This window comes from Bradyrhizobium sp. WYCCWR 12699, assembly GCF_032144035.1.
GTDB lineage: Bacteria > Pseudomonadota > Alphaproteobacteria > Rhizobiales > Xanthobacteraceae > Bradyrhizobium.
This window is the reverse complement of sequence record NZ_JAVTJN010000036.1, coordinates 222460-336001: the sequence shown is the minus strand read 5'-3', so window position 1 is coordinate 336001 and position 113542 is coordinate 222460. Positions and strand designations below refer to the sequence as shown.

At 65.2% G+C, this 113542-nt stretch carries 102 protein-coding genes (2 of these 102 running past the window's edge); 53 read left to right on the top strand and 49 right to left on the bottom strand.

The window, feature by feature from the left end; genetic code table 11:
• On the top strand, positions 1–217 hold the final stretch of the coding sequence (locus tag RPS27_RS26355) for a DMT family transporter (RefSeq protein ID WP_194402328.1). The gene continues 704 nt to the left of window position 1, outside the view; the window shows 217 of its 921 coding nt (coding positions 705–921); its start codon lies beyond the left edge, outside the window; its stop codon occupies positions 215–217.
• Positions 218–228: 11 nt separating this feature from the next.
• On the opposite strand, the gene RPS27_RS26350 is transcribed toward RPS27_RS26355, so the two are convergent.
• Positions 229–579: a zinc ribbon domain-containing protein YjdM gene (locus RPS27_RS26350; protein WP_212066270.1), complete on the bottom strand. Its 351-nt coding sequence runs from the start codon at positions 577–579 to the stop codon at positions 229–231.
• A 169-nt stretch (positions 580–748) separates the two neighbouring features.
• On the opposite strand from RPS27_RS26350, the gene RPS27_RS26345 reads away from it, so the two are divergent.
• The 3 genes from RPS27_RS26345 (at position 749) to RPS27_RS26335 (ending at position 2543) form a co-directional block, all read left to right on the top strand.
• A complete protein-coding gene (locus tag RPS27_RS26345; RefSeq protein WP_212066272.1) occupies positions 749–1108 on the top strand; it encodes a c-type cytochrome in 360 nt (119 codons plus the stop codon).
• Between the two features lie 269 nt (positions 1109–1377).
• Entirely contained in the window at positions 1378–1782 is a 405-nt protein-coding gene (locus RPS27_RS26340; RefSeq protein WP_313754710.1) for a VOC family protein, read from the top strand.
• A 110-nt stretch (positions 1783–1892) separates the two neighbouring features.
• Positions 1893–2543: a cell envelope biogenesis protein TolA gene (locus tag RPS27_RS26335; protein ID WP_212066275.1), complete on the top strand. Its 651-nt coding sequence runs from the start codon at positions 1893–1895 to the stop codon at positions 2541–2543.
• Between the two features lie 14 nt (positions 2544–2557).
• Here the strand turns inward: RPS27_RS26335 and RPS27_RS26330 are convergent, their stop codons facing one another.
• The gene (locus RPS27_RS26330; protein ID WP_212066644.1) at positions 2558–3394 is read right to left on the bottom strand and encodes a PhzF family phenazine biosynthesis protein; all 837 of its coding nucleotides are present in this window, start codon (positions 3392–3394) and stop codon (positions 2558–2560) included.
• Between the two features lie 159 nt (positions 3395–3553).
• Here RPS27_RS26330 and RPS27_RS26325 point away from each other — a divergent pair, with 159 nt between their 5' ends.
• From RPS27_RS26325 to RPS27_RS26310, 4 genes are all read left to right on the top strand, one after another.
• On the top strand, positions 3554–3880 hold the full coding sequence (locus RPS27_RS26325) for a hypothetical protein (protein WP_212066277.1): 327 nt from the start codon (positions 3554–3556) through the stop codon (positions 3878–3880).
• Between the two features lie 60 nt (positions 3881–3940).
• Complete coding sequence (locus RPS27_RS26320; RefSeq protein ID WP_249131668.1) at positions 3941–4303, top strand: HdeA/HdeB family chaperone; 363 nt, start codon at positions 3941–3943, stop codon at positions 4301–4303.
• A gap of 142 nt (positions 4304–4445) precedes the next feature.
• Positions 4446–4979: a helix-turn-helix domain-containing protein gene (locus RPS27_RS26315; protein WP_212066278.1), complete on the top strand. Its 534-nt coding sequence runs from the start codon at positions 4446–4448 to the stop codon at positions 4977–4979.
• A 122-nt stretch (positions 4980–5101) separates the two neighbouring features.
• Complete coding sequence (locus RPS27_RS26310) at positions 5102–5383, top strand: hypothetical protein (protein WP_194402320.1); 282 nt, start codon at positions 5102–5104, stop codon at positions 5381–5383.
• Positions 5384–5400: 17 nt separating this feature from the next.
• Here RPS27_RS26310 and RPS27_RS26305 read toward each other — a convergent pair whose 3' ends face one another.
• Positions 5401–6264: a nitroreductase family protein gene (locus RPS27_RS26305; RefSeq protein WP_211417244.1), complete on the bottom strand. Its 864-nt coding sequence runs from the start codon at positions 6262–6264 to the stop codon at positions 5401–5403.
• A gap of 115 nt (positions 6265–6379) precedes the next feature.
• A complete protein-coding gene (locus RPS27_RS26300; RefSeq protein WP_212066280.1) occupies positions 6380–7162 on the bottom strand; it encodes a class I SAM-dependent methyltransferase in 783 nt (260 codons plus the stop codon).
• 109 nt (positions 7163–7271) lie between these two features.
• Here RPS27_RS26300 and RPS27_RS26295 point away from each other — a divergent pair, with 109 nt between their 5' ends.
• Positions 7272–7538, top strand: a complete 267-nt coding sequence (locus RPS27_RS26295; protein WP_106950919.1) for a DUF2312 domain-containing protein — start codon at positions 7272–7274, stop codon at positions 7536–7538.
• A 225-nt stretch (positions 7539–7763) separates the two neighbouring features.
• On the opposite strand, the gene RPS27_RS26290 is transcribed toward RPS27_RS26295, so the two are convergent.
• Positions 7764–8276: a ParB N-terminal domain-containing protein gene (locus tag RPS27_RS26290; RefSeq protein ID WP_212066282.1), complete on the bottom strand. Its 513-nt coding sequence runs from the start codon at positions 8274–8276 to the stop codon at positions 7764–7766.
• A 165-nt stretch (positions 8277–8441) separates the two neighbouring features.
• Between RPS27_RS26290 and RPS27_RS26285 the strand changes: the two genes are divergently transcribed.
• A complete protein-coding gene (locus RPS27_RS26285) occupies positions 8442–9005 on the top strand; it encodes a type 1 glutamine amidotransferase domain-containing protein (protein WP_212066284.1) in 564 nt (187 codons plus the stop codon).
• 206 nt (positions 9006–9211) lie between these two features.
• Here the strand turns inward: RPS27_RS26285 and RPS27_RS26280 are convergent, their stop codons facing one another.
• On the bottom strand, positions 9212–10114 hold the full coding sequence (locus RPS27_RS26280; protein ID WP_212066286.1) for a toll/interleukin-1 receptor domain-containing protein: 903 nt from the start codon (positions 10112–10114) through the stop codon (positions 9212–9214).
• 82 nt (positions 10115–10196) lie between these two features.
• Positions 10197–13967, bottom strand: coding sequence for a vitamin B12-dependent ribonucleotide reductase (locus tag RPS27_RS26275; RefSeq protein ID WP_212066288.1), 3771 nt, complete (start codon positions 13965–13967; stop codon positions 10197–10199).
• Between the two features lie 797 nt (positions 13968–14764).
• On the opposite strand from RPS27_RS26275, the gene RPS27_RS26270 reads away from it, so the two are divergent.
• A complete protein-coding gene (locus RPS27_RS26270; RefSeq protein WP_212066290.1) occupies positions 14765–15661 on the top strand; it encodes a DMT family transporter in 897 nt (298 codons plus the stop codon).
• Here the strand turns inward: RPS27_RS26270 and RPS27_RS26265 are convergent.
• From RPS27_RS26265 to RPS27_RS26255, 3 genes are all read right to left on the bottom strand, one after another.
• A complete protein-coding gene (locus RPS27_RS26265; RefSeq protein WP_211417237.1) occupies positions 15658–17898 on the bottom strand; it encodes a CHASE3 domain-containing protein in 2241 nt (746 codons plus the stop codon). The genes RPS27_RS26270 and RPS27_RS26265 overlap by 4 nt on opposite strands.
• Positions 17895–18311: a response regulator gene (locus RPS27_RS26260; RefSeq protein ID WP_194402308.1), complete on the bottom strand. Its 417-nt coding sequence runs from the start codon at positions 18309–18311 to the stop codon at positions 17895–17897. The genes RPS27_RS26265 and RPS27_RS26260 overlap by 4 nt, the downstream gene beginning before the upstream one ends.
• A 244-nt stretch (positions 18312–18555) precedes the next feature.
• On the bottom strand, positions 18556–19176 hold the full coding sequence (locus RPS27_RS26255) for a BA14K family protein (protein ID WP_211417236.1): 621 nt from the start codon (positions 19174–19176) through the stop codon (positions 18556–18558).
• A 241-nt stretch (positions 19177–19417) separates the two neighbouring features.
• On the opposite strand from RPS27_RS26255, the gene RPS27_RS26250 reads away from it, so the two are divergent.
• The gene (locus RPS27_RS26250; RefSeq protein WP_194402306.1) at positions 19418–19825 is read left to right on the top strand and encodes an NADH:ubiquinone oxidoreductase subunit NDUFA12; all 408 of its coding nucleotides are present in this window, start codon (positions 19418–19420) and stop codon (positions 19823–19825) included.
• A gap of 480 nt (positions 19826–20305) precedes the next feature.
• On the opposite strand, the gene RPS27_RS26245 is transcribed toward RPS27_RS26250, so the two are convergent.
• Complete coding sequence (locus RPS27_RS26245; RefSeq protein WP_211417235.1) at positions 20306–20992, bottom strand: DJ-1/PfpI family protein; 687 nt, start codon at positions 20990–20992, stop codon at positions 20306–20308.
• A 95-nt stretch (positions 20993–21087) separates the two neighbouring features.
• Between RPS27_RS26245 and RPS27_RS26240 the strand changes: the two genes are divergently transcribed.
• Positions 21088–22026, top strand: a complete 939-nt coding sequence (locus RPS27_RS26240; protein WP_211417234.1) for a GlxA family transcriptional regulator — start codon at positions 21088–21090, stop codon at positions 22024–22026.
• On the opposite strand, the gene RPS27_RS26235 is transcribed toward RPS27_RS26240, so the two are convergent.
• Both RPS27_RS26235 and RPS27_RS26230 read right to left on the bottom strand, forming a co-directional pair.
• Positions 22023–23027 carry a Na+-dependent transporter gene (locus tag RPS27_RS26235; protein ID WP_212066291.1) on the bottom strand — a complete coding sequence of 335 codons (1005 nt, stop codon included), beginning with the start codon at positions 23025–23027 and terminating at the stop codon, positions 22023–22025. The genes RPS27_RS26240 and RPS27_RS26235 overlap by 4 nt on opposite strands.
• Positions 23028–23040: 13 nt before the next feature.
• The gene (locus RPS27_RS26230; protein ID WP_211417232.1) at positions 23041–23988 is read right to left on the bottom strand and encodes an alpha/beta hydrolase; all 948 of its coding nucleotides are present in this window, start codon (positions 23986–23988) and stop codon (positions 23041–23043) included.
• Between the two features lie 205 nt (positions 23989–24193).
• On the opposite strand from RPS27_RS26230, the gene RPS27_RS26225 reads away from it, so the two are divergent.
• Positions 24194–25228, top strand: coding sequence for a DUF2155 domain-containing protein (locus RPS27_RS26225; RefSeq protein ID WP_212066293.1), 1035 nt, complete (start codon positions 24194–24196; stop codon positions 25226–25228).
• Positions 25229–25235: 7 nt separating this feature from the next.
• On the opposite strand, the gene aat is transcribed toward RPS27_RS26225, so the two are convergent.
• From aat to RPS27_RS26175, 10 genes are all read right to left on the bottom strand, one after another.
• Positions 25236–25916: a leucyl/phenylalanyl-tRNA--protein transferase gene (gene aat, locus RPS27_RS26220; protein WP_194402300.1), complete on the bottom strand. Its 681-nt coding sequence runs from the start codon at positions 25914–25916 to the stop codon at positions 25236–25238.
• A 61-nt stretch (positions 25917–25977) separates the two neighbouring features.
• Positions 25978–27093, bottom strand: coding sequence for a sensor histidine kinase (locus RPS27_RS26215; RefSeq protein ID WP_211417230.1), 1116 nt, complete (start codon positions 27091–27093; stop codon positions 25978–25980).
• Positions 27090–27530, bottom strand: a complete 441-nt coding sequence (locus RPS27_RS26210) for a response regulator (RefSeq protein ID WP_194402298.1) — start codon at positions 27528–27530, stop codon at positions 27090–27092. Before RPS27_RS26210 ends, RPS27_RS26215 begins: the two co-directional genes overlap by 4 nt.
• A complete protein-coding gene (locus tag RPS27_RS26205) occupies positions 27527–29053 on the bottom strand; it encodes a sensor histidine kinase (protein ID WP_211417229.1) in 1527 nt (508 codons plus the stop codon). Before RPS27_RS26205 ends, RPS27_RS26210 begins: the two co-directional genes overlap by 4 nt.
• A 107-nt stretch (positions 29054–29160) precedes the next feature.
• Positions 29161–30519 carry an acetyl-CoA carboxylase biotin carboxylase subunit gene (accC, locus tag RPS27_RS26200; RefSeq protein ID WP_211417228.1) on the bottom strand — a complete coding sequence of 453 codons (1359 nt, stop codon included), beginning with the start codon at positions 30517–30519 and terminating at the stop codon, positions 29161–29163.
• An 81-nt stretch (positions 30520–30600) separates the two neighbouring features.
• Positions 30601–31092 (bottom strand): acetyl-CoA carboxylase biotin carboxyl carrier protein, encoded by a 492-nt coding sequence (accB, locus tag RPS27_RS26195; RefSeq protein WP_194402295.1) that lies wholly within the window; start codon positions 31090–31092, stop codon positions 30601–30603.
• 37 nt (positions 31093–31129) lie between these two features.
• On the bottom strand, positions 31130–31597 hold the full coding sequence (gene aroQ, locus RPS27_RS26190; protein WP_074119570.1) for a type II 3-dehydroquinate dehydratase: 468 nt from the start codon (positions 31595–31597) through the stop codon (positions 31130–31132).
• 248 nt (positions 31598–31845) lie between these two features.
• Positions 31846–32664 carry a DUF1236 domain-containing protein gene (locus RPS27_RS26185; RefSeq protein WP_211417225.1) on the bottom strand — a complete coding sequence of 273 codons (819 nt, stop codon included), beginning with the start codon at positions 32662–32664 and terminating at the stop codon, positions 31846–31848.
• 207 nt (positions 32665–32871) lie between these two features.
• Complete coding sequence (locus tag RPS27_RS26180) at positions 32872–33639, bottom strand: DsbA family protein (protein ID WP_212066295.1); 768 nt, start codon at positions 33637–33639, stop codon at positions 32872–32874.
• A 92-nt stretch (positions 33640–33731) separates the two neighbouring features.
• A complete protein-coding gene (locus RPS27_RS26175; RefSeq protein WP_194402291.1) occupies positions 33732–35132 on the bottom strand; it encodes a M48 family metalloprotease in 1401 nt (466 codons plus the stop codon).
• 191 nt (positions 35133–35323) lie between these two features.
• Between RPS27_RS26175 and RPS27_RS26170 the strand changes: the two genes are divergently transcribed.
• The 3 genes from RPS27_RS26170 (at position 35324) to RPS27_RS26160 (ending at position 38578) form a co-directional block, all read left to right on the top strand.
• Complete coding sequence (locus RPS27_RS26170) at positions 35324–36511, top strand: pyridoxal phosphate-dependent aminotransferase (RefSeq protein WP_212066296.1); 1188 nt, start codon at positions 35324–35326, stop codon at positions 36509–36511.
• A 92-nt stretch (positions 36512–36603) separates the two neighbouring features.
• Positions 36604–37161, top strand: a complete 558-nt coding sequence (locus RPS27_RS26165) for a biotin transporter BioY (protein WP_212066648.1) — start codon at positions 36604–36606, stop codon at positions 37159–37161.
• A gap of 82 nt (positions 37162–37243) precedes the next feature.
• The gene (locus tag RPS27_RS26160; protein WP_313754709.1) at positions 37244–38578 is read left to right on the top strand and encodes a dicarboxylate/amino acid:cation symporter; all 1335 of its coding nucleotides are present in this window, start codon (positions 37244–37246) and stop codon (positions 38576–38578) included.
• Between the two features lie 66 nt (positions 38579–38644).
• On the opposite strand, the gene RPS27_RS26155 is transcribed toward RPS27_RS26160, so the two are convergent.
• The 3 genes from RPS27_RS26155 to RPS27_RS26145 form a co-directional block, all read right to left on the bottom strand.
• Entirely contained in the window at positions 38645–39877 is a 1233-nt protein-coding gene (locus RPS27_RS26155; RefSeq protein WP_212066300.1) for an FAD-binding oxidoreductase, read from the bottom strand.
• Between the two features lie 26 nt (positions 39878–39903).
• Positions 39904–41400, bottom strand: a complete 1497-nt coding sequence (locus RPS27_RS26150) for an amidase (protein WP_212066302.1) — start codon at positions 41398–41400, stop codon at positions 39904–39906.
• A 107-nt stretch (positions 41401–41507) separates the two neighbouring features.
• Positions 41508–43901, bottom strand: a complete 2394-nt coding sequence (locus tag RPS27_RS26145) for a ribonuclease E/G (protein ID WP_313754708.1) — start codon at positions 43899–43901, stop codon at positions 41508–41510.
• A gap of 45 nt (positions 43902–43946) precedes the next feature.
• Here RPS27_RS26145 and RPS27_RS26140 point away from each other — a divergent pair, with 45 nt between their 5' ends.
• From RPS27_RS26140 to RPS27_RS26110, 7 genes are all read left to right on the top strand, one after another.
• Positions 43947–44723, top strand: a complete 777-nt coding sequence (locus RPS27_RS26140) for a hypothetical protein (RefSeq protein ID WP_313754707.1) — start codon at positions 43947–43949, stop codon at positions 44721–44723.
• Between the two features lie 616 nt (positions 44724–45339).
• Positions 45340–46635 (top strand): N-acetylmuramoyl-L-alanine amidase, encoded by a 1296-nt coding sequence (locus RPS27_RS26135; RefSeq protein WP_212066305.1) that lies wholly within the window; start codon positions 45340–45342, stop codon positions 46633–46635.
• 335 nt (positions 46636–46970) lie between these two features.
• Positions 46971–49484, top strand: coding sequence for a penicillin-binding protein 1A (locus RPS27_RS26130; RefSeq protein WP_313754706.1), 2514 nt, complete (start codon positions 46971–46973; stop codon positions 49482–49484).
• A gap of 108 nt (positions 49485–49592) precedes the next feature.
• A protein-coding gene (prfB, locus tag RPS27_RS26125; RefSeq protein WP_145659441.1) for a peptide chain release factor 2 occupies positions 49593–50724 on the top strand; the annotation gives its coding sequence in 2 pieces (ribosomal slippage) (positions 49593–49661 and positions 49663–50724; 1131 coding nt in all).
• A 2-nt stretch (positions 50725–50726) separates the two neighbouring features.
• Positions 50727–51608, top strand: coding sequence for an NAD(P)-dependent oxidoreductase (locus RPS27_RS26120; protein ID WP_212066307.1), 882 nt, complete (start codon positions 50727–50729; stop codon positions 51606–51608).
• Between the two features lie 142 nt (positions 51609–51750).
• On the top strand, positions 51751–52662 hold the full coding sequence (locus RPS27_RS26115; protein ID WP_212066309.1) for a DMT family transporter: 912 nt from the start codon (positions 51751–51753) through the stop codon (positions 52660–52662).
• 108 nt (positions 52663–52770) lie between these two features.
• Entirely contained in the window at positions 52771–54003 is a 1233-nt protein-coding gene (locus RPS27_RS26110; protein ID WP_212066311.1) for an ABC transporter substrate-binding protein, read from the top strand.
• On the opposite strand, the gene RPS27_RS26105 is transcribed toward RPS27_RS26110, so the two are convergent.
• Genes RPS27_RS26105 through RPS27_RS26085 form a run of 5 tightly spaced genes read right to left on the bottom strand, consistent with a single transcriptional unit; the run spans position 54004 to position 59520 of the window.
• Positions 54004–55284, bottom strand: coding sequence for an O-antigen ligase (locus RPS27_RS26105; RefSeq protein WP_212066313.1), 1281 nt, complete (start codon positions 55282–55284; stop codon positions 54004–54006).
• Positions 55281–56675, bottom strand: a complete 1395-nt coding sequence (locus tag RPS27_RS26100) for a glycosyltransferase family 1 protein (RefSeq protein ID WP_313754705.1) — start codon at positions 56673–56675, stop codon at positions 55281–55283. The genes RPS27_RS26105 and RPS27_RS26100 overlap by 4 nt, the downstream gene beginning before the upstream one ends.
• Positions 56672–57412 carry an ABC transporter ATP-binding protein gene (locus RPS27_RS26095; protein ID WP_212066317.1) on the bottom strand — a complete coding sequence of 247 codons (741 nt, stop codon included), beginning with the start codon at positions 57410–57412 and terminating at the stop codon, positions 56672–56674. The genes RPS27_RS26100 and RPS27_RS26095 overlap by 4 nt, the downstream gene beginning before the upstream one ends.
• 3 nt (positions 57413–57415) lie before the next feature.
• The gene (locus RPS27_RS26090) at positions 57416–59350 is read right to left on the bottom strand and encodes a glycosyltransferase (RefSeq protein WP_212066319.1); all 1935 of its coding nucleotides are present in this window, start codon (positions 59348–59350) and stop codon (positions 57416–57418) included.
• Between the two features lie 8 nt (positions 59351–59358).
• Entirely contained in the window at positions 59359–59520 is a 162-nt protein-coding gene (locus tag RPS27_RS26085) for a hypothetical protein (RefSeq protein ID WP_194402275.1), read from the bottom strand.
• A gap of 125 nt (positions 59521–59645) precedes the next feature.
• Between RPS27_RS26085 and RPS27_RS26080 the strand changes: the two genes are divergently transcribed.
• Positions 59646–60557, top strand: coding sequence for a DUF6502 family protein (locus RPS27_RS26080; protein ID WP_212066321.1), 912 nt, complete (start codon positions 59646–59648; stop codon positions 60555–60557).
• Positions 60554–61744, top strand: a complete 1191-nt coding sequence (locus RPS27_RS26075; protein ID WP_212066323.1) for a DUF5666 domain-containing protein — start codon at positions 60554–60556, stop codon at positions 61742–61744. The genes RPS27_RS26080 and RPS27_RS26075 overlap by 4 nt, the downstream gene beginning before the upstream one ends.
• Positions 61745–61774: 30 nt before the next feature.
• Here the strand turns inward: RPS27_RS26075 and RPS27_RS26070 are convergent, their stop codons facing one another.
• Positions 61775–63127, bottom strand: a complete 1353-nt coding sequence (locus RPS27_RS26070) for a M23 family metallopeptidase (protein WP_212066325.1) — start codon at positions 63125–63127, stop codon at positions 61775–61777.
• A gap of 111 nt (positions 63128–63238) precedes the next feature.
• Positions 63239–63928: a peroxiredoxin gene (locus RPS27_RS26065; protein WP_212066327.1), complete on the bottom strand. Its 690-nt coding sequence runs from the start codon at positions 63926–63928 to the stop codon at positions 63239–63241.
• 195 nt (positions 63929–64123) lie between these two features.
• Between RPS27_RS26065 and RPS27_RS26060 the strand changes: the two genes are divergently transcribed.
• A complete protein-coding gene (locus tag RPS27_RS26060; protein WP_194402270.1) occupies positions 64124–67939 on the top strand; it encodes a DUF3971 domain-containing protein in 3816 nt (1271 codons plus the stop codon).
• A gap of 134 nt (positions 67940–68073) precedes the next feature.
• On the opposite strand, the gene RPS27_RS26055 is transcribed toward RPS27_RS26060, so the two are convergent.
• From RPS27_RS26055 to tyrS, 4 genes are all read right to left on the bottom strand, one after another.
• Complete coding sequence (locus RPS27_RS26055; protein ID WP_212066329.1) at positions 68074–69768, bottom strand: methyl-accepting chemotaxis protein; 1695 nt, start codon at positions 69766–69768, stop codon at positions 68074–68076.
• A gap of 382 nt (positions 69769–70150) precedes the next feature.
• Positions 70151–70555 (bottom strand): DoxX family protein, encoded by a 405-nt coding sequence (locus tag RPS27_RS26050; protein ID WP_194402268.1) that lies wholly within the window; start codon positions 70553–70555, stop codon positions 70151–70153.
• A gap of 217 nt (positions 70556–70772) precedes the next feature.
• A complete protein-coding gene (locus RPS27_RS26045; protein WP_212066331.1) occupies positions 70773–72035 on the bottom strand; it encodes an MFS transporter in 1263 nt (420 codons plus the stop codon).
• 57 nt (positions 72036–72092) lie between these two features.
• A complete protein-coding gene (tyrS, locus tag RPS27_RS26040) occupies positions 72093–73346 on the bottom strand; it encodes a tyrosine--tRNA ligase (RefSeq protein WP_212066333.1) in 1254 nt (417 codons plus the stop codon).
• Positions 73347–73509: 163 nt separating this feature from the next.
• Here tyrS and RPS27_RS26035 point away from each other — a divergent pair, with 163 nt between their 5' ends.
• From RPS27_RS26035 to RPS27_RS26025, 3 genes are all read left to right on the top strand, one after another.
• Positions 73510–74613, top strand: coding sequence for an anhydro-N-acetylmuramic acid kinase (locus tag RPS27_RS26035; protein WP_211417202.1), 1104 nt, complete (start codon positions 73510–73512; stop codon positions 74611–74613).
• A 93-nt stretch (positions 74614–74706) separates the two neighbouring features.
• Entirely contained in the window at positions 74707–75384 is a 678-nt protein-coding gene (locus tag RPS27_RS26030) for a glutathione S-transferase family protein (protein ID WP_212066334.1), read from the top strand.
• Between the two features lie 11 nt (positions 75385–75395).
• Complete coding sequence (locus tag RPS27_RS26025) at positions 75396–75719, top strand: multidrug efflux SMR transporter (RefSeq protein ID WP_212066336.1); 324 nt, start codon at positions 75396–75398, stop codon at positions 75717–75719.
• A gap of 121 nt (positions 75720–75840) precedes the next feature.
• Here RPS27_RS26025 and RPS27_RS26020 read toward each other — a convergent pair whose 3' ends face one another.
• On the bottom strand, positions 75841–76488 hold the full coding sequence (locus tag RPS27_RS26020) for an alpha/beta hydrolase (protein WP_014495555.1): 648 nt from the start codon (positions 76486–76488) through the stop codon (positions 75841–75843).
• A 336-nt stretch (positions 76489–76824) separates the two neighbouring features.
• Positions 76825–77682, bottom strand: coding sequence for a LytTR family DNA-binding domain-containing protein (locus tag RPS27_RS26015; RefSeq protein ID WP_249131673.1), 858 nt, complete (start codon positions 77680–77682; stop codon positions 76825–76827).
• Between the two features lie 194 nt (positions 77683–77876).
• On the opposite strand from RPS27_RS26015, the gene RPS27_RS26010 reads away from it, so the two are divergent.
• From RPS27_RS26010 to RPS27_RS25970, 9 genes are all read left to right on the top strand, one after another.
• On the top strand, positions 77877–79070 hold the full coding sequence (locus tag RPS27_RS26010) for an acyltransferase family protein (protein ID WP_212066340.1): 1194 nt from the start codon (positions 77877–77879) through the stop codon (positions 79068–79070).
• A gap of 51 nt (positions 79071–79121) precedes the next feature.
• Positions 79122–80261, top strand: coding sequence for a cysteine desulfurase family protein (locus RPS27_RS26005; RefSeq protein WP_212066342.1), 1140 nt, complete (start codon positions 79122–79124; stop codon positions 80259–80261).
• Between the two features lie 112 nt (positions 80262–80373).
• Complete coding sequence (gene sufB, locus RPS27_RS26000) at positions 80374–81870, top strand: Fe-S cluster assembly protein SufB (protein ID WP_212066344.1); 1497 nt, start codon at positions 80374–80376, stop codon at positions 81868–81870.
• Between the two features lie 61 nt (positions 81871–81931).
• Positions 81932–82684 (top strand): Fe-S cluster assembly ATPase SufC, encoded by a 753-nt coding sequence (sufC, locus tag RPS27_RS25995; RefSeq protein WP_194402257.1) that lies wholly within the window; start codon positions 81932–81934, stop codon positions 82682–82684.
• Between the two features lie 11 nt (positions 82685–82695).
• Positions 82696–84000, top strand: a complete 1305-nt coding sequence (sufD, locus tag RPS27_RS25990; RefSeq protein ID WP_212066346.1) for a Fe-S cluster assembly protein SufD — start codon at positions 82696–82698, stop codon at positions 83998–84000.
• The gene (locus RPS27_RS25985) at positions 83997–85244 is read left to right on the top strand and encodes a cysteine desulfurase (protein WP_212066348.1); all 1248 of its coding nucleotides are present in this window, start codon (positions 83997–83999) and stop codon (positions 85242–85244) included. Before sufD ends, RPS27_RS25985 begins: the two co-directional genes overlap by 4 nt.
• Positions 85241–85615 (top strand): SUF system Fe-S cluster assembly protein, encoded by a 375-nt coding sequence (locus tag RPS27_RS25980; RefSeq protein WP_313754704.1) that lies wholly within the window; start codon positions 85241–85243, stop codon positions 85613–85615. The genes RPS27_RS25985 and RPS27_RS25980 overlap by 4 nt, the downstream gene beginning before the upstream one ends.
• Before the next feature lie 49 nt (positions 85616–85664).
• Positions 85665–86063: a HesB/IscA family protein gene (locus RPS27_RS25975; RefSeq protein ID WP_018323036.1), complete on the top strand. Its 399-nt coding sequence runs from the start codon at positions 85665–85667 to the stop codon at positions 86061–86063.
• A 162-nt stretch (positions 86064–86225) separates the two neighbouring features.
• Positions 86226–86675 carry a TfoX/Sxy family protein gene (locus tag RPS27_RS25970; RefSeq protein ID WP_212066350.1) on the top strand — a complete coding sequence of 150 codons (450 nt, stop codon included), beginning with the start codon at positions 86226–86228 and terminating at the stop codon, positions 86673–86675.
• A 96-nt stretch (positions 86676–86771) separates the two neighbouring features.
• Here RPS27_RS25970 and fabA read toward each other — a convergent pair whose 3' ends face one another.
• The 4 genes from fabA to RPS27_RS25950 form a co-directional block, all read right to left on the bottom strand.
• On the bottom strand, positions 86772–87302 hold the full coding sequence (gene fabA, locus RPS27_RS25965; RefSeq protein WP_212066352.1) for a bifunctional 3-hydroxydecanoyl-ACP dehydratase/trans-2-decenoyl-ACP isomerase: 531 nt from the start codon (positions 87300–87302) through the stop codon (positions 86772–86774).
• Between the two features lie 101 nt (positions 87303–87403).
• On the bottom strand, positions 87404–88471 hold the full coding sequence (locus RPS27_RS25960; protein ID WP_212066354.1) for a GGDEF domain-containing protein: 1068 nt from the start codon (positions 88469–88471) through the stop codon (positions 87404–87406).
• 167 nt (positions 88472–88638) lie between these two features.
• Positions 88639–90189, bottom strand: a complete 1551-nt coding sequence (locus RPS27_RS25955) for a DEAD/DEAH box helicase (protein WP_211417191.1) — start codon at positions 90187–90189, stop codon at positions 88639–88641.
• A 298-nt stretch (positions 90190–90487) separates the two neighbouring features.
• Positions 90488–91450, bottom strand: coding sequence for a helix-turn-helix domain-containing protein (locus RPS27_RS25950; protein ID WP_212066356.1), 963 nt, complete (start codon positions 91448–91450; stop codon positions 90488–90490).
• 200 nt (positions 91451–91650) lie between these two features.
• On the opposite strand from RPS27_RS25950, the gene RPS27_RS25945 reads away from it, so the two are divergent.
• From RPS27_RS25945 to RPS27_RS25925, 5 genes are all read left to right on the top strand, one after another.
• Entirely contained in the window at positions 91651–93159 is a 1509-nt protein-coding gene (locus tag RPS27_RS25945) for a caspase domain-containing protein (protein WP_212066358.1), read from the top strand.
• A gap of 383 nt (positions 93160–93542) precedes the next feature.
• Positions 93543–93983 carry a hypothetical protein gene (locus tag RPS27_RS25940; RefSeq protein WP_313754703.1) on the top strand — a complete coding sequence of 147 codons (441 nt, stop codon included), beginning with the start codon at positions 93543–93545 and terminating at the stop codon, positions 93981–93983.
• Between the two features lie 433 nt (positions 93984–94416).
• Positions 94417–95664 (top strand): FAD-dependent oxidoreductase, encoded by a 1248-nt coding sequence (locus RPS27_RS25935; protein WP_212066360.1) that lies wholly within the window; start codon positions 94417–94419, stop codon positions 95662–95664.
• 180 nt (positions 95665–95844) lie between these two features.
• Positions 95845–96618 carry an outer membrane protein gene (locus tag RPS27_RS25930; RefSeq protein ID WP_212066362.1) on the top strand — a complete coding sequence of 258 codons (774 nt, stop codon included), beginning with the start codon at positions 95845–95847 and terminating at the stop codon, positions 96616–96618.
• Positions 96619–96876: 258 nt separating this feature from the next.
• Positions 96877–97596 carry an outer membrane protein gene (locus tag RPS27_RS25925; RefSeq protein ID WP_212066364.1) on the top strand — a complete coding sequence of 240 codons (720 nt, stop codon included), beginning with the start codon at positions 96877–96879 and terminating at the stop codon, positions 97594–97596.
• Positions 97597–97676: 80 nt separating this feature from the next.
• On the opposite strand, the gene RPS27_RS25920 is transcribed toward RPS27_RS25925, so the two are convergent.
• The 4 genes from RPS27_RS25920 to parE form a co-directional block, all read right to left on the bottom strand.
• Positions 97677–98447, bottom strand: coding sequence for an SDR family NAD(P)-dependent oxidoreductase (locus tag RPS27_RS25920; RefSeq protein ID WP_212066365.1), 771 nt, complete (start codon positions 98445–98447; stop codon positions 97677–97679).
• Positions 98448–98468: 21 nt separating this feature from the next.
• Positions 98469–98654 (bottom strand): hypothetical protein, encoded by a 186-nt coding sequence (locus RPS27_RS25915; protein ID WP_018641722.1) that lies wholly within the window; start codon positions 98652–98654, stop codon positions 98469–98471.
• Positions 98655–98967: 313 nt separating this feature from the next.
• The gene (locus RPS27_RS25910) at positions 98968–99744 is read right to left on the bottom strand and encodes an outer membrane protein (protein WP_211417184.1); all 777 of its coding nucleotides are present in this window, start codon (positions 99742–99744) and stop codon (positions 98968–98970) included.
• A gap of 447 nt (positions 99745–100191) precedes the next feature.
• Positions 100192–102234 carry a DNA topoisomerase IV subunit B gene (gene parE, locus RPS27_RS25905; RefSeq protein WP_211417183.1) on the bottom strand — a complete coding sequence of 681 codons (2043 nt, stop codon included), beginning with the start codon at positions 102232–102234 and terminating at the stop codon, positions 100192–100194.
• 273 nt (positions 102235–102507) lie between these two features.
• On the opposite strand from parE, the gene RPS27_RS25900 reads away from it, so the two are divergent.
• From RPS27_RS25900 to argC (RPS27_RS25885), 4 genes are all read left to right on the top strand, one after another.
• Positions 102508–103038: a DedA family protein gene (locus tag RPS27_RS25900; protein WP_194402242.1), complete on the top strand. Its 531-nt coding sequence runs from the start codon at positions 102508–102510 to the stop codon at positions 103036–103038.
• Positions 103039–103263: 225 nt separating this feature from the next.
• Complete coding sequence (locus tag RPS27_RS25895) at positions 103264–103929, top strand: FMN-binding negative transcriptional regulator (RefSeq protein WP_212066367.1); 666 nt, start codon at positions 103264–103266, stop codon at positions 103927–103929.
• Positions 103926–104909: an N-acetyl-gamma-glutamyl-phosphate reductase gene (argC, locus tag RPS27_RS25890; RefSeq protein ID WP_212066369.1), complete on the top strand. Its 984-nt coding sequence runs from the start codon at positions 103926–103928 to the stop codon at positions 104907–104909. The genes RPS27_RS25895 and argC (RPS27_RS25890) overlap by 4 nt, the downstream gene beginning before the upstream one ends.
• Positions 104910–104934: 25 nt before the next feature.
• Positions 104935–105981: an N-acetyl-gamma-glutamyl-phosphate reductase gene (argC, locus tag RPS27_RS25885; protein WP_212066371.1), complete on the top strand. Its 1047-nt coding sequence runs from the start codon at positions 104935–104937 to the stop codon at positions 105979–105981.
• A gap of 19 nt (positions 105982–106000) precedes the next feature.
• On the opposite strand, the gene RPS27_RS25880 is transcribed toward argC (RPS27_RS25885), so the two are convergent.
• Together RPS27_RS25880 and RPS27_RS25875 are read right to left on the bottom strand one after the other, a co-directional pair.
• Positions 106001–106399, bottom strand: a complete 399-nt coding sequence (locus RPS27_RS25880; protein ID WP_063194325.1) for an MAPEG family protein — start codon at positions 106397–106399, stop codon at positions 106001–106003.
• A gap of 67 nt (positions 106400–106466) precedes the next feature.
• A complete protein-coding gene (locus RPS27_RS25875; protein WP_212066373.1) occupies positions 106467–108275 on the bottom strand; it encodes an alpha/beta hydrolase in 1809 nt (602 codons plus the stop codon).
• 253 nt (positions 108276–108528) lie between these two features.
• Here RPS27_RS25875 and RPS27_RS25870 point away from each other — a divergent pair, with 253 nt between their 5' ends.
• The 5 genes from RPS27_RS25870 to RPS27_RS25850 all read left to right on the top strand — a co-directional run.
• Entirely contained in the window at positions 108529–108804 is a 276-nt protein-coding gene (locus tag RPS27_RS25870) for a hypothetical protein (protein ID WP_212066375.1), read from the top strand.
• Between the two features lie 215 nt (positions 108805–109019).
• Complete coding sequence (locus tag RPS27_RS25865) at positions 109020–110240, top strand: LL-diaminopimelate aminotransferase (RefSeq protein WP_194402236.1); 1221 nt, start codon at positions 109020–109022, stop codon at positions 110238–110240.
• A gap of 29 nt (positions 110241–110269) precedes the next feature.
• Positions 110270–111586: a homoserine dehydrogenase gene (locus RPS27_RS25860; RefSeq protein ID WP_212066377.1), complete on the top strand. Its 1317-nt coding sequence runs from the start codon at positions 110270–110272 to the stop codon at positions 111584–111586.
• A gap of 85 nt (positions 111587–111671) precedes the next feature.
• Positions 111672–112673, top strand: coding sequence for a class II fructose-bisphosphatase (glpX, locus tag RPS27_RS25855; protein ID WP_194402234.1), 1002 nt, complete (start codon positions 111672–111674; stop codon positions 112671–112673).
• Between the two features lie 163 nt (positions 112674–112836).
• Positions 112837–113542, top strand: partial view of a haloacid dehalogenase type II gene (locus tag RPS27_RS25850; protein WP_212066379.1) — the 5' portion only. It continues 14 nt past the right edge of the window; only the first 706 of its 720 coding nucleotides appear in the window; the start codon lies at positions 112837–112839; the stop codon falls past the right edge of the window.

The following is a 113542-nucleotide window of genomic DNA, read 5'->3' as shown; positions in this document are numbered from 1 at the left end:
GGCGCAGGGCGTGCTGGCCGGTCCCGCCGCGCTCTATCTGTTCGCCGTCTCGGTGCAGCGCCTCGGCGTTGCCCGCGCCGCGGTGTTTCCGGCCTGCGTGCCGGCGCTGACGCTGCTCACCGGCTGGCTGCTGCTCGGCGAGCCGCCGACGATGTTGCAGACCGCGGGCCTCGTGACGGTGCTGTGCGGGTTTTACCTGGCGCAGCGGCAGCGGTAGCCAGCTCGCGGCTACGCCTTCCTCACGAACTCCGACTTCAGGTTCATGGCGCCGATGCCGTCGATCTTGCAGGCGATGTTGTGACCATCGGTTGCGTCCTGCAGGCGGATGTTGCGCACCTTGGTGCCGCCCTTCACCACCGAGGAGGAGCCCTTGATCTTGAGATCCTTGATCACGATGACGCTGTCGCCGTCAGCGAGCGCATTGCCGTTGGCATCTCGCACGCCGGCATCCTGCGCCGACTCCGCGGCCGCCTCCGCCGCACCGCTCCATTCGTGGCCGCATTCCGGGCAGACCCAGAGATCGCGGTCCTGATAGGCGTGCTCGGAGCTGCAGGCGGGGCATTTCATCGTGTCGGTCATACTTCTCGTCTCGCTTCATGTGCTGCCGGCGTCGCTTTTTCGAAGCGGCGGCCACGTCGCTTCAGCTCTTGCTACGGGCCTCGCGTCAGGCCCTTGACGCAGATCAATTTCATCGGCCTGCGCCGACTTACGCTTCGTGTGCCGGCGAAGCAACAGCGAGGGAAGCGCCATGTCGCACAGTGCCCGAATCTATCTCGGTCTCGCTCTCCTGGTCGTATTGTCGGTGCTGTTTCTGTTCAGCGTCGTCCACACTGCTGCCGGGGCTCCGCGGTCGGGCCCGCGCGCGGTTGCCGAAGGCCATCGCCTGGCGCAAGCGTGGTGCCAGAGCTGTCACGCGGTCGAGCCGGGTATGGCCGGCTTCTTCGACGAGGCGCCGAGCTTTCAGTCCATCGCCGACCGGAGCGGCACCACCGCGCTGTCGCTCAAGGTGTTCTGGCGGACCAGCCACCAGAACATGCCGAACCTCGTGATCGCGCAGGGGCAGGCGGATGTGCTGTCGGCCTATATCCTGAGCTTGCGAGGCAAATGAGGGCGGCCAACTCGATTTTACGAAAACAACCCCATGCACAGTATCAACGGCCTTGAAACTCCTCATGTTTTCGGTAATGCCGAAGAGTGTTTGCGGCGCCGGGCAAAACAGGGGCAGAATGACATGGTGCCACCGGTCGGGTGAGACGGTCGCTGCGTAGCCCGGATGGAGCGCGAGCGGAATCCGGGGGCCAGCGTGCGGCAACATCCCGGATTGCGCTGCGCTCCATCCGGGCTACGCTCGCAGCGCAACTGCGCAGCGAGTCCGAGATGAGCTTCCTCCTCAACATCGACGTCCCCGATATCGAGCAAGCCACGACGTTCTACACCGAAGCCTTCGGCCTCACCGTCGGCCGCCGCTTCGGCACCGGCTTCGTCGAGCTGCTCGGCTGGCCGGCGCCGGTCTATCTCTTGACCAAGCAGGCCGGCACGGTCGGGGCCGGCGGCGACCGCCGCCGCTACGAACGGCACTGGACGCCGGTGCATGTCGACGTCGTCGTCGACGATGTCGATGCGGCCGTCGCACGCGCGCTGCGCGCCGGCGCGATCCTGGAGGTGCCGGCGAGCGATGCGCCCTATGGCCGGATCGCGATGCTGGCCGATCCGTTCGGGCACGGGTTCTGCCTGCTGGCGTTCAGCGAGAAGGGATACGATGCGCTTCTGGAAGCGGACTAGTCCGTAGCCCGGATGGAGCGCAAGCGTAATCCGGGACGCTTGCCCCGCGGACACAAGACCCCGGATTGCGCTACGCTCCATCCGGGCTGCGAATCCAATATCGGGGCGACATGCCGAAACGCGCGAAAAGCAAACCGACACGGAACCTGAAGACCTACCAGACCTCGCTCGGCTTCTACGACCAGGCCATCGCCGCGCCCTCGATGAAGGCGGCGCTCGAGGCCTGGGGCGCCAGCTCCAATCTGTTCCATCAGGGCGCCGCGAAGGAGACTGACGATCCTGATATCGTCGCGGCCACGCTGGCGAAGCCGGGGGTCGTGCTCAGGCGCCCGGTCGGATCGGACGGGGCGTTCACCGAGAGCGCCGAGCTGCCCACCGATCTCGCCGAGGACGATCACAAACCCAGACGCAAATCCGGTAAGCGCCCGGCCAAGAAGGCCAAGACCGCCAAGAAGCCGCCGCGCAAGCTCGACGACCAGGCGGCCCGCAAGGCCGCCGCGGCGTTCGAGAAGGAGGAGCGGCGGCGCGAGGCCAAGCGGCGCAAGGAGGAGGCCGCCCGCGCCAAAGAGCGCGCGCGGCGCGACAAGGCGGTCACCGCAGCCGAAGCGGCGCTGGACAGAGCGAGGCAGGAACACGAGGCGAAGGCGGAGGAGATCGAGGCCGCGCGCGCCGCGCTCGACGACCGCGCCGAGGCCGAACAGACTCGCTGGGACAAGCAGCGGATGAAGCTGCAGGAGGCGTTGCGCCGCGCGCGGGAGTAGCGCGGCGCTCCCGTTCACGCATCCATGAAACGTGCCGTCCCCGAGACCCGGATTGAGCTGCCGCGGGCCTCGCCGATCTCCGCGCGGATCAGCGACCGCGCGCCCATGTCTTGGCCCTGGACTATGTCGATGGCGCCGCCATGGGGCCAGCCGATGTCGCGCAGATAGCCTGCAAACGCGGCGGCCGCCGCGCCCGTGGCGGGATCTTCGACGACGCCACCGGCGGCGAACGCGTTGCGCACATGAAAGAGTTGCGCGCTCTCCACATTGACGAGCGCGATGGTGACGAGCCCGGCCTGCTCCATCAGGGCCCGGCCGCGCGCGAAATCATAGGTCATGCGGGCGAGCGCCTCGCGGGATTTGAGGCCGAGGAGGGCGTGATCGGCCCCCGCATGAATTTTCGCCGGCGGGAGTCCGGGATCGAGATCGAAGGCCGCATAGCCGAACAGATCCAGCAGTTGATCGCGCAGCGACGGATCGAGCGGCGCGCTGCGGGTCGGCGGCGATTGCAGCGACGCCGCGATGGTGTTGCCATCGCGGCGGCCTGAAACCGAAATCGCGGCCTCGTTCAGATGCAGCTGGAAACGCCGGTCGCCGTGCTGGTGGGCGAGCGCCGCGCCCAGGGCAATCGTCGCATGGCCGCAGAACGGCACTTCCATGGCGGGCGAAAAATACCGGACGCGCCAGGCCTCGCCCTCGGGCGCGGCAAAGGCCGTTTCCGAGAAGCCGACGTCCGCGGCGATCGCCTGCATCCTGGCCGCATCCGGCAGGGCGTCGCCGATCCAGACGCCGGCGGGATTGCCGCCCATGCTGCCGTCGGAAAAGGCCGCGATACGAAGGACTGTTGTCATGGGGTTCCTGTTTGTTGCCTTCAGTAAGCCAACGGGCCAGCGCGACGCACCGGGAGCGGTTGCCCGGCAGTGTTTCCTTACCATGGCGTCCGCTCGCGGTTGTAGCGGCGAAGGCGCGGTTCCATGCCTATATGAGCTGCGGTCTCATACAGGTTCTTCATGCCCGAAAACAAACAAAAGTCCGCAAGCCCGATGATCGTGCGGCCGCGCCGCGCGGCGCCGCTGCTGGTCTGCCGCAAATGCCTCAAGCGCAGCGATGACGGCCGCGACGTCAGGCGCGCGCTGAAGTCCGGACTGAAGGCGCGCAAGCATGACGGTACCAAGCCGGCCAAGCTGGTCATGACCGGATGCTTCGGCCTGTGCCCGAAGAAGGCGATCGTGCTCGCCAGCGGCACGAGCCTGGCGCGGCAGGAATATGTGCTGGTCGCGGACGGCGACCAGGTGCCGCGGGCGCTCAAGCTGCTGAACGGCGAACGCGGTGGCTGATCTTTTCCGTCGTCGCCGCGCGGGCCGCCGCGACAGCCGCCTCGACACTTGGGCAGCTCGTTGATCTGGATCAACGGCCCCGCGCGCGATCATCGGACCTTGGCCGCATCGTTCGGAGGAAATTTCATGATCCCGTTGAAGGCGGCAGCTGCCGCACTGTTTGCTGCCATGCTGACGGTCTCGCAGGCCGAGGCCCAGGTGACGGTCGACGTGTCGAAGATCACGTGCGACCAATACATCACCCAGCGCATCACCCACACCCGCAGCGTTAACATCTGGCTAAGCGGCTTCTACGCCGGGCGGCGCAACGACCCGGTGCTCGATACGCAGCAATTGGAGCGGAATTCGAGCAAGCTGTCCCGCTTCTGCGAGCAGAATCGCGACATGCTGCTGCTCGATGCCGTGGGCGCCTTGAAGAAATAGGTGACGTATCCTTTACCATAGAAGCTTGTCCCGGCCGAACTGCGACAAGTTTAGGGCCCGTGGAAAAATTCTGCGCTAGCGTGCTCCGATCACGGCGGCCTCGATCCGTTTCGACGCCGCCGCAGGATTTTTCGGAGCTGTCATGAGCGATCTTCGCGCCGCCCTCAGGCATCACACCTTGCGGACCGGCCTTGTCGAATTCGACAATGGCAGCGGCAGCATCGTCAGCGTGCCCTGCACGATCCGTGACGTCTCGGCGACCGGCGCGCGGTTGCAGCTCAACAGCTCGGCATGGATCGCGGAGCAATTCTCGCTGATCTTCAGGGGCGGCCTGCGCAAGGACTGCCGGCTCGCCTGGCGCAAGGAACGCCTGATCGGCGGCGCGTTCACCGCCGGCTATGCGAGCGCGACCGAGCAGGCGGCCATGATGACCGCGGACGAGCAGTCCCGGCACCGCCTCGGCATCGGCGCGCGCGTCAAGGCCGCGCGAGAGGCCCGCGGCTACACGGAAAGCCAGCTCGCCGAGCATCTGGGTGTCGCGCCGGCGTTCGTAGGCCAGGCCGAGCGGGGCGAAGTTGACATTCCGTTGTACCAGCTGATGCACATCGCCGATCTGCTGATGGTCGGGCTCGACGGGCTGGTTGCGGGGCCGGTGCCTGAGGAGGTCGAGGCGTAGGGCCAGGCTCGCGGAAACGCCTGAGCGCGCGCCTCGAAGGATGGTCGCGAAAAAATCTCGCGCGAAATTTGCTTGCCTTGCCCCACATCCTTTTGCACTCTTCGCGCGAAGGAGACCCGTGCATGACAAGAACAACCGCCGCCTGCGCGCTCGGAACCGCCCTGGTGCTGTGCAGCCTTGCAACGTCAGGCGCCGAGGCCCGCACGCGCAAGGCCGTCGTCGTCCGCGCGCCGCAAGAGCGCCTCATCGTCACCGCGCCCGTGCTGCGGCCGACGCCGTGGGATTACAACGTCGTCCCGCGCTACCGCTACCGCCCCGAGGACGACAAGGTCGATCCCTACGGCCCGCCGATCGTGCCGTCCTATGTGCGCTATCAGGGATGGCGCTGGCCGTATTGGTGGTAGGGGCCGGTTGACGCGCTTCAGGTCCGGCGCCGCTTGGTCGCCTGGCCGATCACCCTGGGATGAGAGAAGTCGGCTTCGCTTTCAAGCGTTTGCGCGGGGTTGCTGACGGGGCCGGTGAAGGCGTTCGTCCACTCTCCCAGCATCTCGTCGCGATCCGGCCAGGCGTCCATGGATTCCTGGTCGCGGTACATCGCAAAGGGGCGCAGCGTGCTCTCGTAGAAATCGACCTGCGCATGCGTGCGGTACTGCTGTGGCTGGTAGCCGTTCCAGTGCACGAGCTGGCCGAGCGGCCGGCGGTAGCGGCGGTCCTGGTCGATTGCGGGATAGCCGATCGGGATCGTTCCATAGGCCGTCATCCATGACGGATAGCCCAGGACCTCCGCGAGCTCGCGATTGGTCTCGGCCTCCCCGCCGCCGGAGAGCCAGGCCGAGGTCAGCCCTTCCGCGGTGACGCCGAGCTGGATGTTCTGGATGGCCGCGCCCAGCGAGCAGTAGAAGATCGCCTCGTTGTTGTCGCGATACTCGGCGTCGAATTGGGGCGAGGTCGCCTGCGGAAAGCAGACCTTCCAGCGGGGATCGCCGAGCACGAGGATGATCGCGACCGTGTTGGCGAGATAGGTCTTCTTCACGGCCGGAAAGCCCTTGGCGTGGTCGACCAGCCGTTGCGCCTGGCGCAGGAATACCGCAAGCACTTTCTCGCGCATCGCGGGATCGTCGACGACGATGAAGTCCCAGCACTGCACGTTCGCCCCCGACGGCGCCCAGCGCCCGCAATCGACGATCCGCTCCAGCACGTCGCGCCCGACGCTGCGGCCCGGCTCGAACTTGCGCACGCTGCGGCGCTTGCGAATGACGTCCTGGAAAAGCGGGGCGTCGGTCATCAGGCCAGTCCTCCCGGTGTTTGTTTGACGGGAGTGTAGGGCGGGAGGGGCGTTGGCGAAAGCGCGAGGTTGGCGCAATGCGTTGATTTGAGTTCGTAGCACGCTCGCAACTTCGTCACCCCGGCTTGCGTCCGCTGATCGCGTGCGCGCGGGCGCTGTAGGTGATGCGGCCCTCGGCATCAGCGGGAAGGCACGCCCGCACGCGCTGCTTGAGCGCGGTGACATCGGCCACGGGCATCGCCGCGATCACAGGCGCGGTGGAGGGGGCCTTGGTCTCCACGCTCCAGAACTCGTCGAAATCGGCAAAGGTCCGCTGCACTGTGATCTCGCGGGTCTCGATCTGCTGGAGGCCGGCCGTGCTCCAAAAACCCTGAAGCGCCGCGAGGCTGGACACCTCCATATGCGGCGGGCGCGTCAGTTGCAGCCCCATCGCGCGCATCTCGTCGAGGATCGGGTCTAGCGGAAAGCCGCCGCCCAGCATGTCCCACATGTAGGTCGCAACGAGGCCGCCGGGACGAACGACCCGCGCCAATTCCCCAACGCTCTTCGCCGCATCCGGCACGAACACGAGAACCAAAGCCATCACCGCGACATCGAAGCTTGCGTCCGGAAACGGCAGCGCCATGGCATCGCCGGTCTGAAACACGGCGCCGCGCGCGCCGGGGCGCGCGCGAGCAAAGGCGAGCTGTCCCTCGGAAGGATCGATGCCCTGCACATTGAGCGGCGCGCTGCGCGCCACGATGAGCTCGGTGAAGGCGCCGCTGCCGCAGCCGACATCGATCCAGCGCAGCCCCTTCGCCGGCTTCAGCCAGTCGAGAAAGATCTCGCCGACCGAACGGCTCCAGACGCCCATCATCTGCTCATAGGCGGCACCGTCATCGAAGCGAAGCTCGGCCATGGAACGGCTCCCTCGGCATTTTCCACAGGGCAATGCAGCGGCGTTGAGGTTAACACATTGGTTATGTCTTTGCGGGCATTTTCGCGAGCTCAGTCAGCGAGGAGGCACCATGTCCGACATCACCATTCCCGGCGGCAAGATCCGTTCCTTCGTCGAGCGGATCGAGAACCTCGACACGGAGATGCAGGAGTTGAGCGAACAGAAGAAGGAAGTCTTCGCGGAAGCCAAGGGCGAGGGTTTTGACGTCAAGATCCTCAAGGAGATCATCAAGCTGCGCAAGGAAGACAAGAACGAGCGCGACGAGCGCGAAAGCCTGCTCGACCTCTACATGCGCGCGATGGAAACGGCCACGCCGGAGCAGGCGAAGGCGGCGTGAGAGGAACGGGTTGAAGGTGAGGAGAGATGGCCGCGATCGAAAAGGTTGCGGCCGTCATGCTGTGGCAGCTAGGAGAAAGTAGCGCGCAGCATAGCCCACCGTCATGCCGGGGCGCGAAGCGCGAGCCCGGAATCCATTGCGCCATTCGTCGAGCCGCCCGATGGAGTCCGGGCTCGCGCCGAAGCGGGCGCGCCCGGGAATGACGGCCTCAACCGAAGCCCGCCATCAATAGCGGCTGCCGCTGCCCTTCTGCTGCGTGATCCAGTCCGACAGTGATTTCGGTTTCGCTTTCACCATCCGGACGGGTGATGCCTTCGGATTGTCGCGCGGGCCTTTCGTCGAACCTGCGCGCGGCGCTTGCGTTGCGTTGCCTCTCGAGGTCGCCGCCGATGCCTCCGCGGCTTCCTTCTCCAGGCGCAACTGCTTCAATCGCGCCATCTTGAGGCGCTCGGCCTCGACTTCGGGTCGCTCGGCGAGCAGCGGCTTATGTTGAGCAAGCTCGGCCGGGACCATGACGCCGAGAATGGTGGTCTCGCCGAGCGCTTTGCAGGCCTCTAACCGATGCAATCCCTCGACCAGAACGAGGCGGTCTCCGTCGAGCCGAACGGAAATGGGGGTCTGCTGTCCGATGTCCAGCATGCTTTCCGCGATCTCGGCGACGGTCTCGGGCTTGAGGGTCTTTTTCAGCTTCGTGGGAACGAAGATCTTCTCGATCGGGAAGCTTTCCGGCTTGGGCATAATCTGACTCCGCGCCTACCGGTCCGTCGGAACGCATGCCGGGGGTAGTCGGAGTTTAGGAGAGAAGGGCACGACCGCAAAGGCAATTTCGGCGGCGGGGCGCGAGGAACGAAACGCCGAAGCGTTCGATTGACTGGCATCGCCTCACGCTCAAAGGAGACACGGATGGAACTGTCCGGGAAGAAGATCGCGATTCTCGCTACCAACGGCTTCGAGCAATCGGAACTCGAAGTGCCGCGTGATGCACTCAAGGCGGCCGGTGCGGCCGTGGAGATCATTTCGCTGCAGCAAGGCGAGATCAAGGGCTGGGACGAGAAGGACTGGGGCCGCCCCGTCAAGGTCGACAAGACCCTCGATCAGGCCGCCGCCGGTGATTATGACGCGCTGGTCTTGCCCGGCGGGCAGATCAACCCCGACCTGCTGCGTGTCGAGCCCAAGGCGCTCAGCTTCATCAAGAGCGTCTTCGATGCCAAGAAGGTCGTCGCCGCGGTCTGCCATGCGCCCTGGCTGCTGGTCGAGACGGGGATCGCGAAGGGCCGCCGGATGACGTCGTACAAATCGATCAAGACCGACGTCGCCAATGCCGGGGCGAAGTGGGAAGATTCGGAGGTCGTCGTCGACCAGGGCATCATCACCTCGCGCAACCCCGGTGACCTCAAGGCGTTCAGCGCGAAGATCATCGAAGAGGTGAAGGAAGGGCGTCACACGCAGCGCAGCAGCGCTGCTTAGCCACGGTTACTTTGGCGGTGCACTGAGTTGACGCCCATCCAGCCGCGGTCGTGGTGGAGGGGCGACAGCTAATGTTTATCTCGTAGGATTAGCTTCACCCTTGCGAAACCCTCTTGGCGTTGGTTGTGGGGTCGCTGCGCTCCCCATCCTACGAGTTGCACTGTCACGTAAATTCCACCGTCGAACGAAGGGGGTCGCAAGACTGGCTATGAATCCAGGGCTCTAACCAGACGCCGCGCAACTTCCTCGACTCCGAGCGACCAGCTAACGGCAACACGATCGGCCAGAATTGGAGAGTATTCGTAAACATCGGGTGCATTCACGTCAGACCAAACTGGTAGAATAACTTGTTGCTTCTCGACAAGCTCGCGCGTGAAGATCGAATCATATTCGCGTTTGCTCCAGCCATTGTTGGTCAAAAAATTCGGCGTGAGAACGAGAATGCATTTTGAGCATTCCTTCAGGCCGGCTTCGATACCTCCGCGCAGGCTATCGCCCACCTTTAGAGAGAATTCATCGTACCAAACTGGACACATGAACTTTTGCATTTGGATCGCAAGTGGCCCCGCAATCGACGCCTTGTCTCTAGAGTCGTGAGAGATGAAAGCCTTAGGTTTTTCCAATTGGTTACGTCTCCTCAGATAGGCCTCACTGCGAAATACCACGCGGACGCCATTTTCAGCAGCTTCGCTGATGAGGCGCATCTTCGCGTCATCCGGAGGATCTCGTTCACAATAGAAGAAAACGCGTCCGGCAAAATTCAGGTGCTTTCCCTCAATCCAGCCATTTGGCGGATCACCGAATCCAGTGCTTACGCCTATATCCGTGATCGGGAGGGCCAGAAGTTCTTCGATGCTGTTCATCAAGATAGCTTCGGGAAAAATTACGCCGCTCAGTTCAGGCACGTAGAACGCTAAATACTTAGCGTTTGCATCGAAGTTCAGAAAGACGCGTGCATTGACCTCAATCTCTGACCCGTTAGATGTGTTCTGAAGTCTCCACTTCTTCTCAATCGAGAGATCGTGGGAGAAGTCTTTTACGAAGTATTCGAAAAGAGAGGCCATTGGACTAGTTTTTTCCGAGACCGCGATCTGGATGCCGCCGGTCAAGCATTTGTCCCTCTGTTATGGAAAAGGCCGCTCAAAGAGCGGCCTTCCCAAGTCATTGCTAGTTCAGTCGGGTTCTTGATGGTCACGAACACCCCGTCGTGCTGCCGCACGTATCGCACTTCATGCAGGTCCCATTCCGCACCAGCGTGAAGTTGCCGCACTCCGAGCACATCTCACCCTCGTAGCCCTTGGCCTTGGCTTCGGCGCGGCGTTCGGCCTTGCTGGGGACGGCGGTCGCGGCGCTGCCGGCCTTGCTCCACTGCAGGGCTTCCAGCTTTTCCGTCGGCGAGAGGTCGTGCTGGACTTCCTGCTTCAGGGCAACGGCGCCTTCGAGGGCATCGCCGACACGGGCGCTGGTGGCGTGGGCCGCCATTGCCGTGACCTTGCTGCCGCCGGACGGCGCGCTGTCGTCGCCCTGGGTGACTGCGGCGCTGCCGCCGCGCATCACCACGAGGTTGTCGGTCCGCGAGCGGGTGAGGCCGCGCGAGACCAGGCGGGTGGCGTGGTGGCCGCCGTCCTCGTCCGGCTCCTTGCCTTCCTCGACGCCCTTGCCGAGCGCGTCGAAGCCGGTCTCGTTGGGATCGACATGGGCGAGGTCGAAGCGCGACATGTAGCTCACCGCGAGCTCGCGGAAGACGTAGTCGAGGATCGAGGTCGCGTACTTGATGCTGTCGTTGCCCTGCACGGGGCCCGCCGGCTCGAAGCGGGTGAAGGTGAAGGCGTCGACATATTCGTCGAGCGGCACGCCGTATTGCAGGCCGAGCGACACCGCGATGGCGAAGTTGTTGATGAAGGAGCGGAGCGCCGCGCCTTCCTTGTGCATGTCGATGAAGATTTCGCCGAGACGGCCGTCATCATATTCGCCGGTCCGGAGATAGACCTTGTGGCCGCCGACGACCGCCTTCTGGGTGTAGCCCTTGCGGCGATCCGGCATCTTCTCGCGCTCGCGCATCACGATGATGCGCTCGACCAGCTTCTCGACGATCTTCTCCGAGACCTGCGTGGCACGCGCCGCCATCGGCTTCTCGTAGAGGCTCTCGACGGCATCGTCCTCGTCCTCATCATCGCTGATGAGCTGCGAGTTGAGCGGCTGGGAGAGCTTGGAGCCGTCGCGATAGAGCGCGTTGGCCTTCAATGCGAGCTTCCACGATAGCATGTAGGCGGACTTGCAGTCCTCCACCGTTGCGTCGTTCGGCATGTTGATGGTCTTGGAGATCGCACCCGAGATGAAGGGCTGGGCCGCGGCCATCATGCGGATGTGGCTCTCGACCGACAGATAGCGCTTGCCGATCTTGCCGCAGGGATTGGCGCAGTCGAACACCGGGTAGTGCTCGGCCTTGAGGTGCGGGGCACCTTCCACCGTCATCGCGCCGCAGATGTGGACGTTGGCCGCCTCGATCTCGCGCTTGGTGAAGCCGACGGCCTGGAGGAGGTCGAAGCCCGGAGCCGCAATGGCTTCAGCACCGATGCCGAGCTGGTCGCGGATGAAATCCTCGCCAAAGGTCCACTTGTTGAAGGCGAACTTGATGTCGAAGGCGGTCGGCAGCGCTTTCTCGACCTTGGCGATGGCTTCATCGGTGAAGCCCTTGGCCTTGAGGGTCGAGGCGTTGATGCCGGGCGCGTTGGAGAGCGAGCCGTGGCCGACGGCGTAGGCCTCGATCTCCGCGATATCAGCTTCGCGATAACCGAGCGCGCGCAGCGCCGCGGGGACCGCGCGGTTGATGATCTTGAAGTAGCCGCCGCCGGCGAGCTTCTTGAATTTCACCAGCGCGAAGTCCGGTTCGATGCCGGTGGTGTCGCAATCCATCACGAGGCCGATCGTGCCGGTCGGCGCGATCACCGTGGTCTGGGCGTTGCGATAGCCGTGCTGCTCGCCGAGCTCGAGCGCCGCATCCCAGGCTGCCTGGGCGTGGCTGACGAGGTCAGCTTGCGGGCAGGAGACCAGGTCCATCGGCACCGGGTTGACGGAGAGTGCCTCATAGCCGTTGGACTGGCCGTGCGCGGCGCGGCGGTGGTTGCGGATGACGCGCAGCATGTGCGCGGCGTTCTTCTTGTAGCCGGGGAAGGTGCCGAGCTCGGCCGCCATTTCGGCCGAGGTCTTGTAGGTGATGCCGGTCATCACGGCGGTCAGGGCGCCTGCGATCGCACGGCCTTCCTTGCTGTCATAGGGCAGGCCCATGGTCATCAGGAGGCCGCCGATGTTGGCGTAGCCGAGGCCGAGCGTGCGGAACTCGTAGGAGAGCTCGGCGATCGCCTTCGACGGGAATTGCGCCATCATCACCGAGATTTCGAGCACGATGGTCCAGAGCCGGCAGAGATGCTCATAGCTCTCGACGTCGAAGCGCTTGGTCTCGGTGTTGTAGAACGTCAGCAGGTTCGCGGACGCCAGGTTGCAGGCGGTGTCGTCCAGGAACATGTATTCGGAGCACGGGTTCGACGCGCGGATGTCGCCGGACGCCTTGCAGGTGTGCCAGTCGTTCATGGTGGTGTTGAAGTGCAGGCCCGGATCGGCCGAGGCCCAGGCGGCGTAGCCGATCTTTTCCCAGAGGTCGCGCGCCTTCAGCGTCTTCGTCACCTTCTTGGAGGTGCGGGCGTTCAGATTCCAGTCGCCGTCCGTTTCCACGGCGCGCAGGAAGTCGTCCTTCAGCGAGACCGAGTTGTTGGAATTCTGGCCGGAGACCGTGAGATAGGCTTCGCTGTCCCAGTCGGTGTCGTAGGTGTCGAACGCGATGTCCTTGTAGCCTTGCTTGGCAAACTGGATGACGCGCTTGATGTAATTGTCAGGCACGAGGCTGCGGCGCGCGAGCTTGATCTCGCGGCGGAGGGCAGGGTTCTTCTCGGGGTCGAAACAGTCGTCGCCCGAGCCTTCGCAGTTCACGCAGGCCTTCAACACCGCCTTGAGGTGCTTCTGGTTGATCTTGGATCCCGTGACGAGGGCGGCGACCTTCTGCTCCTCCTTCACCTTCCAGTCGATATAGGTCTCGATGTCGGGGTGATCGACGTCGACGACGACCATCTTGGCGGCGCGGCGCGTGGTGCCGCCCGACTTGATCGCGCCCGCGGCGCGGTCGCCGATCTTGAGGAAGCTCATCAGGCCGCTCGAGCGGCCGCCGCCGGAGAGCTTTTCGCCTTCGCCGCGCAGGCGCGAGAAGTTCGAGCCGGTGCCGGAGCCGTATTTGAACAGGCGGGCCTCGCGGACCCAGAGGTCCATGATGCCGCCTTCGTTGACGAGGTCGTCACCGACGCCCTGGATGAAGCAGGCGTGCGGCTGCGGGTGCTCATAGGCCGACTTGGACTTGGTCAGCTTGCCGGTGAAGGGGTCGACGTAATAATGGCCCTGGCCGGGGCCGTCGATGCCATAGGCCCAGTGCAGGCCGGTGTTGAACCATTGCGGCGAGTTGGGCGCGACCATCTGCATCGCGAGCATGTAGCGCAGCTCGTCGTAGAAGGCCTGGGCGTCCTCGTCGGTCGAGAAATACTTGCCCTTCCAGCCCCAATAGGTCCAGCAGCCGGCGAGGCGGTCGAACACCTGCTTGGCCGAGAGCTCGCTGACATAGCGCTCCTTCTCGGGCAGGGCTGCGAGGGCGTCGGTGTCGGGCACGGAGCGCCACAGGAAGGAGGGGACGGATTCCTCCTCGACCTTCTTCAGGCGCGCGGCAACGCCCGCTTTGCGGAAATACTTCTGGGCGAGCACGTCGGAGGCGACCTGCGACCACTCGGTCGGGACCTCGACGCCGTCCAATTTGAACACGACCGAGCCGTCGGGATTCCTGATCTCCGACGTGGTCAGCCGGAAATCGATCCCGGCGTAAGGTGACTGTCCTACCGTGGTGTGGCGCCGCTCAATCCGCATCGTCTTGCCCCGTCCTTAAGTTTTGACCGGTCGAGCCTCCGTTCAGGCCTGCCGGTCGACATTTCGTTTCGCGGCGCCTTCGGCCCGTTCGGCCTTTGGCAACCGCAGTTCAGCCGGTGGACCCGGCCCTTGTTCTCCCGACGCGATGGTTCGATGCGCGCACCGATCACCCGCCGGCATGTCCAGACCCATCCGCCCCCAAGGGGATGAGCCCGACACGCGTTCAACGCCCCACCGTCACAACGTCTCTCACTTCACGCAGGTGCCGGTTTGCACCAGCGTGAAATCTGCCATCCGAGCCTGTTGCCGGCCCGTTCGGCGCCCGAAGAGTCTGCCTTTCGCGGGCAGACAAGCCCTCATCCGCTGCCTTTGGCTGGCCGGCGGAGTTGAAGATTTGCGAGACCCTTTGGGGGAGTGCCGGCGGGACGCAAACTCACTCGCGCCGAACGGACCGAAAGCTAGGACTCTCCGTTGCGCCCGTCAAGAACTAGTGCGGGTTCCTGAATCAAATACTAAATATGGTGGATTGCGGGGGATAACAGGGGTCTGCGCCGCGCCTGTTGTGGAGGCAAGTATCAGTGAGTCCTCAGAGATTCCCAACCGAAAAAATTTGCATCCCGTGGTGATGCGGGACCTTCATCCCGCTGTTCACAGGGCAGGTATATTTTTGGGCAAAGGGATTGCGTCAGCAGGACTCACGTAGCCCTACGGAAGGTGAGGGCAGGCATGCCCGCCGAGGTGGTGGTTTGGCGTGCGAATCCGCGCCAAGCTGACGCTCGATTTTGCCGGATATCCCCATGCTTGATTCGACCAGGCCGGTGTCGCGACCGCGCATCGCACCGGCCGGCCTGATGTTCCTCGCCATCACCTCGATCGGCTGGGGCTTCAATTGGCCGGTCACGAAATTCCTGCTCTCGGAGCTGCCGCCGCTCACCCTGCGCGGGGTGACCGGGGTGCTGGGCGCGCTCCTGCTCGCTGCGCTGGCGATCCTGCGCCGGCAGAGCCTGCGTGTGGATTCGGGGATCTGGCCGCGCCTGCTCACCGCCGCCGTGCTCAACGTCACCGGCTGGATGGTGCTGATGGGGCTGGCGCTGCTCTGGCTGCCCGCCAGCGAGGCGGCGCTGATCGCCTACACCATGCCGGTCTGGGCCTCGATCATCGCTTGGCCAGTGCTGGGCGAGCGGCCGACGCTGCTCCGTACGCTCGGGCTGGTCATGGCCTTCGTCGGCCTCGCCTCGATCATGGGCGGCAACGGCATCGCCGCCAGCGTCGAGAAGCTGCCTGGCATCGTCATGGCGCTCGCCGGCGCGCTGGGCTTTGCCGTCGGCACGGTGTTCTCCAAGAAGTACCCGATCCACCTGCCGCCGATCACGGCCGCGGCCTGGCAGATCGGCATCGGCTGCCTGCCGATCTCGATCATCGGCCTGCTGGTCGAGACCACGCATCTCGAGAATGTGACGCCGGCCGGCTGGTGGCTGCTGGTCTATTCGACGGTGGTCCAGTTCTGCATCGCCTATGTCAGCTGGTTCGCGGCCCTTGCCCGGCTGCCGGCCTCGGTCGCCGCGATCGGCACCATGGCGGTGCCGGTGATTGGCGTCGTCGCCTCCGCGATCGCGTTGGGCGAGCCGCTCGGGGCAGGGCAGATCGCCGCGCTGGTCTTCACGCTGGCGGCGGTGGTGCTGGCGACGCGCTAAGGACCCAGCGCCTTCCGGATCATCTCCGCGAGCTGGTTTCTCCGGTACGGCTTGGTCAGCAGCAGCACACCGTCGTCGAGCTTGCCGTGATGGACGATGGCGTTGTCGGTGTAGCCGGAGGTGTAGAGCACCTTCACGCCCGGCCGCAGCTTCACCACTTCGTCGGCGAGCTCGCGTCCGCTCATGCCGCCGGGCATGACGACGTCGGTGAAGAGCAGATCGAACGTCTGGCCGGCCGCGATCAAGTCCAGCGCGGCCTTGCCGTCGGGCGCGGCCACGGTCTTGTAACCGAGACTCTGCAACTGCCCGGTGACGAAGTTGCGCACGAGATTGTCGTCCTCGACGACGAGGATGGTCTCGGCGCCGCCTTCGGCCTGCGGCGCGGCGGCGGTGGCGATCTCCGTCGTGCCTTCGCCCGGCGGCAAATAGAGCTTGATCGTGGTGCCGTGGCCTTCCTCGCTGTAGATCTTGATGTGGCCGCCGGACTGCTTGACGAAGCCGTAGACCATGGAGAGGCCGAGGCCCGATCCCTTGCCGACCTCCTTGGTGGTGAAGAACGGCTCGAACGCCTTGTGCTGGGTCTCGATGGTCATGCCGGTGCCGGTGTCGCTGACGGCGAGCATGATGTAGGGGCCGGCCGCCACGTCCGCATGGGCCTGCGCATAGGCCTCGTCCAGCACGACGCGGTGGGTCTCCAGCAGCAACTTGCCGCCGTTCGGCATGGCGTCGCGGGCGTTGATCGCCATGTTGAGCACGGCATTGGTGAGCCGGGACGGGTCGATATGCGCGGTCATCGGTCCCTGTTCGAGCACCGTCTCGATCTGGATCTGCTCGCCGAGGGTGGGACGCAAGAGCTTTGCGATGTCGGCGATCGCGGCGTTGATCTCGACGTTGCGCGGCTGCAGCGGCTGCCGGCGCGCAAAGGCGAGCAGATGCTGGATCAGCTCGGCGCAGCGCTCGGCGGCATCGTCGATCAGCCGCGCCACGCGCTGCAGCTCGGGCTGCTGCTTCAGGCTTTGCACCAGTGTCTCGGTGTTGCCGGAGATCACGGTCAGCATGTTGTTGAAGTCGTGCGCGACGCCGCCTGTCAGCTTGCCGATGGCGTCCAGCTTCTGCGACTGGTACAGCTGCCGCTCGGTCTCGCGCGACATGGTCGCGTCGTGATAGACCAGCACAGCGCCGGAAATCTCGCCTTGTCCGTCCAGCATCGGCCGGCCGCTGACCATGAGATGGCGGGGAGGATTGCCGCTGTGCGGGCGGACGATCATCTCCAGGTCCTCGAACTTCTCGCCGCGCAGCACGCGCACCGAGGGCAGCTCGCCGGCCTTCATCGGCGTGACGCCGTCGCCGTGAAACACGTCCGACATCGCACGCAGATTGCGCAGGTTCATGCCGGTCCGATGCAGCAGCATGCGCTCGGCGGCCGGATTGGACAGCAGGACATTGCCTTCGGTATCGATGACCAGCACCGCCTCCGCCATGCTGTGGAACGTGCTCTGCAGCACGTTGACCGACAGGCGCAGCTCGTCATGCGCGCTGACCAGATGCTCGGTGCGCTCGGCCACCGCCGCGGCAAGCGCTTCCTTGGCGGCTGTGGTTTCCATCAGCGTGCTCTTGAGCGCGACCTCCGTGCGTCGGCCCTCGCGCATCACCATGACGACCAGCAGAAGGATCACCATCGCGCCGGCGACGTCGATGCCGAGCAGCACGATGCCGTTGCGACGCGAATCCTGGGAGCGCACGGCGAGCAGACGTTCTTCCTCCGCGCTCAGACGGTCGAGATTGCCCATCACCGTGTCCATCAGGCCGCGGCCCTCGGCCTTGCCGTTGAGCGCGGCGATGCCGGCCTCGTCGTTCGCGGCGCGCAGGCGCATCGCGGTCGCGGCGATCTCGACGCGGCGCAGCGCCAGCGGCTCGGTACCCTCCAGCAGCGCGACCTGATCGGGGTTGTCGCGCACGCTGCGCTTGAGCTCGGCGAGGGCCGGCGCGATCTGGGCGTGAACGGAGTCGAATTCGCTGCTGAAGGCTGGATTGCGATAGAGCTCAAAGCCGCGCGCGGCGCTCTCGGCGCGGCGCAGCAGCACGCGCAGATCGGAGATCTTCTTCTGCACCTGGACGGTCTGATGGACCCACGCCGCATCGGACCGCGACTTGACGTCGAGGGCGATCGAGGCCGCGGTGATGATCAGGAGGATGGCAAGTCCGGCACCCAGAATGACGCGCTGCGTTGGAATCAAGGGGCTTCTTTCTTGTCCTTCGGCTGTGCGCTCTCGCCCGCGAGGCATTCCCGGATCGTGGTCAGCAACGCTTCCGGCGTGAACGGCTTGCGCAGGCAGCGCGTTGCGCCGAGCTCCAGCGCCATGCGGAGGAAATCGGGAGAAGGCGAGGCGGATGATGCGAAGGCGTAACCAGACATCGCGATCAGCGGAGTAGCTGGTGCGCGCTCGTGGAAGATGCGGATCGACTCGAAGCCGCGCATGTGCGGCATGAAGATGTCAACCAGCATCACCTCGAAGGCCTGCGCTTCCAGCGCAGCGAGTCCTGTTTCACCACCGTCGGCCAGCGTGACGTCGAAGCCCTGACGTTGGAGGAGGACCTCGATGGTCGCGCCGACCATCGGATCGTCATCAACCACGAGAATACGCGGCATGACACTTCCCAGTAATCGAAGTCCCCACTGGGATTGGTGATATCCGCGAATCGTGTGCCGGGTCAATTTTGGATTGGATCAACGTAGATATGCACGGTGCGATGCATACAGGTCCATTTAGATTCATATGTACGTATCATCGCGGGCGTTGGGCTCGCCGCGGGCTACAGCATCGATATGCACGTGCTGCGCGAAAAAGGCGTCGCAGCGCTGCGACGCCTTCCTTCACGCACGGTCGGAATGGTTACGGGCAGGGATGCCGTTGACCGTCATAACCGAGATAGGTGCCCGAAGCCGGGTCATACGATTTGTAGCGCTGCGCGCAATAGGCCGAGGAGTCACCCCCGCTGTCGGGAACCACTGCCACTGATGGCTCGTCATAGTAGCTGTCGCCATAGTAATAGGGATCATCGTAATAGCCGCCGCCGTAATAGGCGTACGAGCCCACGCCGCCGATCGCCGCGCCTGCCGCGAAGCCGGGCCAGAAACCGCCGCCGTGACGATGGTGCCAGTGGCGACCGCTCCAGTTGCTTCCGCCTTGCCAGTTGCCGGCCGTCGCGACGCTGCGGCTGCCGCCGAACGACGGCGAGACGGCGGTGCGGGGCCCCGGGCTCGCTATGAAATTGCCGCCGCTCGGACGCGCCGCCGGGCCGGCCGCGAAATTGCCGCCGCCGCCGTGGATCGCTGCGCCGCCGCCCATGCGTGCACCGCCGCCACCACCGAAGTGAGCGCCGCCACCGCCGCCACCGCCGGCTGAGATACCACCGACACTACGGGGGCCAGGGCTCTGCGCGAAGCTCGGTGAGCTCATGGGTAGAACGAGGGCCAGCGTTGCGGCGGCACTCAAAACTCTCAGACTGTTCATGATAAACTCCTTTCCCGGAAGCAAACCCTATGAAGGGGCTGGGGTTCCTGGGATCACGCCGGTTTGCGCGTGAATGGGAGCCTCTCTCGCGACCGCTGTACCGGGCATGAACGGATCGCGTCCGATTTGCGGCGGCGCAGGTGTCGAGGCCCCGCATTTGAGGCAGGCACCGCCGCCCGTCGAACTGGACATTTCGCCGCCCGGATGGCATCAGGGCCCGACGAAGCAGGGCCCTTGCCGCATGAAACAGTTCTTCCTCAAGCTCTTCACCTGGTGGAATGGCCAGACTTTTGGCACCCAACTCTGGACCAAGCGGTACGGGGAGCTGGTCGGCCAGGACGAGCAAGGCAATCTCTACTATCGCACCCGCGGCGGGGTGGTCGATCCGACCCTTGGCTTCGAGCGGCGCTGGGTGGTCTATAACGGCTATGCCGAAGCGAGCCGGATCCCACCGTCCTGGCACGGCTGGATCCATCACGTGGTCGACGTGCCGCCGACCGAGGCCAATTATCAGCCGCGCGAGTGGGAGAAGCCGCACCAGCCGAATCTCACCGGCACGGCGATGGCCTACCGTCCCTCGGGATCGACCCTCGCCAGCGGCAAGCGTCCGAAGGCGACCGGCGACTATCAGCCCTGGACGCCTGGCTAGGCTTCCCAGCCGGCGCGATCTCCATCGTCAAACTGGATGCATGCGCATCCGCTGCCGCTTGCTGTGGACAACGGGAACAGCGGGGAAGGCGTCTGCGCCGACATTGCCACAGCGCAAGCCGTGCGGCTCAATGATCCCATCTTACGGAGATGGGAGACCATTGCGTTCGGTTCGGGCAACAGTTCGCGACTGTCCCGAGATGCAGCGGCCGCCGAGGAAGGACTCGATCGGGAGATAGGCCCCCGGTCTGGAAGCTCCGACATCGCCCGATGTGAATGTGCAGCCGCCGTAAGACAGGAAAGGCCGCTTGGGAAACCGAGCGGCCTTTTTCTGTTGGGGGCTTGTGCCAGATCTGCCCCCCGGACGCTGCGCAGCACGAAGTGATGCGCTGCAGAGCCGGGGCCCATCTCGCGGTGCGCCGTGTGGCTCCTGGGTTCTGCGGAGCAGCGTTGCACGCTGCATCGCGTCCGGGATACGTGACTACGTCACGCGCTCGGCCGCGCGCTTCACCGCCTCCAGCCGCCGCGCCTGATTTTGCGCGCCACGCTCCCGCAGCAGGGCCATCACTTCGGCCGGTGCCGTATCGGGTGAGCCCGAATTGAACGGCGGGGCCGGGTTGTATTCCATCTGGAGCTGGATCGCTTCCGCCGTGGTGCGGTCGATCAGGATCGACACCAGCGTCAGCGCGAAATCGATTCCGGCGGTGACGCCGCCGCCGGTGATGCGATTGCGGTCGATGCAGACGCGCGACTTGGTCGGCGTGGCACCGAACTGGCTAAGCATCTCCATCGCGCTCCAATGGGTCGCGGCGCGGTAGCCCTTGAGCAGGCCGGCGGCGCCCAGCGCCAGCGATCCCGTGCAGACGGAGGTGACATATTTCGCGCCCTCGGCCTGCTTGCGCAGGAAGTCGAGCACTTCCTCGTCGCCCAGCAAGTCGTTGGTGCCGCCGCCGCCGGGCACACAGATCACGTCCAGCTGCGGGCAGTCGGCAAACGTGGTGGTCGGCGTCAGCGTCAGCACGGAATCGCTTGCGACCTGCTCGATCCGCTTCCAGATCAAATGCAGCTTCGCGCCGGGCACCATGGCGAACACCTGCAACGGACCGGTGAAGTCGAGCTGGGTGACGCGCGGAAATATCAGAAGACCGATCTGGAGCGGTGACGACATCGGCGAGTTCTCCAAAGATGAGCTTGACGCGCGCAGATTGGCATGCTGCCTTTGCGTCCGAAATGGCATAATTCCCACTATTTCGGACATAGCCCATGATCGGCATTCTGATCTTCCCGGATTTCCAACTCCTCGATGCGGCCGGCCCGATCTCGGTGTTCGAGGTCGCGGCACGCTGCGCCGGCAAGCCGCTGGCGCTCCGGGTACTGGCGCTGAATGCGGGGCCTGTGCGCAGCTCCTCCGGCGTCGAGATGATGGCGCGCGATTTCAAGTCGGCGAATGCCATCACGACGCTGGTCATCGCGGGCGGTGCAGGCGTGACAGAGGCTGCGCGCTGCGAGGTCACGCGCGCCTTCCTGCAGCGGCTGGCAAAGCGCGGCGTGCGCGTCGCGAGCGTCTGCTCGGGCGCCTATGTGCTCGCCGAGGCGGGCCTGCTCGACGGCCGCCGCGCCACCACGCATTGGGGACGCACGCGCGATTTCGTCGCGCGCTATCCGAAGGTGAAGTTCGAGCCGGACCAGATCTTCACCCGCGACGGCAATGTGTGGACATCGGCGGGCATCACCGCAGGCATCGACCTTGCGCTCGCCATGGTGACCGAAGATCTCGGCGAGGAAATCGCGCAGGAGGCGGCGCGCCACCTCGTGCTGTATCATCGCCGCAGCGGCGGCCAGTCGCAGTTCTCCTCGCTGCTGGAGCTGAAGACGCCGAACGGCCGCTTCGGCGCGTTGTTGTCCTGGGCGCGCGAAAATCTCGACGCACCGCTGACGGTGGAGGACCTCGCCGATCGCGCCGGCATGAGTGCGCGGCATTTCGCCCGCGCTTTCGCCGCCGAGACCGGCACGACCCCGTCGAAGGCGATCGAGCGGCTCCGGCTCGAGGTCGCACGCGAGCGCGTGCAGTCCTCGCGCGAAGGGATCGAGCTCGTTGCGGAAGCCACGGGATTCCGTGATCCCGAGCGCATGCGACGCGCCTTCATCCGCGCCTTCGGCCAGCCGCCGCAGGCGCTACGGCGCGCGGCAAGGACCAGTTAGGGCGCGCTAGTTGCGGGAGAGCCGGAGGCCTTCGCGCGCGCCGTCAGCCGCCGCGCGATCGGCATCAGCAGGTACGGCGCAAGGTGGATCGGAAACTGCGTCATCGCGAAATAGAGCCAGGTGGTGGGCGGCAAGGCGCCGGCGGTTGCCGCCAGCATCAGGCCGAGATTGCGCTGTGACACCATCAGTCCGAGCGCCAGCGCGCGCTCGGTGCCGATGTGGCGGAACAGCAGCGTGGTGATCGCGAGAAGGGTGAAATAGATCGCGAAGGACAGAGCTGCGAGGCTGAGGGTGAAGAGCGGCTGTGCGAGGAGGTCGCTCACGACGTCGCCCATGATCGCGGCGGCGAAGATGAAGAGGATGATGATGTTGAGGCCGTCGATCGGCGTCTTGTGACGCCGGATCGCCTCCGCGCCGAACATCCATCGGATGATCGTGGCGGCCAGTAAAGACGCGGCGAGGATGCCCAGCAGCTTCAGGCCCAGCGTCAGCGGGGTGATGCTCAGCATGTCGCCGAGGAAGAGGCCGGCGAAGACCGAGGCGGTAAAGGGCACCAGCGCGGTCGAGGTCACCAGCGTGATTAGCACGAGCGTGGCATCGAGACCCATCAGTGCGGCGAGGGCTGGGGAGGCCATCATCGGCGAGGCCATGCTCTGCAGCATCAGTGCGAGCGACAGTCCGGGCGCGCGCGCCGTAAGGCCGGTTGCGTGCGCGATCAGACCGACGATCAGCGGCACGCCGATCGTGGTCCAGGCGGTCGCTGTCGCAACCAGCGCCGGCCGGCGCAGATGGCTGTACAGCGCGGCCAGGTCGACCCGCATGAAGGAGATGCAGAGCAGGCAGAGAATGGCCTCGGTGAGATAGGGACGCAGCAATGCGCCGAGCGGCGGCACCGCGGCCGCGATGAACACGATGGCGGCGACGCCGCGCGTGCCCTGGCTGCCGAGCCAGGTCAGGACGCGCAGCGGGAGAGCGGAGATGGATTGGAGCGGAGAGGCCATGCGGGACGGCGTTTCAGCCCAATCCCTTCAGCCATGCGCCGATCTCGCCGACGGCGACATTGGCCTCTCGCAACAGCTTGCCCATCGTGAAGAAGCCATGGAATTGGCCGGGATAATGGCTGGTCGTCACGGGGACGCCGGCTTGCTTGAGGCGCGCGGCGTATTCGTTGCCTTCGTCGCGCAAGGGATCGGCGCCCGCGGTCAGCACATAGGCCGGCGGCAGGCCCGCCAGGCTTTGCGCCCGCGCCGGCGAGGCGCGCCAATCGTGGATGTCGGCGGCGCCGTTGAGATAATGGTCGCGAAACCAGCGGATCACCGAATGCGTCAGCAGCACGCTGGTCTCGGGCTCGCTGTGGGAGCCATGGGTGAGGGCGAAATCGGTGGCGGGATAGATCAGCACCTGGCCCGCGAGGGCAGGCCCGCCGGCGTCGCGCGCGGCGAGCGCGACGACTGCGGTGAGATTGCCGCCGGCGCTGTCGCCCCCGATCGACAGCCGGGACGCGTCGATGCCGAGCTCGCGCGCGTTGGCGGCAACCCATCTGGTTGCGGCGATCGCGTCGTCGGCGGCGGCGGGAAATTTGTGCTCAGGCGCGAGACGGTAATCGACCGAGATCACGACCAGCGCGCCTTCGACCGCGAGCTGTCGGCAGACGACATCGTGGGAGTCGAGATCGCCAATCACCCAGCCGCCGCCATGGAAGAACACCAGCGCGGGCGACAGGCCGTCGTGCCGGCGCGGCTCCTTGGGAACATAAAGGCGGGCGGGAATGGCGCCGTGCGGGGCCGGGATCGAGAGCGGCTCAACGCGGGCGAGCTCGGGCGCGTCAGGATTGGTGGCAAAGCGCGCCTGCGCGTAATACGCGCGGGCCTCCGGTGCGGTCAGGGTCTCGTAGGCGGGGCGGCCGGCCTCCTGGAAGGCCTTGTAGACGGCGGCGGCATCGGGATCGAGCACGACGGGCATGGAGCGACCTCGGGAGGTTTCTGGTTATGGTTGGCTGCATTTTCGGGAGATGCCCGCCTCTGCGCCCCCGGGAGGGGCTCCGCGACTATCCCATTCAGGTGCCGGTCTGGCCAGATGGGGCCGGGAAGGGCAGGGTTGCCGCCCTTCCCCCGCCGTATTCGCCGTGTTAACCGGATGGCCTGCGAGCGGCGGTAACCCCTGTAGAATGTCCAACAAGCCCGATTCGCTGTTGAAGCCGCGCGAGATGTTTCGAACCATTACCCTGACAGGTCTTGCGGCGCTTTTGGCCGCCACCGCGCTGACGGTTGCGACGCCGGCTCAGGCGCAAATCGGCACGATCTTTTCCGATCCGCCGCCGATGCGGCCGCCCGGCACAATTCCGCGCGGCCAGCCGCAGCCGCAGCAGATTCCCGACGACGACGAAGAGGTGCCGGAGCTGCCGCCGCAGGGCCGCGTGCTGCCGTCGCGCCCGATGCCTCCGCCGCCGGGCCGGCAGGGCAATGTGATGCCGGGACCGGTCGAGAGCCAGCCGCTGGCGCCGCCGCCGGGCTCCACCGTCGCTCCGCCGAATCAGCCGCCCGTGGCGGTCGCGCCGCCGGGCGGTGCCCAGCCAGGTGCGCCCGGCCAGCGCCAGCCGCAGCAGAAGGGCGCTCCCGGCGCCGTGCCGCAGACCCCGGCAAGCCTGCAGCCGGGCGACGAGGTCGTCACCGAGCCGCCGGCGCAGAAGATCGTGAACAAGAAGGCGACCTTCTCCGGCCTCGACAAGATCACCGGACGCATCATCAATTTCGACGAGGAGATCGGCGAGACCGTCCAGTTCGGCGCGCTCAGGGTCAAGACCGACGCCTGCTACACGCGGCCGGCAACGGAGGCCACCAACACCGACGCCTTCGTCGAGGTCGACGAGATCACCTTGCAGGGCGAGGTGAAGCGCATCTTCTCGGGCTGGATGTACGCGGCAAGCCCCGGCCTGCATGGCGTCGAGCACCCGATCTACGACATCTGGCTCACCGACTGCAAAGAGCCGCAGCAGACCATCGCGACCGCGGCGCCGGATCCCGCGACGAAGCCGGCCCCTCCACCGCCGCCCGCGCAGAAGAAGGCCGCGCCGAAGCAGGTGCAGCAGCGTCCGCCGCAGCCTCTGCCGCCGATCCAGCAGCAGCAGCCGGCACCACCGCCGCCCCCGCCGCCGGAGCAGCGGCCGGGTCTGTTCGGTATCCCCGGGTTTGGTAGCCGGTAAATCTGGATTATTGCCGCGAAGCGATGATCTCGAGCGCACGCGCGCCCGGGATCGCGTCACCGGGTGAGAGCCTGAGGAAATCGCCGGGCTCGCCCGCCAGCGCCTTGTCGAGCAAGGCGGTATAGCGCCGCCGCGAGATCTCGACCGCGCCGAAGCTTTTCAAATGCTCCGTGACATATTGCGTGTCGAGCAGCTCGAACCCGCCATGGATCAGCCGCGCGACCAGATGCACCAGCGCGACCTTCGAGGCATCGCGCGCGGTGTGAAACATGCTCTCGCCGAAGAAGGCGCGGCCCAGGCTGACGCCGTACAGGCCGCCGACGAGATCCTCACCCTGCCAGGCCTCGACGCTGTGGCAATGGCCGAGCTGATACAGGCCGCCATAGAGGTCGCGGATGCGCTTGTTGATCCAGGTGTCCTCGCGCCCTTCCTGCGGCGCGGCGCAGCCCGCGATCGTCGCCTTGAACGCGGTGTTGACGGTGACGCGAAAGACGTCCGAGCGCACGGTGCGCGCGAGCCGCGAGGCGACGCGAAATCCGTCGAGGGGGATGACGCCGCGCAATTCCGGCTCGACCCAGAACAGGGTCGGATCGTCGGCGCTTTCCGCCATCGGGAAGATGCCGCAGGCATAGGCGCGCAGCAGCACGGCCGGGGTGATTTCAGACGGAGCGGAGTCGCGCGAAGTCATGGTTCGCGACCATAGCAGGATCGCGATGCCGTTGCGATGGGGTGCACAGCAGGGCGCGCGTTCAGCTTGCGGCGGCGGTGCTGGTCTTGCCGGGAACTGCGGGCAGGCGGCCGAACTTCAGCACGATCCGGGTTCCGGAATGGCTGGGATCGCGCTCGACCGTGGCGTCGAGCTTGGCGGCCATCGCCGCGACGATGCGCTGGCCCATGCCGGTGGAGCGCGGATCGGCCTTGACGGCGTCGCCGACGCCGTTGTCGGTGATCGACAGCAGGAGATCGTCTCCTTTCGCGTTCAGCTCGACATGGATCGGGCCGGCGCCGTCGGGATAGGCGTATTTCACTGCGTTCATCACCAGCTCGTTGACGATGATGCCGACGGCAACCGCGCGGTCCGGATCGATCTCGATCGGCTCGGCCTTCAGCGTCAGGCGCGACATCCGGTTGCCTTCGGCCGAACGGCGCAGATCCTCGAGCAGGGAATCCAGATACTGGTTCAGCACCACGCTCTTCAGATCCTGCGAGGTGTAGAGGCGGCGGTGCACTTGCGCGACCGCGGCGACGCGGCCCATCGCATTGGTCAGCGCCGCCTTGACCTCGTCCTGGGCGGCGGAGCTTGCCTGAAGGTGCAGCAGCGAGGCGATGATCTGGAGCGAATTGCCGACGCGGTGGTTGACCTCGCGCAGCAGCAGCTCGCGCTCGGCAGCAAGGGCCGCGTAGCGGTCGCGCGAGGCGTGGATCTCGGCTTCGGCCTCCTCGCGCGCCCGCTGCAGTTCGGCCTGGCGCAGCGCGCCTTCGGCGGCGACGTGGAGCAGGGGGATGAAATCGCCGGTGACGTCCTTGACGAGATAATCGGCCGCACCCGCCTTCAGCGCGGTGACGGCGATGCTGGAATCCTGCGAGGCCGTGACGAACACGACCGGCGGCGCGTCCGGGATCGCCATGATCTGCTCGAGCGTCTCCAGCCCGTCGAGGCCGGGCATGTACTGGTCGAGCGCGACCACGTCGATGCCGCCATCGATATTGCCTTGGGCACCCGCGCGGCGGATGCGCTCCAGGCCTTCCTCGCCGCTCGCGGCGTGGACGACCCTGTAGCCGCGCCGCGTCAGGCCGCGTTCGACCAGGCGCGCCAGCGCACCGTCGTCGTCGATGTAGAGCAGTGTCGGCGTGCGCTGGTTCATGGGGCGGCGGGCGGGACCTGGATGACCGAGAAGAACAGACCGAGCTGCCGGATGGCATTGGCGAAATTCTCGTAATTGACGGGCTTGGTGATGTAGACGTTGCAGCCGAGCTCGTAGCAACGCTTGATTTCCTGGGAATCGTCGGTGGTGGTCAGCACCACCACGGGCGAAGCCTTCAGATATTTGTTTTCCTTGATCTGCCGGAGGATGTCGATCCCGGTCATGTCGGGCAGGTTGAGGTCGAGCAGGATCAGAAGCGCATTGCCCTTCTGCACGAGGCCGCTGCCGTCGGCGCCGAACAAATGCAGCATCGCATCCGTGCCGTTCTGGAAGGAGACGATCTCGTTGTTGACCCCCGAGCGGCGGATGTTGCGCTCGATCAGGCGGGCGTGGCCCTCGTCGTCCTCGATCATGATGATGGTGACAGGCTGGGTCATCGATCTCTGTTCCGGTTGTTCACGTTCCAGGCGATCGGCAGCGTGATCGTGAAGGTGCTGCCCGCGTTCAGTTCCGATGATACCGACATGGTGCCGCCGAGGCGACGCACAAGTGCACGCACATGCGCAAGACCAATGCCCTGGCCGGGCTTGTCCTGGGTTCCCGCGCGGCGGAACAGGTCGAATATCCGCTGGTGATCCTTCGGATCGATCCCCCGGCCGTTGTCGCTGATCTCGAAGATAGCGTAACCGAGCTTGGTTCGCCCGCGGATTCTGATGTCTCCGGGTACCCCGCGCTTCAGATATTTGATCGCGTTGTCGATCAGGTTGGAGAAGATCTGCTCGAGCGCGAGCCGGTCGCTCACGATGTCAGGCAGCGGCTCGAGATGGATCTCGGCCTGCGCCTCGGCCGCCTGGTGCGCCAGCGTCGACACGATGGCCTCGATCAGCTCGCCTGTGTCGATCTTCACCGGCTGGAATTCGCGCCGGCCCTCGCGGGTGAGGTTGAGGATTGCCGAGATCAGCCGGTCCATCTTGGCGATCGACGATTTGATGAAGCCGAGGGCTTCGGAAAAATCTTCCGACAGCTGCTTGTCGGCGCCATCGAGCACCATCTCGCCCGGTCCGGCGGGGGCGAGGGGCGCCCCGTTCGCAGAAACCTGGGCGAGGCTGCCGATGCGGCGGAAGATATCGCCGCCGAGCTCTTCGAGCTCGCTGGTGAAGCCCATGATGTTGACGAGCGGCGAGCGCAGATCGTGGCTGACGATATAGGCGAAGCGCTGGATCTCGTCGTTGGCCTCGCGCAAATCCGCCGTGCGTTCGTCGACGACGGATTCCAGATTGACGTTGGAGTCGCGCAGGCGCGCTTCAGCCTCGTCGCGGGCCCGCGCCGAGCGCCGCACCAGCCAGGTCGAGATCAGGGCCAGCAGCACGACGAGGCCGGAGCCGATGCCGGTCATCGACGCAGCGAGGGTCTGACTGCGGTCGGAGTTTTCCGTTCGGAGCCGGAACAGCCGTTCCTCCTCGCGGATCATCGCGTTGGCCTGGTTGCTGATCGTGGTCGTGGTATTGGCCGCCACGGCCTCGCGGATCAGCGCAATGGCGCGGTCGGGTTGGCCCTCCCTGACGAACTTCATCTCGCGCGAGAACTGGTCGAGCCGGGTCTCGATCGCCGCGCTCAGCTTCTCGATGCTGTCGCGTTGTGCCGGATTGTCGCCGATCTGGCGCGTGAGCTTGTCGAGCGCCGGAATGATCGCCGCCACGGCTTTCTCGTGGTCCGACTGGAAATCCGGTCCTTGCGTCAGGAGAAAGCCGCGGGCGCTGCTCTCTGCACGGCGGATCTCCAGCAGCAGGGCGTTGATCTGGCTCTCCGCCTCGATGGTATGGACCACCCATTTGCTGTCTTCCCGCGCCTTGTTGACGAGGTAGACCGAGCCGGCGCTGATCACAGTCAGCACCACGAGACCCGCCGCGATCAGCAGGATCTGCCAGAATGCCCGCCGTCGTTGGGCTTCAGCCGTCACGACGGTTCACCTGTTTACGTGCAGTGGATTTCAAAACGCCCCCTTGGAACTAGCCCCAACCGTCCAGAACGCGATTGAGGCCAAAGGGTTCCCTAGGGCGACGAATATTATCGCGGGGCGGGTTCCGCCTTGCCGGCCAGGTACTGTTCCAGCCAGTGGATGTGGTAGTCGCCGTTGATGATGTCGTCTTCGCGCACCAGCGCGCGGAACAGCGGCAGCGTGGTCTCGATGCCTTCCACCACCATCTCGTCCAGCGCCCGGCGCAGCCGCATCAGGCATTCGGCGCGGGTCTTGCCGTGCACGATCAGCTTGCCGACCAGGGAATCGTAATAGGGCGGGATCATGTAGCCCTGGTAGACGGCGGAATCGATGCGCACGCCGAGACCGCCCGGCGGATGGTATTGCAGTATGCGGCCGGGTGAGGGACGGAAGGTCTCGGGGTTCTCGGCATTGATGCGGCACTCGATCGCGTGGCCGATGACCTGGATCTCGTCCTGCTTGGCGGGCAGGTCGCCGCCGGCGGCGATGCGGATCTGCTCCAGCACGAGGTCGATGTCGGTGATGCTCTCGGTGACGGGATGCTCGACTTGGATGCGGGTGTTCATCTCGATGAAGTAGAACTCGCCGTCCTCGAACAGGAATTCGATGGTGCCGACGCCGAGATATTTCATCTCACGCATGGCCTTCGCACAGGTCTCGCCGATCTTGGCCCGCGCGGCGGCGGAAAGGACGGGCGAGGGGCCTTCCTCCCAGACCTTCTGGTGGCGGCGTTGCAACGAGCAGTCGCGCTCGCCGAGATGGATCGCGCCGCCGCGGCCGTCGCCGAGAATCTGGATCTCGATGTGGCGCGGCTTCTGGAGGTATTTTTCCAGGTAGACGGAGGCATCGCCGAAGGCGGATTTGGCCTCGTTGGCCGCCGTCGACAGCGCCACCTGCAGATCGGCCTCGCTGTGCGCGACCTTCATGCCGCGGCCGCCGCCGCCGGCCGCCGCCTTCACCAGCACGGGAAAGCCGATCTTCCTTGCGATCGCCAGGGCATCGTCGTCGGGACCGACCGCACCGTCGGAGCCGGGCACCACGGGGATGCCGAGGCGCTTGGCGGTCTTCTTCGCCTCGATCTTGTCGCCCATCAGGCGGATGTGCTCGGCCTTGGGGCCGATAAAATGCAGATTGTGCTCGGACAGGATTTCCGCGAAGCGCGCATTCTCCGACAGGAAGCCGTAGCCGGGATGCACGGCGTCGGCGCCGGTGATCTCGCAGGCGGCGAGCAGCGCGGGGACGTTGAGATAGCTGTCCTTGGAGGCGGGCGGGCCGATGCACACGCTCTCGTCCGACAGGCGCACATGCATGGCATCGGCGTCGGCGGTGGAGTGCACGGCGACCGTTGCGATCCCGAGCTCCTTGCAGGCCCTGAGGATGCGAAGGGCGATCTCGCCGCGATTGGCTATGAGGATCTTGTCGAACATGGTGCCTCGGGGGCGAACGGGAAATAGCGAATGGCGAACAGGCAGGAGTAACTATTCGCTCCCCCGCTGTTCGCCGATCCCTCACTCAATGATCACGAGCGGCTCGCCGTACTCGACCGGCTGGCCGTCCTCGACCAGGATCTGCGTCACCGTGCCGGCGCGCGGCGAGGGGATCTGGTTCATGGTCTTCATGGCTTCGATGATCAGCAGCGTCTGTCCGACCGAGACCTTGCTACCGACCTCGATGAACGGCTTGGCGCCGGGCTCCGGCGCCCAATAGGCAGTGCCGACCATTGGCGAGCTGACCGCGCCAGGATGCTTGGACAGGTCGGGGCCGGCGGCGGCAGCAGGCGAGGCGGAGGCTGCCGGCAGGGCGGCGGGAGCCGCAGCCATCGGCACAGGCATGGTCGCGGCAACGCTGATGTTACGGGCGACGCGCAGGCGCAGGCCGGCACGTTCGATCTCGATCTCGGTGAGGCTGGTCTCATCGAGCAGAAGCGCGAGCTCGCGGACGAGCGCGGAATCCTCGCTGGAAAACTTTGCGGCTGCTTTGTCGTCTGGCTGGCGCGCCATGTTGTTTGATCCGAATGTTCTGATTGATGAGGGAGCTTCAGGCTTTGGGCTTGATGGCAAGCTTGGCGGCAAGGCCCTGGATGGCGAGGCGATAGCCCTCGATGCCGAAACCGCAGAGCGAGGCGAAGGCCGCGCGTGCCGTATAGGAGTGGTGACGAAAGCTCTCGCGGGCGTGGATGTTGGTCACATGCACTTCGACCGTCGGGATCTGAACCGCAAGCAATGCGTCGTGCAGCGCGATCGAGGTGTGCGAATAGCCGCCGGCATTGATAATGATGCCCTTCATCTTGCGGCGATGCGCCTCGTGGATGAAGTCGATCAGCTCGCCCTCGCGGTTGGACTGCCGGCAATCCGCCTTGAGACCGAACGTCGCCGCCGTCTCCCGGCACAGCGCCTCGACGTCGGCCAGCGTCGCGTGGCCATACTTCTCCGGCTCGCGCGTCCCCAACATGTTGAGGTTCGGCCCGTTCAGGACGAGGATCGTGTCGGTTGCTGGTTCGGCCATTCCAATCCCGCAAAGAGGTGCTCGGCGTGGCGGGGGTTATAGGTAACAAAGCGCGTGAGGGGAAGCCTTGAAGGCCTCCCGGAGGGGTTCAAGTACCTCATCCAGTGCGCAAAAACCTGTGTGGAAACCACGGAAATTGCTTGTTAACCAGTCCAAAGGATGGCTGGCGGCCGAGGCGCGCGGGGTCCATAGGCCAAAAGCCCCTGCCGATCTTTCGGCAGGGGCTCGTTTGGTGGTCAGCGAGCGGCTTAGCCCTCGATGATGTACACGATCTCGCGCGTCTGCGGACGGACGATGACGTACTGGCCGCGGACGAAGATCACTTCATAGCCACGCCACTGCGGGTAGATCTCGACGATCCGGGGCGGCAGCGGGTGGAAGTGGACTGACGCCGGGACCGCGGTGCCGACCGAGATGTTGAAGTTGACGTTCGTGGTCTCCTCGATCTTGGTCGACTTGATCGCGGTCGAGATTTCCGTCCGCTTCTCGGGCGGCGGCGCGGCGGCGGTGGCCGGAGCGTTGCCGGTCGTGGTCTGCGACTTGGTGTCGGTGGAGGCGGGGCGGTTCTCGGCATTGTTGCTCTTGGCAGCGTCGCCGGCCTTGTTGTCCTCGGCCTTCATGTCCTTGGCACCGGACTTGGTGGAATCGGACTTGGTCGTCGAGTCCGAGCTCATGCTCTTCGACTTGTCCTGCGCAGACTTATCCTGCGTGCCCTGGGCGTGCTCGCCCTTCATGCCGGCCTTCTCGTCAGCCGCGTTCTTGTTCATCGTGCCGGACTTTTCCATCCCGCCGGACTTTTCCGTGGCGCCGGATTTCTGCATCGCGCCGGACGACTTGTCGTCGCCGGGCTTCATGGCGCCGCCGGCCTGGCCAACGGTACCCTTGTCATGGCTCACGGAATCGCGGCCCATCGAGCCGCCGCGCTCAGCGGCGCCGCCGGAGGGCTGGGAGTGCTGCATCTGCTGCGAACCAGCGCCGCTATCGCGACCCTTGTCCTGTGCGTTCGCCAGACCGGCGCCCGCAACGAGGGCGACTGCGGCAACTGAGATCATAAAGCGGTTCAACATCGAATTCTCCTCACGTGTTTCTTTGCGTCATTGCCCGCGCCAACAACGAAAGGAGGTTTCAGTTGTTCCGGAACTTCGGCTGTTCCGCGGCATTTGTTTGTTGAACGCCAGATGAATGAACTTGCACGAAGACGCCAAGCTTCGCGCAAGAAAAAAGGCCGGCTTTCCAGCCAGCCTCTTCGTGTTTCACGATCGCAATACGTGCGATCAACAAGTCGCCTTGCCGCAGCGGGCGATGCCGATCTTTTCCTTGAGGCCTTCGACGCCGACGGCGCCGATCACGATCTGCTTGCCGATGACGTAGCTCGGCGTGCCGTTCATGCCCATCGCTTCAGCGAGCTTGAAATTCTCCTCGATGGTGGCGCGCACCTCGGGGCTGGCGATGTCCTTCTCGATCCTCGCGGTGTCGAGGCCGGCTTCCTTGGCCGCTTGAAGCGCGCGTGCCTTGTCGGCGGCGCCGCGGCCACCGAGCAGCTTCTGGTGAAAGTCGAGATATTTCTTGCCGGTGGGATCCTGCATGCGCACGGCGACCGCGACCTGCGCCGCTTCGACAGAGCCCTGGCTGAGCACCGGAAACTCCTTCAGCACGACCTTCAGCTTCGAATCGCCTTTCATGATGGTGAGCATGTCGTCCATCGCGCGCTTGCAGTAGCCGCAATTGTAATCGAAGAACTCGACGAAGGTGACGTCACCGTCCTTGTTGCCGAGCACGACCTGGCGCGGCGAGTTGAAGATCGCGTCGGCGTTCTGCGCGATGCTGGCCTCGTGCTTCTGCGTCTCGGCCGCGGCCTGACGCTTGCTGAGCTCGGCCATGGCCTCCTCGAGCACCTCGGGATGGCTGACGAGATAGTTCTTGATGATCGTCTCGATGTCGGTGCGCTGGGTATCGGAGAAGCTGTCTGCCGATGCAGGCACGGCTGCGCCGAACATGGCGAGCGCAAACAACGCGGGAGCAAGCAGGCGCAGCGAAGGCATAGGCAAATCCTCTTATCCAAAGCAGGTTTCGGAATACGTCCCGGCGGACTTAAAGCTACGGTCGTGACGTCGTGGTGTCAGGCGTCGTGGTGTCAGTTGCGCGGCGGCTTGGCCGCCACGATGTCGTCGGCCTTGACCCATCCGGGCGTACCGACGGCAAAACGGGTTTTCGCGCGCGTGGCGAGCTCGCGGGCGGTCTTGTTGTCGCCGCGCAAGTAAGCGGCCTGGGCCGATGCGAGATCCGCCTCGGCATAATCTCCCTTCCGGCCATAGGCCATCGCGAGCTGGCTATAACCGAGGATGGCCTCGGGCTCCCGCGCCACCGCGGCGCGGAGAATCCGAACGGCGTCGTCGGTGTAGGCCTTATTATCGGTTCCAACCAGAGCCTGCCCAAGTAACATCTCGATGAGGGGTGAATTGTTCGAGAGTGCGACAGCCTTGCGCAGGGCAGGGATGGCGTCGGCCGGCTTGCCGCTTTCCAGGAGGGCCTGGCCGCGCACCTCGTAGAAGTACGGGTTGTTCGGCTGAACCTGGATCAGCGCGTCGATCTGGGTGAGCGCGCTGCGCAAATCGCCGTGCAGATAGGTGCTGATGGCGCGGGCATAGCGCGCCGGCATGCTGTCATTGGTCTGGGGATAGCGGCGGTACACCGTCTCGGGCCGCTCCATGAAGGCGGAGATCTTGGCGCGCACCATGTCGTGGCGGAGCTGGAGCGCGGCATCGTCCTTCTTGTTCCAATAGGGGCTGGAGCTCGCGAACTCCTGCAGCGCGGCAACGCGCTCGGCGGGCATCGGATGCGACTGGAGATAGGGGTCGGCGCCGCGCGCAGCGAACAGGCTCTCGCTGGTGAAGCGCTTGAAGGTCTCGTACATGCCCTTCGGCGATTGCTGGGTCGCGGTCAGGAATTTCACGCCGGCGCGGTCGGCGTTCTCCTCCTGCTGGCGCTGGTAGGACAGCAGCGACCGGCGGATCACCTCCTGCGGCGCCGAGATCGCAGCGGCGCCGGCATTGGCGAGCCCGTTGTTGCCGCCGCTGCTGTTGCGCGTGCTGCCGGCGGCGATCGCGCCGGCGCCGAGCAACATCGCGATGATCATCTGGGTCTGTGCCGCGGCGAGCTGCTCACGCAGCTTGGACAGATGGCCGCCGGCCAGATGCCCGGTCTCATGCGCGAGCACGCCGATGATCTGGTTCGGCGTCTCCGACTGAAGGATCGCGCCGTAATTGACGAAGATGCGGCGGCCATCGGCGACGAACGCGTTGAACGAGTTGTCGTTGAGGATCACCATCTGGATGTTCTGCTTCTCCAGACCCGCGGCACGCAGGATCGGGCGCGTATATTCGCGCAGCAGCTGCTCGGTCTCGGTGTCGCGCAGGACCGGCGGCCCTTTGGCTTGCGCGTGCGCCGCGGAGAACGGCGTCAGCGCGATCGCCGCAGCCGTAACGAGGGCGGTGAGGGCGGAAGCCTTCTTGCGCAATGCGATCTGGAGCGACATCAAACGGTCTTGGTCAAACGGTCTGGACAGCAGTTTCGTGATTGGTTTTGGCGATTGGCGGCGGGCCGGATACGCGATATGCCCTTATCAGCCGTTCCCCTTATGAGCCGTACAATGCGGCCAGTCTGGGGCGCAAGCGCCCCGTTTTCCGGACCGGCCGCACCGGCCCGCCAGCGAAATAGCAGAAATCGATGCACGATGCGACTTTAAGGAACCGGTTGGGGCAGTGGCTCGAGCCCTCCCGCCGAAGCGATGTTCCCCCGTTCATGGTGATGGACGTCATGGCCGCGGCGGCTCGAATCGAGGCCGCCGGGGGCCATGTCATCCATATGGAGGTCGGCCAGCCGGCGGCCGCGGCGCCCAGGACCGCGATTGCGGCTGCCCACACAGCGCTCGAGACCGGGCGGATCGATTATACCTCCGCGCTCGGCATCCCCTCCTTGCGCGAGCGCATCGCGCGCCATTACCGCGATGCCTATGGCTGCGACGTCAGCCCTGACAGGATCGTGGTGACGACCGGCTCTTCCGGCGGGTTCATCCTGGCCTTCCTGTCGATGTTCGAGCCGGGCGACCGCGTCGCCGTGACGGTGCCGGGCTATCCGCCCTACCGTCATATCCTCACCGCGCTCGGCTGCGAGCCGGTGCTGATCGAGACCACGAACGAGACGCGCCATGCTCTCACCGGCGAGGCGTTGCTCGCCGCCCATCGCAAGGCGCCGCTGAAGGGCGTGCTGGTTGGCAGCCCCGCCAATCCGACGGGGACGATGATGTCGCGCGAGGCGCTCGCCAGCCTGATCGCGGCGGCGGAAGACGCCGGCATCCGTTTCATCTCGGACGAGATCTATCACGGGCTCGATTATGCGTTTCCGGCCGTCACCGCGGCCGCGCTCTCCGAGCACGCCCTCGTGATCAACTCGTTCTCGAAATATTTTTGCATGACGGGCTGGCGCGTCGGCTGGATGGTCGTGCCCGAAATCCTGGTGCGGCCGATCGAGCGGCTGCAGCAGAACCTGTCGATCTCGGTGCCGTCGCTGTCGCAGATCGCGGCAGAGGCTGCCTTCGACGGCGCGGCGGAGATGGAGGCGATCAAGCATGGCTATCAGGAAAACCGGCGGATTTTGATCGAGGGATTGCCGAAAGCCGGCCTCGCCAAATTCCTGCCGGCCGATGGTGCATTTTATCTCTATGCCGACGTCTCGGACTTCACCTCGGACAGTTTCGAATTTGCCAAGCAGATGCTGGAACAGGCACGCGTTGCGGCGACGCCCGGGCTCGATTTCGATCCCGTTCATGGCCGATCGTTCATTCGGTTTTCCTATGCACGCTCGCCCGGGGAAATGCGCGAGGCAGTTGACCGGATCGCTCACTGGCTTAAATAGCCGCCAGTTTTCGACCACATCCGGAGCTCATCTTGTCTGACCACCGATCTGTCCCGACCGCTGCTGCGCCACATTTTTCTCTTGCTGCATTGATGTGGCCGACCCGGCCGGGTGAAACGGTCGGTGCGGTGCGTGCCGTCGTGCTGGTTGTGCTCGGCACCGCATTGATGGCGCTATCAGCCAAGGTCAGCCTGCCGCTGCCCTACGTCCCCATGACGTTGCAGACGCTGGTGGTGCTGATGATCGGCGCGGCCTATGGCTGGCGTCTTGGCAGCGCAACCATGATCGCCTACCTCGCCGAGGGTGCGCTTGGCGCGCCGGTATTTGCCGGACCGGTGGGTGGAATTGCACCGCTGGTTGGCCCGACCGCGGGTTATCTGTTCGGTTTCATTGCGGCCGCTTTCGTGACCGGCTGGCTCGCCGAGCGCGGCTGGGACCGCAGCGTGGCGCTGCTGTTTGCAGCGATGGCGATAGGCCATATCGTCATTCTGGCCGCCGGGTTCGGCTGGCTGGCGTTCGGCCTCGGGCTCGGCGCTGCGAAGGCCTGGCAGGTCGGCATCATGCCGTTCATCGCGGCTTCGCTGGTCAAGAACGCGCTTGGCGCGACGTTGATGCCGGCAGCGCGAAGACTGATCGAGCGTCGCCGGTAAAGCGCGCAAAATTCGCGGTTCCAATTGACAGGGCCGGCCAAGTTGATCTTGGCTGGCCCAGCGTTTGAGGGGGAGTGAAACGATGACGACGACAACGATGGCGGGGGCACCGATCGCGCCGCCCGCAGCAAAGCCGTGGTACAAGGTTCTCTACGTCCAGGTGCTGATCGCCATCGTGCTCGGCGCCATCGTCGGCTGGCTGTGGCCGACGGTTGCCACCAACGAATGGATCAAGGCGCTCGGCGACGGCTTCATCAAGCTGATCAAGATGGTGATCGCCCCGATCATCTTCTGCACCGTCGTCTCCGGCATCGCCCACATTCAGGATGCCAAGAAGGTCGGCCGCATCGGCGTCAAGGCGCTGGTCTATTTCGAGGTCGTCTCGACCTTCGCCCTGGTGATCGGACTGATCATCGGCAATCTCGTGAAGCCGGGCGCGGGCTTCGGCAGTGGGGCGGCCAACGAGGCGGCCGTTGCCAATTACGCCAAGCAGGCTGCCGGCCAGAAGTCCGTCGACTTCGTGCTGCACATCATTCCCGACACGGTGGTCGGGGCCTTCGCGCAAGGCGAAATCCTCCAGGTGCTGCTGTTCTCGGTGCTGTTCGGCTTCGCGATCATGAGCCTGGGTGAGCGCGGCCACACCATCCGCAGCTTCATCGACGACGCCGCCCATGCCGTGTTCGGCGTCATCTCCATCGTGATGCGCGCAGCGCCGATCGGCGCATTCGGCGCCATGGCCTATACGATCGGCAAGTTCGGCACCGGCGCGATCCTCAATCTGGTCGGGCTGATCGCCACGTTCTACGTCACCGCGGCGCTGTTCGTGTTCGTCGTGCTCGGCATCATCGCGCGCCTGGCCGGGTTCTCGATCTTCAAGTTCCTGGCCTACATCAAGGACGAGCTGCTGATCGTGCTCGGCACCTCGTCTTCGGAAAGCGCGCTGCCGTCCCTGATGGAGAAGCTGGAGCGGCTCGGCTGCTCCAAGTCGGTGGTCGGCCTCGTGGTGCCCACGGGTTACTCGTTCAATCTCGACGGCACCAACATCTACATGACGCTGGCGACGCTCTTCATCGCGCAGGCGCTCGGCTACGATCTCAGCTTCAGCCAGCAGCTGACCATCCTGGTCGTGGCGATGCTGACCTCGAAGGGCGCTTCCGGCATCACCGGCGCGGGCTTCATCACGCTGGCGGCGACGCTTGCCGTGGTCGATCCGCGCCTCGTGCCGGGCATGGCGATCGTGCTCGGCATCGACAAGTTCATGAGCGAGTGCCGCGCGCTGACCAATCTGTGCGGCAACGGCGTCGCCTGCGTGATCGTCGCCTGGTGGGAAGGTGAGCTCGACCGCGACAAGCTCAACGCCAACCTCGCCAAGCGGATTGACCCGACCGACATTGAGACGGCGATCACCACGGACTGATCGCGCCCTCGGGCTTCGAATTGGGAAGGGCTGGTCGAGATCCTCGATCAGCCCTTTTGTTTGGGCCTAGAACCGCTCGGGCCGATATGGCAGCGGATCAATCGCCGGCGTCTCGTCGCTCATGATCTCGGCAAGCAGGCGTCCGCTCGCCGGTCCCAGGGTAAAGCCCTGGTGGCCGTGGCCGAAATTCATCCAGAGGCCGGGATGCCGCGGAGCTTGCCCGAGCACCGGCAGCATGTCGGGTGTGCAGGGGCGGGTGCCGAACCACGGATCCGGCTCGACGCGCTTGCCGAGGTCGATCAGCTCGCGCGCGGAGCCTTCCGCGCTGGCGAGCTGGACGGGCGTGGCGAGCGCGTCCATGCCGGTCAATTCCGCGCCGGTGGTGATGCGGATTCCCTTCGCCATCGGGCCCATGGCGTAGCCGCCGCCCTTGTCGACGAGCGGCAGGTCGAGCGAAGCGCCGCCGCTGTAATGCATGTGGTAGCCGCGCTTGCGCACCAGCGGAATGCGATAGCCGAATTTATGGAGGAGGTCGGGCGACCACGGCCCCAGCGTCACGACGGCGTGGGCGGCGTCGAGGCGGCCCTGGTCCGTGTTGACCGACCATCCGGTCGCGGTCTGCTGCAGCGACTGCGCATCGCCAAGCACGATGGTGCCGCCGCGACGCTCGAACAGCTCGGCATAGGCCGTGACGAGGGCGCCGGGATCGGACACCGTCCAGGTATCGAGCCAGTGGATGGCGCCGGGAAGATCGTCGCGCAGGATCGGCTCGGCCTTGGCAAGCTCGCTGCCGGACAGCACGCGGAACTTCACGCCGAATTCGTGCTGGTCTTGTTCTGCGGCCTTGATCGAAAGATCGAGGTCCGCGGCGTCGCGGTACAGCGCGCGATAGCCGGCGCGGCGGATCAGATTGTCGGCATGGGCTTCGCGAATGAGGATGTCGTGCTCCGAGGTCGCGTAGGCGATCAGCCGCGCCCAAGCCTCGATCGCCTCGCGATGCCGTTTCGGCGCCGAGTGCCACCAGTAGCGGAGCAGGGGCTCGACATGGAGGTGAAGCGACGACAGGCTGTAGCGCACGTCGTTGGTGCGGCCGGTCGCGATCTTGAGCAGCGTCGCGAGATCGCGCGGCATCGGATAGGGGCGGACCGCTTCGGCCTGGATCATGCCGGCATTGCCGTAGCTGGTCTCGCGGCCCGGCTCCCTGCGATCGACGAGCGTCACGGCCCAGCCGCGCTGCTGCAGGTGCAGAGCGGCGCTCACGCCGATCATGCCGCCGCCGAGAACCATTGCGCTTTGCATCGGAAGACTTCTCCTGTCGGACCGCGTTATTCCCAAGTGAGGAAGCCGGGGGCGGCGGACAGCGGCGGCGTCGCGGCAAGCCTCGCAAGGTCGGGGACCGGCCGGCACAATTGCGCGTCGCTCGCAAAGGCGGCCTCAATGCCTGCGGCAACCGAGAGCACGATGGCGTCGCCGCCGCGCGGACCGACGACCTGGAGGCCGAACGGCAGTCCCGCTTCGTCGAGGCCGAGCGGAATGCTGATGGCGGGATGGCCTGCAAGCGTGACGGCGTAGGCGAGCGCGAGCCAATGGAAGTAGGATCTGGTCGGAGCGCCATCGATCTCCGCCGGATGAGGCTCCGACCATGGCCGCGGGCTCAGCGTGATGGTCGGGCTGATCAGTACGTCGCAGGTTTCGAAGAAGCTTTGATAGGCGCGATAAATCTTGGTCTGCGTCGTCGAGGCCCGCGCATGGTCTTCGAGCGTGTAGCCGAGCCCTTCCTCGACATTGGCGCGGACATTCGGGCCGAGCATCTCGGGACGTTCCTTGTAGTTCTTGCCGTGGGTCGCCAGGAACATGCCTGCGCGCAGCACTGCAAAAGCGTCGTCGGCGCCGGCGCAATCCGGCGTTGCTTCGCGGGATTCTGCGAACAGCGGTGCGAGCCGCTTCACGCGTGCGCGGAACACGCGCCGGATCGCCTGCTCGGTCGGAGCGAAGCCGAAATCCTCGGTGAAGGCGAGGCGGAGCTTGCCGAGCTCTGCGGGGCGCGGGACGGCCCAGCGCTCGGCGCGCGCGCGCACAGCCTCGCCGGGCAGCGTATAGGCGAGCGGATCGCGGGCATCATCGCTCGCCATCACCGACAGCATCAAGGCGGTGTCGGCGACGTTGCGCGCCATCGGCCCGTCGGTCGACAGATTGGACCAGCCGAACGCCCGCTTTTCGCTGGCCACGAGGCCGTAGGACGGACGCATGCCGACGATGCCGGCGAAGCCTGCCGGATTGCGCAGAGAGCCGCCAGTGTCGGAACCCGAGGCGAGCGGTGCCATGCCGCAGGCGAGCGCCACCGCCGAGCCGCCGGATGAGCCGGCCGCCGAGCGCATGGGATCGAAGGGATTGCCGGTCGCGCCGAACACGGGATTGCGGGTGTTGCCGCCCGCCGCCCATTCCGGCGTGTTGGTCTTGCCGAAGATGATGGCGCCGGCGGCGCGCAGGCGCGCGACCGAGCCCTGGTCGGCCGCCGGGACGTTATCCTTCAGCAGCGGGCTGCCATAGGTGGAGCGCATCCCCGCGGTGTCCTGGGTATCCTTGATGAGAACGGGAAGCCCGTGCAGGGCACCGCGATCCTCGCCGCGCAGGATGGCGGCTTCGGCCGCCTTGGCAGCGGCACGCGCGCCCGGCTCGTCAAGCGTCACGACGGCGTTGACGGCAGGATTGATGGCGGCGATGCGGGACAGGCAGGCGTCGAGCAACTCGACAGGTGAGATCGCCCGGGCGGCCAACAGGCGGCGCAACTCGACGGCGCTGGAATCGCAAAGCTCTGACAATGCCGGTCCCCTCTCAGATTGCGCAAACGGCTTAGCACATCGGGACATCGGCGAAACAAAAACGCCCGGCAGTGCCGGGCGTCGTGTCTTGCATAGGTTGTCAGGCCTTATTCGCCGCCGCCAAAGCGGCGGGACCACCAGCCGGCGCGGCGCGGGGCGGCGGGCGTTTCGCTCGTCGCTTCCGGCGCAGGTTCAGCTGCCGGTGCGGGCGGGGTGACGGGCTCGGCTGCCTGGGCAATCGGGGCTGCCGGCTCGCTCGGGCTGCTCGACATGAAGCTCACCTTTTCGCGCACCGTGGAGCGGCGCCGCGCGGCCTTGTCGTCGGCGGGCTCTTCCTCCGCGGCGACGGGCTCGGGCTGAGCCGGAGCCTCGGTCTGCACTTCGGCGCGTGGCTCAGGCTGCGAGACTTGCGGCTCGGCGGCGCTGTGCTCGGCTTGCGCAATCGAGGGCGCAGCCTCACTGCCGAGGCCGTCGAAATCGGCAACCGCCTCGGCTGCTTCTGACGGTTGATTGGTGCCGAGTTCGTCACCGATGGAGCCGGCGAGACCTTCCTCGCCGCCACCGCGACGACGGCGTCCGCCGCGGCGACCACGCCGGCGCCGGCGATCACCGCTGCCCTGCTGTTCACCACGGGCTGCCAGTTCCTCGCCTTCCTCGCCGTCCTGCTCGGGTTCGGCATCGTCCTCGCCTTCGCCGGCCGCTACGGCCGCCTCGGGAAGGGTGGGGGCGCCATCCTCGCGCAATTCGCCCTCGCGCGGGCCACCGCGGCCGCGCCGGCGGCGGCGGCGCTTGCGGCGCTGGCCGTCCTGCTCGGACCCTGCGTCGCCCGCGGACTGCTCCTCGGCGAGACCTTCGCTCTCCTCGGTCTCGACCTCGGATTCGGTCTCCGGATCGAACTCCTCGTCGTCATAAGCTTCTTCGACCAGCGGCGGCGGGCTTGCGGCCGCCTGCGCCGCCAGCAGCGCCTTGGCGGCTTCCAGCGTATGCACCTGTTCGCCGCGGTCGATGAGGTAGGCTTGCGGCCCGCTGACGCTGGGATCCGCGATCACCGAGAGGGTGACCTTGAAGCCGTTCTCGAGATCGCGCAGGTGGCCACGCTTGTGGTTGAGCACATAGAGCGCAACGTCGGTGCGGGTGCGGACCACGAGATTGTGGGTCGCGCCCTTCATCAGGATTTCTTCGAGGCCGCGCAGCAGCTGCAGCGCCACCGAGGACACCGAGCGGACGTGGCCGGTGCCGCCGCAATGCGGGCAGGGATCGGTCGAGCTCTCGAGCACGCTGGCGCGGATGCGCTGGCGCGACATTTCGAGCAGGCCGAAATGCGAGATGCGTCCGACCTGGATGCGCGCGCGATCCTGCCTGAGGCAATCGGACAGCTTGCGCTCGACCGCACGGTTGTTGCGCTTCTCGTCCATGTCGATGAAGTCGATGACGATCAGGCCGGCGAGGTCGCGCAAGCGGAGCTGGCGGGCGACCTCTTCGGCCGCCTCCAGATTGGTCTTGAGCGCGGTGTCCTCGATATGGTGCTCGCGCGTCGATCGGCCGGAGTTGACGTCGATCGAGACCAGCGCCTCGGTCTGGTTGATCACGATGTAGCCGCCGGAGCGCAGCTGCACGGTCGGCGAGAACATCGCATCGAGCTGGCTCTCGACGCCCATGCGCGAGAACAACGGCTGGCCGTCGCGATACTGCTTCACCGCGCTGACATTGGCGGGCATCAGCATCTTCATGAAGTCGCGCGCTTCGCGGTAGCCGGATTCACCGGCAACCGAGATTTCGTCGATCTCCTTGTTGTAGAGGTCGCGCAGCGAACGCTTGATCAGCGAGCCTTCCTCGTAGACGAGGGTCGGGGCCTGCGACTTCAGCGTGAGGTCACGCACCGTCTCCCACATCCGGATCAGATATTCGAAGTCGCGCTTGATCTCGGGCTTGGTCCGGGCGGCGCCGGCGGTGCGCAGGATGATGCCCATGCCTTCCGGCACGTCGAGATCCTGAACTACTTCCTTCAGGCGGGAACGGTCCTGGGCGCTGGTGATCTTGCGGCTGATGCCGCCGCCGCGCGCCGTGTTCGGCATCAAGACGGCATAGCGGCCGGCCAGCGACAGATAGGTCGTCAGCGCGGCGCCCTTGTTGCCACGCTCTTCCTTGACGACCTGCACCAGCATCACCTGGCGGCGCTTGATGACTTCCTGGATCTTGTACTGGCGGCGCGGACGGAACGTACGCTCCGGCACTTCCTCCAGCACGTCGTCGCCGCCGACGGATTCGACGACTTCCTCTTCGGCTTCCTCGTCGTCCTCATCTTCGTCGTCTTCTTCGCCAGTTGCTTCAGCAGCCTCGGCAAGCGACGTTTCGGCATTCTCTCCGCCGCCGTACACCGCATCAGCGGGCTCATCGGCCGACGTCACGGCCTCGGCCAGAGCTTCCGCATGCGCCTCGGGCGCGTGAGATTCGAAGGTCTGGGCCTCCTGCGGCTCGGCAGCGATCTCGGTCGCGACCACGGGCTCGGCGCCGACGGCCGCGACAGGCGCGGGCGTCTCGCCGGCATGATCATGGTCGTGATGATCGTGCTGGTGATCGTGACCATGGTCGTGGTCGTGGTCGTGGTCATGGGCGTGCTGGTCATCATGGGCATGATGATCGTCGTGATCATGCTCGCCATGAGCAGGTTCGCCCTGATCGTCGTCGTGGTGATCGTGGCCTTCGTGCTCACCACGGTGCTCTGCATCGGCGTGCGAATGCTCGCCGTCGTGCAAGGCGCCCTCGGCATGCTCCGGCTGCGCCGCGCCCTCGATCGGCTGGGCGGCGGGATCAGCGCCGGCGTCGAGGCCTTCGACGATGTCGCTGCGCACGCGCTCGCCATGACCACGGCGGCGGGCATTGCGGTGGCGCGAGCGGCGGCGTCCGTGGGAGCGGTTCTCGCTCTCCTCTTCGGCCTCACGATGGGCCTGTTCCTCGGCCTCGATCAGCGCCTGCCGGTCGGCGACCGGGATCTGATAGTAGTCGGGATGGATTTCACTGAAGGCGAGGAAACCGTGGCGGTTGCCGCCATATTCGACGAAGGCGGCTTGGAGCGAGGGTTCGACCCTTGTGACCTTGGCGAGGTAGATATTCCCGCGCAGTTGCTTGCGTTGCGCGGTCTCGAAATCAAACTCTTCGACGCGATTGCCGCGGACCACGACGACCCGGGTCTCTTCCGGGTGGGTGGCATCGATCAACATCTTGTTGGGCATGTCTTAACTCTTGGCGGCGGCGGGCGCGATTCACCGTGGGCGCGTATCGCGCCGCCGGGTGACGCGACGGTCCACCTGATTCGGGGGTGAGGGGAAGGCCGAAACGCCGTCTCTCGCGCCTTGCCGGACCGGAAGCTTCAGGACCAAGGCGGCGCGCGGGATTGTCACTCCGCAGCGTCGCGAATGGTCCTTCAGAATTCGTCGGCACAGTCTGGCGCATCAAGCGTCGGCCCGTATGAAACACTGGGCGGCGAGGCCGCCCTTCAATCAGTTGCTGCTGGCCAGGCATGGCGCGAGCGCGCTCGCCTTGGGGATCACGAACCGCTCCCTTGGGATCAAGGGATCGGGTAATGGGTTACATCGCTGTCAGAACCGCCCCGGCAACGAAAGTGGTAACCCGGGACCGTTCCGCCGCCGGCGCTTGACCCGTTCCACTCGCTGCCGCGCACCGCGCTGGTCTTAGAGGGAAACGGAAAACGCTGGAATTCCCAAACCTTGAGAGTTCCGGCGGTGCACCGGGAGGCTGAATGCGACACAACCTGAAATATCGGCCGTCAGCATTCCGTACATACGAGGAATGAGCCATCCGTGCAAGGGAGCGTCGCACGGCGGTCACAGTCGCCGAGTTTCGCGTTTCTGTCATTAAGGATCGATTAACCCTGTGGTTCTATTGCGTTAAAGAGGGCTGCTCGGAGGCACGGAATCGGTGGCGAGCCGCACAAATCAACGGGTTTTGCTGGGATGCGCATTGCTGTGCGCTGCAGCGTTGCCGTATGCCGATTCCTCGCGCCTGAGAGCGGCGGAGAGCCAGCCGCAACCCGCTGTTGCAGCGGCAAATTTTCCGATCGCCTCGGCCGCCCGGCTGGCCGGCGACGGCAAGCAGACCCGCTTCATTCTCGACATCGACAAGGCCGTCACCTTCCGCGCCGTCACGCTGGCCGACCCGTACCGGGTCGTCGTCGACGTGCCGCAGGTCAATTTTCAACTGCCGGCGGGGACGGGGGCCGGGGGGCGCGGATTGGTCAAGGCCTTCCGCTACGGGCTGGTCATGCCCGGCGGCTCGCGAATCGTGTTCGACCTGACCGGACCGGCCAAGATCGCCAAGTCCTACGTGGTGGAGGCGGCCAACGGCCAGCCCGCCCGGCTCGTGCTGGAGCTCGAGGAGGTCGATCGCGCCGCCTTCGTGCAGGCGCTCGCGCCCGAAAATCGGCCCGAGCTGCGGCCCACGATCGCCGAGGCGCCGCCCGCAGCGACTCCCGGGACCGCGGCCCCCGACACGGCGCAGCAGAAGGCCGATGGCCGCCCGGTGGTGGTGATCGATCCCGGCCATGGCGGCATCGACAATGGCACGCAGTCGAGCGGCGAGAGCGAGAAGAACCTGGTGCTGGCGTTCGGGGTGGCGCTCCGCGACAGACTGGAGAAGGCTGGCAAGTACCGCGTGGTCATGACGCGGGACGACGACACCTTCATTCCGCTCAACGACCGGACCAAGATCGCCCGCAATCTCAAGGCCGCCTTGTTCGTCTCGATCCATGCCGATGCGCTGCCGCGTGCCGAGGGTGATGCGCAGGGCGCGACCATCTACACGCTGTCCGACAAGGCGTCCGACGTCGAGGCCCAGCGGTTGGCGGATGCGGAAAACCGGGCAGATGCGATTGCCGGCTTCAACCTCGCGGAGGAGCCGACCGATGTCGCCGACATCCTGATCGACCTCACGCAGCGAGAAACCCGCACCTTTTCAAACCGTTTCGCCCGCCTTTTGATGGGGGAAATGAAGTCGACGGTGCGGATGCACAAGCATCCCCTGAAGTCGGCCGGTTTCCGCGTCCTGAAGGCCCCTGACGTGCCATCGGTGCTGGTCGAGATCGGTTATGTCTCCAACAAGGGCGACCTGGAGCACCTGGTCTCGGAGGGCTGGCGGTCCAAGGCCGTGGGCTCGATGGCGCAGGCGATCGACGGGTTTTTGACCAAACGGATGGCCACGGCGGGATCGTCAAACTGACGACCCGGGGATCGTCGAACTGACGACCCGGGAATCGTCGAACTGACGATCCGGAGACCGCGCAATTGACGGCCCCAAAAGGCCTTCAAACTGAAGGGGTTTTTGCGTCCCGCCGCAAAAGCCCTAGTTTGGCCACAGCGGGCGCTTTATAAAAACGCCGCAGGGGGTTCCGGAATCGGCGAGAATCCCGTTCGGCAAGCGTCTTAAGTCCGGCACAGATGGTATTGTGTAAGCCGGCGAATTCGCGACGTGAGGTTGGCGCCAGTTTGGGGTGCCAAGGCACCGATACTGGGCTGATACTGGGCTGATCCAGAGTTTGAACGGATAAACAGATAATGCGCTTGCTGGTGCGGTTCATGGGCTTCCTGTTCGCCGGGGGAACAGTGGTGTTCCTTGTTGGTGTCGGAGCCGTGGCAGGCTTGATCTGGCATTTCTCCAAGGACTTGCCGGACTACTCTCAGCTTCAGGATTACGAGCCGCCGGTGATGACCCGCGTGCACGCGGTCGATGGTTCGCTGGTCGGTGAATACGCCAAGGAGCGGCGGCTGTACCTGCCGATCCAGGCGGTGCCCAAGCTCGTGATCAACGCGTTTCTCGCGGCCGAGGACAAGAACTTCTACGAGCATGGCGGCATCGACTACACCGGCATGGCGCGCGCGGGTCTGGTCTATATCCAGAACTACGGCTCGAACCGCCGTCCGCAGGGTGCCTCCACCATCACCCAGCAGGTCGCCAAGAACTTCCTTCTCACCAACGAGGTCTCCTTCGCGCGCAAGATCAAGGAAGCCTTGCTCGCGATGCGCATCGAGAAGACCTATTCGAAGGACAAGATCCTCGAACTGTATCTCAACGAGATCTATCTCGGCCTCGGCGCCTACGGCATCGCAGCCGCTTCGCTGGTCTATTTCGACAAGTCGGTGAACGAGCTGACGGTGGCGGAGGCGTCCTACCTGGCGGCGCTGCCGAAGATGCCGGCGACCCTGCATCCGGTGCGCAACCGTGACCGCGCCATCGAGCGTCGCAACTATGTCGTCGACCGCCTGCTGGAGAACGGCTGGATCAAGCAGGCCGACGCTGACAAGGCGCGCAAGGAGCCGCTGGCCGTCACCAGCCGCTCCAACGGGGCCCACACCTTCGCCGGCGAATATTTCGCCGAGGAAGTTCGCCGCGACATCTTCGAGCGCTACGGCGAGAAGAAGTTGTACGAAGGTGGTCTGTCCGTCCGCACCACGCTGGATCCGAAGATCCAGGTCATGGCGCGCAAGGCGATGGTCACCGGCCTCGTGAATTATGACGAGCAGCAGGGCTATCGCGGCGCCATGAGCAAGCTCGATATTTCGGGCGACTGGGGCGTCAAGCTCGCCGAGATCAAATCGCTCTCCGACATCTCGCCGTGGCGCATGGCGGTGGTGCTGGAGACCAGCGACCAGTCGGCGCGCATCGGCTTCCAGCCGAGCCGCGAACTCGGCGGCGCCGTCAGCAAGCAGCGCGAGACCGGCATTGTCACGCTCGATGGCGTGCGCTGGGCACGCGCGGTTCAGGGCAATGCCAAGGGCAAGACTCCGACGTCCGTGGCGCAGGTGCTTGCCCCCGGCGACGTGATCTATGCCGATCCGCTCTATAGCAAAGAGGGACATCCGGTCGAAGGCCAGTACCGGCTGCGGCAAATCCCCGAAGTGTCGGGCGCGATGGTGGCGATGGATCCCTGGACAGGCCGCGTGCTTGCGATGGTCGGCGGCTTCTCGTTCGACCAGAGCCAGTTCAACCGCGCCACGCAGGCCTATCGGCAGCCGGGCTCGTCCTTCAAGCCGATCGTGTATTCGGCTGCGCTCGACAACGGCTATACGCCCTCGACCGTCGTGCTCGATGCTCCCATCGAAATCGATCAGGGTCAGGGCGCCGGCGTATGGCGGCCGGAAAACTTCTCTTCTGGCAAATTCCAGGGACCGGTGACGCTGCGCAACGCGTTGCGGCAATCGCTCAACACGGTGACGGTGCGCCTCGCGCAGGACATCGGCATGCCGCTGATCGGCGAATATGCCCGCCGCTTCGGTGTCTATGACGAGCTGCCGAACTACCTGTCCTACGCGCTCGGTGCCGGCGAAACCACGGCGATGCGCATGGTCACGGCGTACTCGATGCTGGCCAATGGCGGCCGCCGCGTGAAGCCGACGCTGATCGATCGTATCCAGGACCGTTACGGCCGCACCATCTTCAAGCACGACCAGCGCGAATGCCGCGGCTGTGACGCGCCGGGCGGCTGGAAGAACCAGGCCGAGCCGCAGCTGATCGACCGCCGCGAGCAGGTGCTGGATTCCATGACCGCCTATCAGATCACCGAGCTGATGGAAGGCGTGGTCCAGGCCGGTACCGCGACCGTGGTCAAGGAGGTCGGCAAGCCGGTCGCCGGCAAGACCGGTACCACCAACGAGGCCAAGGACGCCTGGTTCGTCGGCTTCTCGCCCGACGTCGCCGTCGCCATCTATATGGGCTACGACAAGCCGCGGCCGCTGGGTAAGGGCAATGCTGCGACCGGTGGCCATCTGGCGGCACCCATCGCGCGCGATTTCCTCAAGCTCGCGCTTGCCGACAAGCCCGCGGTTCCGTTCAAGGTGCCGGCCGGCATCAAGCTCGTGCGCGTCGTCTCGAAGACCGGCATGCGCGCAGGTCCCGGCGAGACCGGCGGAACCATCCTCGAAGCCTTCAAGCCGGGCACGGCGCCGCCGGACAATTACTCCGTCATCGGCGTTGCCGACGCAGACGGGCGCGGCGGCGGCATGCCGGCCTCGCAGCAGCAACAGCCGGATTCCGGCTTCTTCATGCGGCCCGGCACCGGCGGGCTCTACTAAGGCCGGATAACACGGACGATCGCGGTTCCGGCGGTTGCGCTTTGCAGCCGCCGCCGCTACATCCCCATCTCGAATTGCACGCGGGATTCCGCGAGACCAGAGAACGACATGCGCGCCGAAATCGAACGGTTGGTAGAAGAGATCAAGCAGTCAGTCGGGCTGCTGAGGAGGCATCTTTGACGTCGAGAAATCGACGGCGCGCCTCGCTGAGCTGAACAAGCTCGCTGAAGATCCCAATCTCTGGAACGATCCCCAGAAGGCCCAGAAGCTGATGCAGGAGCGGACCTCGCTGGAGGATTCGCTCTCGGGCATCGGCAAGGTCGAGCAGGAGCTCGAAGACGATATCGGCATGATCGAGCTCGGCGAGGCCGAGGGCGATGACGGCGTCGTCGCCGAGGCCGAAGCTGCCCTGAAGAACCTCAAGAAGGAAGTGGCGCGGCGCGAGCTCGAGGCGCTGCTGTCGGGCGAAGCCGACCGCTTCGATTCCTATCTCGAAGTCCATGCCGGCGCCGGCGGTACCGAGAGCCAGGACTGGGCGCAGATGCTGCTGCGCATGTACACGCGCTGGGCCGAGACGCACGGCTTCAAGGTCGAATATCTCGAAGAGTCCGAGGGCGAAGAAGCCGGCATCAAGTCGGCGACGATCCAGGTCTCCGGCCACAATGCCTATGGCTGGCTGAAGACGGAAGCCGGCGTGCACCGCCTCGTCCGCATCTCGCCGTTCGATTCCAACGCGCGGCGGCACACCTCGTTCTCGAGCGTGCAGGTGTTTCCGGTCATCGACGACAGCATCAAGATCGACATCAAGGAATCCGACGTCCGCGTCGACACGATGCGGTCGGGCGGCGCCGGCGGCCAGCACGTCAACAAGACCGAATCCGCGGTGCGCCTCACGCATATTCCAACCGGCGTTGCCGTGGTCTGCCAGGCCGGCCGCTCCCAGCACAAGAACCGGGCCCAGGCCTGGGACATGCTGCGCGCGCGCCTTTATGAAATCGAGCTGAAGAAGCGCGAGGAGAAGGCCGCCGCCGACCAGGCCGCCAAGACCGATATCGGCTGGGGCCACCAGATCCGCTCCTACGTGCTGCAGCCCTATCAGATGGTGAAGGATTTGCGCACGGGCGTGCAGACCTCCGACACATCGGGCGTGCTCAACGGCGAGCTCGACGACTTCATGGCCGCGACGCTGGCGCAGCGCGCCTTCGGCACCACCGCCGGCGACGTCGAGGACGTGGACTGATCATGCCCCGCGTCGCCTTCATCGGATTGGGGCGGATGGGGCACGGCATGGCCGGCCGCTATCTCGATGCCGGCTACACGGTCAGCTTGTGGAATCGCAGCAAGGCCAAGGCAGAGGACCTGATCGCGCGCGGCGCGCACTGGGCGACCTCGCCGGAGGATGCGGCGATCGATGCCGACGCCGTCGTGACCATGGTCGCCGACGACGAGGCCTCGCGCCCGGTCTGGCTCGGGCCGAAGGGCGCGGCCAAGACCGCCAAGGCCGGCACCATCGCGATCGAATGCTCGACCGTCTCCTATGACCACGCCCGCGAGATGGGCCGCGAGCTGAATGCACGCGGGCTGATCTATATCGATTGCCCCGTGACTGGCTTGCCGGACGCGGCGGCGGCCGGAAAACTGACGCTGCTGGTCGGTGCCGATGCCGCCGATCTCGAACGCGCACGCCCGTTCCTCGAGCCGATCGGTTCGACCATCCGCCATTTCGGCGCGGTCGGCTCCGGCACCGTCTACAAGCTCATCAACAATCTCATGGGCGCGATCCAGATCGCTGGCCTCGCCGAGGGGCTTGCGATCGCCGAGCAGGCCGGGCTCGACATGAACCTGGTGCTGGAGTCGATCCAGGCGGGCGTCGCCGCCAGTCCGCAGGTCCAGCGTCATTCGAAGCGCATGGTCGCCCGCGATTTTTCCGGCGCAACCTTCACGGCCGCGCTGCGGCACAAGGATGCCGCCTACGCCGTGAAGCTCGCCGAGAGCCTCTTGGCCGACAAGCCGCTGGTCTCACGTGCCGCGGTCGAGGCGTACGCGCAGGCCAAGGCCGCAATGCCGGATGACGACGAAGGCAGGATGATCGAGCTGGTGTCGCGGTCGAAGAAGCCGTCCTAGGCGGCTACATCGTCACAGGCAATTTCGATCGTTCCACTCGTCTCGGCATTCGCTTCTAGCGATCGGCCTTTCATCGGAAATCGGGTGGCGCTGTTCGCCGCGTTGCTCTAGGCCAACGGCTTGGCCGCCGATGCGAGAACTCATGTCGCCGAACGATAGCCGGATCGACGCGCGAGACTGGTCGCTGCTTGCTGTGCTCTCGGTGCTCTGGGGCGGCTCATTCTTCTTTAACGGCGCGGCGCTGCGGGAATTGCAGCCGTTGACGCTGGTGTTCCTGCGCGTCGCGCTCGGGGCGGCCATTCTGCTGCCGCTGCTGCGCATGCAGGGGATCGGCTGGCCCAAGGGTATGACGGGGTGGACGCCGTTCGTTGCGATCGGGCTGCTCAACAACGTCATCCCGTTCTCGCTGATCGTGATCGGCCAGACTTTCATCCCGAGCGGTCTGGCATCGATCCTGAACGCGACGACGCCGCTGTTCACGGTGCTGGTGATGGCTGCGGCAGGCGAAGAGACCTTGCATATCCGCCGCGTCGCCGGCGTGGCGCTGGGCCTCGTCGGCGTCGTCATCCTGCGCGGATGGGGCCTCGAGACGATGCCAGGGCAGGGGCTCGGCATTCTGCTCTGCCTGGGCGGGGCGCTCAGTTATGGATTCGCCGCACTGGCAGCGCGGCGATTGCTCAAGGACTCCCCGCCGTTGGGCACGGCAACGTTTCAACTGATGGTGTCGACGGTGATGATGGCGATTGCCGCCGGCGTCGTGGAGCAGCCCTGGCATCTTGCAGTACCGGGCGTCGCGACGTGGTCCGCGGTGCTCGGCCTTGCCACGCTGTCGACCGCGCTCGCCTATATCGTGTTCTTTCAGATCGTGCGGCGCTCGGGCGCGAGCAATGTCATGCTGGTGACGCTGCTCATTCCCGTCACCGCCATTCTGCTGGGATGGCTGGTGTTGGGGGAGCCGATCTCCGCGCGTGAGATCGCGGGCGCCATCGTCATCGGCAGCGCGTTGCTGGTCATTGACGGGCGCGCTTTGCGCCTGCTGCGGCGCAGCGCGTAGTTCCACATCCGCTGTTTCACCTTGCGGAAAATCGCGGCGCTTGCCAGGCGTAATCCGCCTTGCGACACTCCCGGCAAAACAAGACTACAAAACATAGGGGAGAGAACGATGCCGGGTCGTCGCAAAAACCTTGCCCTCGCCATGCTTGTTGCCGGAGCGCTCGTCACGACACCGGCCTTGGCGCAGAAAAAATACGACCCCGGCGCCAGCGACACCGACATCAAAATCGGCAACATCATGCCCTATAGCGGGCCGGCGTCGTCCTATGGGGTGATCGGCAAGACCGAAGCTGCCTATTTCAAGATGATCAACGATCAGGGCGGCATCAACGGCCGCAAGATCAATTTCATCAGCTATGACGACGCCTATTCGCCGCCGAAGGCGATCGAGCAGGCGCGCAAGCTGGTCGAGAGCGACGAGGTGCTCTTGATCTTCCAGGCGCTCGGCACGCCCTCGAACTCCGCGATCATGAAATACATGAACGCCAAGAAGGTGCCGCAGCTGTTCGTCGCTTCCGGCGGCACCAAGTTCGGCGACCCCAAGACTTTCCCGTGGACCATGGGCTTTCAGCCGAACTACCAGAGCGAGGGGCGGATCTACGCGAAATACATTCGCGATCATTTTCCCAACAGCAAGATCGCGGTGTTCTGGCAGAATGACGATGCCGGCAAGGACCAGTTCAAGGGCCTGAAAGACGGGCTCGGCGACAAGGCGAACATGATCATCGCCGACAAATCCTACGAGGTCAGCGATCCCTCGATCGACTCGCAGATCGTCGCCCTTCACGATTCAGGTGCCGATATCTTCTTCTCATGGGCCGCGCCGAAGGGATCGGCGCAGGCGATCCGGAAAGTGGGCGAGCTCGGCTGGAAGCCGAAGTTCTTCCTGGCCAACACCGCGACCTCGGTCGCCTCGGTGCTCAAGCCCGCCGGGCTCGACTACGCCAAGGACATCATCTCGACCGTCTACCTGAAGGACCCGACCGACCCGACCTGGGACAAGGATCCGGCCGTGGTGAAATGGCGGGAGTTCATGGACAAATATTACCCCGACGGCGACAAGACGAACTCGAACAACATCTACGGCTATGTGCAGGCCGAGGCGATGGCGCAGGTGCTCAAGCAGTGCGGCGACAACCTCACGCGCGAGAACGTCATGAAGCAGGCATCCAGCCTGAAGGACTTCCACACAGACCTGATGCTGCCGGGCATCATGGTCAACACGTCACCAGATGACTACTTTCCGATCGAGCAGATGCAGCTGATGCGTTTCAACGGGCAGGCCTGGGAGCTGTTCGGCGACGTCATTACCGGCGAGGTCGGCCACGAGCGCAGCCAGTAATCACGGCTGGCTGCGGGCTTTGGCCTTCAACACCGTGCCGCCGGCGACCCCGACACCGAGCACATACATCCAGCCCTCGTGAAAATCGAACAGATGCGAGTTCAACAGCGAACTCGTGATGTTCTGCACGACCACCACCAGCCCGATCCAGGCTGCGAGCCCTCCGCCGAGGAACAGGCGGAGATGGACGATCCACATGGCGTAGAGCAAAACGACGCCCAGGAGGCCCCATTGCATGGCGACGTTGAGGGTCTGGTTGTGCGGATTGTTGACGACCTCCGCATCGAGGCTGCTTCCGCCCGTGGCGGCGCGTTCGAACTGCCGCCTGATCGAGCCGGTGCCGTGCCCGGTCAAGGGCGCCTCGGCAAAGCTGTGGATCGCCTTGCGCCAATAGGTCAGCCGCTGCGCGGTCGAGGCACGGCTGATGTCCTCATAGCCGTGGCGATATTCGACGGCAATGTCGGTGATACGCTGGCGCAGATAGGGCGACGTCGCCCAGGCCAGCGCGGTTACGGCGACCGTGCCCGCGAGCAGGACCAGTGTTGCGCGCCGGTTGAGATGCTTCCAGGCGAACAGAGCCAGCAGGACCGCAATGCAGAGCAGCGCCGTGCGAGCGGAGGCGACGAACACCATGTTGGCCGCGAACAGCAGGATCAGCGCCAGACAGGCCGCCGTCGCGACCGCGTTTCCGCGACGCCAGAAGGTCAGCGCGGGCAGGGCAAGCGCGAAGGCGCAGAGCGTGAACTCCTGGCTCTGGTCGATGTAGTTCTTGACGGGCACGCCTGATGACGCCGTCGCCGTGATCTTCCAGGCGGGATCGAGCCACACGATCCAGGAGAAGACGGCAAGCAAGGCGCAGGAGACGACGAAGGCGTGGCCAACCCAAAGACCGCGCTCCGACCGGCTGAAATGGTAGAGCAGCGGCGGAATCAGCACGAGCTTTGCGACCGGCTTGATCGCATGCAGCCGATCCGCCCACGCGCCGTCCGACCACAGCAGGCCGAGCAGTGCGAGCAGCAGGATTGCGAAGGGCAGGGCAAACGCCGGCCGCGCGACCTTGTGTCCATAGTCGCGCCAATCGATGGTTGGCGTCACCACCAGGAGCCAGAGCCCGACGAAGATCGACGGCACTGTCGTGGACCAGGGCAGGGACGCCGCGATCAAGGCGGCAAGGACGTCTGCGGCCCGGATCAGCGCGGCCGAGCTGCGCCAACTCTGCCATCGGCTGGTCCTGCCTTGCCGATCGGCAGGACCGGACCACAACGCGGATTCGGCGGTCATCCGTATGAAGCGAGTTGCGCGCCGACAAGGCTTGCCGCGGGCGCATGATGCCCAAGGAAATCGCGGGCCTGTGTCTCGTAACCGAAGCGCTCGGCGAGCTCGTGGCGCCTTGCGCGGATCTTGCCGCGCCACTCCTCCTGCCGGGTCAGCACACGGGTGACGGAGGCCGCGATCGAGTCGGTCGAGAACGGGTCGAAATAGTCGGCGAGCTCGCCCGCAACCTCGCGAAACACGGCGATGTCGGAGCACAGCACCGGTGTGTTCGCGGCCAGTGCCTCGATGATCGGCACGCCGAAACCTTCGGCGAAACTCGGCATGATCAGACCGTGTGCCTCAGCGATCAGGGCGGCCTTTTCGTGCTCGTCGACATAGCCGGCGAAGCGGACATTTGGCGGCAGATTGCGCATCCGCCCGATCTCACCGGCATAGCCGATCACGACGAGATCGGCCTGGGGCACGCCACGGAAGGCGCGAACGACGGTGGCGACGTTCTTGCGCGGCTCGTTCGAGACGATGACGACGAAGCTCGGCCGCCCCGGACGCCCCGACGGGGCTGGGAGGTGCAGGACATCCGGGGCGTCGAACCGGGTGCGGGGATACACGACCCGCGCCGGCAGGTGCGCAAATTGCGGCAGCAGCTCCCTGAACCGCATCATGCTGTAGTTTGAAACGAAGGCGAGCTCGTCGGCCTGGCGCAGGCTCGTCGGGAGCCGCGACAGGAACAGCCGCGTTGCGATATCGCTGAGCTTGAGGTCGGTGAGCGGCAACAGATCGTGGATGACGCAGATCACCTTGGCGCCGGGCCTGCGCGTGATCGCGACCCGGGTCGGGGTATCCACGACGATGACGTCGTAGCCGCGGGCATCGACCCGCGGCGGCGGCAGCAGGAAGAAGGCCGAGGAGTCCTGGTAGCTGTAGAAGCCGGGCTCGAGCTGAAACTCGCGGAACAGCTCGAGATGGCGCAGGTCGGGCGGCACGTATTCGAGCGCGGCGGTCCTGTTCTCGATCAGCCGGGCGCGCAAGGCCCGCAGGCCGATCGCGCGCAGGAAACAGACGATGTAGTCCCACGACACGGACATGGTGGCCTTGTGGCGGATCCAGTCGAGCGTGCGGCGCAGGCCGCCACGCACGACCGGCTCGGCCATGTTGACCTCGTCGAGGAAGCGATAGAGGGCGAGCAGCTCGATGTTGCGCGCCTCTGCCGGAAACAGCTTGGTGCGCCGCTCGCGCCGCTGCAGCTTGCGATAGCGCCGCGTGGTCTCCACCAGCAGCGTCAGCTCGTGCCTCTCTGCCGCGAGCGAGCGCATCAGCTCGCGGGTGAAGTGGAAGATGCCGCGCTTGTGGTTGGGCTCGCCCAGCGCTTCGGATATGACGAGGATGTTCTGCTTCATGCGCGTTTCTCGTGGAGATCGAGGGCGTGGGTGGCCGGCGGGGCGACCGTGACGGTCGAGGCGATGCGGCCGTGATCGAGGTTGATGATGCGGGTGCAGGTCCGACGCAGCAGCGGCTGATCGTGCGAGGCGATGATCACGATCGCCGCCTGCGACACGAGGTTCAGGAGCCGCTCCTGGGCCTTCTCCGCAAAATGCTCGTCGACCACGCTGAGCCATTCGTCGAGCAGGAGGATGTCGGCCGGAAACGCGGTGGCGGTCGCAAACAGCACCCGCATCAGCATGCCCGAGGAGAACATCCGCAGCGGCAGTCGCTGCATGCGCGTCTCGAGCTCGGTGAAGGCCCAGATCTCGTCGATCATCGCGCGGGTGGGCTTGCGGCCGCTGATCCGCAGCAGCAGGGCGATGTTGTCCTCGGCGACGAAGTCGAGGTTGACGCCGGCGTTGAGGCCGAGCAGGGGCACGACATTGCCCCGAACCGTCATGCTGCCGCTGCTCGGCGGATAAACGCCGGCGATCAATCGCAACAGCGTCGATTTGCCGGAACCGTTGGGGCCGGCAAGCCCGATGCGGGCGCCGGTTTCGGCCTCGATCGTGACGTTATCCACGGCGCGGATGATCCGCGTCTCGCCCGGCTCGCGGATGAGATGGCCGAGCAGCCGCCGCTTCAGCGAATAGTCGTAGGCGCCGTAGAGCGGATAATCGAGACAGACGTTGCGCAGGCTGATCGAGACCATGCGTCAGATCCAGAATGCGGCTTTGCGCAGGTGGATCAGCGTCAGCATGCTCGCAAAGACCAGCAGTGCCAGCGCGACCAGAACATAGACGATGCTGACGGGATCGACGTGGCCGCCCACGAGCGGCTCGCGCCACACCGCGAACAGATGGGTCAGCGGATTGAGCCGCATCACCGTCGAGCGATGGTTGATCATGTCCGACGACCAAATCACGGGTGAGGCGAGAAAAGCCAGCATCAGCGTCGATTCGACGATCGGCTTGAGGTCGCGATAGCGCGTTGCCATCGCGCCGAGAACGAGGCTCAAGGCGAAAGTGCAGACCACGAACAGCAGCAGGCCGGGGAGCGCCGCCGGCACGTGCGAGAGGTCGTGGCGCGACAGGATGAGCCACAGCAGCAGCGGCACGCAGGCGTTATGAAGCGCGAACAGTCCCTGGCGGAACGTGCATTGCAGGAGGAAGATGACCGGTGGCAGCGCGCGGTCGCGGATCAGGCTCGCGGAGTTCTGCAACGCCGTGGTCGCATCGAGCACCACGCTGTTGAGAAAGGTCCAGGCCGTCATCGAGAGCGCGAGCATGGGCAGACGCGACAGCACGTCGGCGTTCGACATCTGCCCGATCACCGAACCGAGCACCGCGACCACGATCGCCATCTGGAGCGACATCCAGAACGGGCCGAGCAGCGAACGCACGTAGCGATGGCGCATGTCCGACCAGGCCAGCGTCGCCGCGATCCGGATGCTGTCGAGCCAGCCGGTGGCCGGCTCGGCGCTCGCCGAACGCTGCTGGCATGGCGCGGCAATTGCGTCGTGGTAGATTGTTTCCATGCCTTGCTTGAAAGCCGTGGCCGAGTATCGGGTGAGGGCGCGGTTGCGCGCCGCAAGTCCCATGCGCCGCCGGCGTTCGGGGTCGCGGATCAGCGCGTCGATGGCTTCGCCAAGCTTTTCGGCGTCGCCAGGCGGCACGGTGATCGCCTCCATGCCATGGCGGGCGACCCGCGGCACCGCGGTGTCGAGCGCCGTGTTCACGACCGGGCGTCCTGCGGCCATGGCCTCCAGCTGGACAAGGCCGAATGTCTCGGCGGTGGTGACGGAGGGCATCACGAAGACGTCGGCGAGGCACATCAGCTTGATGCGCTCGCAATCGTTGACCGAGCCGAGCAGGCGCACGCGCTCTGAGAGCCCGAGCTCCTCGATCAGCTGCACCAGCCGCGGTCGCTCGGTGCCTTCGCCAACGATCCAGACTTCGAATTTGTATGCGGCCGCGGCGCGGATCAGCACGTCGAAGCCCTTGTAAGGCACGAGCCGGCCGCACGCGAGCACCAGCCGGCCGCGATCATTGACGTGGTGCGGCTCGATCTTCGGCCAGTCGTAACCCGAGATGTCGATGCCAAATGGCACGACGTGGCATTTGTCCTCGAATTCGCGGAGCAGCGGCGTGTTGTCGACCAGCACGTGGTCGGAGACGATGATCGCCTTGGCGCGCCGCAAGGTCCGCCGCATCAGGGGTTCGATGAACCAGCGCAGGCCGGCATGGGTGACGATGTCGGCGTGCCAGTGCACCACGAGCGGCCGCTTCCGGCCGAAACCGAACGCGAAAACCAGATCGGCGAGCGGGAAAGGTGCGTGGAGCGCGAGCAAATCGTGCTCGGCGATCTTCCGCCAGAGACGCCAGGGATAGGTCGGGGCGGCGGGCAGCGACAACAGATTGCCGAACGAGCGAACGCGCTCGACCGGTACGTCGTCGACGACGATCTGGCGCTTTTCGGGCGATTGCGAGCAGACCAGCACGGCGGAGGCGAAGGCATCCTTCAGGCTCGCGCAGATGTCGCGGATCACCGTGAGCGTGCCGCCGAACAGGTCGGGATAATAGATCTTGAAGATGTGCAGCACCGACGGGCGGCGCGGAGTGTCGTGCAAGGTTTCTTGGATGTGATGCATGATGGCGGTCAGCCTGCCAGGATGGCTGCGACGAACGGTGCGGCCAGCACCGAGATGAAGATCACGCCGCGCAGCAGCCCCGGCAGCATCGGGTCGATCGTGCCGCGCTCCCGGCCGGAAGCCGGCACGGAACGCGGTGAACTGGAAATGCGGACCAAGCGGTCAGCCATGGGTGTTGTCCCTTTACGTCGCGCCCCTCAGTGGCGTCTCGTATATGTGGGAAAATTTACCACGTCAATCGGCGAGGCAAAAAATGTGGGATTGTGTCCCACATGAGGCGTGATACAATTCAGACATGAACGCCAAGCCCGGGTCCAAAGCAGCGGCTCCGCAGCCGAATGCCGCCGCGAAGCTGCACGCGCCATTGGCGCGGCTGCTGCGCCCGCTCGTGCGGCTCTGCATCCGTAGCGGGATGACTTTTCCGGCGCTGGCGCAATTGCTTCGCGAGCTTTTCGTGAATGTCGCCGAGCACGATTTCGCGCTGGAGGGCAAGGAGCAGACCGACAGCCGCGTCAGCCTGCTCACCGGCATCCATCGCAAGGAGGTGGCGCGGCTGCGCGGCGCGGGTGCGCCCGTGCACGAGGCGCCGGCGGCGGTGTCGCTGACCAGCGCGGTGATCGCGCGCTGGCTGGCCGCGCCCGAATTCACCGATGCCAAGGGCGAGCCGCTGCCGTTGCCGCGCACGGCAGAGGCGGATGCGCCGTCGTTCGAGCAGCTGGTTGCGTCCGTCACCAAGGACGTGCGCCCGCGCGCTGTGCTCGACGAATGGATCGACCGAAAGCTCGTCATCATCAACGCGGACGACGAGATCGAGCTGGTCGAGGCGGCCTTCGTCCCATCAGGCGAGGACGACAGCAAATGGCACTATCTCGGTCGCAATCTGCATGACCACATCGCGGCCGCCGCGCAGAACGTCTCCGATGGGCCGCGCTTCCTCGAACGCGCGGTGCACTACAACAACATCTCGCCGAAGCTGGCGCGAAAGCTCGAGGCGCGCTCGCGCGAGCTCGCCATGGACGCGCTGAAGACCGCCAACCGCGAGGCCAACCGCGCGCTCGCCAAGGACAAGGGCGGTGACGCCCGCTGGAATTTCGGCATCTACATCTACAGCGAGGACGCCGACGAGCAGAGCGGGGCCAAGGAAAACAGTAAGGAAAACAGTAAGGAAAGCGGCAAGGAAGACGGCAAGGAAGGCGGTTCTGCATGAGCCGGCTGCCGCTGATCTCCCGCCGTCTGCTGCTGACAGGATTTTGGCTCGCCGGCACCGCGATGGCCCATGCGCAGGTCAAGCGCGGCACCGATCAAGGCATCGGCGGCACCGGGATCACCCGCGGCGATGACCACGGCATTGGCGGTACCGGCATCGTGGGCGTCATCCAGCGCTTCGGCAGCATCTACGTCAACGGCGAGCGCGTCACTTATGCCAGCGATGTGCCGGTCCGGATCGACGGCGAGGCGGCAAGCGCCAAGGCGCTCCGCATCGGCCAGCTTGCGCGCGTGGTCGCGGTCCGTCAGGCCGACGGCACGCTCGTCACGCGCAACATCACGATCGCGAGCGAGGTTGCAGGTCCGGTCGAGCGGGTGAAGGGCAACGAGCTGACGGTGCTCGGCCAGAAAATCGTCGCGGGCGACAAGGAGAGCAAGCTCCGCCCGGGCACGCAAGTGGCCGTCTATGGTCTGCGCCGGACCGACGGCGTGGTCGTCGCAAGCCTGGTCGAGCCGCGGCGCGCGTCGACCGAGCGCGTGACCGGCCTGGTCGAGCGCGGACCCGACGGCCTGCGAATTGGCGGGCTGAAACTGAACGGTGTCGATCCGCTGCTGGTCGGCCAGCGCGTCCAGATCGAAGGCAGCGCGAGCCAGGGCGCGATGCAGGCGACGCGCACGCGGATCGACGATTTCTCGGATCTCGTCGGCGCAAGCCGTCTGTCGGTCGAGGCCTATGTGCAGCGCGCCGGCGCGAACCTCCAGCTCGGCTCCGGCCTCGTGGCCCGCGACGGCTCGCGTTTCGGGCCGGCAGCCGGTGAAGCGCGCATGGTGGTCAATGGTGCATTCGACCGTTCCCGCGGCTTCCAGGTGGATTCGGTGCAGGCCATCGGTCAGGGACCCGGAGCAGCCACACCCGGCGGCAGCAATCCGAACCGGTCGCCCGGTGGCTCGATCATGCACCCGGATCGCAGCACGCCCCATCCGGGCGGCAGTCGGCCCGGCGCACCGGGGGTATCTCCACCTGGATCGAGCCCCGGTCCCAACCCAGGCTCCGCACCGACGGGACCTGGCGGGCCGTCGGGCCCGGGCGGCATGGGCTCGCCCGGCGGGCCCATGGGCCCCGGTGGTGGAATGGGTGGCGGCGGATTCGGCGGTCCCGGAGGCGGGATGGGCGGTGGCCGGCGATAAGGCTGCGCGGCCGAAACAGAGGAGCTGGGCCTAGCTCGCGCTGAGGCGCACGCCAGCACGCAGGAATTTCTGCGGATCGACCGCTTCGCCCTCGATGCGGGTCTCGTAATGCAGATGCGGACCGGTGGAGCGACCGGTCGAGCCGACCAGGCCGACGACCTGGCCGATCTTCACGGTCTCGCCGACCTTCACGTTGATCTCGGAGAGATGGCCGTAGCGGGTCGAAAGCCCGTTGCCGTGATCGACCTCGACCATGCGGCCGTAACCGCCGGACCAGCCGGCGGAAACCACCTTGCCATTGGCGGTGACGCGAACCGGATCGCCGGTGGCGGCGCGGAAGTCGAGCCCGGTATGCATCGCGGGCCGGCCGAGGAAGGGATCGCTGCGGACGCCGAAGCCGGACGTGAACTCGACCTCGCCGATGACGGGCTTGCGGTAGGGCACCAGGGCCAGCGTGCGATTGAGACGGTCCATCTCGGCGCGCGTGGTGTTGATGCGAGAGAGCTGCTTCTCGAACGGCCCGGCATTGGCGGTCAGCTTGACGGGCACGAAAGGCCCGCCCATCGCGGTGCGCGGCACGGCGGCTTCGAGACTGGCGAGATTCAGGCCGAGATCACTGACCACGCCGCGCATCCGGCGCATGCGTGAATCCATGCCTTCCTCAACGGCGCTGAGCGCCGCCATCTGGCGACGCTCGACCTGGTCGAGCGAGGTCGTGAGCCGGACCAGGACGTTGTCGAAACCATGGTTCTTGGCGAATTGGTGGGTCGGAGGTGCCGCCACAGTCGGCGCGCGCGATTCGAGCCGTGCCTCACGGTCCGGCGGCGCCACGAAGATCACGGTGTCGCTGATCGGCGAGGGCTTCGGAGTGCTCTGGCTCGCCTCGCCGCGCTGCGGGGCTGCGCGGGGAATCGAACCTGTTACGTCGGGCATGGCCCCGAGCGCCGTGGCCCGGGACTCCAGCGCCGTCTGGCGCTTCATGATCTGGTCGAGCTTCTGGTCGAACTGCTCCTGGTCGAGCAACTGCCGGCTGGTGGTGCGGTCGACCTTGGCGCGCAGCTCGGCGATGCGGTCCTCATAGGCATATTGCATCTCGGCCTGGCGGGCGATCAGCCGGGTCAGGACGTCGTCGCGGAAAGCGAAATAGGTGGCGGTCGCCGCCGACCAGAGACCGAGCAGCACCACCGTTCCGACCACGATCCAGAACATCACGGGCCCGAAACGGACCTGCTTGCCGGCATGGACGATGGTGTAGGCGTCGTCAGTCGCGGGAAGGGGGATCGCTGCGGCTGCCGCGACGGCAGCGCGGCGTTGGAAGGCCCGTCCGTGGTCGTGAGGATGATGTGGGGGGCACTGCGAATATTGGGCAGAACTTTTCGACATCGGCACTCCCGCGCCGGTCGGATGAGTCCGTACGGCCCTAATTGCCGCAGCAATCTGGGCTGGTCATGGTTAATTTTCCGGAAACAGGAACAGGCGAATTCCAGGGATTGGTTAAAGGCCTCTTGCCGCTTCGAGCACCGCGTCGGCATGCCCGTCGACCCGGACATTGCGCCAGACCCTGGCGACTTTACCGTCGGCTCCGACCAGCACCGTAGTGCGAAGAATTCCGAGGAAGCTCTTGCCATACATGGACTTTTCGCCCCAGGCCCCATAGGCTTCCAGCATCTCGTGCTGCTCGTCCGAGATCAGGGGGACCTTGAGACTATGCTTGTCGCGGAACTTCTCCTGAGCCTTTAACGGATCGGCGGAGATCCCCAGCACGGCGGTGCCGGCGGCCGCGAAGGCGCCAGCGAGGCGGGTGAAGTCGATGGCTTCCCGGGTGCAGCCGGGCGTGTCGGCGCGGGGGTAGAAGAACAGGACGAGCTTTTGGCCGGTATAGTCCGCCAATGTGACCACGTCGCCGCCGTCGCGGGGCAGGCGGAAGGCGGGTGCCTTTTGGCCTTCAGCCAGGCCGGACTTCGCCGTCACGGGCGCCGATGCCGATTTGGAGGAATTTAACTGTTTCGATGCGGCCCTATGTGATCCTGCTTTTGCTAAAGTCCCGGCTGATTTGCTCGCCGGTGCCCGCTGCGTCTTCGCGGATTTAGTTTGAGTCGATGCCCGCGTTTTCAGGGTCTTCTTTTTAGCCGTCGGACTGCCGGAGGGCGCTTTGGACGATTTCTTTCGGGATTTCTTGGACATACGCCTTCCTTTCGACGCTTTCGGCGGGTCAACCGAAACGCTATTGCAGTCCTCGTCCGGCGTGCCGGAATCGCGCCCTCGGCTGGGCAAGTCTGACGACGCCGGAGTATGGTTACAAGGAATTCCACGCACCACCCCACTGCTCGTTGAACGCGCTCCCGGGGCGAAATGACGAACAGCAGGAATATTCGAGGTATGGCTGCAGTGCCGGCGCAGGGAGCTCCGCTTCCCGAGGGCGGCTGCGGTCCCGGCGGCGCTCAATCTCGTGACGGGCGCCTGTATCGAGAGGCAATGGCAAGGAATAAGTCGCCCCAGGATTACAATCGGGACTTCGATCGGCGCGGCGGTCAAGAGCAGCCGCAGGAATGGGACGACGCCGATTGGGATCCGGATCAGGAGGCGGCCGCGGGCCATCGCGCGCGCCGGCTGTTGTCGCGTTCCAACTCGGGCCTTCATCGCTTCGGTGACGGGTTTGGCGCGCTGCGCCGCTGGCTGGCCGCCGATCGCTGGCTGAAGCGTCTCGTCCTTGTCGTCGGGACGCTCGCCGTCATCTTCGTCGGCTGTTTCGCGGCGCTGTGGTGGCGGCTCGGTGCCGGTCCCATCAATCTCGACATCGCAACGCCGTGGCTGGCCGCCGCGATCGAGGACAATATCGGTCACGGCAACACGGTCGAGATCGGGGGCACCCAGATCGAGCGGGCCGGGCGGATCCGCATCGCCGTCCGTATCCGCGACATCGTCGTCCGCGATCGCGATCACGCCATCGTCGCCAGCGCGCCGAAGGCCGAGGTGAAGCTGTCGGGGGCTGGCCTCCTGATGGGGCATTTGCGCGCCGAAAGCCTCAATCTCGTCGACGCCGAGCTCGCGATCCGCATCGCGCCCGACGGAACGGTCACCGTGTCCGCCGGCGATACCGCAAAGCCGCTGGCAACCGGCGTCGCCTCGAAGAAGGATGCGGGCCTGCCGCCGACATTCCCGCGCAACGGGGTCCCGCCGCCGCCATTCGCCACGGCGCCCGCCGGCCAAGATCCTCAGGCCGGCTCGCAGGCTGCCCCTCAGGCGACCGCACAGAGCGGCATTCTTCAGGGCCTCGACTGGCTCGACAGCCTGAGCATGACAGGTCTCGACGGCCAGAACCTCAACGAGATTGGTCTGAAGAACGGCAATCTGATCGTCGACGACCAGCAGCGCGGCAGCAAATGGTCGTTTGAGAACATCACGCTCAGCCTGCGCCGGCCGAGCCGCGGTGGCGTCACGCTCAGCCTCGGCGAGGAGGGCGCGCGGCCCTGGATGCTGCGGGCCACGATCGGTCCGGCCGAGAACGGCGTGCGCTCGATCGACATCAAAGCCGACAAGGTCTCGACCTCCAACATCCTCCTGGCGCTGCGGGTCAAGGACCTCACCTATACCGCCGATTTGCCGCTGACCGGCGAGCTCAAGGGCGAGCTCGGCCGCGACGGCGTGCCGACCTTCTTCCGCGGCAAGATCGCGGTCGGCGCGGGCAGTATTATCGACACGGACACGCCCGACTATCCGATGGCGATCGACCAAGCCGAGATCAATGTCGAGTGGGATGCCAATCGGCGGGTGCTGGTCGCGCCGTTCAAGGTCCTGTCGGGCGCGAACCGGCTGACGCTTTTGGCCCATCTCGAGCCGCCCAACGGCACCGTCAACGACTGGCAGCTTGGCTTCAGCGGCGGGTCGATCCTGCTCGGCGGCATCGACAACGAGCCGCCGCTCGTCTTCAACCGCATCGCGATCGGCTTCCGCTTCGACACCGACCACAAACGCTTCCTGCTGACGCAGGCGGACATCAGCAATGGCGAGATCGGCGTCGCCGGCACGGGCGCGATCGACTATTCGGGCGAGCCGCGGCTGACGCTGGGCTTTGCGGGAACGCCGATGTCGGCCTCCGCGCTGAAGCGGATGTGGCCGACGCTCGTCGTTCCCGAGTTGCGCGAATGGGTGATCGAGCGGATCGAGCGCGGCACGCTCCAGCGCATCGAGATCGGCATCAATTCGCCGACGAAGAACCTGCCGCGCAAGGGCCCGCCCATTCCCGACGACGGCCTGTCGGTCAACATCGTCGCGAGCGGCGTCGCGGTCCGTCCCGTGGACGGCATGCCCGTCGTGCACGATGCCGATCTGAAGGCGCGCGTGACCGGGCGCACCGCGACCGTGAATATCGGGCAGGGCATTGCCGATACACCCGCCGGCCGCAAGGTCACGATTTCCGACTTCGTCTTCGAGGTGCCCGACATGGCGCCCAAGCCGTCGCCGTCGCGGACCAGGTTTCGGGTGGAGGGGCCGGTGCCGGCCGCAGCCGAAATGCTCGCCAATGATCGCCTGAGCGATCTGTCGTCGACAGTCATCGATCCCAACACCAGCAAGGGGACGTTCGCGGCCAATATCCAGCTCGGCCTGCCGGTCAAGGGCGAGCTGACGAAGGCTGACACGACCTACGCCGTCACTGCCGACCTTAACGGCTTCTCGGCCGACAAGCTGGTGATGAACCAGAAGCTGGAAGCCAACAACCTCAAGATCGTCGCCAACAACCAGGGCTATCAGGTCAAGGGCGACGTCAAGATCAACGGGCAGGCGGCCTCGCTCGACTATCGCAAGCCCAACGAAGGCGATGCGGATGTCAGGCTGCAGGCAACGTTGGACGATGCCAGCCGCGCGCGCCTCGGATTCGATCTGAGTCCCGCCGTCAGCGGATCGCTGCCGATCAAGCTGTCGGGCAAGATCGCCGGCGGCCCCGACCAGACGACGAAGCTCGGTGTCGAGGCCGACCTGACATCGGTCAAGCTCGACAATATCCTGCCGGGTTGGGTCAAGCTGCCGGGCAAATCAGGCAAGGCCAGCTTCAAGGTCGTGCCGACGGCACAATCGACGCGCTTCGAGGACATCGTCATCGAGGGCGGCGGCGCCTCGATCAAGGGCTCGCTCGAGGTCGACGCGAACGGCGACCTCATGAATGCGAACTTCCCGGTCTACTCACCGTCCGACGGCGACAAGGCTTCACTGAAGGTGGAGCGCAGCCAGGACGGCGTGGTCAAGGGCACGATGCGCGGCGACGTGTTCGACGGGCGCGGCTTCCTGAAGTCGGCGATCTCAGGCAATTCCAAGGACGACAAGAGCAAGATGAAGAACGTCGATTTCGACATCGACGTGAAGCTCGGTGCCGTCGCGGGTTTCAACGGCGAGGCGATGCGCAGCGTCGATGCCAAGATGTCGAAGCGCAACGGCGCCATCAAGGCGTTCACGCTGAGCGGCAAGGTCGGCAAAGACACGCCGGTGGCGGCGGACTTGCGCGGCGGGCGCGCGCAGGGCAGCCGCGAGGTCATTTACCTCCAGACCAACGATGCCGGCGCGCTGCTGCGCTTCACCGACACCTACACCAAGGCGGTCGGCGGCCAGATGGTGGTGGCGATGGAGCCGCCGACATCGGAGCCGAACACCTCGCGCGAGGGTCTCATCAACGTCCGCGACTTCACGGTGAAGGGCGAGGCGCAGCTCGAGCGCGTTGCCGCGGGCGCCCCCAATGGCACCGGCAACGGCGTCTCCTTCAGCGCGCTGCGCGCCGAGTTCACGCGGCAGAACGGTGCGCTGACGATCCGCGACGGCGTCGTCAAGGGTCCCATGATCGGCGCCACCATCGAGGGCTCGATCGACTATCCCGGCAATCAGGTCTGCATGAGCGGGACCTTCGTGCCGATGTATGGCGTCAACAACATCTTCGGCCAGATCCCGCTGTTCGGCATCTTCCTCGGCGGCGGCAACAATGAAGGGCTGATCGGCGTGACCTATGAGGTGGTGGGTACGCCGGCGGCGCCCGTGATGCGCGTCAATCCGATCTCGGCGATGGCGCCCGGCCTGTTCCGCAAGATCTTCGAATTCAACACCGGCAAGCAGAACTCGCCGTTCGAGGAATTCCCGTCGCAGTCGAACGACGGGTCGACCGGCACGACGCGTCAGCTCTCCAGCGGCTGCAGCCTGACGCGGCGGTAGTCGCGGGACGGACTGTCTCTGTCGTCATGCCGGGCTTGTCCCGGCCATCCACGCCTTGCCACGCGGCGCGGAGAACGTGAATGCCCGGGACAAGCCCGGGCATGACGACGATTGCATTATATCTTCTGCACCGCCTACGCCGCGCGCACGCCGGCCAGGAACGTCCCGACTTCGCCCGAAAGCTGTTCAGCCTGCTTGGAGAGGCTCGAGGCTGCGGCGAGCACCATGCCGGCGGCGTTGCCGGTCTCGTTCGCCGCGGTCGAGACGCCGCTGATATTGGTGGTGACTTCCTTGGTCGCCTCCGCGGTCTGCGAGACGCTGCGGGCGATCTCCGCGGTGGCGGCGCCTTGCTCCTCGATCGCGGCCCCGATCGAGGTGGCGATGCGGCTGACCTCCTCGATGGTGGCGGTGATGCCGCCGATGGCGTCCACGGCCTCCTTGGTCGCGCCCTGGATCTGGGCGATCTTGTCGCCGATCTCGCGGGTAGCTTCTGCGGTCTGGCTCGCGAGCGATTTCACCTCGGAGGCGACCACGGCAAAACCGCGGCCCGCTTCACCGGCGCGCGCGGCCTCGATGGTGGCGTTGAGCGCGAGCAGATTGGTCTGGGCGGCGATGCTGGAGATCAGCTCGGCGACGTGCTCGATCTGCTGGGCGCCGTCCGAAAGCGCACGCACGATCGTGTCGGTGCGGCGCGCGCTGTCGACCGCGCGTCCGGTGACTTCCGCCGATTGGGCGACCTGGCGGCTGATCTCGGTGATGGAGGAGGAGAGCTCCTCGGCGGCCGCCGCGACGGTCTGGACGCGCTGACTGGCTTCGGTAGCGGCCGAGCCGACGACGGCGGCGCGGCGGTTGGTGCCTTCGGCGGTCGAGGACATCGACTTGGCGGTATGCTCGAGCTCGCCGGAGCCGGAGGCCATCAGGCCGACGAGCTGGCCGACCGAGGCATCGAAGCGGTCGGCAAGCGCGATCAGGGCGTCGCGCTTTTCCTGCTCGGTCCGCGTCTTGGTGGCGGCCTGTTCGGCTTCCAGCGCGCGCGCCGTCAAAGCGGTCTGCCTGAGCACTTCGAGGGTCTCGGCCATGCGGCCGATCTCGTCGCCGCGGTCGGTTTCCTCGACCGGCTTGTCGATGGCGCCTTCGGAAATCTCCTGCATGCGGTTCTTCTGGCGATCGAGCGCGCTGAGCACGTCGCGGGCGATCAGCCAGGACAGCGCCGCCATCAGCAGCATTAGGCCGATACCGATCGCGGCGAGCTCCAGCGTCAACGCGCGCACGTCGGCATCGATGTCGTCGACATAGAGGCCGTAGCTGATGGTCGCGTTCCAGGGCGCGAATTTGCGCGCAAAGACGGTCTTGCGGACGGGTTCGGTCTGACCGGGGCGGGGGTAGAGATAGGAGGTGACGCCGCCCTGTGCGGTCTGGTCACCCGCTTTGAGGATGGCGTCGGCGATCAGGACGCCGTTGGAGTCCTTGGCGCCGGTGATCTTGCCTTCGAGCTGCTGATTGGCGCCGTTCACCAGGATCGACGTGTCGGAGTTGTAGACGACGGGGTAGCCCTGGTTGCCGTTGAAATTCATGCGGCGTCCGCGCTGGTGGAACTGGGCCTTGGCATCGGCCAGTGTCAGCTTGCCGGCGGTGACTTCGTCCTGCAGCGATTGCGCGTAGTTGTAGAGCAGCTCGACGGCGGTCCGCATCTGCTGGACGCGATCCTCCATCATGCGGCTCTTGCTGAGGACGGACGACACGCCGATAATGGCCGTGACTGTGAGAGCCGCAAGGCAGACCATGCTGGCAAGCTTGGTGCGGATCGTCAGATGACTCAGCAGCTTCATCACAGCCCCTAGGGAATGGTTGTTATTGCTCGCACCGGTAGCATGAAGTTCTTACCAATCATGAACATAGGCTATGGGCGCCCACCGTGCTGAAGACGCTCGGGCGACATATGCGCAAGCGTGCAGGCAGAAGCGCATGCATCGACGCTCACCCGTATTCTTGCGGGAGTGTATCGTTGTCAGATTTTGCTGGTGATCGAGCCCGGCTGAAACTGCAGTGAACCGATTCGCTCACCGTATCATCATGTCCGTGCTGCTCGTCGCGGCCCTCGTTCTGATCTGGAACGTGCTGGGGGCGCGCTGAGACGGCGCCGGCGGATCTGCCGGAGCCGTCCGTTTGCGGGGTCGAAGACGGACGCCGTAGCGCCCGCGCGCGGACGCGCTAGTCCTTGCCCATCGCGGCGTCGGCGCTGACCGAGCCGCCACCCGCTGCCGACAAATAGAGGCAGGCGAAGCAGAACAGGATCGCCGCGGTGCCGCCGTTGAGCAGCGGCAGGAACACCGGCGTCTCGCCCTTGAACATGTGGCCCATGAAGTAGGCGAAGGCCATTTCACCGGCGAGGATGAAAGCGGCGAGGCGGGTGAACAGGCCGAGCATCAGCAGCGCGCCGAGCACGAGCTCGAGCGCACCGGCCGTCCAGATCAGCGGCGGGATGTTGGCGAAGTAGGGAAGCACCGGAAACTTGAAAATCTTGGCGATGCCGTACTGAAACAGCAAGAGGCCGGTGATGAAGCGAAACAGGCTCAAGAGAACCGGTTGAAAGCGCGTGAGATAGGGAAAGTTCATTGGTTTGCCCTCCATCCAATGCTGCGACTTGGACCGCATTCAGTTCTGTCTCGCAAGCGGGTCCGCGTCAATTTGCGCTGACATTTTTGTCATGACGGACAAAACACCGCGCGCCCGGCGTTCAGCCGCGCGAGGTCCCGATTTTTGTGCGTGTTCGCGCCGCGCCGATCCGTAATTGTGCGGTGACGCGCATGCGTGCAGGTTACCTCTGGGACACCTACCGTCGCAGGGCGGGCACGATCAGGAACGGGATCATGCCGAGCACGACGCTCGCAAGTGCGAAGGCAAGCAGCGCGTTGTAGCCGTGGGTCGCATCATGGATCAGGCCGCCGCTCCAGGAGCCGAACGCCGAGCCGAGGCCACTGCCGATCGAGATCGTGCCGTAGATGGTTCCCACGCGCTTGCCCTGGAAGATCCGCATCGCCGTAGCGCTGATCAGCGGGCCGCGCGAGCCCATCATGCTGCCGAAGCAGATGACGAAACCGGCGAGCAGGAGGATGTTCGGCGAATATTGCAGCAGCCATAGCAGCACGATGCCGAGGATCGAGATCGCGTAGCTGAGCAGCACCGACGGCCGCCGTCCGATCAGCCCGTCGAGCGCGGACACGCCGAGCATTCCGAATACCAGCACGACACCGGAAAAGCCCCAGGCCGTCGCGGCCTGCAGCGGTGGGAAGCCGGCATCGATCAGATAGGCCACGATCTGCGCGGCGATCGCGTACATGCCGACGGCGGTGAAGAAGAAGGTCGAGAACAGCGCCCAGAAAGCGTGGTGGCGCATCGCGCCGAGAAGCGTCCAGCCATTGTCGACGAAATCCGGATCGGTCTTCTTCACGACGTGCGGCGAGCCCGCGGCGAACAGCCGCCACGGCAGCAGCATCAGCGGCACCAGAAGGCCCAGGGCCGCGACGCCGAAGAGCTGGTAGGTCCCGCGCCAACCGATGTGGTCGATCAGGAGCTGCGACGCCGGGAGCAGCGCCAGCACGCCGCCGCCCATTGCCGAATACACCACCGACATCGCGGTCGGCAGGCGAGGCCCGAACCAGCGGCCGAGCAGGATCGAGTTCGGCACGATGCCGATGAAGGCAACGCCGATGCCGACGCAGAGGCCAATCGTAAGCTGGAATTGCCAGAGATGTTGCGCGTGGGCCGCGGTCAGGAACGCCGCGCCGAGCAGCGCCAGTCCGAGGGCATAGACGATGCGCGGTCCGGAATGGTCGAACAGCCGTCCGACGAAGGGCGCGGTGAGGCCGCTCGCAAGCCAGGTGAGGGAATAGACCGAGACGATCTGCGCGCGGTCCCAGCCAAAACTTTCCGAGATCGGCTTCAGGAACACCGTGAAGCTGTCGCCGAGCCCGCGGCCGAGCACGGCCAGCGTGAAGCAGAGCGCGAGCACGGTGAGCGCGATCCGCACGGCAGCTTGCGGCGCCGCCGCGACGCCGTCCTTGCTCGTTTCCCTGCCGGGCGTGTTCTGATCCATTACCGGTCAGGGAGCGCGCATCCGCGCACTCTGACAAGCAGCGAAAAGCTCATACGCCTATGCAGGCTTGATCAGGATGTGCTTCTTCTTGCCGAAGGACAGCTTGATCACGCCTTCCGGCGTCAGATTGGCTGCAGAAAGCGTCATCTTCTCGTCCGTGACGGGCTCGTCGTTGACACGCAGGCCGCCGCCCTTGATCTGCCGCCGCGCCTCGCCGTTGGAGGCAACGAGGCCTGCCTTGACGAAGGCGGTGAGCACGCCGAGGCCGGCGTCCAGTTCGCCGCGCGGAATTTCCACCGTGGGCAGGCTCTCGGCGAGCGCGCCTTCCTCGAAGGTGCGGCGCGCGGTCTCCGCCGCTTCGTTCGCGGCATCGCGGCCGTGCAGCAGTGCCGTCGCTTCGGTGGCGAGCACCTTCTTGGCCTCGTTGATCTCCGAGCCGCCGAGCGCTTCGAGCTTCCTGATCTCGGCGATCGGCAGCGTCGTGAACAGTTTCAGGAATTTGCCGACGTCGGCATCCTCGGTGTTGCGCCAGTATTGCCAGAAATCATAAGGCGAGAACGCGTCGGCGTTGAGCCACACCGCGCCTTGCGCGGTCTTGCCCATCTTGGCGCCGGACGCGGTGGTGAGCAGCGGCGTCGTCAGCGCGAACAACTGGTGGGTGCCCATGCGGCGGCCGAGATCGACGCCCATGATGATGTTGCCCCATTGGTCGGAGCCGCCCATCTGCAGCTTGCAGCCGGTGCGCTTGGCGAGCTCGACGAAGTCGTAGGCCTGGCAGACCATGTAGTTGAACTCGATGAAGCTCATCTCCTGCTCGCGCTCGAGCCGCAGCCGCACGGAGTCCATCGTCAGCATGCGGTTGACAGAGAAATGCCGGCCGACGTCGCGCAGCATCTCGATCCAGTTCAGCTTGGTCAGCCATTCCGCATTGTCGAGCATGATGGCGTCGCTCTTGCCATCGCCATAGCGCAGCACCTTGGCGAACACGCCGCGGATCGAGGCCTTGTTGTCCTCGATCTCGGCGACGGTGCGCATCGCGCGCGTCTCGTCCTTGCCGGAGGGATCGCCCACCATGGTGGTGCCGCCGCCCATCAGCGTGATCGGCTTGTTGCCGGACTGCTGCAGCCAGTGCAGCATCATCATGGTCAGATAGTTGCCGATGTGCAGCGAGCGGGCGGTGCAATCGTAGCCGACATAGGCGGTCGCCTCGCCCTTGGCGGCGAGCGCGTCCAGCCCCTCGAAATCGGAGCACTGGTGGATGAAGCCACGTTCCTGCAGGGTATTGAGGAAATCCGATTTAAATGCAGTCATCTGTCGGCATGCCCAACAATTCTTGGTTTACTGTTTTGGGGGCAATTTAAGGGTCTTGCGTGGGAACCCGATGGCCACCCGCCACTTGGCGCTGTGGCATTATAAGATGTGTCCCTCTGGCACAAGATCGGCATGCCGGAGAGGGTCTTGAGGACGCTGATCCATGATGTTGACGGCACTCGGTTTGATGAGCGGCACCTCGCTGGACGGGGTGGATGTCGCGTTGATCGAAACCGATGGAAAACAGGTGAAGGCATTCGGGCCGTCCGGCTACCGGGCCTATAGCCCGGCGGAGCGCAATCTTCTGCGCCAGGCGCTCGCCGAGGCCGTGCACCTGCCGCAACGAGACGCCCGGCCGGGCATCCTGGCCGAGGCCGAGCGCGCGGTGACCCAGGCTCACGCCGAGGCGGTTGCCGCCTTCGTCGCCCAGAACCGGATGAAGCCCGAGGATATCGACATCGTCGGCTTCCACGGCCAGACCGTGCTGCACCGCCCCGAGCGGCGGCTGACGGTGCAGATCGGCGACGCGCCGGCACTGGCCAGGGCGATCCATATCCCCGTGATGCACGATTTCCGCGCCGCCGATGTCGAGGCCGGCGGGCAGGGCGCGCCGTTCGTACCGGTCTACCACCGGGCGCTCGCCAACTCGCTCAACCGCGAGGGGCCGATCGTCGTGGTCAATATCGGCGGCGTCTCCAACATCACCTATATCGACGGCAACGACACGCTGATCGCCTGCGATACCGGCCCCGGCAACGCGCTGCTGGACGATTTCATGTACCGCACCATGAACCAGGCGTTCGATACGGAAGGAAAGTTCGCAGCTCTCGGCAAGGCCGACGAGGCCTGGATCGCCCGCGCGCTGGAGTTGCCCTTCTTTGCGTTGCCGCCCCCGAAATCGCTGGACCGCAACGACTTCGCTGCGCTCCGGCTCGGCGACGTCGCGCCGGCCGACGGCGCTGCGACCCTGACCGCCTTCACCGCAGCGGCGATCACCCGAATCATTCCGCTGCTGCCGCGGCGGCCGCGGAGCTGGATCGTCTGCGGCGGCGGCGCCCGCAACCTCACGATGCTGCGGATGCTGCGGGAGCGCGTGGGCTCGGCCACCGTCGAGGTCGCCGAGACGCTCGGCTGGGCCTCCGACGCCATCGAGGCCCAGGCCTTCGGCTTCCTCGCAGCGCGCGGCCTTAAGGGCTTGCCGCTGTCCTATCCGTCCACCACGGGCGTGCCGATGCCGATGACGGGTGGGGTGATCGCGCGGCCCTGAGGCGATGGATTAATGCAGACGCATGGATCTTGACAGATGCATGCAGATGCATCTACATTGTATGCAGTTGCATCGAACCGCCGGGATCGCGCCATGCCTGCTTCATTAAAACTCATCAGCCACAAGCTCTGCCCCTACGTGCAGCGCGCCGTGATCGCGTTGAAGGAGAAGGGCGTTCCGTTCGAGCGGGTCGACATTGATCTCGCCAACAAGCCCGAATGGTTCTTGAAGCTGTCGCCGCTCGGCAAGGTGCCGGTGCTGGTTGTGACGACTGACAAGGGCGAGGTCGCACTGTTCGAGAGCAATGTGATCTGCGAGTACATCGAGGAGACGCAAGGCGGCGCCAGGCTGCATCCGACGGATGCGCTGAAGCGTGCCGAGCACCGCGCCTGGATGGAGTTCGGTTCGGCGATCCTCGGCGATCTCTGGGGGCTGGAGACGACAGCCGATCCTGCGACGTTCGAAAGCAAGCGGCAGGCGCTCGTCGCAAAGTTCGCACGCGTCGAGGCCGCGCTTGGCGCAGGTCCCTTCTTCTCCGGTGCGCAATTCAGCCTGGTCGACGCCGTGTTCGCGCCGATCTTTCGTTATTTCGACCTGTTCGACGAATTGACCGAGCACGGCATCTTCCGCGATGTGCCGAAGGTTCGCGCCTGGCGCGCTGAGCTTGCGAAACGCCCGAGCGTGCGCACGGCGGTCGGCGCCGACTATCTGCAATTGCTGCGCGCCTTCCTCGTTCGCCACGACGCGCATCTGCTCAAGCTCGCGGCTTGACCGCAACGCCGATGTCGCAATCCATGGCCTGGCTGATGCTGGTGGTCGCCGGCGCGCTCGACGTCGGCTGGGCGATCTCGATGAAATATGCCGAAGGCTACACGCGCTTGTGCTGGAGCATCGTTTCGGTCGTGCTGCTCGCAGCGTTCGTTGTCCTGCTCGGACGCGCCTTGAAGGTGCTCGAAGTCGGCGTCGCCTATTCGGTGTGGACCGGCATAGGCGCTGCCGGCACGTTCTTGATGGGCGTCGTGCTGTTCGGCGAGACCCTGAGCGCGATGAAGCTTGCGGGCATCGCGCTCGTCTTGATGGGAATCGTGGCGTTGAAGCTCGCGTGAGCTGGGTGCCCGTAGCCCGGATGGAGCGCAGCGCAATCCGGGACAGTGCTTCTATCGCGAGAGGTGTCCCGGATTTCGCTGCGCTCCATCCGGGCTACAAGGTCGTGGCGCTGAAGTTGGCTTAGCGAACGTTTGCCAAGCGCATATCCAGATACGCCGTGATGGTCTCCATCAGCGGCTCGAGCTTGGCGTCGAAGAAATGGTTGGCGCCGGGGATGACTTGCTGGTCGATCACGATGCCCTTCTGCGTCTTCAGCTTCTCGACCAGCGTGTTGACGTCCTTGGGCGGCACCACCGCGTCCTTCTCGCCGTGCACGATCAGGCCCGAGGACGGGCAGGGCGCGAGGAACGAGAAGTCGTAGAGGTTGGCGGGCGGTGCGATCGAGATGAAGCCTTCGACCTCGGGGCGGCGCATCAGGAGCTGCATCCCGATCCAGGCGCCGAAGGAGAAGCCGGCGACCCAGCAGGCGCGCGCTTCGGGATTGATGGTCTGCGCCCAGTCGAGAGCTGCGGCGGCATCGGACAATTCGCCGGTGCCGTGGTCGAACGAGCCCTGGCTGCGGCCGACGCCGCGGAAGTTGAAGCGCAGCACCGAGAAGCCGCGATGCGCGAAGGCGTAGTAGCACTGGTACACGATCTGATGGTTCATCGTGCCGTGAAACTGCGGATGCGGATGCAGGATCATCGCGATCGGCGCGTTCTTCTGCTTTGCCGGATGATAGCGACCCTCGAGGCGGCCGGCAGGGCCGGTGAAAATGACTTCAGGCATGGATGTCTCTGATTGAGTCCCTTGGAGGTGATCCCTGCGCAATCGTCCGATTGTGGCTCTTCCGGCGTTGCCGCCGACGGGAGCACGGATGAAAGGTGGAGAGGCGCGCCCTCGGATGATGCGCGAGTGGCGCGCAGGTGAACTGATGCGCGCTTCTAACACGAGGCAAGGGTCAAAAAGCAAGCTTCTTCGACATCTCTCAATCGACTCAAGAGCTTAGCCCTTCATCGCAGCGTCATCGCCGGCCGGCCGCCGGTGATATGTCGCCGCATGGATCAACCGGGCCACGACGGAGGCAAGCCGCCATGCCGGAGGGTGACGCTCAACCGATTGGAATCACGGCTGTTTATGGATCGTCGGTTGATCGGTGGTGGCGATTCCAGCCGGGGCGGTCCGGCTGCCGAGGGAGACGACTGCCGGCCGGTAACGCCGGCTGCCTCCAAGCGTCTGCCCGTTGTCGAAGACGAGCTCGAAATCGCCGGAGGGCTTGAGGTCCACGCCGCTCACCCGGTCGAGATTGGCAAGCTTGGTGCGATGAACGCGAACGATGGAAAAGCGCGCCAGCTCGCTTTCCGCCGCGGCCAGCGTGCCCCGGATCAGGTGCTGCGTGCCGTCGGCGAGGCTGTATTCGATGTAGTTGCCGGCGGAAGCGACCCAGAGGATGTCGTGCGGCACCACGCGAATGCGGCTCGTCCCGTCGCGCAGCCAGATCAGATTCGGGGACGACGGCTGCTGCGGGGCGGGGGGCGCCGACGGAGCGAGGGCGGCGCTCTTCAGTTCGCGCCGGCTTTCGAGCAGCCAGATCGTGCCGGCGATCAGGACGACGGCGACGGCGTCCTTGCGGAATTCGTAAAGGACCGTCGCAAGCGAGAAGCGGAAATCGTAGGTGCCTCCCGCGAGCCAGAGCGCGAGCTTCCGCAGCCAGACCATGCCGGTGATGTGGAGCGCTGAGAAGCCGAGCAGGGCGATCGCCCCGATTCCGGCCCGCGTGGCGAGGCCGGCGCTCCGGCGCATGCGGCGAACCGCCAGCACCAGGATCGGCAGCAGCAGCAGGATGATTGCGATGCTCGACATCTCCCAAAACAGCCGCCGGCCGATGTCGTAGCTGTCGCCGCGCCAGGCCGCGTCCTGGGCGCCCGAGAATGCATTGACGATTCCGGTCGCGAGCGCGACGGCTGCGATCGCAGCGAACATCGTCCGGTCGCTTCCGCTGATCCCAAACGGCCCGCCGCTCGTCCCAGCCACCGGCGGCTCATCCCCTCGCGTCCGATTCTGATCCCAAACCGGCTCGACGCGCTCCGTCAGTGGGGCATTTTCGATGTCAGCCATTTTCAGTGTCAACCTGGCCCGAAAACCGCGTTCGTCGTCCCCTCAAGGAGCAGAAAACCATGACAACACCACAGCAATTCCCGAGCACGGACAGGCGTATCGATCTGGACTGGGTGCGGATTTTAGCCTTCGGGCTCTTGATCTTCTACCACGTCGGCATGCTCTACGTGTCCTGGGGATTTCACATCAAGAGCGTGCACCGGCTGACCTGGCTGGAACCGGTGATGCTGTTCCTCAACCCGTGGCGGCTGTCGCTGCTGTTCCTGGTGTCGGGGGTTGCCACCCGCTTCATGCTCGGCAAGTCCACTCTCGCCTCGCTCGCCGGGGCGCGGTCGGTGCGGCTCCTGATCCCCCTGACCTTCGGCATGCTCGCGATCGTGCCGCCGCAATCCTATCTCCAGATCGTCGAAAGTCTCGGCTATCCCGCGGGCTTTTTCGATTTCTACACCAGGCACTACTTTGCCTTCGGTGCGCAGTTCTGTCCGAACCCCTGCATAGTGCTGCCGACCTGGAACCATCTCTGGTTCGTGGTCTATCTGTGGGTCTACACGATGGCCTTGATCGGCGTGCTCGCATTGTGGCCCGCCGGCGCTGACTGGCTGGGCCGGAAGCTGGCCGTCATGCTCGCCGGGCCATGGCTCCTGATCGTGCCCTGCGTGCTGTACGCGGCCTGGCGCCTGGCGCTGTTCCCGACCTTCCCGTCGACGCATGCGCTGTTCGGCGATTGGTACAACCACGCCGACCACGCGACGGCCTTCCTGACCGGTTTCCTGCTGGCGAAGCAGGAGGGGATCTGGCGCAATGTCGAGCGCCAGCGCTGGGCCGCTCTGGCGGCCGCAGCCGTCTGCTTCCTGGCCTTCATCCTGCTTCGCGCCGGTCTGTTTGCACCGTCGCCCGCCCTGAAGTGGACCGCCGCCTCGGCCTACGGCTGCTACCAATGGCTCGCGATCGCCGCCGTACTGGGCTTTGCGCGGCGCCACCTCACGGCCGACAGCCCCGTGCGGCGCTATCTGACCGACGCGATCTTCCCGTACTACATCGTGCATCAGACCGCGATCATCGTGATCGCGCACGCATTGCGCGACAGCGGCCTGCCGGTCGGGATTGAGGCCTCCAATGTCATCATCGGCACCGCGCTCACCTGTGTGGTGACCTATGAAGTGGTCCGGCGCATCGCCTGGCTGCGGCCTCTGTTCGGGCTGCGGGCGGCGCCGCGGATGGTTGCCCGAATGGAGCAACACCAGCCGGCCTGATGCATGCCGCCCTCCGATTGGACGGATGGCAAAAGGTGCTAAGAGGGCGAGATGCCGACCCGTGTCTATCTCGACTGGAATGCGACCACGCCGCTGCGCCCCGAGGCGCGGGCGGCGATGGTTGCGGCCTATGACCTCGTCGGCAATCCGTCGTCGGTCCATGCCGAGGGGCGGGAAGCGCGACGGCTGATCGAGGACGCCCGTGCTGCGCTTGCCGCGGCAGTCGGCGCGTTGCCGCGGAACGTCGTCTTCACCTCGTCTGGAACCGAGGCAAATTCGCTGGCCCTGTCGCCGGGTTTGCGGGGGCCGTCCGGTGGACCCGTCGAACGGCTGCTGGTCTCGGCGGTTGAGCACGCCTCGGTGCTGGCAGGTGGCCGGTTTCCGGGGGCCGCCATCGGCCTGATCCGCGTCACGCGTTCCGGCGTCGTCGACCTCGAGCATCTCAGGGCGCAGCTCAACGACGGCCCGCCGGCGCTGGTGTCGATCATGGCCGCAAACAACGAGACGGGCGCGCTGCAGCCGGTCGCCGAAGCCGCGGGCATCGTCCACGAGGCGGGGAGCCTGCTGCACGTCGACGCGATCCAGGCGCTCGGCAAGATCCCGTTCAATATCAAAGCTATAGGCGCCGACCTTGCGACCCTTTCTGCACACAAGATCGGCGGCCCCAAGGGGGTCGGTGCGCTGGTCGTGGCCGAGGGGATCGCCGGACTGGAGCCGGTGCTGCGGGGCGGGGGACAGGAGCTGAACCGTCGCGCGGGAACCGAGAACGTCGCAGGCATCGCCGGCTTCGGCGCGGCAGCGAAGGTCGCGCTTCAGGCTCTGCCGGAGGATGCGGAGCGCGTAGCAACTCTCAGAAATCGCTTGGAAAATGGTATCCGGAGCGTTGCGGGCGCAACCATCTTCTCTGGGGACGTCGAGCGGTTGCCAAATACCGTTTTGTTCACGGCGCCGGGCCTCAAGGCCGAGACCGCTGTGATTGGCTTTGACCTCGAAGGCGTCGCCGTTTCCTCCGGTTCAGCGTGTTCCTCGGGCAAGGTCCAGCCGTCGCACGTTCTTTCGGCCATGGGATGTGATCCGGCGGTGGCCCAGGGAGCGGTGCGTCTCAGTCTGGGCTGGTCCACGGAACCAGAAGACATCAACAGGGCGTTAGAGGCTTGGCGAAAGCTCGGTAATAGCCTACTTAAGACTTAAGCGATGAAACACGGCTTGAACGGTTCTAAGCCGTGCTTTCCGCACAGAAACATCGTAATACTCGTTCGAGTTTGATCCACCGCGGTCCTTGAAACCGCGAGCGGAGGATAGAATGCCAGCCGTGCAAGAGACGGTCGAGCGCGTGAAGCGCATCGACGTCGACCAGTATCGTTATGGGTTTGAAACCCTGATCGAGTCCGACAAGGCCCCGAAGGGGCTGTCGGAAGAGACCGTCAAGTTCATCTCCGAGAAGAAGAACGAGCCCGCCTGGATGCTCCAGTGGCGGCTTGAGGCCTATCGTCGCTGGCTGACCATGCAGGAGCCGACCTGGGCGCGCGTCGACTATCCCAAGATCGACTTCCAGGACCTGTATTATTACGCCGCGCCGAAGCCGAAGAAGACGGTCACCTCGCTCGACGAGATCGATCCGGAGATCCTGAAGACCTACGAGAAGCTCGGCATTCCCTTGCGGGAAGTCGCCATGCTCGAGGGCGTCGAGCCCAAGCCCGGCGAGGAAGATCCGGCGCGCCGCAAGATCGCGGTCGATGCGGTCTTCGATTCGGTCTCGGTTGCGACCACGTTCAAGGCGGAGCTGAAGAAGGCCGGCGTGATCTTCATGCCGATCTCGGAAGCGATCCGCGAGCATCCCGAGCTGGTGCAGAAATATCTGGGATCGGTGGTTCCGACCTCGGACAATTTCTATGCGACGCTGAACTCGGCGGTGTTCTCTGACGGCTCGTTCGTCTACGTGCCGCCGGGCGTGCGCTGCCCGATGGAGCTGTCGACCTATTTCCGCATCAACGAGCGCAACACCGGCCAGTTCGAGCGCACGCTGATCATCGCCGACAAGGGCTCCTACGTCTCCTATCTCGAAGGCTGCACCGCGCCGCAGCGCGACGAGAACCAGCTGCACGCCGCCGTGGTCGAGCTCGTCGCGCATGACGATGCCGAGATCAAATATTCGACGGTGCAGAACTGGTATCCCGGCAATTCGGAAGGCAAGGGCGGCATCTACAATTTCGTCACCAAGCGTGGCGACTGCCGCGGCAACAATTCCAAGATCTCCTGGACCCAGGTCGAGACGGGTTCGGCGATCACCTGGAAATATCCGAGCTGCATTCTCCGCGGCGACAATTCGCGCGGCGAGTTCTACTCGATCGCGATCTCGAACGGCTTCCAGCAGGTCGACTCGGGCACCAAGATGATCCACCTCGGCAAGAACACATCGAGCCGCATCATCTCGAAGGGCATCGCGGCCGGCAAATCGCAGAACACCTATCGTGGTCTTGTCACGGCTCACCGGAAGGCGGCCGGCGCACGCAACTTCACCGCCTGCGATTCGCTGCTGATCGGCGACAAATGCGGCGCGCACACCGTGCCGTATATCGAGGCCAAGAACTCCTCGGCGACGTTCGAGCACGAAGCGACGACCTCAAAGATCTCCGAGGACGTGCTGTTCTACTGCATCCAGCGCGGTCTCTCGCAGGAAGAGGCGGTCGGCCTCGTCGTCAACGGCTTCGTCAAGGACGTGCTGCAGCAACTGCCGATGGAATTCGCGGTGGAAGCGCAGAAGCTGATCTCGATCTCGCTCGAAGGGTCGGTCGGCTAAGCACCGACCCTCGCGGCGCGCTTCGGCGCTCCAACATCAATTGAATAGACTGGATACCAAGATGGCTTTGCTTGAAGTGAAAGACCTCAAGGTTCGTGTCGAGGAGCGTGAGATCCTCCACGGGCTGACGCTGACCGTGAACGAAGGCGAGATCCACGCCATCATGGGGCCGAACGGCTCCGGCAAGTCGACGCTCTCCCATGTCATCGCCGGCAAGCCCGGCTACGAGGTCACCGACGGCCAGATCCTGTTCAAGGGCGAGGACCTCCTGGAGATGTCGCCGGACGAGCGCGCCGCCAAGGGCGTGTTCCTGGCGTTCCAGTACCCGGTCGAGATTCCCGGCGTCGCCACCATGAACTTCCTGCGCACCGCGCTGAACGCGCAGCGCAAGGCGCGTGGCGAGGATGAATACTCGACGCCGGACTTCCTCAAGAAGGTCCGCGAGGTCTCGAAGTCGCTGAACATCCCGCAGGACATGCTCAAGCGCGGCGTCAATGTCGGCTTCTCCGGCGGCGAGAAGAAGCGCAACGAGGTGCTGCAGATGGCGCTGTTCGAGCCGAGCCTGTGCATCCTCGACGAGATGGATTCCGGTCTCGACATCGATGCGTTGCGCATCGCGGCGGACGGCGTCAACGCGCTGCGCTCGCCCAAGCGGTCGATGGTCGTCATCACCCACTATCAGCGGCTGCTCAACTACATCGTGCCCGACGTCGTGCACGTGATGTCGAAGGGCCGTGTCGTGAAGAGCGGCGGCAAGGAACTGGCGCTGGAGCTGGAAGCGTCCGGCTACGCCCAGTTCGAGGATGCCGCGTAAGGAATTTTGCGATGAACGTTGCTGTGGCAAAGACCGGAAAGGGCCGCGCGGTGAGCGATCTCTTCACCAGCGCCGAAGGCCGACTGCCGGGGTCGCCCGCGATCACTGCCGTGCGCCGCAAGGCATTCGAGACCTATGAGCGTCTCGGCCTGCCGCACCGCCGGATCGAGGAATGGAAATACACCGATTTGCGCGCCTTGGTCGGCGAGGTGCTGCCGCTGGCAGCCGCGCCCGATGCGGCCGCGTTCAAGCGCGCTGCGGACGCGGTGAAGGCGCATGCGATCGGCGGCGCCCGCAAGCTGGTGCTGGTCGATGGCGTGTTTGCGGCCGATCTGTCCGACGTGAAGGCGCTCGTCGCCGAGGCCGGCTTCAAGACGCTGCGTGAGGTGCTGGAGAAGGACGCGGGTCTGCTGAAGACCGCGTCCACCGACGCCATGATCGCGCTGAACGCGGCGATGGCGACCGACGGCGTCGTGTTGGAGATCGCCGACGGCGCAAAACTGTCCGCGCCGATCCAGATCATTCACATCGCGACCGCTTCGTCGGCCTCGGCGTTCACCCGCTCGCAGGTTGCGGTCGGGAAGGGCGCTCGCGCCACCATCGTCGAGACCTTCGTCGCGGCGGATGCCAAGGGCTACCAGGTCAACGACGCCGTGATCATCACCGCGGCCGATGAATCCGACGTGGCTCATATCCGCCTGATGGATGACGCGCCCGATGCGGTGAACGTCTCGTCGCACTTTGTCACCGTCGGTGCCAACGTAAAATTCAATTTCTTCAACATGACCACCGGCGCCGCGGTGAGCCGTCTGCAGGGCTTCATCACGCTGGCGGGCGAAGGCAGCGAACTCTCGGCCAACGGCGTCAACCTGTTGAAAAAGACCGAGCATGGCGACACCACGCTGGTGGTCGACCACGCCGTGCCGAACTGCGTCAGCCGCGAGGTCTTCCGCGCCGTGATCGACGACCGCGGCCACTCGGTGTTCCAGGGCCGCATCATCGTCCGTCCCGACGCACAAAAGACCGACGGCAAGATGATGACCCGCGCGCTGCTGCTCTCGGACGAAGCCGAGGCCGACAACAAGCCCGAGCTCGAGATTTTTGCCGACGACGTCTCCTGCGGCCACGGTGCCACCGCCGGCGCGCTCGATGACAGCCTCTTGTTCTATCTGAAGGCGCGCGGCCTGCCGGAGAAGCAGGCCCAGGCGCTGCTGATCCAGGCTTTCGTCGGTGAGGCGATCGAGCAGATCGCCGCTGACGATCTGCGCGAGCACGTGATCGGCGTTGCCGAGCGCTGGCTGGAGCGCCGCCAATGAGCACGCATCCGGCGGTCAAGAACGGCACCTATGACGTGACGCGCGTGCGCCAGGACTTTCCGGCGCTCGCCATGCAGGTTTACGGCAAGAACCTCGTCTATCTCGACAACGCCGCCTCGGCGCAGAAGCCGAGCGCCGTGCTCGATCGCATGACGCAGGCCTACACCAGCGAATACGCCAACGTGCATCGCGGCTTGCATTACCTCGCCAACGCGGCGACCGAGGCCTATGAGGGCGGTCGCACCAAGGTCGCGCAGTTCATCAACGCTGCCCGAACCGAGGAAGTGATCTTCACCCGCAACGCGACCGAGGCGATCAATCTGGTCGCGTCGTCCTGGGGCGCGCCGAACATCGGTGAAGGCGACGAGATCGTCATCTCGATCATGGAGCACCACTCCAACATCGTGCCCTGGCATTTCCTGAGGGAACGTCAGGGCGCGGTGATCAAATGGGCGCCGGTCGACGACGAGGGCAATTTCCTTATCGACGAGTTCGAGAAGCTGCTGACATCGAAGACCAAGCTGGTCGCGATCACGCAGATGTCGAACGCGCTCGGCACCATCGTGCCGGTCAAGGACGTGGTGAAGATCGCGCACGCCCGCGGCATTCCCGTGCTGGTCGACGGCAGCCAGGGCGCGGTGCATCTGCCGGTCGACGTCCAGGACCTCGGCTGCGACTTCTACGTGTTCACAGGTCACAAGGTGTACGGTCCGACCGGAATCGGCGTGCTCTGGGCCAAATATGACCACCTCGTCGCGATGCGCCCCTTCAACGGCGGCGGCGAGATGATCCGCGAGGTCTCGCGCGATATCGTCACCTATGGCGATCCCCCGCACAAATTCGAAGCGGGCACGCCGGCGATCGTCGAGGCCGTCGGCCTTGGCGCGGCCATCGACTACGTCAATTCGATCGGCAAGGAGCGCATCGCCGCGCACGAGGCCGACCTCACGACTTACGCCCAGGATCGCCTGCGCGAGATCAACTCGCTGCGGCTGATCGGCACGGCGCGGGGCAAGGGTCCGGTGATCTCGTTCGAGCTGAAGGGCGCACATGCCCACGATGTCGCGACCGTCATCGATCGCCAGGGCATCGCCGTGCGCGCCGGCACCCATTGCGTGATGCCGCTTTTAGAGCGGTTCAACGTGACGGCCACCTGCCGGGCCTCGTTCGGCATGTATAATACGCGGGAAGAAGTCGATCATCTGGCACAGGCGCTGTTGAAGGCGCGGGATTTGTTCGCATGAGGAGTGACACTGCCGAAATCAAAGCTAGTCCAATGGAGACCCATTCGGCGCTGCCGCCGGAGGAAACCGAGCGTCTGACCACCGAGATCATCGCCGGGCTCAAGACCGTGTTCGATCCGGAAATTCCGGCCGACATCTACGAGCTCGGCCTGATCTACAAGGTCGAGATCAAGGACGATCGCTCCGTCGACGTCCAGATGACGCTGACGACGCCGAACTGCCCGGCCGCCGGCGAGCTGCCGACCATGGTCGAGAACGCGGTCGCCAGCGTTCCCGGGGTCGGCGTGGTCGACGTCAAGGTGGTCTGGGAGCCACCGTGGTCGCCCGAGCGCATGAGCGACGAGGCCCGCCTCGTGCTCAACATGTGGTGACGGTCACAGCTCGCATTGAATTCGCTCCGCAACGGACCACATAGATAACATGACCCAGGCAACACCAGCATCCACTCCAAAGCCCCGGCGGCCGCGCCCGCAGGTGATGCGGCTGACGGACGCTGCCGCCCAGCGGATCACCGAGCTGACCCAGCGCGCCGATTCCGAGATCGTGGGCCTGCGCGTCGGCGTGAAGAACGGCGGCTGCGCCGGCCAGTCCTATACGGTCGAATATGCCCACGACGTCCGGCCGACCGACGAGGTCGTCGAGGACAAGGGCGTCAAGATCCTGGTCGATCCCAAGGCCGTGCTGTTCCTGCTAGGCACCGAGATGGACTACAAGGCCGACAAGATGCAGGCCCAGTTCGTCTTCAACAACCCCAACCAGATCTCCGCCTGCGGCTGCGGCGAGTCGGTCGAGCTGCGGCCGGCCAAGATCGACGGGTAAATCCTAGCTCCGCTCTCGTGTCCCGGACGCACCGCAGCGCGCTTGTGCTGCTGCGCAGAGCCGGGACCCACGCTATACGTCCTGTCGCAGAGGGCATGGGCCCCGGCTCAGCAGCGCACCGTTGCACGGCGCGCTGCGTCCGCGGCGCGAGAGAGCGTGAGCATGGACCGCGAATTTCTGATCGACCTGTTTTCCGATTTCGGCCCCGTCGCCATCCGCAAGATGTTCTCCGGCCACGGCATCTCCGTCGACGGCGTCAACTTCGCGCTCGCTTTGCGCGCGGGCCTGTTCTTCCGCGCCGACGAGGTGACCATTCCGGACTTCGAGGCCGAGGGATCGAAGCCGTTCCAATATTCGACCCGCGCCAAGACCGTGGTGGTCAACTCCTATTGGGAGTTGCCGGCGCGCCTGTTCGATGATTCCGAGGATTTCGTGCAATGGGCGAGGGCGGCACTCGCCGCCGCCCAGCGGGCCAAGGTGAAGAAGCGGCCGAAGGGGAAGACGGCGGCCAGCAAGAAAACCGAGCCAAAGAAGCCTGCTGCCAAGAAGACGACGAAGAAGGCAGTCAAGAAGACAGAGCGTAGGGCGGGCAAAGCGACGCGACCACTGTAGCTCGTAGAGCGAAGGTGGAAGCGTGCCCACCGATTGAATATAATCGCCGGGGTCGTGGGCACGGCGCTTGCGCGCCGTTGCCCACCCTACGACAGCTCAATCGACGCCTTTAGTGAGGCCAACCCTCATGTCCTTCGCCGTGAACACGCAGACGCCGTCGGCGAGCACGCGGCCGTCGGCAATTCCGAGCACCAGCTTGCCGCGGCGGACCATGCGCATCGCGACCTCGTAGCGCACGCGTTGTGTGTCGGGGGTGATCTCGCCCGTGCACTCCACTTCGCCGACGCCGATGGCGCGGCCTTTGCCCGGAGAGCCTGACCAGCCCAGCCAATAGCCGACCATTTGCCACATCGCATCAAGGCCCAGGGTTGGCGGCATCACCGCGTCGCCGCGATAATGGCAATCGAAGAACCAGTGATGAGGCGCGATATCTAGCTCGCCGACGATATGGCCTTTACCGAACGCGCCACCGTCCGTGCTGATCTCCGTGATCCGGTCCATCATCAGCATCGGCGGTGCCGGCAATTGCGCATTGCCAGGCCCGAAATAGCCGCCTTCGCTCGATCTCTGCAGCTCGTCCCTGGTGTAGGACGGTTGCGGCGTGTGGAAATCGTGGGGATTGGACACGACGACAAGTCCCTTTGCGAGCTCCGGGGCAGGCGGCTAATTGGCAGTCGTGTCAGATGTTGTTCTCGCTGGAACAAAGTCAAGCGGCGGCTCGTGAATGCTCACGCCACCCGGCTATGGCTCTCGACCGCGTATTCCGGATCGGCTTCGCAGATCACGCGGTTGCGGCCGTTGCGCTTGGCGGCGTAGAGGCAGGCGTCCGCGCGCTCGATCAGCGCGTCGGTGTCGTCGCCCGGCTTGAGCATGGAGACGCCGACCGAAATCGTGACGCGGCCGAGGATCTCGCCGGTGGACTTCTTCTTCAATTCCTTCGCCATCACCGCGCGGCGGATGTGGTCGGCGACCGTGAGGGCCTGCCGCAGCGCAGTGTTGGGCAGCACGACCGCGAATTCCTCGCCGCCATAGCGCGCGGTGATGTCCTGGCCCTTGATGGTCTGCTTCAGCGACAGGCCGACGAGCCGCAACACCTGGTCGCCGGTGAGATGACCGTAGGAATCGTTGAACGACTTGAAGTGATCGATGTCGAACAGCAGCAGCGACAGCGGCTCGCCCGAGGCGAGCGCGCTCTGCACGGCCATGCCGATCATGCGGTCGAAATATTTGCGGTTGCCGAGGCCGGTGAGCGGATCGGTCAGGCTCTCGGCGCGGATCGCCTCCAGGCTCTGCTGAAGATTGCTGATCTCGTTCTTCGACAGCGTCAGGCGGTCTTCCAGCGCCTTGTTGGTCTCGCGCATCTCGCTGGTCGAGCGCAGCAGCGTTTCGACGATCGCCTTGATCTGGTCGCGGCTCTTGGCCGACGACAGTTTCGCGGCCGCGCCCGACAGGCTGGCATCGTAGGAGCCGGTCATGCCGAGCGCGTCGCTCAGGACCTTCATCACGTCGTCGATCTCGCCGATGACGCGGGCGCCGACCTTGTCGATGCGGTCGGTGGTCTTGATGTGGGAGAGATAGGTCTCGTAGATCTGCTCGAGATCGGCTTCGGTCAGCTTGCCGCTGCGCGCCAGCGTCTCGTTGACGATCTTGTTGAGCGGCGCGTTGTAGCCGGTGGCGTAGACGTACCAGATCTCGTAATTGCGGGGAATTGCCGTCTGCCGAAGCGATCGGATCTGACCGAGCGCTACTTCGGCGAACGCCATCGTGCGTTCGTGTTCGTCGAGCACCTTGACCACGGAACATACTCCACAGCGGTCGGTGCGCCGACGACCGCAGCAATGCTTAAATTATGTTCGTAGGCTAACGGACGATCGTGAACACCCCGTAAATATACGTTCACGAAACGTCTAAAAACGTGCACTTCCTGTTTTCGCAACCTAAACCTGGAGCGCGCTCGCGCGCTTCAGGCGCCCGCGGGAGAGCGGACCGGCCGCAGCAGGAATGCCGGCAGATGCGAGTGATCGCCCGGCTCGCTGTCGGCCTCGCGTTGGCGGCGCGGCTCGGGACGGCCGATCGACGGCACGTGCGAATTATTGGCCTGCGGGCGGGCGCCATGACGCGGCTCGGATGACGGCCTGGCTTCACGCGGCTGCCTTGCCTCGCGTGCCGGCCTTGCCTCGCGTGCGGGCCGTGCATCGGCAGCGGGCCGTGCTTCGGCTGAAGGCCTGGTCTCAGAAGCGTGCCTTGCCTCGCCGCGGGCATCGCGCGGCTCGTGGCTGCGCTCACGGTCGCGGCCGCGCTGCGGCTTGCCGCGTCCGCCGCGTGAACGCTCGCGGCCACGCGACTCGCGCGGACGCTCGGTCCCGTCGGAGGATTCAGCCTGGATTTCGTAATCGCCCTCGGCGCGCGGAATGCTCTGGCCGATCAGCTTTTCGATCGCCACCATCGACTTCTGGTCGAGCGGCGTGACGATCGAGATCGCGGTGCCGGTGCGGCCGGCGCGGCCGGTGCGGCCGATGCGGTGGACGTAATCGTCGGCGTGATGGGGAACGTCGAAATTGTAGACGTGGCTGACCTCGGGAATGTCGAGGCCGCGGGCGGCGACGTCGGAGGCGACCAGGAGCGGCAGCTCACCCTTGCGGAATTGTTCGAGTGCAGCCGTGCGGGCCGACTGGTCCATGTCGCCGTGCAGGGCGCCGACGCTGAAGCCATGCTTTTGGAGCGACTTGTGAACGATCGCGACTTCGCGCTTGCGATTGCAGAAGATGATCGCGTTCTTGAGGTCCTTGGCCTCGCGCAGCAGCCGGCGCAGCAGCTCGCGCTTCTCGTGCGCCTCGCGCCCGGCGGGCACCTGGACCTGCGTGACGGTGACGGCGGTGGTGGCGGGCTTGGAGACTTCCACCTTCTGCGGATTGTGCAGGAAAGCTTCGGTGATGCGCCGGATTTCCGGCGGCATGGTCGCGGTGAAGAACAGGGTCTGCCGCGTGAACGGGACGAGCTTGCAGACGCGCTCGATGTCGGGGATGAAGCCCATGTCCAGCATACGGTCGGCTTCGTCGATGACGAGCAGTTCGACGCCGGTGAGCAGGAGGCCGCCGCGCTCGGTGTGGTCGAGCAGTCGGCCGGGGGTTGCGATCAGCACGTCGACGCCGCGCGTCAGCTTGGCATCCTGGTCTCCGAAGGAGACGCCGCCGATCAGGAGGGCGACGTTGAGTTTCTGGCCGGCGCCGTAGCGGTCGAAGTTTTCCTTGACCTGGGCCGCGAGCTCGCGGGTCGGCTCGAGGATCAGCGTGCGCGGCATGCGTGCCCGGGCGCGACCCTTTTCGAGGATGGTGAGCATCGGCAGCACGAAGGCCGCGGTCTTGCCGGTGCCGGTCTGGGCGATGCCGAGCACGTCCTTGCGTGCGAGGACGTGGGGGATCGCCTGTTCCTGGATGGGGGTGGGGGTGGTGTAACCGGTGGCCGCCACTGCGGCGAGGACTTTTTCGGACAGTCCGAGATCTGTAAAGGACATTGAGCCTCTGGTCGAAACCGCCGTTCGGAATCGAGGGTAATAAGGCTGTCGCGTTCCACCCCGAAACGGCGCGCTCTCAAAGAAGCTGGGGGTGCTGACTCACGCGAACAAAGCGCAAGGCTCAGGAATCGCTCTTCGATCTGAGCCGCGTCGCCCCGGAACATAGGCGGGAATCGGCCAAAGTCAATGGAGCGGACGCGGGAAGGCCCTAAAAAACCTGAGGTTTTTGCCCAAATCACGGGCGCGGTTGGGGTTTTCCGGCCCGCGCATCGACCGAGCGAGCTCCCGGGCCGGGCGGCTAACGCCGATCCGAGCCGTGGGCCCGGAAATCTCCGGGAGCCATGCCGTAGGCGGCGTTGAAGACCCGGTAGTACGTCGCAAGGCTCTCGAAGCCGCAGGAGGCCGCGATGTCGGCGATCAGCCGTTCGGGCGCCTCACGCATCAGGCGGCGGCTTTGTTTCAGCCGTTCCTCCGTCACGGTCTGCGAGAAGCTCCTTTCCGCGGCCTCGAACAGCATATGCAAGTGGCGCACGGACACGCCGAGCAGGTCAGCCACCATGATCGGCGTGAGATTGGGATCTTGCAGATGGTGCGCAATCAGGCGCCGGGCCTGCGAGAGGCGGGCGGTCCGCAACGCGGCCTGTCCGCGCCGGCTGCCGGGTCTGACGATGCCGCGCTCGATCAGCGCCAGATGGGCCAACGCCTGGACAAGGGAGGTCGCATCGTCGGCTCCTTGCTCCGTAGAGGCTTCGCCGAGTTCGGCAAAGCAGGCCCCTAACAGGGGCGCCAGGGTGAGATCGTCGAACGTGCGGGGCGCAAGCTCGCGCATGCGCTTGTCCTGGGCCGGGATGGTGCCGAGCGGGATCTTGAGGATCCGCAGATGGAAGCCCTCGGCGCCCAGCGGCGCGGTGCGGTAGGGCAGGTCGGTATGGCTGGTCGCGAAGCGGCCGTTGGCGATCGCAAAGTCGCTTCCGCGCAGGCCGCCGAACCATCCGCCGCCGCCGAGCTGCTGGTAGACGCAGATGGCGTCGCCCGGCGCGTGGGCGATGTCGGAGCTGCTGCGTTCGACCGTGTAGGGGGAGGCCTTCAGCTCGACGAGGCCGGCGCCGCCCAGCTGGTGCAGCGAGAATTCGCCGAAGAAGTCCGCGCGCTGTTCGCGCGCGAGCTCGGCGGTGACGCCGAACAATCCCTTGGAGCGCACCTCGCGCCAATAGTCGAACCGCTCATTCGGCTCGACCTCGTCGGTACACCAGCGATACACGGCAGCCCCCGCTTGCACGCAATTGCCCTAGAAAGAGCAGATTCCGCGGGAATCTGCCATAGCGAGATCGGGGAACCGGAGCGCGGCGTCCCTTGAACCGTCGTTACGTCTGGGCCGACTATCTCACAGCGGCAGGGGGTCCAATGAACTGCTGTTCGAAGGAAGCGGCCTCTGCGCCGATCTGCAACGGGAAACTTGCGATGACGCGTCGGCTTTTGCGAATTCTGGCGGCCCTTGGCCTTGCGGCGGGGCTCAGCGGCTTTGCGCTTCCCGCTCATGCCGAGAAGCGCGTTGCGCTGGTCGTCGGCAACAACGACTACAGGAACGTGCCGAAGCTGCTCAAGGCGGTCAACGACGCCCGCACCATGGGCGACACGCTGAAGCAGCTCGGCTTCTCGGTGATGGTCGCCGAGAACCAGAACCGGCAGCAATTCTCAGAGACGCTGCTCGCCTTCGACAAGGCGATCGAGCCCGGCGATACCGCGTTCTTCTTCTACGCCGGCCACGGCTTCGAGATCGCGGGCCAGAACTATCTTCTGCCGACCGACGTGCCGGCGGCGACGGAAGGCCAGGAAGAGCTGGTGCGCGACGCCTCGATCCTCGCCGACCGCATCATCGAGCGTCTGCAGAACAAGAAGGCGCGGACCTCGATCCTGGTGTTCGACGCCTGTCGCAACAATCCGTTCGAGCGCAAGGGCACCCGCGCGGTCGCCGGTGCCGGGGGCCTCGCGCCGATGACGCTGCTGCCCGAAGGCGTGTTCTCGGTGTTCTCGGCCGGTCCCCGCCAGACTGCGCTCGATCGCCTGTCCAACGACGACACCAATCCCAATTCGGTGTTCACGCGCACCTTCGCCAGGGAGCTGCTGCAGCCCGGCGAGAACCTCGTGCAGGTGGCGCAGCGCACCCGCCGCGCCGTCAGCGAAATGGCCGACACCGTCAAGCACAGGCAGGTGCCGGTCTATTTCGACCAGATGGTCGACGACGTCTTCCTGAGCGGCATGGCGAAGGATGCCACTGCGCGTCCGGCCGACCCGCCGCCGCAGAAGCTCGCCGCGCTGCCGCCGGTGTCGGTGCCGCAGCTGCCGAAGGAGGAGACGCTGAATGCGCCGATCGCGAGCTTCTCGCGGCACAATGGCGGCTGGAGCGTGGTGTTCTCCTTCGCCGATCCGACGCTCGGCATTTCCTGGCGCATGGCCGGCAAGGGCGATTTCCGCGAGACTGGATTCATCGACACGCTCGATCCACGCACGCGCAAGCGCATGCCGAACCCGTCGATCGAGCTGCCGCCGGATGCGCAGGCCGGCACCATCGAGGTCCGCTATGTCGATCAGTCCGGCGACATGCAGGGACCGTTCCCGATCCGCTTCGATCCCGAGGCCGCGCTGATCCGCGACCAGCGCAAGATCCTCGATATGACGTCGACGAGCTGGCTGTCGTTCCGCGAGTTCAACGGGCTCCTGGTCTACTACACCCACCTCGTGTCCTACCGCTGCGCCATCCGCGAGGTGCGCATCGGCATCGACACCGCCGTGCCCAACCAGGTGCTCAAGATGCCGCCCTGCGACATGCGCGACCCCAGCGCCATCACCGCCGGCATGCCGCTCTACATGAAGCTCGCCCCAGCGACGCAGTCCGTGTCGGTGGAGCTGACCTATCGCGACGGCAGCGTGTCGGAGATCAAGAGCTTTCGGAGCGCGAACCGGCAGTGATCATTGATGATCCCTCTTCATCGAATGGGTCACGGCGGGTTGGAGCTGTCGGACGCTTTTGACGAAACGGAGCGACAGGGAACCCCTCCGCAAAAGGCCTGTTAAATCCACCTTGGAGCCACCATGCCGCCGCAACGGTCTGGCATGCATGCCGGAAGAGGGCTGTGGCGCCGGGAGACTTCATGGAAGAGTTCGCAATTGCATTCGTCGCCATCGCCATCCTCGCTCTTGCCGCGTTTGCTGTCGTCGTCCAACCGTCACTGAGCTTCTGGCAGAGCGACGAGAGCTGAGGTCTTCGGCGCTCAACGACTGAGGTCGAAGACGTTCGGCCCAGGAACAACTCTTAGGTCCCTGGATTGTCTGCGAAACCAGGGAGACCATCCATGATCCGCAAATCCATCCTCGTGACGATTGCTTGTGCGGCACTTTCGACGGCGGCCTTTGCCCAGGGAGGCGGCGGTGGCGGCGGAGGAGGGGCTGGCGGCGGTGCCGCGGGTAGCGGCGCCAGTGCAGGGGCTGCTGCCGGGACGGGGACTGGAGGCGCGGGATCTGCGGCCAGCTCGGGTGCCGGAATGGGCACCTCGTCCAGCAGCGCCAATTCAGGGCCGTCGGCTCCCTCGGGAATGGGAACGCACAGCACCACCACCGGGGCCAACGTCAACAGCAACAACAGCCTGAACAATCCGAACGTCCAGCCGCCGACCGCGAACGGTAAGACACCGACGGCAGCGCAAGCTGAACGGAACGCCGGTGTCGGTCATGCGCCCAACGGGTTGCCGATCGGTAGTCCGGGCACCGGGACTAGCAACGAGGATCAGAAGTAATCTCGCTGCACCATCGTGGGCCTGCGTCGCGCGGGCCTTTCTCGGCGCATCAAGGGCGGGCAGCCGTTTTGACGCGAGCGTCTGAAACACGCGCGGCACGCAAGAAGCTAGGCCCGCGGCTCGCTCTCTTCAGCCTCACGGGCTCGCCGCGAGCGCAGATAGACGAGCGCGACGTTGACGGCCAACCAGGCTGCCACGCCTGCAAGCAACCATGCCACGTTGAACGTTTCCTCGGGATGCCCTTTTGGGTCGTGTTCCCTTGTAACAACAACCGCCAGGTCGATCTATTCCCGGTGGCTGACACGCAAGCCTGATCCAAGCTGCCGGCCGGCATTGCAGGCCGCGTTCCGCATCCAGATTCAGGCGCCAAAGCCCGGAATCGGCGCTACATTGACTGCGACATCTTGCTCGTTACGCGCGGATCGCGGCTGCAATGACATCCGACCAACCATCAAACCGGACGAGAAAGGTCCGTTGCTGCATCGTTGGCGGGGGACCTGCCGGCATGATGCTCGGCTACCTCCTGGGGAGGGCCGGCATCGAGGTCGTGGTGCTGGAGAAGCATGCGGATTTCTTCCGCGACTTCCGCGGCGATACCGTGCATCCCTCGACGCTCCAGGTGATGGATGAGCTCGGCCTGATCGACGGCTTCCTGAAGCTGCCGCATCAGCGGCTGCAGAAGATGGATGGCCTGTTCGGCGGCACGCCGGTGCGCATCGCCGATCTTTCCCGGCTTCACACCAAATACCCGTTCATCGTCTTCATGCCGCAATGGGACTTTTTGAACTTCCTGCGTGAGGCGGGCCGGCGCTTTGCCTCGCTCAAGGTGATGATGAGCACCGAGGCGGTCGATCTCATCCGCCGCGGCGAGACGATCGCCGGCGTGCGGGCGAAAACGCCTGACGGAATCATCGACATCGAAGCCGATCTCACCATCGCCTGCGACGGCCGGCATTCGACCGTGCGCGAGCGCGGGGGCCTTGCCGTCGAGGAGATCGGTGCGCCGATGGACGTTCTGTGGTTTCGCGCCGGCCGCAGGGCTGACGAGACGGAGAACGTGTTCGCGCGCGTCGAGCCCGGCAAGATGATGATCACCTTCGATCGCGGCGACTATTGGCAATGCGCCTATGTCATCGCCAAGGGACAGCACGAGGCGGTGAAGGCGAGGGGGCTGCAGGCGCTGCTCGACGACGTCGTGCGCATGGCGCCGATCCTCAAATCCGGCATTGCCGACGTGAAGAGCTTTGACGACGTCAAGCTGCTGACCGTTGCGATCAACCGCCTGCCGCGCTGGACGCAGCCGGGCCTGCTTTGCATCGGCGATGCCGCGCATGCGATGTCGCCGGTCGGCGGCGTCGGCGTCAATCTCGCCGTGCAGGACGCGGTCGCGACCGCCAACCTCTTGGCGGACAAGCTGCAGCACGGCTGCCCCTCCGAGAGTGAGCTCGATGCCGTCAGGCGTCGCCGCGAGTTCCCGGTGAAGATGACGCAACGCATGCAGGTGGTGGTGCAGAACAACATCATCAGCGGCGCCCTGCAGGGCGGCGACCGCCCGCTGAAGGTGCCGCTGATCGTGCGCCTCGTCACCGCGCTGCCCTGGCTCCAAGGCATTCCGGCGCGCCTGATTGCGCTCGGCGTGCGGCCCGAGCACGTGCACTCGAAGGCCGCGCCGGCATCGTAGCGCAGGACATCGGTAGGGATAATGTCGCGTTAAATCGCGCGTAGAGCGTTGCGGGTGTGCAACAGCGCAGGCGGATTTGCGGAGCCGCGCGAGCCCACGCGGCGCGTTAACTCTGTTGATTCCAATTTTAGTAACACCCGTCTGTGACCGTGCGCCCATCAAAGGACACGGGGTGTTACCATGCGTACTAAATTGATTGCCGCCTTCGCCTGCACGACCGCTCTGGTTTCGACGGGCGCGGCCTCCGCCGCCGATCTCGGCGCGCGCTACACCAAGGCGCCCGCTTACGCCGAGCCGCTGTTCAACTGGACCGGCTTCTATGTCGGCGGCCACATCGGCGGCGCATGGACCAACGAGCAGTTCATCAACAACGGGACCGGCGCGCCGTTCGGCGATCTTTCGGTAGGTGATGGCTTCCGCCAACGCAAATCGGGCATCATGGGCGGCGCCCAGATCGGCTACAACTGGCAGGCCAACAACTACGTGTTCGGCATGGAAGGCACGATCTCCGGCCTCGACAACAACGGCTCGTTCACGAACAACGTGTTCGGCATCGGCCTCGACGACCAGTTCAGCTGGCGCGCCAACGTGCTCGCGACAATCGTCGGCCGAGCGGGCTTCGCTGTGCAGAACAACCTGTTCTACATCAAGGGCGGCTATGCCGGCGTGAACAACCGTCTCTCGGTGGTCGACAATGTTGCGAACCCGTCCACGGGCTCGGGCGGCCAGACCCATTGGCACAACGGCTGGACCGTCGGCGCCGGCTGGGAATACGGCATCACCCGCAACTGGATCGTGGGCCTCGAATACAACTACGCTGCCTTCGGCAGCCAGACCTATCAGCTCGGCGGCACCTCGGGTAACTACACCTTCGACACCAAGCCGCGCGACATCCAATGGGCCGTGGTGCGTGCGAGCTACAAGTTCGACGCCCCGACCATCGCCCGTTACTGAGCACGTCGACGCAACGCGACCAACGATCAAAAAAGCACTGCCAACTCTGAGAGCCCCGGCTTCGTCCGGGGCTCTTTTTTGCGTGGCGAGAAACGTCAACATTGCAGACCCTTGCGTGGTCCAAATGTCACTTTTTCCCGAATGGCGCACGGGAAGCGACGGGCGGGGCTGATTCAGCCTCGCGGCGCGACCGGCGCGACGTATAAATTCGGCAATAGACCATTTCGATTTGTTGCAACTTTTTCTGGAGCAATACCGATGAAAAAGGCTTTGGCTTTTGCAGGAATGTTGTCTCTTCTGGTCGGCGCGCCGGGCATTGCGACGGCAGCCGACATGGCAGTCAAGGCCGCGCCCATCGCGCCGCCGGTGGCGGTCTACAACTGGACCGGCTTCTACATCGGCGGCTTCGGCGGATATGGTTGGGGCGATCACGACCGGCTCAATGACGCCGGTTTTGCGAACAGCTACAGCTCGAGCGGTGCCATCGCCGGCGGCCTCGCCGGATACAATTGGCAGATCAGGAATTTCGTGCTCGGCGTCGAAGGCGATCTGGCCTGGGCCGACATCAAGGGTGACGACAATTTCGTGGGCGGCACCCGGGACGAGACGACGCTGCGCTGGGTCGGCACCATTCGCGGCCGTGCCGGTGTTGCGTTCGACAAATGGCTGCTCTTTGCAACGGGCGGCTGGGCCTATGGCGAGCAGCGCCACGTGAACACGAATCTCGGGGTCGGCGTCGACGCCTTCTCCTCGAACACCAGCGGCTGGACGGCGGGTGCGGGCGTGGAATACGCGTTTGCTCCGAATTGGCTCGGCAAGGTCGAGTATCGCTATTACGATTTCGAGCGCTACCGCCGCGGCGGCGCGCCGCTGGTCACGCCCAACGGCAATGTTCCCTACAGCGTCGCCAGCCAGTACCAGACCGTCACGGTCGGCATCAGCTACAAGTTCGGCGGTCCCGTGATGGCGAAGTACTGATCGCGCCAGGCCCCTTGGACTCAGGCCCCTTGGACGCAGAAGCCCCGGCAGGGATGCCGGGGCTTTTTTCGTGCGGCGCCTTAGGCCATCACTGAGAAGCCGCCGTCGACGGGGATCGCGGTGCCCGTGACGAAGTTCGACGCGGGCGATGCCAGGAATACGGCAATGCCCGCGAAGTCGTCGATGTCGCCCCAGCGTCCCGCAGGCGTGCGCGCCAGCACCCGCTCGTGCAACCCCGACACCTGCTGCCGCGCGCCGCGGGTGAGGTCGGTATCGATCCAGCCCGGCAGGATGGCATTGACCTGGATGTTATCGGGCGCCCAGGCGTTGGCGCAGGCGCGCGTGTACTGCACGATGCCGCCCTTGCTCGCCGCATAGGCCGTGGCGAAGCTCGCACCGAAGATCGACATCATCGAGCCAATGTTGATCACCTTGCCGTTGCCGGAGGCCTTCAGGTGCGGATAAGCGAGCTTCGAGCACAGGAAGGCGCTGGTGAGGTTGGTGTCGATCACCTTGTTCCACTCGTCGAGCTCGAGCTCGTGCGGCGGCTTGCGGATGCTCATGCCGGCATTGTTGATCAGGATATCGATGCGGCCGAGATCCTTCGCGACGCGGGCGACCATGGCTTCGATCGCGGCCCTGTCGGTGACGTCGGTGGCAATTGCGATCGCCTTGACGCCGCGCTGCCTGAGATCTTCGACGGCGGCTTTGGACTTCGCCTCGTTGCGTCCGACCACGGCGATGTCGGCGCCTGCGTCGGCAAGTCCGCGCGCCATGCCGAGGCCGATGCCGCCATTGCCTCCCGTGACGATCGCGACCTTGCCGCGGAGATCGAACCGGCTGGATGTCATGCTTGTATTCCCTGGTTTCTTCTATTGGTTGCTCTGCCAGATCAGCACCAGCCCGAAGCCGGCCATGGCGGCGCCATAGCCGGCCCATTGCAGCTGGTTGACCATGAAGCTCGATCGCGGCCAGGGGACCGTGCCGGTGCCCTGTCCGATCCAGAGCAGCCCGACGGCAGTCGCAAACAGGCCTGCGACCAGCAGAAATCTGCGCATGCATGTCCTCCCATCGGTCCGCTGCTGCCGCGAGCCTCGACATGAACCATAGCCGCGGCCGCGAAAGCTTGAGCCCACAGTACCTGTAGGTCTGCGTCGGATACAATGGCAGCGCCGGCAGATGCCGTCGCGGCGAAATCCAGCGCTGGCTGCGACGCGTGGGGTAGGGCGATGACCGATAGCGTGTGGTTGGCCGCAGCTGAGCGGCCAGCTGCGCGCCACCGAGAGCGGGGCCTGTGGCTGCCGCCGCGCACCGCGCAACGAAAAAGCCCCGGGCTATGCCGGGGCTTTGACGTTCGATCGTGAGATCGGATCAGTACTTGGCGACGACCGGACCGGTCCAGTTGAAGCGGTAGACCAGCGAGGTGCTGATGGTCTGGACCCAGGGCTTGAAGCTGATCGAGTCGGTGGTCACGAGGTTGCCGACGTCGGTGCGGACGGCGATGTCCTTGCGATCGTAGTAGGCAGCGCGGTATTCGGTCTTCATGAACCAGCCCGGCGCCGAGATGCCGAAGATGTTCAGGTTGTTCTCGACGCCACCGCCGACGAACCAGCCGTTGCGGTTGAACGAGTCGGTGTGGAAGCCCGCAGGCGTTCCGGCCAGATTGGTCAGGCCGGTGCCCGACCAATGTGATCCGGTGTAACCGCCATTGACGTAGGAGAGAACATTCGGAGCAACCAGGTAGCCGAGGCGAACGCCCGCGGCCCAAGCGCTTTCCATCTTGATGCGGCCGGTCAGGGCGGCGAACTCATCGTTCAGGCTGCCGCGCAGGCTGCCGAACTGGCCATCGGCGAACACGCCGGCGACCCAGGTGCCGCTGAACTGCCAGTCGTAACCGGCGCCGACCGTTCCGAACCAGCCGTCGCCGCCGACGCGCTGATCGATCGTCACGGGAACGCCAACGAAGTTGGTGTGGGAGTCCGCATCCCAGATGCCGCCGCCGGCGCCACCGAAGATGTAGAAGCCGGTCCAGTTAGCGACGGGCGCCGGCATCGGAGCCTTCACATAGGGGCGGGCGCCGAGGTCGGCCGCGGAGGCCGAAGCGGTCATCGCGGCAACCGCGGTCAGAGCGAGCAAAACCTTCTTCATTGTCAAAATCCCCAACCTTGGTCTGTCGTAGCAGGCGCGAGCGCACTGAAGTTCGTGTCATCTGATGTCCCGGACTATAGACGTTTCGCGCCGAAATGCTGTTGCCGGGCAGGCACAGTTGCCGGAAAACGCCGGGGCGCGCGCATTTGGGGCTGGAGCGCCAAAATCAGGAATGCGCTTACAATTTCAATAGCTTGCAAGAATTTCGCTGGCCCGGCTTTTGGTAGGGTTTCGTTAGGAAATTCGGCCGTCTCCGAAATGGAGGCAGTCCAGCCTCGCCCGAACGCCGTGAGTCGTTGGCCGAGTCGCGGCAACGGGACCGGGAATCGCCTGATGCGGGGCGGACTGCAGGCAGCCACTATCGCGGCAAAGGGTGGCTTCCCTCGCAAAAACAAAAGAGCCCCGGCTTTGCCGGGGCTCTTGAGCTAATTACGGCGCCGCCGAGGCTCAGACGTCCAGCAACTCTTCGCTGGCGAACTCGGCCTTGTCCGAGATGAAGGCAAAGCGGGCCTCGGCCTTGGTGCCCATCAACCGCTCCACCGAATCTGCGGTGGTGTCGCGGTCGTCGGGCAACAGGACCACCTTGAGCAGCGTCCGCTTGCGCGGATCCATGGTTGTCTCCTTGAGCTGCGCAGGCATCATCTCGCCGAGGCCTTTGAAGCGGTTCACCTCGACCTTGGCATTGGCGTTGAACGCGCTCTTGATCAGCTCTTCCTTGTGCTTGTCGTCGCGCGCGTAGACCGATTTCTGGCCGTGCGTCAGCTTGTAGAGCGGCGGCACCGCGAGGAAGAGATGCCCTTCGTCGATCAGCTTCGGCATCTGCCGGTAGAAGAAGGTGATCAAAAGCGAAGCGATGTGCGCGCCGTCGACGTCGGCGTCGGTCATGATGATGATGCGCTGATAGCGCAGGTCCTCTTCGCGATAGTGCAGGAGCTGGCCGCAGCCGATCGCCTGCACGAGATCCGAGAGCTGCGCGTTCGCAGTCAGCTTGTCCTTGCCGGCGGAGGCGACGTTGAGGATTTTTCCGCGCAGCGGCAGCACGGCCTGCGTCTTGCGGTCGCGCGCCTGCTTGGCGCTGCCGCCGGCCGAGTCGCCCTCGACGATGAAGAGTTCGGAGCCTTCGGTGCCGGCATCGGTGCAGTCGGCGAGCTTGCCGGGCAGGCGCAGCTTCTTGCCCGCGGTTTTCCGCGCAGTCTCTTTCTCCTGCCGCCGCCGCAGCCGCTCCTCGGCGCGGTCGATCACGAAGTCGAGCAGCCGGTTGGCCATGTTCGGATTGCCCGACAGCCAATGGTCGAACGGATCCTTCATCGCCTGCTCGACGATGCGTTGTGCTTCGGCGGTGGCGAGACGGTCCTTGGTCTGGCCCTGGAATTCGGGCTCGCGCACGAACACCGACAGCATCACGGCCGCGCCCACCATCACGTCTTCCGAAGTGATGGACGAGGCGCGCTTGCCCTGGCCGACGCGCTCGGCGTGATCCTTCAGGCCGCGCAGCAGCGCGCTGCGCAAGCCGGATTCATGCGTGCCGCCATCGGGCGTGGGGACGGTGTTGGTGTATGACGAGAGGAAGCCGTCTGCATCCGCGGTCCAGGCCACCGCCCATTCGCAGGCACCATGCGCGCCGTTGCGGCCCGACTTGCCCGAGAAGATGTCGGGATGCACCAGCGTATCGGCGTGGATCGCCGCCGCCAGATAGTCCTTGAGACCACCGGGGAAGTGGAACGTGGCCTCTTCCGGCACGTCCTCGACGCCCTTGAGCAATTCGGGCGCGCAGTTCCAGCGGATCTCAACGCCGCCGAACAGATAGGCCTTCGAGCGCGTCATCTTGAACAGGCGCTGCGGCTTGAACGCGGCCTTGGGCCCGAAGATGTCGGTGTCCGGCTTGAAGCGCACGCGCGTGCCGCGACGGTTGTTGACCTTGCCGAGGTCCTCGAGCTTGCCCTTGGGGTGGCCGCGCTCGAAAATCATGCGATGCAGCTTCTGGCCGCGCGCGACCTCCACCTCGAGCCGCGAGGAGAGGGCGTTCACCACGGAGATGCCGACGCCGTGCAAGCCGCCGGAGGTCTCGTAGACCTTGGAGTCGAACTTGCCGCCCGAATGCAGCGTGCACATGATGACTTCGAGCGCCGACTTCTTCGGGAACTTCGGGTGCGGATCGATCGGGATGCCGCGGCCGTTGTCAGTGACGGTCAGGAACCCATCCGCAGTCAGCTCGACTCCGATGAAGGTCGCATGTCCGGCCAGCGCCTCGTCCATCGAGTTGTCGATGACTTCGGCGAACAGATGGTGCAACGCCTTCTCGTCGGTGCCGCCGATATACATGCCTGGCCGGCGCCGGACCGGTTCCAGGCCTTCGAGCACCTCGATGTCGGCCGCGGTGTAGTCGGCTTCCCCGCCGCTTCCGCGCGGCGCCGCCTTGGCGGCGCGGGGTTTCGGCTCGTCGCCGCCGAAAAAGTCGTCTTTTGCTTTGGGTTTCAACTGCTTGGACATATATCTTGATGCGCTTTGAGGGCCGCATGAGCGGCGAATCGATTGGGCGGACTATGCCACTTCTGTCTGGGAAAGGTTATCGCAGGGTGGGCCGGGCGGTGTCGTTGCGGACCAATACCGGCGATTTTACGCCGCAGGTGCTCCAATTCCCGGCAATTTGACCCGTCGGTCTACGGCGAGCTGAGGTTTGTGACTTGATGTCACACAAGTGCTTGGCTTACCAGTCTTTTTCATCGAGCAGCACCTTGAGACGGGGCGGGAAGGCTATTTTTGATGGAGCAATATGCGCACGCCCTGGCCGATTTCGTGCGCGTTCATCAGGCTTGGGCAGCTCCGATCGTATTTCTGCTCGCCTTCGGAGAGTCGCTCGCCTTCATCTCGCTCTTGATCCCGGCCTGGGGCGCGCTGGTCGCGATCGGGGCGCTGATCGGGGCGAGCGGCATCAGCTTCTATCCGGTCTGGATTGCCGGCGGCCTTGGGGCGGCACTGGGCGACTGGGTCTCTTACTGGTTCGGCTATCGCTATAAGGAGAAGGTCGCCGAGATGTGGCCGCTCTCGCGCTATCCGGGACTGCTGCCCCGGGGCGAGGCTTTCGTGCGCAGCTGGGGCATCCCCAGCATCTTCATCGGCCGGTTCTTCGGCCCCTTGCGCGCCTCGGTGCCGCTCGCGGCCGGCATCTTCGAGATGCCCTATTGGAGCTTCCAGGCCGCCAATTTCGTCTCGGCACTGGTGTGGTCCGCCGTGCTCCTGCTGTTCGGCGACGTGCTCGCCAAGATCATGGAATGGATATGGCGGGTGATCTGACGCCCGAACCTTGACGGGAACCGGATCTCGCTCTATAGCCGCGCGCCATGATCAACGCCGCGACCATTCTGTTCGCCCGTCGCCGCCGCCGCAGTCTTGCGGTTTGGGCGGTCGATCGCGTTTGAGATCATCGTCTTTGCCGCTGGATCCGATCCGCGGCATTCTCTCTCCTGTCAGCGCGATCTGATCCGGCGGCCCCCCAAAGAGGCCCAGCAGGAGACCACGATGTACACGCCACCCTTTTTCAAGCAGGACCGCGCTGCGAGCCTGAAATTCGCCGAAGAGCGCGGCTTCGGCACCATGTGCGCCTTTGACGGCAAGAGGCCGATCGCCTCGCCCTTGCCGTTCTATCTGACCTACGCTGCCGACGGCACGCCGCAGGCCGCGTTTCATGTCGCCCGTCACAATCCGCTGCTAAAGCTTGCGGGCGGCGATGCGTCCTGGCTGCTCGCGGTCAACGGTCCCGATGCCTATGTATCGCCCGACTGGTACGTCTCGCCGGACCAGGTGCCGACCTGGCTCTACCAGTCGGTGCATCTGAGAGGGCCCGTGCGCCTCCTGACGGATGACGAGCTGTCGGTGCAGATCGACACGCTCAGCGAGAAGTTCGAGACCTGGCTGCTGCCGAAGAAGCCGTGGACGTCGGGCAAGATGACGGCGGGCCGGCTCGAGGCGATGAAGAAGGCGATCGTGGGTCTGGTCATGAATGTTGAAGAGGTCGAAGGCAGCTTCAAGCTCAACCAGCACAAATCCGACGCCGACTATGCGGCGATCGCCAATGCGCTCGGCGCCGGCGATGCCGACGCGAAGCAAGTCTCACAATTGATGCGGCAGGCAAGGCCGCAGGTTTTCGCTGATGACACGAACATGCTCGAAGGAAGCGCATCATGAGCCTCGCTGACACCACCAAAGCCCCGGACGCAAGCGCGGCCAAGAAGCCGGCCACCGTTTTCGTCGACGGCGGCTCCGGCACCACCGGGCTCGGCATCAACGAGCGGCTGAAGCTCCAGAACGACGTCGTCGTGAAGACCATTGCCGACGACAAGCGCAAGGACCCCGCGGCCAAGAAGGCGCTGATGGCGGAGGTGGACCTCGTCATTCTCTGCCTGCCCGACGATGCCGCGAGGGAGACGGTGGCTCTCATCGACAGCATGGGCGCCTCGGGGCCGAAGGTGCTGGACGCCTCGACCGCCTACCGGGTCGCGCCGGACTGGGCCTATGGTTTTCCCGAGCTGACGGCTGACCAGGCCGGCAAGATCAAGGCCGCTAAGAAGGTCTCCAACCCCGGCTGCTATCCGACCGGCGCGATCGCGCTCTTGCGGCCGATCGTCGATGCCGGCCTGCTGCCGGCCGATTACCCCGTCACCGTCAACGCGGTGAGCGGCTATTCCGGCGGCGGCAAGTCGATGATCGCGAGCTTCGAGGACGGCAGCGCGCCGTCCTTCGAGCTCTACGGTCTCGGCTTCGAGCACAAGCATCTGCCGGAGATGCAGCTCTATTCGAACCTGACGCGGCGGCCGATCTTCATTCCCTCGGTCGGCAACTATCGCCAGGGCATGCTGGTCTCGGTGCCGCTGCAGCTCGACACGCTGCCCGGCAAGCCTGGCGGCGCCGACCTGCAGGCCGCGCTCGCCAAGCGCTATGCCGGTTCGAAATACGTCTCGGTGATGCCGCTGCAGAACGAAGCGTCAAAGGGCGGCCGGCTCGAGCCGGAAGCGCTGAACGAGACCAATCAGCTCGAACTCTACGTCTTCGCCAGCGACAAATATGACCAGGCGGTGCTGGTCGCCCGGCTCGACAATCTCGGCAAGGGAGCTTCCGGCGCAGCCGTGCAGAACATGCGGCTGATGCTGGGCCTGCCAGAGGCGTAACCGATCCATGTCAGAGGAGCGTGTGATGAGCACGAAGAAGATCGGCATTCTCGGCGCCTCCGGCTACACCGGCGCCGACGCGGTGCGCCTGTTGGCGCGACATCCGAATGCCGAGATCACCGCACTTACTGCCAATACCCATGCCGGCAAAGCCATGAGCGAGGTGTTTCCGCATTTTTTCATGCTGGACCTGCCCAAGCTTGTGGAATGGGAAAAGGTCGATTGGAGCAAGCTCGATGCGGTGTTCTGCGGACTGCCCCACGGGACCACGCAGGAAATCATCGCCGCGGTCCTCAAGGCGAATCCTGGGATCAAGGTCCTCGACATGTCCGCCGATTTCAGGCTGCGGGACAAGAACACCTATGCGCAATGGTACGGCCATGAGCACCGGGCGCTCGAACTGCAGGGCGAGGCGGTCTACGGTCTTACCGAATTCTATCGCGAGAAGATCGCGGCGGCGCGGCTGGTTGCCTGTCCCGGCTGCTATCCGACGGCGGCGCTGCTCGCGCTGGTACCGCTTGCGAAGGCCAAGCTAATTGACGTCGACGACATCGTCATCGACGCGAAATCGGGCGTTACCGGTGCCGGACGCGGGCTGAAACAGAACACGCTGTTCAGCGAGGCGGGCGAGGGGCTTTCGCCCTATTCGGTCGGTACCCACAGGCACGCGCCGGAGATCGAGCAGGAGATCAGCCTTGCCGCCGGCTCGACGGTGACGGTGAACTTTACGCCGCATCTGATCCCGATGGCGCGCGGCGAACTGTGCACGTCCTATGTAAAACTCAATGGCGCGACGCCCGACGATTTGCGGGCCGCACTCGAGCAGGCCTATGTCAACGAGCCCTTCGTGCATGTCGCGAAAAAGGGCGTGCTGCCGCAGACGCAGAATGTACGCGGTTCCAACTATGTGCAGATCGGTGTCGTCGCCGACCGCATCAAGAACCGGGCAATCGTCATCTCCACGCTCGACAATCTGGTGAAGGGCTCGGCCGGCCAGGCGATCCAGAACATGAACCTGATGTTCGGGTTGCCCGAGACGGCCGGGCTGGAGCAGATCGCGCTGTTCCCCTGACGTGAGGCGCGGCTCGCGCTCACAGCACCTTGAAGATCGCCAGCGCCAGCACGGCCTGGGCGAGGAAGCCGACGGTGAAGGCGAGGGTGCGGAATACCGGGATTCCGAGTGCGTAGACGATCAGATGCGCGACGCGGGACCAGAAATAGACGGCGCAAGCCAGCACGGTCCATTTGGTGGAATAGTCGATCGCGTTGAGGATCAGCACCAGCGGCGCAAAGAGCACGAGGTTCTCGACCGCGTTGTCATGCGCGAACATCAACCGGTTGGCCCATTCCGATTGCGGCTTGTCGCCGCGCGAGGGGTTGGCCATCGCGCCACTGAGACCGCGGACCTGACACCGGTTGATGGTGTAGGGAATCCAGAGGATCCCGGTCAGGATCACCGTCAGTGTCAGCCAGAACAATTCGCGCGTCATGGTTCGATCCCCTCTGTCGTCGCAGCTGTGTTGAGAGTGAGTCTATACAAAAGCGCGGAAGATTCCGCTATGCGCGGACCCTGACATAGCTGCCGGGCGCGTCCTCGATCGCCGGGAATGCTTCGCTTCCCGGCACGCGCGCGGGAACCTGCTCCGGATCGAGCTCGCCGAGCCATTGCCGCCAGTCCGGCCACCACGAACCCTTGTGCTCGACGGCGCCCTTCATCCATTGCGCGACGTTGGCGTCCTTGATGTTGTCGTTGGTCCAGTACTGATACTTGTTCGAGGCCGGCGGGTTGACGACGCCCGCGATATGGCCCGAGCCCGACAGCACATATTTCACCGGACCGCCGAAGAACTGCGAGCCGTACAGCACCGATTCCGCCGGCGCGATGTGATCCTCGCGGGTGGCGAGGTTGTAGACGGGCACCTTGACCTTGGAGAGATCGAGCAGCGTGTTGTCGAGCACCATCGTGCCGGTGGAGAGCCGGTTCTCCAGATAGCAGTTGCGCAAATAATAGGAATGGTTTGACGCGGTCATGCGGGTTGCGTCGGAATTCCAGTGCAGCAGGTCGAACGCGCTGGGCTGCTGGCCCTTCAGGTAGTTGCTGACGACGTAGGACCAGATCAGGTCGTTGGAGCGCAGCATGTTGAAGGCCATCGCCATCTTCGAGCCTTCGAGCACGCCCGCCGCCTTCATGTCCTGCTCGAGCGCCGCGATCTGGTCCTCGTCGACGAACACCAGGAGGTCGCCGGCATGGGTGAAGTCGACCTGCGCCGCGAAGAACGTCGCCGACGAGACGCGCTGGCGGCGCTTCTCGGCGAGCCAGGCCAGCGTGGTCGCGAGCATGGTGCCGCCGACGCAATAGCCGGCCGTGTGCACCTTCATCTCGCCGGTGACCTTCTCGATCACGTCCATCGCCGTGAGCGGGCCTTCCTTCATGTAGTCTTCCCAGCTCTTGTTGCCGAGCCGCTTGTCGGGATTGACCCATGAGATCACGAACACGGTGATGCCCTGGTCGACGCACCACTTGATGTAGGACTTCTCCGGCTTGAGATCGAGGATGTAGAACTTGTTGATCCAGGGCGGCACGATCAGGAGCGGGGTGCGCAGCACCGTCTCCGTGGTCGGCGAATATTGGATCAGCTGCATCATCTCGTTCTGATAGATCACCTTGCCCGGCGTCGTCGCCATGTTGACGCCGACGACGAGGTTGTCCGGGTTGGACTGGCGGATCTTCAGCATGCCCTTGCCGGCCGCGATGTCCTCCGCCAGCATCTGCAGGCCACGCGCCAGGTTCTCGCCGCTGCTCGCCACGGTCTCGCGCAGCACCTCCGGATTGGTCAGCACGAAGTTGGACGGTGACAGCGCGTTGGTGACCTGCTGGACGTAGAACTCCGCCTTGCGGCGGGTCTGCGGATCGAGCCCTTCGGCGTCGCGCACCAGATCCTGCGCCCATTTGGTCGTGAGCAGATAGAGCTGCATGACGAATTCGAAGAACTGGTTCGACTTCCATTCCGGATCGGCAAAACGCTTGTCGCGCGGCGAGGGCGCGATCGCGGGCGGGACGTCCTGGCCGGCCATGCGGCGCACCGCCGAGCCCCAGAGGTCGAGATAATCCTTGGCGAGCTTGGTCTGCAGATCGGACGAGCGGGACGTGTCCGACAACCAGTATTCGGCAACCGATGTGAAGGTCCTGACGACCTCGGCCAGCTCGGCCGGCGGGCGATCCTGCACCTCGCCGCTCTCGCGCGGCTTCAGATAGGCCGCGAGCGCCTTGCCGCCGCTCTCCATCGCCCGCGCGACATTCATCGCGAAGGCTTCCGCATCGAACTTCGTCTCGGGTTTGGGCGTATCGGTCGTGGCCATACTCATGAGCAGAACAGTAACGAGTCATTCCGTATTCGTCACCGCGAAGCTCGCATGTTTGACGTTAAACACGCTCCAAGATGTGCTGCACTGCGACAAATTTTCTTGGTTTTGTCACAATCGCGGTGCAACCCTCCGGTCGTGGGCCTTTGATGTTTTTCTCGCTCGTACCATTTGTGGGCAGCAATGGTTTGAGCTTGGGCAGGTTGTCGGGTTAGTGTGCGGCAGCTTGCATTGGGACGAGTAGGGGATTTCCCAAGTGTTGGCGTTGAGGGTCCTGCAAAGGTCGCTGCTGATCGGTGGCGCGCTTCTGAGCGTGGCATTTGTGCTGGGCGGTTGTTCGAGTCAGTTCGCGGATATGACGCCCGCGGACGCACAGGCGCATCCCAAGGAGCCCGGGAACTATCTGCCGGTGCACGACCTGCCGCCGGATCGCAGTCAAGCTGTCATTCCGCCAGAGCAGCGCGCCAAGATCGAGGCCGAGCTCGCCGCTGCGCGCGATCGCCAGGCCGCCGCCAGCAAGGATGCCAAGTGAGGCGCTGCAAGGTAATCGCTGGCGCCCCCGCCTTGCCGTGCTAAAAGACCCCGGTTCAGCCGACAGTCAGGGCGAACGACTTCAGTCCGCGTCGTCGATGATTGCTCTAAGTATTTGATTTTGAGTAATTTTCGCGACGAGACGGAACCCCTTTTCGAGTCGCCGTCCTGTTCCGTCGATTCTGTCCTGACCGGTTGCCCGGAGCCCAGAGAGCCATGGAAGAATTTTACCGCATCCGCCGCCTTCCGCCCTACGTGTTCGAGCAGGTCAACCGGGCCAAGGCGGCCGCGCGGAATGCCGGCGCCGACATCATCGACCTCGGCATGGGCAACCCGGATCTGCCGGCCCCGGCGCATGTGCTGGAGAAGCTGAAGGAGACGCTGGGCAAGCCGCGCACCGACCGCTACTCGGCCTCCCGCGGCATCCCCGGCCTGCGCCGCGCCCAGGCCGGCTACTACGCCCGCCGCTTCGGCGTGAAGCTCAACCCCGACACCCAGATCGTGGCGACGCTTGGCTCGAAGGAAGGCTTTGCCAACGTGGCGCAGGCGATCACGGCGCCCGGCGACGTCATCCTGTGTCCGAACCCGAGCTATCCGATTCACGCCTTCGGCTTTTTGATGGCGGGCGGCGTGATCCGCTCGGTGCCCTCCGAGCCGACGCCGCAGTTCTTCGAGGCGGTGGAGCGGGCGATCGTGCACTCGATCCCGAAGCCGCTCGCGCTCGTCGTCTGCTATCCGTCGAACCCGACGGCCTATGTCGCGAGCCTCGACTTCTACAAGGACCTCGTCGCCTTCGCGAAGAAGCACGAGATCCTGATCCTGTCCGATCTTGCCTATGCCGAGGTCTATTTCGACGAGAACAATCCGCCGCCCTCGGTGCTGCAGGTGCCGGGCGCGATGGACGTCGCCGTCGAGTTCACCTCGATGTCGAAGACCTATTCGATGGCCGGCTGGCGCATGGGCTTTGCGGTCGGCAATGAGCGCGTCATCGCCGCGCTCGCCCGCGTCAAATCCTATCTGGACTACGGTGCGTTCACACCGGTGCAGGTCGCGGCGACCGCGGCGCTGAACGGCCCGGATGATTGCATCAAGGAGATGCGCGACACCTATCGCAAGCGCCGCGATGCGCTGGTGGAATCGTTCGGCCGCGCCGGCTGGGAGATCCCGCCGCCGGAAGCCTCGATGTTCGCCTGGGTACCGCTGCCGGAAGCCTTCCGCAGCGTCGGCAGCATGCAGTTCGCCACCCTGATGGTGGAGAAATCCGGCGTCGCGGTCTCGCCCGGCGTCGGCTTCGGCGAGCATGGTGAAGGATATGTCCGCATCGCCATGGTGGAAAACGAGCAACGGATCAGGCAGGCCGCGCGCGGCGTGCGACGCTTCCTTGAAAGCGGCATCGAAACGTTGCACAACGTCGTTCCGCTCGCCAATCGGCGTTGAGTTCTCTTCGGCAGGTTTTCTAAGTCATCATGGTTGCACCCCTGAAAGTGGGCATAGCGGGGCTCGGCACCGTGGGCGCCGAAGTGGTCCGTTTGATTGAAACGCAGGCCCGCGTGCTCGCCGGCCGCAGCGGCCGCGGCATCCGCGTCGTCGCCGTCACCGCGCGCTCGAAGGCGAAGAAGCGCGGCGTCGATCTGCGCGGCGTCGAATGGGTCCGGGATCCCCTGGCGCTGGCCACGCATCCCGGCATCGACTGCTTCGTCGAGTTGATGGGCGGCGCCGGCGATCCCGCGCTGTCGGCGGTGGAGGCTGCCCTCAACGCCGGCAAATCGGTCGTCACCGCCAACAAGGCGCTGCTGGCCAAGCACGGCCTCAAGCTCGCCAAGTCGGCCGAAAAGCACGGCGGCGCGCTGAATTTCGAGGCAGCCGTCGGCGCCGCGATCCCCGTCATCAAGACCTTGCGCGAGGGGCTTGCCGGCACCGGCATCAACCGCGTCTACGGCATCCTCAACGGCACCTGCAATTACATCCTGACCCGGATGGAGCAGGAGGGCCTGTCCTTCGCGGAATGCCTCAAGGACGCGCAGCGGCTCGGCTATGCCGAGGCCAACCCGTCGTTCGACGTCGATGGTCACGACACCGCGCAAAAGCTCGCGATCCTCGCCAGCCTCGCCTTCGGCACGAAAGTTGCTCAAAGCGCGGTGTATGTCGAAGGCATCTCATCCATTGCGCCGGAAGATCTGCGCGCGGCGTCCGATCTCGGCTATCGCGTCAAGCTGCTCGGCGTTGCGGTGCGCACCGCCAAGGGCATCGAGCAGCGCGTGCATCCGACCATGGTTCCAAAATCCTCCTCGATCGCGCAGGTGATGGGTGTCACCAATGCGGTCACGATCGACGGCGAGGGCATTCCGCCGATCACGCTGGTCGGCCCTGGCGCCGGCGGCGCGGCCACCGCATCCGCCGTGGTCGCCGACATCGCCGATGTCGCGCGCGGCATCCGCGCCAATCCGTTCGGCCGGCCCATTACCCAATTGCGCGACACCAAGAAGGCGCCGATGGAGCGCCACGAGGGCGGCTATTACATCCGCCTGCTGGCGCGCGATTTCCCCGGCACCGCGGCCGCGATCGCGACGCGGCTCGCAGAACAGAAGATTTCGATCGAGTCGATCGTGCAGCGTCATCCCAATGGCGGCGTTGCGCCCGAGAACGGCAAGGCGGTCCCCGTGCCCGTCATCCTGATCACCTACGCGACGCATGAGGACGCCGTGCGCCGTGCGCTCGCCGCCGTGCAGAAGGACAAGGTGATCAGCGGACGGCCGCAGGTGATCCGGATCGAGAAGAACTGAGGCGGTTCGTTCGAACGAATCGTGGGCGTTGCGAATTGATGCGGGCAGAGAGAGTCTGCCCAGAACCGTTTGAAGGAGTTAGCCGATGTCGACCCATATTTCAGTCCCGCCGCAGGCATTGCTCGAGCGCATCCTGACGCTGGAGATCGTGCGGGTGACAGAGCGGGCGGCGGTGTCGTCGGCGCGGCTGCGCGGGCACGGCAACGAGAAGGCGGCCGACCAGGCCGCCGTCGATGCGATGCGGCGCGAGCTCAACAAGCTGCCGATCCAGGGCACCATCGTGATCGGCGAAGGCGAGCGCGACGAGGCGCCGATGCTGTACATCGGCGAGCAGGTCGGCCTCAAGGCGGGTCCCGAAGTCGACATCGCGGTCGATCCGCTCGAAGGCACCACGCTGTGCGCCAAGAACATGCCGGGCTCGATCGCCACCATGGCGATGGCCGACGGCGGCACGCTGCTGCACGCGCCCGACGTCTACATGCAGAAGCTCGCGATCGGCCCCGGCTACGACAAGGGCGTCGTCGATCTGGATGCGAGCCCGGCCGACAACGTCCGCCGCCTCGCCAAGGCCAAGGGCGTCAAGCCGGAGGGCATCACCGTTCTCGTGCTCGACCGTCCGCGCCATGCCGACATCATCACGAGCGTGCGCTCGACCGGCGCCGCCGTGCGCCTGATCACCGACGGCGACGTCGCCGGCGTGATCCATTGCGCCGATCCTGACAATACCGGCGTCGACATGTATCTCGGCACGGGCGGCGCGCCTGAAGGCGTGCTCGCCGCCGTGGCCCTGCGTTGCATCGGCGGCCAGATGCAGTGCCGCCTGATCCTCGATTCCGCCGAGAAAATCGAGCGTGCCGGCAAGATGGGCGTCAACGATCCCAAGATGATCTACGGCATCGAGGACATGGCGCGCGGCGACTGCCTGTTCGCCGCCACCGGCGTCACCACGGGGTCGCTGTTGTCCGGCGTCAAATTCCGCAAGGACGGCGTGATCGAGACCGAGACCGTCGTGATGCGCTCCGTCACCGGCACCGTGCGCTACATCAAGGCCGAGCATCGCGAGCTGGCGAAGTTCCATCTGGACTAAGCCAGGCAATAACAGCTGCCGTCATTCCGGGGCGACGGGACCGCGCCAGGCGCGGTCCGGAGAGCCCGGAATCCATCGGGCGGCAGACTCTGACGCTCAATGGATTCCGGGTTCGATGCAGCGCATCGCCCCGGAATGACAAAAAGAACAATCAGGAAGCGCCATGTCCGATCTCTCCGCCGTCAAAGCCCTGGTCTTCGATGTGTTCGGTACGGTCGTGGACTGGCGCACCAGCCTGATCACCGACTTCATGTGGTGGAGCAAGCAGCGCGGCATCAGCGCCGACTGGACCGCCTTGGTCGACGGCTGGCGCGGCATGTACATGGCCTCGATGGACGACGTGCGCCAACATCCCGAGCGCGGCTATGTCATGCTCGATGATCTGCACCGCCGCTCGCTGGAGAAGCTGGTCGCGCAGTTCGCGATCAAGGGCCTCACCGAAGCCGATCTCGACTATCTCACCAAGGGTTGGCACCGCCTCAATCCCTGGCCGGACAGCGTCGCCGGCCTGACGCGGCTGAAGTCGAAATTCGTGATCTCGCCGCTCTCGAACGGCAACGTTGCGCTGCTCACCAACATGGCGAAGTTCGCTGGCCTGCCGTGGGACCTCATCATGTCGGCCGAGCTGTTCGAGCATTACAAGCCGGATCCCGAGACCTATCTCGGTGCCGCGCGTCTGCTTTGCCTCGAGCCGGGGGAGGTGATGATGGTCGCCGCCCACAACGGCGATCTCGCGGCCGCGCAGAAGAACGGGCTGAAGACCGCGTTCGTGGCACGTCCGACGGAGTATGGTCCGCTTCAGAAGGTCGATTTCGAAGCGACCGGCAAATGGGACATCGTTGCCAAGGATTTTGGCGGGATCGCCGACA

Excerpts from the sequence above, each read along its gene's own strand:
- RPS27_RS26350 (WP_212066270.1), bottom strand. The coding sequence starts at position 579 with ATGACCGACACGATGAAATGCCCCGCCTGCAGCTCCGAGCACGCCTAT.
- RPS27_RS26345 (WP_212066272.1), top strand. The coding sequence starts at position 749 with ATGTCGCACAGTGCCCGAATCTATCTCGGTCTCGCTCTCCTGGTCGTA.
- RPS27_RS26340 (WP_313754710.1), top strand. The coding sequence starts at position 1,378 with ATGAGCTTCCTCCTCAACATCGACGTCCCCGATATCGAGCAAGCCACG.
- RPS27_RS26335 (WP_212066275.1), top strand. The coding sequence starts at position 1,893 with ATGCCGAAACGCGCGAAAAGCAAACCGACACGGAACCTGAAGACCTAC.
- RPS27_RS26330 (WP_212066644.1), bottom strand. The coding sequence starts at position 3,394 with ATGACAACAGTCCTTCGTATCGCGGCCTTTTCCGACGGCAGCATGGGC.
- RPS27_RS26325 (WP_212066277.1), top strand. The coding sequence starts at position 3,554 with ATGCCCGAAAACAAACAAAAGTCCGCAAGCCCGATGATCGTGCGGCCG.
- RPS27_RS26315 (WP_212066278.1), top strand. The coding sequence starts at position 4,446 with ATGAGCGATCTTCGCGCCGCCCTCAGGCATCACACCTTGCGGACCGGC.
- RPS27_RS26310 (WP_194402320.1), top strand. The coding sequence starts at position 5,102 with ATGACAAGAACAACCGCCGCCTGCGCGCTCGGAACCGCCCTGGTGCTG.
- RPS27_RS26305 (WP_211417244.1), bottom strand. The coding sequence starts at position 6,264 with ATGACCGACGCCCCGCTTTTCCAGGACGTCATTCGCAAGCGCCGCAGC.
- RPS27_RS26300 (WP_212066280.1), bottom strand. The coding sequence starts at position 7,162 with ATGGCCGAGCTTCGCTTCGATGACGGTGCCGCCTATGAGCAGATGATG.
- RPS27_RS26295 (WP_106950919.1), top strand. The coding sequence starts at position 7,272 with ATGTCCGACATCACCATTCCCGGCGGCAAGATCCGTTCCTTCGTCGAG.
- RPS27_RS26290 (WP_212066282.1), bottom strand. The coding sequence starts at position 8,276 with ATGCCCAAGCCGGAAAGCTTCCCGATCGAGAAGATCTTCGTTCCCACG.
- RPS27_RS26285 (WP_212066284.1), top strand. The coding sequence starts at position 8,442 with ATGGAACTGTCCGGGAAGAAGATCGCGATTCTCGCTACCAACGGCTTC.
- RPS27_RS26275 (WP_212066288.1), bottom strand. The coding sequence starts at position 13,967 with ATGCGGATTGAGCGGCGCCACACCACGGTAGGACAGTCACCTTACGCC.
- RPS27_RS26270 (WP_212066290.1), top strand. The coding sequence starts at position 14,765 with ATGCTTGATTCGACCAGGCCGGTGTCGCGACCGCGCATCGCACCGGCC.
- RPS27_RS26260 (WP_194402308.1), bottom strand. The coding sequence starts at position 18,311 with ATGCCGCGTATTCTCGTGGTTGATGACGATCCGATGGTCGGCGCGACC.
- RPS27_RS26255 (WP_211417236.1), bottom strand. The coding sequence starts at position 19,176 with ATGAACAGTCTGAGAGTTTTGAGTGCCGCCGCAACGCTGGCCCTCGTT.
- RPS27_RS26250 (WP_194402306.1), top strand. The coding sequence starts at position 19,418 with ATGAAACAGTTCTTCCTCAAGCTCTTCACCTGGTGGAATGGCCAGACT.
- RPS27_RS26245 (WP_211417235.1), bottom strand. The coding sequence starts at position 20,992 with ATGTCGTCACCGCTCCAGATCGGTCTTCTGATATTTCCGCGCGTCACC.
- RPS27_RS26240 (WP_211417234.1), top strand. The coding sequence starts at position 21,088 with ATGATCGGCATTCTGATCTTCCCGGATTTCCAACTCCTCGATGCGGCC.
- RPS27_RS26235 (WP_212066291.1), bottom strand. The coding sequence starts at position 23,027 with ATGGCCTCTCCGCTCCAATCCATCTCCGCTCTCCCGCTGCGCGTCCTG.
- RPS27_RS26230 (WP_211417232.1), bottom strand. The coding sequence starts at position 23,988 with ATGCCCGTCGTGCTCGATCCCGATGCCGCCGCCGTCTACAAGGCCTTC.
- RPS27_RS26225 (WP_212066293.1), top strand. The coding sequence starts at position 24,194 with ATGTCCAACAAGCCCGATTCGCTGTTGAAGCCGCGCGAGATGTTTCGA.
- aat (WP_194402300.1), bottom strand. The coding sequence starts at position 25,916 with ATGACTTCGCGCGACTCCGCTCCGTCTGAAATCACCCCGGCCGTGCTG.
- RPS27_RS26215 (WP_211417230.1), bottom strand. The coding sequence starts at position 27,093 with ATGAACCAGCGCACGCCGACACTGCTCTACATCGACGACGACGGTGCG.
- RPS27_RS26210 (WP_194402298.1), bottom strand. The coding sequence starts at position 27,530 with ATGACCCAGCCTGTCACCATCATCATGATCGAGGACGACGAGGGCCAC.
- accC (WP_211417228.1), bottom strand. The coding sequence starts at position 30,519 with ATGTTCGACAAGATCCTCATAGCCAATCGCGGCGAGATCGCCCTTCGC.
- accB (WP_194402295.1), bottom strand. The coding sequence starts at position 31,092 with ATGGCGCGCCAGCCAGACGACAAAGCAGCCGCAAAGTTTTCCAGCGAG.
- aroQ (WP_074119570.1), bottom strand. The coding sequence starts at position 31,597 with ATGGCCGAACCAGCAACCGACACGATCCTCGTCCTGAACGGGCCGAAC.
- RPS27_RS26185 (WP_211417225.1), bottom strand. The coding sequence starts at position 32,664 with ATGTTGAACCGCTTTATGATCTCAGTTGCCGCAGTCGCCCTCGTTGCG.
- RPS27_RS26180 (WP_212066295.1), bottom strand. The coding sequence starts at position 33,639 with ATGCCTTCGCTGCGCCTGCTTGCTCCCGCGTTGTTTGCGCTCGCCATG.
- RPS27_RS26175 (WP_194402291.1), bottom strand. The coding sequence starts at position 35,132 with ATGTCGCTCCAGATCGCATTGCGCAAGAAGGCTTCCGCCCTCACCGCC.
- RPS27_RS26170 (WP_212066296.1), top strand. The coding sequence starts at position 35,324 with ATGCACGATGCGACTTTAAGGAACCGGTTGGGGCAGTGGCTCGAGCCC.
- RPS27_RS26165 (WP_212066648.1), top strand. The coding sequence starts at position 36,604 with ATGTGGCCGACCCGGCCGGGTGAAACGGTCGGTGCGGTGCGTGCCGTC.
- RPS27_RS26160 (WP_313754709.1), top strand. The coding sequence starts at position 37,244 with ATGACGACGACAACGATGGCGGGGGCACCGATCGCGCCGCCCGCAGCA.
- RPS27_RS26155 (WP_212066300.1), bottom strand. The coding sequence starts at position 39,877 with ATGCAAAGCGCAATGGTTCTCGGCGGCGGCATGATCGGCGTGAGCGCC.
- RPS27_RS26140 (WP_313754707.1), top strand. The coding sequence starts at position 43,947 with ATGATCATGGTCGTGATGATCGTGCTGGTGATCGTGACCATGGTCGTG.
- RPS27_RS26130 (WP_313754706.1), top strand. The coding sequence starts at position 46,971 with ATGCGCTTGCTGGTGCGGTTCATGGGCTTCCTGTTCGCCGGGGGAACA.
- RPS27_RS26120 (WP_212066307.1), top strand. The coding sequence starts at position 50,727 with ATGCCCCGCGTCGCCTTCATCGGATTGGGGCGGATGGGGCACGGCATG.
- RPS27_RS26115 (WP_212066309.1), top strand. The coding sequence starts at position 51,751 with ATGTCGCCGAACGATAGCCGGATCGACGCGCGAGACTGGTCGCTGCTT.
- RPS27_RS26110 (WP_212066311.1), top strand. The coding sequence starts at position 52,771 with ATGCCGGGTCGTCGCAAAAACCTTGCCCTCGCCATGCTTGTTGCCGGA.
- RPS27_RS26105 (WP_212066313.1), bottom strand. The coding sequence starts at position 55,284 with ATGACCGCCGAATCCGCGTTGTGGTCCGGTCCTGCCGATCGGCAAGGC.
- RPS27_RS26100 (WP_313754705.1), bottom strand. The coding sequence starts at position 56,675 with ATGAAGCAGAACATCCTCGTCATATCCGAAGCGCTGGGCGAGCCCAAC.
- RPS27_RS26095 (WP_212066317.1), bottom strand. The coding sequence starts at position 57,412 with ATGGTCTCGATCAGCCTGCGCAACGTCTGTCTCGATTATCCGCTCTAC.
- RPS27_RS26090 (WP_212066319.1), bottom strand. The coding sequence starts at position 59,350 with ATGCATCACATCCAAGAAACCTTGCACGACACTCCGCGCCGCCCGTCG.
- RPS27_RS26085 (WP_194402275.1), bottom strand. The coding sequence starts at position 59,520 with ATGGCTGACCGCTTGGTCCGCATTTCCAGTTCACCGCGTTCCGTGCCG.
- RPS27_RS26080 (WP_212066321.1), top strand. The coding sequence starts at position 59,646 with ATGAACGCCAAGCCCGGGTCCAAAGCAGCGGCTCCGCAGCCGAATGCC.
- RPS27_RS26075 (WP_212066323.1), top strand. The coding sequence starts at position 60,554 with ATGAGCCGGCTGCCGCTGATCTCCCGCCGTCTGCTGCTGACAGGATTT.
- RPS27_RS26070 (WP_212066325.1), bottom strand. The coding sequence starts at position 63,127 with ATGTCGAAAAGTTCTGCCCAATATTCGCAGTGCCCCCCACATCATCCT.
- RPS27_RS26065 (WP_212066327.1), bottom strand. The coding sequence starts at position 63,928 with ATGTCCAAGAAATCCCGAAAGAAATCGTCCAAAGCGCCCTCCGGCAGT.
- RPS27_RS26060 (WP_194402270.1), top strand. The coding sequence starts at position 64,124 with ATGGCTGCAGTGCCGGCGCAGGGAGCTCCGCTTCCCGAGGGCGGCTGC.
- RPS27_RS26055 (WP_212066329.1), bottom strand. The coding sequence starts at position 69,768 with ATGAAGCTGCTGAGTCATCTGACGATCCGCACCAAGCTTGCCAGCATG.
- RPS27_RS26050 (WP_194402268.1), bottom strand. The coding sequence starts at position 70,555 with ATGAACTTTCCCTATCTCACGCGCTTTCAACCGGTTCTCTTGAGCCTG.
- RPS27_RS26045 (WP_212066331.1), bottom strand. The coding sequence starts at position 72,035 with ATGGATCAGAACACGCCCGGCAGGGAAACGAGCAAGGACGGCGTCGCG.
- tyrS (WP_212066333.1), bottom strand. The coding sequence starts at position 73,346 with ATGACTGCATTTAAATCGGATTTCCTCAATACCCTGCAGGAACGTGGC.
- RPS27_RS26035 (WP_211417202.1), top strand. The coding sequence starts at position 73,510 with ATGATGTTGACGGCACTCGGTTTGATGAGCGGCACCTCGCTGGACGGG.
- RPS27_RS26030 (WP_212066334.1), top strand. The coding sequence starts at position 74,707 with ATGCCTGCTTCATTAAAACTCATCAGCCACAAGCTCTGCCCCTACGTG.
- RPS27_RS26025 (WP_212066336.1), top strand. The coding sequence starts at position 75,396 with ATGTCGCAATCCATGGCCTGGCTGATGCTGGTGGTCGCCGGCGCGCTC.
- RPS27_RS26020 (WP_014495555.1), bottom strand. The coding sequence starts at position 76,488 with ATGCCTGAAGTCATTTTCACCGGCCCTGCCGGCCGCCTCGAGGGTCGC.
- RPS27_RS26015 (WP_249131673.1), bottom strand. The coding sequence starts at position 77,682 with ATGTTCGCTGCGATCGCAGCCGTCGCGCTCGCGACCGGAATCGTCAAT.
- RPS27_RS26010 (WP_212066340.1), top strand. The coding sequence starts at position 77,877 with ATGACAACACCACAGCAATTCCCGAGCACGGACAGGCGTATCGATCTG.
- RPS27_RS26005 (WP_212066342.1), top strand. The coding sequence starts at position 79,122 with ATGCCGACCCGTGTCTATCTCGACTGGAATGCGACCACGCCGCTGCGC.
- sufB (WP_212066344.1), top strand. The coding sequence starts at position 80,374 with ATGCCAGCCGTGCAAGAGACGGTCGAGCGCGTGAAGCGCATCGACGTC.
- sufC (WP_194402257.1), top strand. The coding sequence starts at position 81,932 with ATGGCTTTGCTTGAAGTGAAAGACCTCAAGGTTCGTGTCGAGGAGCGT.
- sufD (WP_212066346.1), top strand. The coding sequence starts at position 82,696 with ATGAACGTTGCTGTGGCAAAGACCGGAAAGGGCCGCGCGGTGAGCGAT.
- RPS27_RS25985 (WP_212066348.1), top strand. The coding sequence starts at position 83,997 with ATGAGCACGCATCCGGCGGTCAAGAACGGCACCTATGACGTGACGCGC.
- RPS27_RS25980 (WP_313754704.1), top strand. The coding sequence starts at position 85,241 with ATGAGGAGTGACACTGCCGAAATCAAAGCTAGTCCAATGGAGACCCAT.
- RPS27_RS25975 (WP_018323036.1), top strand. The coding sequence starts at position 85,665 with ATGACCCAGGCAACACCAGCATCCACTCCAAAGCCCCGGCGGCCGCGC.
- RPS27_RS25970 (WP_212066350.1), top strand. The coding sequence starts at position 86,226 with ATGGACCGCGAATTTCTGATCGACCTGTTTTCCGATTTCGGCCCCGTC.
- RPS27_RS25955 (WP_211417191.1), bottom strand. The coding sequence starts at position 90,189 with ATGTCCTTTACAGATCTCGGACTGTCCGAAAAAGTCCTCGCCGCAGTG.
- RPS27_RS25945 (WP_212066358.1), top strand. The coding sequence starts at position 91,651 with ATGACGCGTCGGCTTTTGCGAATTCTGGCGGCCCTTGGCCTTGCGGCG.
- RPS27_RS25940 (WP_313754703.1), top strand. The coding sequence starts at position 93,543 with ATGATCCGCAAATCCATCCTCGTGACGATTGCTTGTGCGGCACTTTCG.
- RPS27_RS25935 (WP_212066360.1), top strand. The coding sequence starts at position 94,417 with ATGACATCCGACCAACCATCAAACCGGACGAGAAAGGTCCGTTGCTGC.
- RPS27_RS25930 (WP_212066362.1), top strand. The coding sequence starts at position 95,845 with ATGCGTACTAAATTGATTGCCGCCTTCGCCTGCACGACCGCTCTGGTT.
- RPS27_RS25925 (WP_212066364.1), top strand. The coding sequence starts at position 96,877 with ATGAAAAAGGCTTTGGCTTTTGCAGGAATGTTGTCTCTTCTGGTCGGC.
- RPS27_RS25920 (WP_212066365.1), bottom strand. The coding sequence starts at position 98,447 with ATGACATCCAGCCGGTTCGATCTCCGCGGCAAGGTCGCGATCGTCACG.
- RPS27_RS25915 (WP_018641722.1), bottom strand. The coding sequence starts at position 98,654 with ATGCGCAGATTTCTGCTGGTCGCAGGCCTGTTTGCGACTGCCGTCGGG.
- RPS27_RS25910 (WP_211417184.1), bottom strand. The coding sequence starts at position 99,744 with ATGAAGAAGGTTTTGCTCGCTCTGACCGCGGTTGCCGCGATGACCGCT.
- parE (WP_211417183.1), bottom strand. The coding sequence starts at position 102,234 with ATGTCCAAGCAGTTGAAACCCAAAGCAAAAGACGACTTTTTCGGCGGC.
- RPS27_RS25900 (WP_194402242.1), top strand. The coding sequence starts at position 102,508 with ATGGAGCAATATGCGCACGCCCTGGCCGATTTCGTGCGCGTTCATCAG.
- RPS27_RS25895 (WP_212066367.1), top strand. The coding sequence starts at position 103,264 with ATGTACACGCCACCCTTTTTCAAGCAGGACCGCGCTGCGAGCCTGAAA.
- argC (WP_212066369.1), top strand. The coding sequence starts at position 103,926 with ATGAGCCTCGCTGACACCACCAAAGCCCCGGACGCAAGCGCGGCCAAG.
- argC (WP_212066371.1), top strand. The coding sequence starts at position 104,935 with ATGAGCACGAAGAAGATCGGCATTCTCGGCGCCTCCGGCTACACCGGC.
- RPS27_RS25880 (WP_063194325.1), bottom strand. The coding sequence starts at position 106,399 with ATGACGCGCGAATTGTTCTGGCTGACACTGACGGTGATCCTGACCGGG.
- RPS27_RS25875 (WP_212066373.1), bottom strand. The coding sequence starts at position 108,275 with ATGAGTATGGCCACGACCGATACGCCCAAACCCGAGACGAAGTTCGAT.
- RPS27_RS25865 (WP_194402236.1), top strand. The coding sequence starts at position 109,020 with ATGGAAGAATTTTACCGCATCCGCCGCCTTCCGCCCTACGTGTTCGAG.
- RPS27_RS25860 (WP_212066377.1), top strand. The coding sequence starts at position 110,270 with ATGGTTGCACCCCTGAAAGTGGGCATAGCGGGGCTCGGCACCGTGGGC.
- glpX (WP_194402234.1), top strand. The coding sequence starts at position 111,672 with ATGTCGACCCATATTTCAGTCCCGCCGCAGGCATTGCTCGAGCGCATC.